Genomic DNA, 115,343 nt, shown 5'->3' on the forward strand with positions numbered 1-115,343 from the left:
TCATGGGCGCCGGGCGCTTCCTGCGCGAGAAGGTGCCGGGCATCGACATCGTCGCCGCCGAGCCTCGCTACGGCGAACTGGTCTACGGCCTGCGCAATCTCGACGAGGGCTTCGTCCCGGAGCTCTACGACGAGTCGGTGCTGACCTCCCGCTTCTCGGTCGGCCCCTACGACGCGGTCCGCCGCACCCGCGAATTGGTGCTGGAAGAGGGCATTTTCGCGGGCATCTCGACGGGTGCGATCCTGCACGCCGCGCTCGGGGTCGCCAAGAAGGCCGAGAAGGCCGGGCGGCGTGCCGATATCGCGTTCGTGGTCGCCGACGGCGGCTGGAAGTACCTGTCCACCGGCGCCTACGACGGCACGCTGGAGGAGGCGGAGGAGAGGCTCGACGGCCAGCTCTGGGCCTGATCCGGCGGTACGCTCGGGGCAGGGCTAGGAGGTCTTGCCATGAGCGGTGGCGGCGGCATGGGCGCGTCGTTCGATCCGGAGCGGATCGCGCGGCTGCGCAGGGAATTGGCCGAACCGGCGGCGGGGCGCACGCCCGTCCCGGCCGGCGACACCGGTTCGTCGGGTCCGGGCGCCCTGAAATCGCTGTGGCAGCGCGCCATTGCGCTGACGTTGGGCTTCACCGCGTTGCTGTACGGCGTGGAAGCGGTCGACAGCCTGTCCGGCGGCCGCCTCGATCAGAACGGGGTGCGGCCGCGTTCCGGCGAGGGTTTGACCGGCATCCTGTTCGCGCCTGTCCTGCATGCCAATTGGGGGCACCTGCTGGCGAACACGCTGCCGGTGCTGGTGCTCGGCCTGCTCACGTTGCTGACCGGGATCGGGCGCGGGCTGGCGGCGACCGCCGTCATCTGGGTGATCGCCGGTGCGGGGGTGTGGCTGACGGCCATGCCGCACACCGTGTCGGTGGGGGCGTCGGGACTGGTGTTCGGCTGGCTCACCTATCTGATCTGCTGGGGCTGGTTCTCGCGGAATGTGGTGCAGATCGCGGTCGGATTCGGGGTGCTGGCCGTCTACGGGTCGATCCTGTGGGGCGTGCTGCCGAGCAACCCGGAAATCTCTTGGCAAGGACATCTTTTCGGGGCGGTGGGTGGAGTGGTTGCCGGATGGGTACTCTCTGCTCATGAACGTCGTCATCGTCGCGGGGCTGACGCCGGCCGTGCCGCGTCGTAGGGGTGACGCTGGTCGCGGTCGGCGATTTGGGGGATCCCTCCGTTGAGTGAGAATGCAGCGTGGCAGCATGGGGGAATGCGCCTCACCGTCCTCGGGTGCTCGGGCAGCGTGTCCGGCCCGGATTCCCCGGCGTCGGGTTACCTGCTGACCGGCCCGGATATGACACCGACCGTCATCGATTTCGGACCCGGCGTGCTCGGCGCGCTGCAGCGTCACCTGGATCCGGGCGAGGTCGACATCTTCCTCACCCACCTGCACGCCGATCACTGCCTGGATTTGCCGGGCCTGCTGGTGTGGCGTCGCTACCACCCGAATCCGCCGACCGGTAAGGCCGTCGTCTACGGCCCGGCCGACACCTCGCTGCGGATCGGCAACGCCTCCGCGGAGATCGGCGGCGAGACCGACGACTGGTCCGACGTCATCGACATGCGGCCCTGGCAGGCGAGTGTCCCGATCCCGTTCGGCACCGGTCACACCGTCGAGGCGCGGCGCATGTTCCACCCGCCGGAGTCCTACGGCCTGCGCATCACCACCGCGGCCGGCCGCACCCTGGTCTACACCGGCGACACCGCGCTGTGCGACGAGGTCTTCGAGTTGGCCAGCGGCGCAGACGTTCTGCTGTCGGAGGCGTCGTGGACCCACGACCCGGCCAACCGCCCGCCGGGCATCCACCTCTCCGGCCACGAGGCGGGCCTGATCGCGGCCCGCGCGGGCGTCGGCGAGCTGCTGCTCACCCACATCCCGCCGTGGACCTCCCGCGAGGACGTCATCGCCGAGGCGAAGGCCGTGTTCTCGGGCCCGGTCCATGCCGTCTCCCCGGGCGAAGTTTTCGACATCTGACGCGACCACTGATTTCCTGGCGGTCGGGGTAACTCCCCGGGTACGCCCAGAATCGGTTCGGTACACGACCGTCGGCGCGGTGCGAGACATGCAACGGCTCTTGGCTGCCCGCTACAGGTGCGGGGAGGCGGCGGAGCTACGCTGTGCGTCGTGTCGAAACGAGCCGATGGCAGGGCGGATGACCAACTCCGCGACGTAAAGATCACTCGGGGTTTCACTTCGCACCCGGCCGGGTCGGTGCTGGTGGAGTTCGGGCAGACGCGGGTGATGTGCACCGCCAGCGTGACCGACGGCGTCCCCCCGTGGCGGCGTGATTCCGGATTGGGCTGGCTGACGGCCGAATACGCCATGCTGCCCGCCGCCACCCACACCCGCTCGGGCCGAGAGTCGGTGAAGGGCAAGGTCGGTGGCCGCACCCAGGAGATCTCCCGGCTGATCGGCCGTTCGCTGCGCGCCTGCATCGACCTGGCCGCCATCGGCGAGAACACCATCGCCCTGGACTGCGATGTGCTGCAGGCTGACGGCGGCACCCGCACCGCCGCCATCACCGGCGCGTACGTGGCGCTCTCCGACGCCATCACCTACCTGGGCGCGGCCGGCAAACTGGCCGACCCGCAACCGATCTCCTGCGCCATCGCCGCGGTGAGCGTCGGCGTCGTGGACGGCCGGGTGCGCCTGGACCTGCCCTACGAGGAGGACTCGCGCGCCGAGGTCGACATGAACGTGGTCGCGACCGATACCGGCACCCTGGTCGAGATCCAGGGCACCGGCGAGGGCGCCACCTTCCCGCGCTCCACCCTGGACAAGCTGCTCGATTCCGCGCTGGCGGGCTGCGAGCAGCTGTTCGTGGTGCAGAAGGAAGCCCTCGCGCTGCCGTACCCGGGCGTGCTGCCCGAGCCCGGGGAGTCCAAGAAGCGATGACCCGTGTCCTGGTCGCCAGCCGCAATGCCAAGAAGCTCACCGAGCTGCGCCGCATCCTGGACGAGGCCGGTATCGCGGGCATCGAGCTCGTCGGCCTGAACGACGTCGAGCCCTACGACGAGGCCCCCGAAACCGAACCCACCTTCGAGGGCAATGCCCTGCTCAAGGCCCGCGACGGTTTCGCCGCCACCGGAATGCCCTGTGTCGCGGACGATTCCGGTCTCGAGGTGGATGCCCTCAACGGCATGCCCGGGGTGCTCTCGGCCCGCTGGTCGGGCACCCACGGCAAGGACGAGGCCAACAACACCCTGCTGCTGGCCCAGCTCGGCGACGTCCCCGACGAGCGTCGCGGGGCCCGCTTCGTCTCGGCCTGCGCCCTGGTCGGCGCCGGTGTCGAGGAAGTCGTGCGGGGCGAATGGCCGGGCGTCATCGGCCGGAAGCCGGTGGGCGACGGCGGTTTCGGCTACGACCCGTTGTTCTTCCCGGACGGCGGCGAGCTCTCCTCCGCCCAGCTCACCCCGGCCGAGAAGGACGCCGCCTCGCACCGCGGCCGCGCCCTGCGACAGCTGCTGCCCGCACTGGCCGCCCTCGCCGGTCACTGAATCACGGCAGACGAGAACACAGCATCACGGCAGACGAGAAAGGGGTTCGAGGACCTGGTCCTCGAACCCCTTCGTACGTCGGTACGCCGGCTCTCAGAGGCCGAAGGCCGCTTTGACCTCGCGGGTCCGGTTGTGCTCGAACACGAAGGACAGGAACGGGATGGTGCCCGCCAGGCAGGTCAGGAAGGTGGTCATCGGCTGCCACCGCGCCTTGATGCCCAGGTCGATGGTGAAGACCAGGTACAGCATGTAGAACAGCCCGTGCACCTGGCCGATGTAGAACAGCCAGTGCGGGGCGGTGCTGCTGTCGTCGAGGAGCAGGTACTTGTAGACCATCTCGCCGCACAGCACCAGCAGCCAGATGCCGGTGATGTAGGCGAGCACGCGGTAGCGGGTCAGCGCGCCGCGGATCTTCTCGGGTGCGGCGGAACCGAGCGGGCGCGCCGGCGCGGTGGTCTCGGTGGCGACGGGGGACGGCGCGGAATTGTCGCTGGCGCTCAACCGGCGCTCCTCTCGGTGTGCTGCAGTCCGGCGTCACGGACCTGGTCGTCCATGTCGCGGGCGTGCAGGTCGGCCAGATACCTGTTGTATTCGGCGAGCTCTGGATCCTCGTCCCGGGCGGCCTGGGGGCGCTCCGGCAGCAGGCCCGCGGGAATCTCGCGCGGTGCGGCCGGTTTCGGGCGACGGGGGCGGGCGGTGGCTTCGGTGCCGGGCTCGGCGGGCGGGGTCTCGTCGTCCCCGGCTTCCTTCTCGAGCCGCACGAAGCGGACATAGGCCCAGATCACGAATCCGGCGAAGAGCGGCCACTGCAGCGCGTAGCCGAGATTCTGATAGGTGCCGCCGCCCGATTCGAACCGGGTCCACTGCCAGTAGCCCAGACCCAGGCACGCCGTGAACGCCACGACCACGAACACGATCAGGGCCGGGCGGCGTTGGGGAGCGGACACGCACTCCACGGTACCTGCCTACTACGGGTCCCGTAGTAGGCAGGTTGCCGATCAGAACTTGAATGTGACCCCGGTCAAACGCTCGGATTCCGCCCAGAGCCCGCGCAGCAGTTCCGGATCCCGGGAGATCTTGCTGGACGGCGAGGCCTCGACCGGGCCCTGGCTGCCGAAGAAGCGGGTCGGACCCCAGTAGGTGTTCGGGTCGGCGTCGGTCTCGGTCGCCGCGAACAGCGACGAGTAGGCCGCGTGGAACGGCGACTGGCCGATGATCCGGATGAACGGCTTCGAGATCTTGTCCAGGGGGGTTTCGGTCCGGGCGAACAGGTCGGTGGCCGAGACGCCGGGATGCACGGCGTAGGAGCGCTTGGCCGAGCCCGCCGCGGCGAGCCGGTTCTGCAGTTCCCGCGCGAACATCAGGTTGGACAGCTTGGCCTGCGCGTAGGCGAGGTTGCGCTGGTAGCGGCGGTGCTCGTAGTTGAGGTCGTCGATCCACAGCTTGGGGGTCTGCTTGTGGGCGATCGAGGCCAGCGTGACCACCCGGTCGCCGATCTTGTCCAGCAGCAGGCCGGTCAGCGCGAAGTGGCCGAGATGGTTGACGCCCCACTGGGTCTCGAAGCCGTCCTTCGTCCGCGAGAACGGGATGTTCATCAGGCCCGCGTTATTGATCAGGACGTCGAATTCGCCGGTGCTCTCGGCGAACTGCCGGACCGAGTCCAGGCTGGCCAGGTCCAGGCTCGCCACGCGCACGTCGCCGTCGATGCGGTCGGCGACCTCCTGGGCCTTGGCGGCATTGCGGCAGGCCATGATCACGGTCGCGCCCTTGCCCGCGAGTACCTTGGTGGTCTGCTCGCCGAGTCCGCCATTGGCTCCGGTGATGACGACCGTGCGCCCGGTCTGGTCGGGGATATCGCTGGGCTTCCATGCCATGGCTGTTGACCTCGCAGGTTCGGCGTTCGCAGTGCGGCTCCGCACTCGGATGACCCGACCTTACTGCAGAGTAAGTTCCAGCGGTAGGCCGACTCGCCCATTGTCTCCCGCAATGCCTGGTTTGCCGTGTCGTTGCCTCATCCTCGCTGGTGAGCGCCACATACTGGGCCGATGACCGGTGCCAGCGTCACCGCCGCCAAGCCCGTCCCACCGCCGCCGCTGAGCCGGGGCCGAAGGAACGTCGTCTTCGGAACCGTCGCGCTCGGCATGCTCATGGCCGCGCTGGACTCCACCATCGTCTCCACCGCGCTGCCCACCATCGTGGCGGATCTCGGCGGGGCCGGGCACATGGCCTGGGTGGTCACCTCCTACCTGGTGGCCGAGGCCATCGCCACCGCCCTCTCCGGCAAGTTCGGCGACCTGTTCGGTCGCAAACTGGTCTTCCAGATCAGCGGGGCCGTGTTCATCATCGGCTCGATGATCGCCGGGCTCGCGCACGGCATGACGCTGCTCATCGCGGCCCGCGCCATCCAGGGCCTGGGCGCGGGCGGGCTCATGGTCACCTCCATGGCGCTCATCGCCGACGTCATCCCGCTGCGCGAACGCGGCAAGTACCAGGGCGCGCTCGGCGCGGTCTTCGGGATCACCACCGTCCTCGGACCCACCCTGGGCGGACTGTTCACCGACCACCTGAGCTGGCGGTGGTGCTTCTACGTGAACGTCCCGCTCGCCGTCGTCATGATCGCGGCCGCGGCCCGCACCATCCCCATGACCCGGGCCGTGGTGAAACCGATCGTGGACTACCTGGGCATCGCGCTGGTCGCGGTCGGCGTCACCTGCCTGATCCTCGGATTGGAGTGGGGCGGACAGGAATACGCGTGGACCTCGCCCACCATCATCGGCCTGTTCGCGGCGGCCGCGGCGCTGCTGGCCACCTTCGTGGCCGCGGAGTTCCGGGCCCGCGAACCCATGCTGCCCATGCACCTGTTCCGCAGCAATGTATTCACCGTGTGCTCGATCCTGAGCTTCATCGTCGGCTTCGCGCTGCTCGGGGCCATGACCTATCTGCCCGCGTATCTGCAGTACGTGGAAGGTGTTTCGGCCACCGCGTCCGGGCTGCGCACCCTGCCGCTGGTGGTCGGGTTGTTCTTCACCTCCATCCTGTCCGGCAATATCGTCGGGAAGACGGGCCACTACAAGGCGTTTCCGATCATCGGGTGCGCGGTGATGGCGGTGGGCCTGTTCCTCATGTCGACCATGGGGCCGGGCACCAGCACCTGGTCGATGTCGCTGTACATGCTGATCCTGGGCCTGGGCGTCGGTCTGGCCATGCAGGTGCTGACCATCGCCGTGCAGAACAGCGTCCCGTACTCGGATCTGGGGACCGCCACCTCCGGGGTCACCTTCTTCCGGACCATCGGCAGCGCGTTCGGGACCACCGTGTTCGGCACGCTGTACTCGAATCAGCTGCGGCCGAATCTGGAAGCGGCGCTGATCGAATCGCGGGTGTCGCCGCAGGTCGCGCAGAGTCCGGCGCTGTTGCGGGAGCTGCCGCCGCAGCAGGCCGCGCCGATCATCCACGCCTACGCCGACTCCATCGACTTCGTCTTCCGCTGGGTGGTGCCGGTGGCGGTGCTCGGCTTCGTCGTGGCGTGGTTCCTGAAGCAGGTCACGCTGCGTGACAGCGCTCGCGCGGAGGCCACCGACGTGGGGGAGCAGTTCTCCATGCCGGACTCGGGCGACCGGCTGGTGCAGCTCGAGCGTTGTGTGGCGGGAGTGTTGCGCAGGCTGCGCGACACCACGGTGCCGGATCCGGGAATCCTTGCGGCGGCGGGCAGTTCGCTCGGCCGTGACGAGGCGTGGGCGTTGGGGCAGGTGCGGATGTACACCCGGTTGCGCGGCACCGCCACCCTCGCGGACATCGCCCGGACCCATTGGATTCCGGCGGAATTGATCGATCCGGTGTACGTCAAGGCGGAGCGGGAGGGGTTGTTGCGCCGCGACGGCGGCGAACTCGCCCTCACCGCCAAGGGGGACCAGGAGGTCGATCGGGTCCGGGGTGGGTGGAAGCGCTGGCTCGAAAGTCAGCTCACCGGTTGGGATTCCACCGATCCGGTGGATCGGGCGCTGCTGGATCAGGCGCTCGACAATATCGCCACCAAACTGCTGGACGAGGCCGACCGGCCCGACGTGATGCCGGTCGGCCACTGAGCCCTGTCAGGTGTCGGCCACGTCCGATCAGGCGTGGACGGCGGCGGGCCGCACGGTGGCGTCCCAATCGATCCGGAACCGCTGCTCGCCGCCGAGCATCTTCTCCGGATTCATCCGCTTGAACATGATCGGCATCATCAACTGCATGGCCATCCGGGCGACCGGCCCGGCCGCCTTGGTCTGGTTCATTCGCGCCACCCGCGCCGCGACCCCCTCCACCCGCGGCCGCCGCAGCGCCTCGTAGGTGGCGAAAGCCATTGCCGGGTCGTCGATGTCGCGCAGGCAGCGGGCCAGCTCGATACCGCTCTCGATGGCCAGCGACGCCCCCTGCCCGGAGGTGTTGCTGGGCGCGTGGATGGCGTCGCCGGTGAGCGCCATGCGTCCCCGGTGCCAGTGCGGCACCCGCGGCATCACGTGCAGCGCGCCGACCACCTGCAGCTGGGCGGCGGTGGTGGCCTCGGCCAGCTGCCGGCCGGGCAGGTCATCGGCGTAGGTCTCGCGCAGGGTGCGCAGCCACTGTGCGGTGGAGACGGCGCGGGCCTCGGTGAGCGAGTAGTACTGCTCGGTGGGAAGATTCGCGCCCCACGCGACCCGGCCGTCGGGCATGGCCCAGTACAGGTAGTAGGCCCGCTTGCCGAAGGCGAAGGTCATGGTCTCCGGCTCCAGGTCGAGGGGTGCGTCGGTGTACGCGCCGAAGCCGAGCATGCGCAGGTAGGTGGGTCCGGGCGCGTTCGGGTCGACCAGGGTGCGCACGGTGGAGCGGATGCCGTCCGCGCCGATCAGCACGTCCGCGGTGGCGCTGCTGCCGTCGGCGAAGATGGCGGTGACGCCGCCCGCGTGCTCCTCCACCTCGACCAGCCGCTTGTCGTATTCGAAGCGCACCCCGGCCGCGACGGCGGTGTCGTGCAGGATCTCGTGCAGGTCGGAGCGGTCGATCACGCGCAGCGGCTCGATGTCGACCAGCCCGGGCAGCGGGAACTGCTTGCTGTTGACCGACATCGTGGAGCGGCTGAGGGGTGCGGCCTTGGCGCGCACCGGATCTCCGGCCCCGACCAGGTCGAGGGCGGCGACGCCATTGGGTGCGAGGGCGAGGTTGGCGCCGATCCCGTAGGCGGGGCCCGGATACGCCTCGAAGACGGTGGCGTCGATACCGGCCCGGTGCAGGGCGGTGGCGGTGACGGGGCCGGAGATGCCGCCGCCGATGATGATCGCGGAACGAGTGGTTGTGGACATGGGTCTCTCCCGAGAAGTGTTCGAAGACTTGCCGAAGACCTCGAACCGTCCCGCGCGTGGAGAACCCAGTTATCCTGTAGTTGCCAAACTCGGTGCCGGGTTCGCCTGCACGGACGCGGTTCGAGACGGTGTGTTCCGGGCTTCGGTGGCGGTGTTGCAGCACCCTCGCCGGGGCCCGGTTCCGTTCATGAGTCGTGCTGAGTGTGCGGTGTGTTCGCGCCCCCTTCCGCAGCCGGCTCTGCCAGGTCGGGGGGTAGAACGCCGTCGCGATGCCAGGCCCGCCAGCCCTCGGTGTCCGGGAAGCTGCCGTCGGCGAGCGCGTCGCGCAGGCCGCGGGCCCAGTCGGCCTCGGCCGCCAGCATGGTCAGCTGGTAGTCCTCTTCGATCAGGAACAGGCGTGGCACCGAGCCGTCCAGAGCCGCCAGTTGGGCGCGGGTTTCGGCGATGATGGTGTCCAGCTTGGTGATTCGCCGGGTGAGCAGGTCGACGACCTCGTCCGGGGGCAGCACCGAGAGCACGGAGAGCCCGGCCATGAAGCGGCGCTTCTCGGGTTCGGGGTCGGCGATGAGTTCGCGGGTCCAGTCCACCAGTTCGGCGCGGCCCGCGTCGGTGATGCGGTAGATGGTGCGTTCGGGGCGCGCGCCGTCGCGTTCGCTGCCGGTGATCTCCAGGAAGCCGTGCTTGGTGAGGTTGTCCACGACGGTATAGAGCGAGCCCCATTTGATGCCCATGTCGTTGTCCTTGCCCCAGGCCCGCAACCTCGCGGCGATCTCGTACCGGTGCATGGGCTGGAGCACGACGGCGGACAGCACCGCCAGACCCATCAGATTGGCGACCTTGCGCCTGCGGGCCATGGGGCACCTCCTTACTCGTCTACGAATATACGTCTACGAGTAATGGGGTCGCAAGCACTTACTCCCCGGCGAAGCGCGCCCGCAGGAGGTCGGAGGTGGCCTGGTCGGCGGGCAGGAACGCCTCCAGGTGCAGCTCCGACAGGGTGATGTCGGTGGCCGTCGCGAACGAGGTGAGGGTGGTGATGAGCCGCAGCTCACCGGCCTCGGAGCGGAGTCGCAGCGGCACCGCGAAACCCAGGTGCCCGGGCCCGGGATCCACCGGCGGCAGGTAGCCCTCGAGCTCCGCGATGAGCGCGTCCAGCGCGGGATCGGGGCTGCGGCCCGCCCGATTGCGCAGGCTGTCGGTGATGTGGCGGCCCCACTCCGGCAGGTTCACCACCCGCCGTGCCAGGCCGTCCGGATGCAGGGCCAGGCGCAGCACATTGACCGGCGACTCCAGCAGTTCCGGCGCGCAGCCCTCGGTCAGCAGCTCGAACGCGGGATTCGCCGCCACCAGCACCCCGAAGGGGCGGGTCACCACCGCCGGATACGGCAGGTGTCCCTGCAGGATGGTGTCGAGCGCGTGCCGGACCGCGCCGAGTTCCGGTGCGTCCAGGGAGGATTCGGGAAACACCGGGGCGTACCCGGCCGCCAGCAGCATCGCGTTGCGTTCGCGCAGGGACAGCCCGAGCACCTCGGCCAGCCGCACCACCATGGTCCGCCCGGGATGTGAGCGGCCCTGTTCGAGGAAGCTCAGATACCGCTGGCTGGTCTCGGCCGCGATGGCGAGATCGAGCTGGCTGAGCCGTCGCCGGGTGCGCCAGCCGCGCAGTTCCTGGGCGAAGGGTGTCGTCGTCGCCACGGCCATGGTCGTCATACCTCCACTGTGCGGACGGGGATGCGGACGCGCGATTCCCTCCAGGGAATGACGTGGGCGGCCATCCGATCATTCCCTGGAGGGAATCGCACGGATTCGCCGGACCGCACAGACTCGCTTCTCGACAACCGGACTCGATCCCCACGGAGAAGACCATGAATGGCATTGCCTACCAACTGGAATCGCGGCGCGGCCTCGCCGGGCTGACCGCCCGGGCGCAGGAGATTCCGGTGCCGGGCCCGCGCCAGGTCGTGGTGCGGGTGCGCGCCACCGCGCTCAACCGGCGCGACATCATGCTGCTGGAGGGCAGCTATGTGCTGCCCGCCCGTCCCGGCGTCGTGCCGCTGGTCGACGGTGTCGGCGAGGTGATCGCGCGGGGCGATCGGGTGACCCGCGCCGCGATCGGCGACCGGGTGGCCGGCACCTACTTCGTCTCCTGGATCGACGGCCCGCAGCTGCAGGCGGCGTCCGCCCAGCAGTACGGCGCGAATCACGACGGGTGGCTCGCCACCTACGTACTGCTGGAGGAGGATTCGGTGGTCCATGTGCCCGCGCATCTCACCGATGCCGAGGCGGCGTCGCTGACCTGCGCGGGGCTGGTGGCCTGGGCCGCGCTGACCAAGCCGGTCCCGGCGGGGCCGGGGGAGACCGTGTTGACCACCGGCACCGGCACGGTGGCGCTGGCGGCGGTTCAGCACGCCACAATGCTCGGGGCGCGGGTCATTTCGATCACATCCTCGGCCGAGAAGGCGGAGCGGTTGCGGAAACTGGGCGCCGACGAGGTGATCGATCGAGTCCAGGTGCCGGACTGGGAGCGGTCGGTGCTCGAGCTCACCGGCGGCGAGGGCGTCCAGCACGCGGTGGAGGCCGTCGGCATGCCTACACTGCCGAAATCCGTTGCCTCCGCGGCGTACAACGCACAGGTGACGTTGATCGGAGCGTTTCCGCCGGTGCCGGGCCGGCCGCAGCCGCCCAGCCTGTTCGGGGGCAAGTTCGTGTCGATTCGCCGCATCGCGGTGGGTAGCCGGGCGGATTTCGAGGCGATGAACGCCGCGCTGGCCGAGCACCAGGTCCGGCCGGTCATCGACCGGGTGTACCCGTTCGAGGAGTCGGTCGAGGCGTACCGGTACTTCATGGAAGGTGACCCGTTCGGCAAGGTGGTGATCTCCATGGAGTGACCGCTATCTATTGGCAATCAGTTGGAAAAGAGACCCACCTGGAACGATTTCCTTATCATGTGGAAGGTTCTGCAATTCCGCAAATCTGTGTAGCGTGCCTGAAGGAGTGGCTTTTCGGATCTGCGGCTATCGCTTCGACCGAAGGAGTTCCCGGGTGACGGTGGGTGCGGTGCATGAGAGACCCGAGGCGGCGGACGAAGCGTCCGCCGAAGGCACCCCGGGTCTGAGCGCACCGGGGGCGATGTCGCCGAAGATGCTGGGCTGGCTCGTGGTGCTGTCGGTGAGCATGGTGGTCGCGCTGATCGGCGGCACCCTGTGGGAGGGCTTGAACAGTCGCGGCGGGCCCGACGCCCCGGCCGGTCCGGCGCCCAGTACCTCGCAGCAGCCGGTCGTCGCCACCACCTCGCCCGTCCCGGCTCCCGCTTCGGCCCCGCCGCACGGCCCCGCCCCGGCTCCCGGTCCCGCCGCACCGCCTCCGCCTCCGCCCGCCCCGGTGGCGCAGAATCCCGCTCCCGCACCGCAAACCGAGCATTATGTCCCGCCCCCGCAGCCCCCGGTCGAGGTCGCGCCCCAGCCGGCGCCGGCCCCGCTGCCGGCGCCCGCGCCGGAACCCGCGCCCGCACCGCCGCCTCCGCCACCTGCGCTGCCCGACATCCTCGCCCCGATCCTGCCGTTCCTGGTGCCCCCGCCCCCGCCGCCGCCCGCGCCCTAGCCGCGCGACGCGGAATCCGAAGGAGGACAGCCATGCTCGGAACCGCCGACGAAATCCAGCGCGACACCGGCGATCTCGATCCGCGCCGCCTGGGGCAGGTCCTGCTCGCCGCCGTGCTGATGGCGGCCGGTGTCGGGGTGGGCGTGCTGATCACGTACTCGGCGGAGAGTCCGGTCGCCGACACCTCGGTCGTGAATGTGCCGCGGCTGCGCCACGATCCGCACGCTCCGGCACAGCATCCGCCGAATATCGCTCCGGCGGGCCAGGTCCCCTTCGCGCCCGGCGTGAATCCCGCGGCGCCGAATCCGGTGGCGCCCGCGCCGCTTCCGGCCCCGGCGGCGGTGCGGCCGGCTCCGCTACCGCCCGGGCCGCCGCGGCCGGTGGACGTGCCGGTGGTCATCGTCGGTGAGGCCGGTCCGGTGGAGCTGCCTGCGCCGCCGCCGAGTGACCCGGATCCTCAGCCGGCCCACTAGATTCCGGCGACGCCCGCGAGCTGGCCGATTCCGTAGGTGACGGCCATGGCGATCGCGCCGCCGAGTACCACGCGCAGCACCGCGCGGCGCGGGTTGGCGCCGCCCATCCGGGCGCTGACCGATCCGGTCAGGGCCAGCGCCACCAGCACCGCGGCGAAACAGATGGGGATGCGCCACTGGACCGGCGGCACCAGGATGGCGATCAGCGGCAGCAGCGCGCCGATGGTGAAGGAGACGGCCGAGGACAGTGCGGCGTGCCACGGGTTGGTGAGTTCGTGTGGGTTCAAACCCAATTCGGCCTCGGCGTGGGCGGCGAAGGCGTCGTGTGCGGTGAGCTCCTCGGCGACCTGGCGCGCGGTCTCGGCGCTGAGGCCCTTGGCCCGGTAGATGCCGGTGAGTTCGGTCAGTTCGTATTCGGGTTCCTCGGCCAGTTCGCGCTTCTCCTTGGACAGCAGGGCGCGTTCGGTGTCGCGCTGGGTGCTGACCGAGACGTACTCGCCGACCGCCATGGAGATCGCGCCCGCGGCGAGTCCGGCGACGCCCGCGGTGAGAATGGCGTCGGAGTCGGTGGAGGCGGCCGCGACGCCGACCACCAGACCGGCGGTGGAGACGATGCCGTCATTGGCGCCGAGCACGCCCGCGCGCAGCCAGTTCAGTTTGGCCGAGAGGCTGGTGTCGTGCGGCTCATGCGGGTGCGGCGCCGTTGTGTCGGTGGTTCCGGCTCCGATGTCATCCACCTGATCAGCGTAATTCACCGTTCACGACTCATGCGGGAGCGTGATCGGGCGAGGCATGGCTCCCACTTCCAGGGGAAGCGGATGATTTGCTGGAACTATGGGGGCCATGGTGGGTTTCTGCAAGCGGTATTGGGCGGTCATCCTCCCGTTGGCGGCGGCGCTGGTGTTGACGGTGACGTGGGGCCGGGAGCTGAACTCGACGGTGGCGGTGCTGGTCGGGGTCTGGCTGATCGGCGCGGTGCTGTCGTCGGTCCATCACGCGGAGACGGTGGCGCACCGGGTGGGGGAGCCGTTCGGGTCGCTGATCCTGGCGGTGGCGGTGACCATCATCGAGGTCGGCCTGATCGTCACGCTCATGGTGTCCAGCGGTGAGAAGGCCGCCTCGCTGGCCCGCGACACCGTCTTCGCCGCCGTGATGATCACGTGCAATGGGATTTTCGGGCTGTCCCTGCTGGTGGGAGCGTTGCGGCGGCGGGTGGCCGTCTTCAATGCCGAGGGCACGGGCGGGGCGCTGGCCACGGTCGCGACGCTGGCCACGCTGAGTCTGGTACTGCCGACCTTCACCACCAGTGAGCCGGGTCCGGTCTTCTCGGCCTCGCAGTTGATCTTCGCCGCGGCGGCCTCGCTGGTGCTGTACGGGGTCTTCGTGATGGTGCAGACGGTCCGGCATCCGGACGACTTCCTGCCCGTCGAGGGTTCGTCCGCGGCGGCCGAGGACGAGCACGAGGAGCCGCCGACCCGGCGGGAGTCGCTGCGCAGCCTGGGTTTGCTGCTGGTTGCCCTGATCGGAGTGGTCGGTTTGGCGAAGGTGGAGTCGCCCAATATCGAACACGGGATCGCGGCCGTCGGGCTGCCGCCGTCCGCGGTCGGTGTGGTGATCGCGATGCTGGTCCTGCTGCCCGAGACCATCGCGGCCGTGCGGACCGCACGCCGGGACCGGGTGCAGATCTCGCTGAACCTGGCGCTGGGTTCGGCCATGGCCAGTATCGGCCTGACCATCCCCGCCATCGCACTGGCCTCGATCTGGATCTCGGGCCCGCTCATGCTCGGCCTGGGCGCGACCCAGATGGTGCTGCTGGCCCTGACGGTGGTGGTCGGCGCGCTGACCGTGGTGCCCGGTCGCGCGACCCTGCTCCAGGGCTGTGTGCACCTGGTGTTGTTCTCCGCCTTCGTCTTTCTCGCGGTCAGCCCTTAGGCGCGGTCACGAGGTCCAGCGGTAGATCTGGCCGTCGCGTAGTTCGAAGGACGTCGCCGGTGCGGTGGCGTGGTGCCGCGACAGCAGCGCCATCACCCGGGTGCGCCCGCGGGTGGTGACACCGTCCTCGGTCCAGTGCACGTAGGGGTGCACCAGTTTCGCGAATTCCGCCCAGTCGCCGGCCTCGATCGTGCGCAGGACCGCCGACACCACGTTTTCGACAGGCACAGTGTCCACACGCGACAGTGAACACGCAGTGTCCGGGTTACGCGCGGGTTCGCCGGGGAAGCGTGGGTTGCTGAGAGATCACTCGATACGGCTTCGGGTATGGCTGAGGGCCTCGAACCCCCCTTTCGGGAGGTCTGCTCGGAGGGTGCCGCGGATCATGGTTATAGCCGTTCCGCTCTGATAACACGTTCTAGAATCCCAGGTCGCATGGGTCTTCGTCCCGCTGACCGGGACCGACGAACCTGGTACTCATCGGTAACTTAGAGGCTCCGGTCACACTCCAGTCCGATTTGTTGTAACTCCGGGTAACCATTAGCTTTGATGGCAGGCAGTGTTGCCGATCACGGAGAAGAAATTTGAAGCTCGTCACCCCGCGTCGGTTCCGGCGTCTCGAAGAAGTAGTCCCCCGATGACCCGGGCCGTCCAGAGCCGGTCCGCCGTGCGCATCGTTCGGGACAACTTCTCCAGCACCTCGGTGGCGTCGCTGCGCACCTTCGGCCGCGCGGTCGGCATCGCCGAGGAGGCCGTGGCCGGGACCTTCACCGATATCGCGCGTCGCCAGTTCCAGTGGAAAGAGGCGATCCTGCAGGCGTGGCGGCTGATCACGGTCACCGCGATCCCGGCCATCCTCATCGCGATTCCGTTCGGTGTCATCGTCTCGGTCCAGGTGGGCAATCTGATCCACACCCTGGGCGCGGATTCGCTGCTCGGCGCGACCGGCGGCCTCGGCGTCATCAAACAGGGCGCACCGCTGGCCACCGGCTTCCTGCTGGGCGGCGCGGGCGCGGCGGCGCTGGCCGCGGATCTGGGCGCGCGCACCATCCGTGAGGAGATCGACGCGCTGAACACCATGGGCATCAGCCCGATTCACCGCCTGGTGATCCCGCGGCTGGTGGCGATGGTCTTCGTGGCGCCGCTGCTCAACGTGCTCATCATCTTCGTCGGCGTGCTCGCCGGGTACGGCGTCGCCATCGGCGGACAGGGCGTCACGCCCGGCTCGTACTGGTCCACCTTCGGCTCCTTCACCACCACCGCCGATGTGTGGGTGTCGCTGTTGAAGGCCGTCGTCTTCGGTTTCCTCGTGGTGATCATCGCCTGCCAGCGCGGGCTCGAGGCGAAGGGCGGCCCGCGGGGTGTCGCCGACGCCGTGAACGCCGCGGTGGTCCTGTCGGTGGTGTCGATCGTGACGGTCAATCTGGTCGCCACGCAGATCACCGATCTGTTCCTGCCCACCAGGCTGGCCTGATGTCGGCTACCTACGTGCCCAAGGGTTTGGGCTGGGCCGCACGCGCCTATCGCAAGCGTGGACTGATCCTGCGCCGGGTGGAGAACCTGGGCTTCACGCTGGCCTTCGTCTGGCAGGTGCTGTCGTCGATTCCGTTGACGCTGAAGCGGTATCGCGCGGAGACCATGCGCGCCATCAGCGACATGACCTGGGGCCGCGGCTCGGTCATCGTCGGCGGCGGGACCGTGCCGATGATGATCGTGCTCGGTCTGGTCATGGGCGCGTCGGTGGCGGTGGAGTCCTTCACCACGCTGGACATGCTGGGCATGGGCCCGGTGTCGGGTCTGGTGTCGGCGTACGCCACCACGCGTGAGCTGGCCCCGATCGTGGCGGCCATCGGTTTCGCGGCGCAGGCCGGCTGCCGCATGACCGCGGAGATCGGTTCCATGCGCATCTCCGAGGAGATCGACGCCATCGAATCCCTCGGTCTGCGTTCGGTTCCCTTCGTGGTGACCACCCGCGTGCTGGCGGGCGCGGTCGCCATCGTGCCGACCTTCCTGATCGCGCTGATCCTGTCGTATGCCGCCTGCCGGGGATTGATCACCTTGGTGCACGGGGCCTCGGCCGGTGTGTACGACCACTATTTCTTCCAGTTCGTCTCCGGCTTCGACGTGATCGCGGCGGTGGTGAAGGTGGCCGTGTTCGCGGTGGTGGTGATCCTGATCCACTGCTACTTCGGCTTCTTCGCGACCGGTGGTCCGGAGGGCGTGGGCATCGCCTCGGGTAAGGCGGTCCGCGCGTCGTCGGTGGCCATCGTGGCCATGGACATGGTCATGTCGCTGGCCCTGTGGGGCTTCAACTCGGCGATTACGTTCACGGGGTAGGGGATGCCGAATTACGGAATGCCGGGTGTGGCCGTCGATCGCAAGCGCGCGATGACGGTCGGCACGGTGGCGCTGGCGCTGGTGGTGACGGTGGTCGCCGGATGGGCGCTGTACCGGTCACAGCAGGACGAGCCGGGAATGCCGATCTCGTTGCGCACCGAGCAGATCGGTGACGGCGTGCTCGTCGGCACGGATGTGCGCGCCGATGGCGTGGTGGTCGGCAAGGTCACCGAGATCGCGCCGGACCAGCACGGTACCCAGCAGATCTCGCTGCGCCTGGACGATGCGAAGCTGTTCGGCCTCGACGACAGTCTGCGGGTGGATTACGCGCCCGCCAACCTGTTCGGCATCAGCGAGATCGAATTGCGCCGGGGCGCGGGCGGTTCCCCGCTGCGGTCGGGCACCGTGCTGGATTTCACCGGTCGCCGCGCGAGCGAGATCTACGACGCCACCATGGGCTCGATCCTGCGCAGCGCCGCGCAGGTGGGCGATTCCGTGCTGACGCCGCAGATGGCCTCGGTCATCGCGCAGGCCGCGGCCGACACCCAGGCGTTCACGCCGCTGGCGCAGGCGCTGATCACCGCGCAGCGCACCATCACCGACAACCAGAAGATGCCGATGTCGCAGCTGTTCGGCGAGCTCGGCCCGGCCTTCGACGGCGGCGGCCAGTTCGCGGGTGCGACGGTGCAGGTGGTGGATCTGATCCGCAGCATGCAGCGTCTGCAGAGCGATCGCGCCACCTATGACAAGGGCGTCGCGACCGTCACCGGTCAGCTGCTGCCCGCGCTGGCGGCCACGTTCTCGCAGGCCGGAACTCAACTCTCCGGCAGCACCGACATGCTGGTGCCGGTGCTGACCGCGCTCGCGCGGATGGTGCCGCAGCCGCAGCAGTCCTCGGCGGAATTGCGCCTGCTGCTGGAGCGTCTGCGCGCCGCCATGCCCGACAACGGGCAGGGGCCGGTGCTGAACGTGCAGGTCGAGTTGAAGGGCCTGCCCGGTATCGCGGTGCCGCTGCTGGGAGGTGCGCGATGAACGTGAAGCAGGCGGGCTGGCGGCTGGCCCTGTTCGCGGGCGTGATCGGTGTGGTGCTCCTGTTGGTGCTCACCGCGATTCAGCGTCCGGTGTCCGGGAAGACCGAGACCCACGACGCCATCTTCACCGACGCCAACGGCCTCAAGGTCGGCGATGACGTGCGCATGTTCGGTGTGCAGGTCGGCAAGGTGAAGCAGATCGGCCTGGAGGGCTCGAAGGCGCGGGTGCAGGTGTCGGTCAAGACCGATTCGCCGGTGTACGACAACTCGAAACTGGCCATCCGCTACCAGAATCTGACCGGGCAGCGGTACATCGACCTGCAGCAGCAGCCGCAGCCGGGCAATCGCATCGCCGCGGGCGCGCGCATCGGCGAGGACCACACGGTGCCGTCGTTCGATGTGACGCAGCTGTTCAACGGCCTGAAGCCGGTGTTGCAGACCATCTCTCCGGAGGCGATCAACCAGTTCAGCGCGAGCATGGTGGCGTTGATCGAGGGCGACGGCAGCGGGCTGGGCCCGGCCATGGACGCGATCGGGAAACTGGCGTCGTACGTGGACAACCGGCAGCAGGTGATCTCGACGCTGATCCGCAATATGTCGGACCTGTCGGACCGGCTCGGCGGGCGCGTGCACTACCTGGTGCCGCTGCTGAAGCAGCTCTCCGACATCTTCGAGGCGTTGCGGCAGAACATCGGCGGCTTGGCGCAATTCGCGGTGACCGCGCCCTCGGTGCTGCGGCCGATCGACAATCTGCTCCGCACCCTGGGGATCGACAGCGGCTCCGATGTGGACGCGCTGATCCGGCAGATCTTCCCCGACGCCGAGGAGGCGGTGGCGGTCCTCGGGCGCCTGCCCGCCGTGCTGAGCGCCGCCGACGCTGCCCTGCCGACCAGCCCCGGTGGCTGGAAGCCGGTGTGCAGCAAGGGAACCGCGGAACTGCCGCCGGTGGTCAAGGTGCTCGTTTCGGGACAGCAGGTGGCGATATGCAACGGATGAGTCTGCCCCGTGCTCGTCAGGGACTGAGCCTGAAGCGTGACGACCGCGTCGTGGACGACGCGACCAAGCAGAAGCGGCATCTGCGGCAGGGCGTCATCGGCGCGATCGTGGTCGTGCTCGGCCTGACCGCCGCCGGCGCTTTGTACGTGATCCCGTTCGGCAAGCACACCTACACCGCGGAACTGTCCGAGGCGCAGTCGGTGAAGGCGGGCGACGATGTGCGCGTGGCCGGGATCTCGGTCGGCGAGGTCAAGTCCCTGGAACTGAAGCCGGACAAGGTCGTCATGCGCTTCACGGTGAAATCCGATGTGTTCCTGGGGGATCAGACTTCCCTCGACATCCGTATGCTCACCATCGTCGGTGGCCACTACGTGGCGGTGTTCCCGGCGGGCAGCAAGCCGCTGGGTGCGGCGGCGATCCCCGCGGACCGGGTACGCCTGCCGTACAGCCTGATCGAGACCTTCCAGGACGCGGCCACCCCGCTGGCCAAGATCGACGGCTCCACGCTGAACCAGAACCTGGCGGCACTGGGCAATTCGATCGACGGTGCGCCCGACACCCTGCGCACCACGCTGCGCACGGTCGGCACCTACGTGGACGCGCTGGAGAAGCAGCGCGGTCAGGTGTCGAACGCGGTGTCGGTGGCCGACGAGTACGTGCGCATGTACGACGGCGCGAAGAAGGACCTGGGCCGGCTGATGGACAATGCCAACCTGCTGGTCACCGTGCTCGACGACAAGCATGCGGAGATGGCGGAGGCGATCCGCCTGCTCAGTGACGTGCTCGGCCGCCTCGGCGGATTGCAGCCGACCTGGTCGGATCTGAAGCCGCAGTTGACCGATGCCATCACCCGGCTCGAGCAGCTCGGCGGAAAGTTCGAGCCGACGCTGAACGCCGCGCAGGACTTGCAGAAGAAGCTGTCGGAGTTGGTGATTCCGGACGGCGGCATCACCGTCGACCACTCGCGGCAGACGGTGACTCTCCCCGCGCAGCCGCAGGTGTGCGTTCCGGTGCCCGGGAAGGACTGCTGATGTTCAAGCGGATGCTCGGCTCGCAGGCGTTCATGTCGGTCGCGGGCGCGATGGTCGTGGTGATGCTGGCCGTGGTCGGCTACTTCGTCTGGTTCGACCCGATGAAGAAGACGGTGGCCTACTGCGCCGTCATGCCCGACGCGGTCGGTCTGTACGCGGGCAACAAGGTGACCATGCGCGGAATCCCGGTCGGCACGGTCGATTCCGTCGACTCCGACGGCACCAAGGTGAAGGTGACGTTCTCCGTCGACGCGAAGTACCCGGTGTACGCCGACGCCGCGGCCACCACCGTCTCGGATTCCATTGTGGCCGACCGCAATCTGGCGGTGCTGAACGGCGGCAAGAACCTGGCGCACTGGGATTCCTCGAAGTGCATCACGAAATCCCTGACGCCCAAGAGCATTACGGAGACCCTGACCGCACTGGCCGATCTGTCCTCGCAGTTGCAGCAGGCGCAGGCCCCGGACGCGCTGGCGCACGGCCTGTCCGGGCTGGACGCGGCCACCCGGGGCGCGGGCCCGCAGATCAACGAGATCGTCAAGAAGCTGGGGTCGGCGCTGGCGCAACCGGATGCCGACATCGGCCACCTGGCGGGCATCTTCGACGCCTTCGCGTCGGTGGGTGAGAAGGTCGAGCAGCACTGGGGCGATCTGCGCTCCATGCTGCTGCGCCTGGGCCCGGCGCTGAACAATGCCGGCACCGAATTGCTCGGTCCCGGTGCGCAACTCATCGATCGGCTGGGTGAGCTGCTGCCCATGCTGAACGACCTGGCCACCATCGCCGGTGACCCGATCATGCGCGCGCTCGACGACACGCTGCCGCTGGTGCGCCTGCTGCGCGCCAATGTCGGCTCCCTCTCGGAGGTGGTGCGCAGGATGCCGGTGCTGACCAATGCCGCCCAGAACGTGATGGGCAACGGCGTCACCTACGGTTCGCCGCGGGCGGCGCTCCCGGCGCCGCAGTCCGAGCAGGTCTGCGCCGCGCTCAACGCGGTCACGCCCGGCAGTTGCACCGACGCCGCCGACGGCATGGTGAACGTCCCGCTGGTGCCCCTGGTCCTCGGAATGGCAGGTGCGCGATGAGAATCGGACGCTGGAACATCCAGCTCGACACCGCGGCCGCCGGCCGCCTCGGGACCGCGGTGGGGGCGGCCCCGGTGCGGCGTCGACTGGCCCGCGGAGGCGCGGCTGTGCTGGCGGCGGGACTGCTCGCCGGGGTCGGTGGCTGTGCCTTCGACCCGGCGGCGGTGCCGGTGCCCGGGACCGGCGTCTCGGGTTCGACCTATCGCATCCACATCGAGTTCGGCAATGTGCTGAACCTGCCCGCCAAGGCGAAGGTCATCGCCAATGGCGCGCAGGTCGGCACGGTCGACGGTGTGCGCGTGGTGGATTCGGCGCACGCGGGCGGACGCGGCGGCTACGTCGTGGTCGACGCCGAAATCTCCTCGAAGGTCCAGTTGCCGACCACCACGGTGGCCGAGCTGCGGCAGAACACCGTGCTGGGCGACATCCACCTGGCCCTGAGCACGCCGCCGGACGGTTTCGGCACGTTGCTGAAGGACGGCGGCACCATCGCCCAGGACCACACCCGGCCGCCGGTGCAGCTCGAGGACACCATGGCCGCGCTGGCCGCCTTCACCCAGGGCGGGGCGGTGAACCAGTTGCAGGACATCATCGATCACTTCAACGCCGTGCTGCCGCGGGACCCGAACGAGACCAAGCGGATCGCGCAGAACGCCGCCGGGAACGCGGTGGATCTGGCCGCGAACCTGGATCAGGTCGACAAGCTGCTCAACGGTCTGGGCGTGAACGCGCAGGTGCTGCACGATCGCGCCGACTTCCTGGACCACCAGCTCAGCCAGGAGTCGGTGGACGCCATGACCGGTGTCACCAATTCCATCAAGGGCGTCACCCAGATCTTCGCGGTGCTCGGGCAACTCGGGCAGTCGCTGGTGTGGCTGGCCCCGCTGGCCACCGCGCTGGATCCGGTGACGCAGTCCTTCGCGCCGCTGGCGCTGTCGGGCAAGCCGCTGGATCTGTCGGTGCCCTCGAACCTGTCGCTGCTGGTCTCGTTATTGCGCGACAAGCTGATTCCCTTCGTCGAGAACGGCCCGAAGGTGAATGTGACCGGTGTCCAGGCGGATTCGGTGTCTCGCGATGATCAGGTCACCACCGTGCTGGCCGGGCTGCGCATGATCGGAGCGGTGCGATGAAGTGGGGTTCGGTGGCGTCGCTGGGCGGCATCGCGGTGGTCACAGTGGTGGGCGCGAGCTATCTGACCTTCGGGGTGGTGCGGGCGGATCCGTTCGCACACCACACCGACGCGTCGCTGGTGATGGCGAATTCCGGTGGCCTGAGCGTGGGTTCGCCGATTCTGCTCACCGGCATGCGGGTCGGGAAGATCACCTCGGTGGACTCCACCGCGCGCGGCGTCGAGGTGGGCTTCCGCATCGACGGCGACCGCAGACTGCCGACCGACAGCGACATCACCATCGAGCAGCTCTCCGCGCTGGGCGAGCCGTTCGTGGAGTTCCGGCCCCGCACCGCGGGCGGTCCCTACATCGAGGACGGCCAGCGGCTCGACGCCGCGGCGGTGAAGTCGCCGTTGTCGATTCCCGAGGTGTCGCGGCTGGTCAACAAGGTCATGAACCAGCTCGATCCCACGGTGGCCGCCTCCCTGGCGAGCACGCTGAGCGCGGCCTTCCACGACACGGATTCGGCCATGCCGAATCTGACGCGTGCGGGCGACCTGCTGGCCGCGGCCATTCTGAGTCGCGAACCCAAGATTGCCCAGCTACTCAACAGCTTCCAGGTCGCGGCCTCGAATATGGAAGGCATGGGTGCGGCGACCGCGACTGCCGCACCAGCATTCGTGCAGTTCGAGCAGTCGCTCGAGCAGCTCATCACTGCGGTCGGTAGACTCGTCGAGCGTGCCCCCGGTCCCCAGGCATATGTGGATGGCAACGGGCTGGCACCCTTCCTGGCCGGGCTGACCGAATGGTTGCGGCAGGCCGGGCCCGAATTGAAGACCCTCGCACCCCAATTGCAGCCGCTCGCCGACGCGGCGCGCACGTCGGGGCCGCTCATCAATATCAGCAGCTTGATCTCGCAGGCGCTCGCGTCCACCGGTGACGGTGCCGTGCGTGTGCGGGTCGAGGTGAAGTAGTAGTTCCAGCAAGGAGAAGACCCCCATGTCCCAGGACGCCGATACGAAGACTCCGGTCGAGCCGGACACCACGCCCGTGGCGCCGGCCGCCGGTAAGACGGTGTCGCTGAAGGTCTCGACGCTGGTGACCGCGGTCGCGGCGGCGGTGCTGATCGCCGCCCTGGTGACCGTCACGGTGCTGTGGCAGTCCGCCCGCGGCGACGTGCGCTCGCACGACACCCGCGCGGCCGACGACCAGCACGCCGCGGAAGTCGCCTCCGAGTACGCCATGGGCGCGGCCAACCTCAACTACGCCGACTTCAACGCCTGGACCGCGCGGCTCAAGGCCAACACCACCCCGGCGCTGGCGGGCAAGTTCGACGCCACCTCCTCGAAGCTGCAGGAGATCCTGGTTCCGCTGAAGTGGACCTCGAGCCCGACCCTGCTGAGCTCGCAGGTGATCAACCGCGACAACGGCCTGTACAAGGTCAACGTCTATCTGAACGTGAACTCCACCAACGCCCAGAACCCCGACGGGGTGCTGACCACCGTGTACTACACGGTCAATGTCGACCCGAGCGACTGGAAGGTCACCGAGGTCGGCGGCATCGATCTGCCGCTGCCCAAGCAGTAGCCGTCCGCCGGGCGAGCGGTCACGCGGTCCGGCGTAGCTCGTCCGCCAGCCGGACGGCGAGCGCCACGATGGTCAGCGTCGGATTGGCATGGCCGTTGGTCGGGAACACCGAACTGCCCGCGATGTACAGGTTCTCCATGCCGTGCACCCGGCAGTCGCCGTCCACCACGCCGGTGCGCGGGTCGGCGGACATGCGGGTGGCGCCGGTGGGATGCGCCCAGTCGGTGAGCCGGGCCGGCAGCGGACTGGCCTCGCGCACCCATTCGTCCAGCGCGGGCGGGGTGTAGCCGAGCCGGGCGAACTCCCCGGCCACCAGGGCGGCGGCGCGGCGCACGGTGGCGTCCTCCTGGGCGCTGATCTTCCAGTCGATGCGCGGATGCGGCAGCCCGAGCCCATCGACGGTGTCGCTCAGGCTGATCCGGCTGTCCGGGTCGGGCCGCTGCTCGACCATGCAGCGCAGTTCCACCTGTTCGAGCTTGCGCGGCAGGCCGGTGTGGTCGATCAGCCGGCGTTTGGCGCCCGACAGCAGCAGGCCGGGATTGCTGGCGACGGTGCGCGCGTCGTGGAGGTTCATGTGGCCGCGCAGCAGGTTCTTCACCGATTCCCAGGGGTCGTCCTCGGTGGGCACCTCCTGAATCCACAAGGCGCAGTTGAGGAGTCCTTCGTCGGCCTGGATCTCCGGCGAGAGCGCCAGCCCGTGCAGGAACGTGTGTTTGCCGCCGCGGGTTTTCACGACGTATTTGCCGAATCGATCCCGCGCGGCGGCCGAGGTGTGCGGGTCGAGCATGCCGACCACGCCGCAGCGGTGATCCAGCAGATAACGCCCGACGACATCGTGTCGATTGCCGATTCCGGTGGGAACGATGCGATTCGAGGCGAGCAGCAGACGCGCGTTCTCGATTCCTCCGGTGGCCAGCACAATGCGGGTGGCGTGCACGCTGCGTTCGTGTCCGGCCGAATCCGCGACGCGCAATGCCAGTACTCGCGTGCCTTCGGGATCGGTGTCGATATGGGTCACCGTGGCATTCAACAGAATTCGTATCTTGCCCGCGGTGATGTCCGCCGCGTGCGGCCCGAATCGCTTGGAGTCGAACGGATCGGCGGGGTCCTTGCTGATCTGCCAGAAGTAGGGCCGCAGCCAGCGCCGGTCCACCTCCCGGTGCGGCGGATGCCGATCGGCGAGTTCCCAGAACCGGTCGCCGGTGAAACCGGCCCCGTAGCCCAGGCCCAGGTGCGCGGCCGCCCGGTCCAGATACGGTTCCACCTCGGACAATCCGATCGGCCAGCCGGAGAACGGGACCCAGGGGCGGGCCGCGAAATCGAGTTCGTCGAGGGGAGCGCACCGTCCGCTCCAGGTGTGCGAACTCCCGCCGAGAATGCGATTGCGCGCATTCCGATACGGCTGGGCCCGCGCGGCTCCGACATTCTCTATGTCATTGAGCGCATCGCGTTCGGGGGTGAGTTCGAGGCCGCCGCTTTCGAGTACCAGGACCCGCAGCGAACTTCCCGCGAGTTCGGCGGCCAAAGTCAGACCGGCCGGTCCGGAACCGATGATGCACAGGTCCGCCGCCAGCTCGCTGTCCCGCACGGTACTGAGGTCGTCGATATGCACCGGAAATCCTCCCGCACCCGCATCCACCCCCGAGAGGACGCGCTTCCCTTTGCCCGGATCTCATCGTAACCGCTCAATTGCGCGGCCGGGGCGCATCTTTCGGGTCAGCATCCGCGCTGCAGAACCGCGCGCACATAACCGGCGGACTGCCGTACATACATCCACGACCAGAACAACAGACCCGAATCACTGGGGCTGGCAACCATGGTGATCTGTCCGGAAAAGCACTTTCCGACGATGTAGCGCGCCCGCGACACGTGCGGGGTGTAGGTCACCACGATGATGTGCCGCCAGTGCCCGGCCTGGGCGCGCCGCCGGATCTCGCGCGCCTCGCCCTGGGTGGTCCACGGGTCGGGGACGAAGCACGACACCGTGAAGGTGAATCCGCCGTCGCAGTAGCGGTCCATCACCGCGTCGTTCTGTCCCGTGGACCGCGAGATCAGCAGTTCCGGCGCGTACCCCCGCTGCGCGAGTTCCAGCCCCAGGTCGTAGCGCGCGTACGCGGTCCCGCCCAGCACCACGATGGCGTCGGCCGGGCGCAGCGGATCGACCTGCGGGTGCACGAACACCGGCAATCCCGCGAACGCGAGACCGGTGATCAGCGCCGCCACCAGGGCGACGGACAGGGCGACCCTCCGGAGACCAGTCACGCCCTCGACGGTACCGATCGCCGACCGGGCTGCCCGGAACGCCCTGATCGGGCAGACTGGGGACAGCCGCGCGAACGGATCACCCAGCCACACAACATGTGTCATCCGGGAACGAGAGGAGTCCGACATGGATCTGGGCCTGCACTACTGGAACTTTTCGACCCCCGCCGAGCCCGCGCTGATCGCGCCCACCCTGGCGCGCACCGCTCGCATCGCCGAACAGGCGGGATTCGCGCAGTTCTCGGTCATGGACCACTACTTCCAGATGGAGTACACCGCCGCCCACGACGAACCCATGCTGGAGGGCTACACCACCCTCGGCTACGTGGCCGCGCTGACCGAGCGGATGCGGCTGGGCGTCCTGGTGACCGGCGTGATGTACCGGTATCCGGGCCTGCTGGCCAAGATCGTCACCACCCTGGACGTGCTCTCCGGCGGCCGGGCCGAACTCGGCATCGGCGCGTCCTGGTACGAGCGCGAGCAGCGCGCCCTCGGCGTGCCGGTGGTCCCGGTCGGCGAGCGATTCGAACGGCTCGAAGAGACGCTGCGCATCTGCCTGCAGATGTGGGGTCCCGACAACGGGCCGTTCAAGGGCGAGCACTACGAGTTGGCCGAGACCGTCTGCGTGCCCGCACCGCTGTCGCGGCCGCATCCGCCCATCCTCATCGGCGGCGGTGGCGAGAAGAAGACGCTGCTGCTGGTGGCCCGCTACGCCGACGCCTGCAACCTGTTCGCGAGTTCGGTCGAGGACGTCGCGCGCAAGCTGGCGGTGCTGCGCGGGCACTGCGCGGCCGAGGGGCGCGATTATGACGCGATCCGCAAGACCGCGCTCTACGTCGCCCCGATCGCGCTCACCGATCCCGACCAGGTGCTGCGCGACGCCGAACAGCTGGCCGGGCTGGGTATCAGCCAGCTGGATTTCATGCCCGACCGCGAGCCCGTCGCCTACGCCACCGAGTTCGCCGAGCGGCTGCTGCCGCGGCTGGCCGCCCTCTGAGTCCGGATTACCCGCCGGGGGTTCGGTATCATCGCGCGCGCTTGGCTTTACCACTTGGAGGACACCGTGCCCGCGAACCCCACCGCCGCCGAACTGCTGGCGACCGTCGAAGCCTCACCGCAGGCGGTCGGCGCGCACGACAAGGCCGCCTGGGTGGGCCTTTTCGCCGACGACGGCAGCGTCGAGGACCCGGTCGGCTCGCGCCCGCACGTGGGCCGCGCCGCCATCGAGCGCTTCTACGACACCTTCATCGGACCCAACGGCATCGCCTTCGACGTCACCAATGACGTGGTGTGCGGCATGACGGTCTTCCGCGATCTGAGCATCGCCACCACCATGTCGACCGGGGTCACCCTGCACGTGCCCATGCACCTGCGCTACGACCTGGCCGAGGTGGACGGCGCGCTGAAAATCCGTCGCCTGCGCGCACATTGGGAACTGGCGGGCATGATCGGCCAGCTGATGGGATCGGGCACGAAGGGGCTGCTGGCCGGGGCCAAACTGGGCCCGCAGCTGCTCGGGAACCAGGGTCTGGGCGGCGCGGTGGGCTTCATGTCCGGGCTGCGCGGGGTGGGCGCGCCGGGCAAGCAGGCGGCCGAGCGGCTGCTGGACGCGGTCTCGCGTGGCGATTCGTCCAGTGCCCGTGCGGTTCTGGCGCCGGTGCCGCGCCTGGAGTGGGGTGTCGACGGCGCGATGTCGCTGGAGGACTTCGCCACCCGGGTCAAGGGCGTGCGCTGGGACAAGGCTCTCGCCGCCGGTCATTCGGTGACGGTGTCGGTGGACACCCGCGAGGGCCGCGGCATCGCCGAATTCGACTTCGCCGAGCGCGGCCTGCGGATCGAGTCCGCGCGAATCTTCGTGTCGGCGGCTTGATTCCGGCCCCTCCGGGACGGGTCAGTCCCGGAGTCCGGCGATCTCGGCCAGGGGATTCTCCCCGCTGAACGTGGTGCCCCCGGCCGCGCCGACCACCTTCCCGTGGACGCTGATCAACCACTGTCCGCACACGCAACGGTGGTACTGCACACCGCGGTGGGAGGAGACGGAGGCGGGCGAGGGCCAAGCGCAGGACGGGCATTCGGCGATCATCTGCACATCCTGCGCGTGCGAGCGGCACATGACCATGATCGACACGCGCCAATCCGGCAAATCGATGGCGTTTCTTGCACGACTCGCCGTGCATGATTTGCCAATGGGCGCCCTGATTTGCCAATGGATGCAGCGGAACTCGAGCCGCGTTTTCTGACAAGCCCTGTGGTCAGACCGTTTTGCCCTTGCGCACGGCGGTCGGCGTTGCCCCCCACCAGCGCTGAGAGCAGCGGGTGAACACCGACTGCTCGGCCAGCCCCAGCAGCGAGGCCACCTGGCTCATCGGCATGTCGGTGGTGGTCAGGTAGCGCCGGGCCTCCGCGCGCCGCACATCGTCCAGAATCGCCGCGAAGCTGGTGCCCTCCGCGGTGAGCCGGCGCTGCAGCGTGCGCGGGTGGATGGTGAGCAGCCGTGCCACGGTGTCGATTTCGGGAGCGGCGGTGCCCAGCAGCTTCTGGAGCGTGGTGCGCACCCGCGGGGCGAGGGCCGCGGCCGCGTCGCCCGACTGTCCGGCCAGGAAGGCCAGGGCCAGCCGGTGCAGGTTCTCGTCACCGCCCGCGAGCTGCCGGTCGCCGAGGGCGGCCGGGCCGCGCAGCAGCGCGGCCGGGCGTTCGATGCGCACGGGCGCGCCGAAGAACTCCTCGTACGCCCGGATGGGCGCGGCGGGCCGGTAGGGCAGTTCCACCGAGCGCAGCCCGTAGCGGTCCTCGACGAGCCGCTGAATCGTCCTGTGCACGAAGGCCAATCCGAGATCGGTGCCCTGCACGGGGGTGGGCGCGCCGGGCGTGCTGACGCCGTAGCGCAGGGCGATGACGCCGCGGTCGCCGTACGGGTCGGGTTCCATGGTCAGGCTCAGCGAGCGCGCGTGCACGAACAGGTAGCGCGAGGTGCACTCCAGTACCGCGGCCAGGCTGGTGGCGTTGCGGATGGCCAGGGCCAGCGGGCCCAGCATGTCGAGATCCTGCCGCCGCGCCATGCGCAGGCCCAGATCGGGACAGTCGAGCTGATGGGCGGCCAGCTCGAGCACCGCCGCCACGGCCTGGTCGGGGACCAGCAGATCGTCGGTGTCGAGGGCGGCGACCGGCAGGCCGCAGGCGAGCGCCAGCTCCTCGGCGTTCCCGCCCAGCTCGGCCACGGTGGCGCGGAATCCGCGCAGGCCCGCGGATCTGATCACCGACATGTCGTCCAGGATCAAATAGTTGTCGCGTAGTGTCAAGAAACCGCATCCCGAGCCCAACAGACTGGAAGTCATGAACGCCGCGCAGACCCCCGCTGAACACCTCGACGTCGTCATCGTCGGAGCCGGGCTTTCCGGCATCGGCGCGGCGTACCGGCTCCAGACCGAGCTGCCCGGCCGCAGCTACGCCGTCCTCGAGGCGCGCGACGCGCTCGGCGGCACCTGGGACCTGTTCCGCTACCCGGGCATCCGCTCCGACAGCGACATGTTCACCCTCGGCTACCCGTTCAAGCCCTGGCGTGACGCCAAGTCCATCGCCGACGGGCCGTCCATCCTGCGCTACATCGCCGAGACCGCGGCGGAGAACGGCATCGACCGGCACATCCGGTTCGGCACCAAAGTCGTTGCCGCCGAATGGAACAGCGGCGAGTCCCGCTGGACCCTGACGCTGGAGCAGCGCACCGGCGACCGGGTGGAGCGCCGCACCCTCACCTGTGGCTTCCTGTACTCCTGCTCCGGCTACTACAACTACGACCAGGGCCACAATCCGGTGTTCCCCGGCATCGACGACTTCACCGGCACCATGGTGCACCCCCAGTTCTGGCCCGAGGACCTGGACTACGCGGGCAAGCGCGTGGTGGTCATCGGCAGCGGCGCGACCGCGGTCACCCTGGTCCCGGCCATGGCCGAGCAGGCCGAACTGGTGACCATGCTGCAGCGCAGCCCCACCTGGATCTCCGCGGTCCCCGGCCGCGACAAGGTGGCCGACCGGATGCGCGAACTGCTGCCCGCCGATCTGGCGCACCGGCTCATCCGTACCAAGAACATCCTGTTCAACATCGGCTTCTACCAGTACTGCCGCCGCCGGCCCGAGGCCGCGAAGAAGCTGCTCACCGGGCTCACCACCCGGATCCTGAAGGACGAGGCCCTGGTCGCCGAGCACTTCACCCCCGACTACGACCCGTGGGACCAGCGCCTGTGCGCGGTGCCCAACGCCGACTTCTTCAAGGCCATGCGCAAGGGCAAGGCCGAGGTGGTCACCGATCACATCGAAACCTTTGTGCCCGAAGGCATCCGGCTGAAGTCCGGCCCGGTGATCGAGGCCGACGTGGTGGTCACCGCCACCGGTCTGCAGCTGCTCGCGTTCGGCGGTATCGACCTGGTGGTCGACGGGACCCCGGTCGCACTGTCGGAGCAGTTCGTCTGGCAGGGCACCATGCTCACCGGCGTGCCCAACTTCGCGGTCTGCATCGGCTACACCAACGCCTCGTGGACGCTGCGCGCCGACCTCACCTCGCGCCTGGTCTGCAAGGTGCTCGGCTACATGGAACGCAACGGCTACACCGCGGTGGCCCCGGAGCCGGAGCGCGCGCTGCGCGAACGGCCCCTGCTGGATCTCGCGTCCGGGTACGTCCAGCGATCGATCGGCGATTTCCCGCGCCAGGGCGACCGCAATCCGTGGACGGTTCGTCAGAACTATCTGCTCGACACCGCGACGGTCATGCGCACCGATCTGAGCAAAACCCTGCGTCCGGTGGCCGCCCAGGAGTTGCAGCGGGTGTGACGCTCGTCTCACCGGCGCCGCCGGGTGCGAAGTTCGCGTCCGGCCGGTGGGCTCCGCGTACCCCGTGCGATTCTGTGTGGCATCCGAACACGGAGTAGGGAATTCGAGGGGGAGTGGTGGTGGGGACGGAGAGCGGATTTCTGCTGCCCGCAACGGGATTCGAGCCGCCATTGCCGTCGTCGCGGCGGCCGGACGGTGGAGCGCCGGGATGCCGGGCGCGGGTGGGCTCCGAATCGGCGGCCCGGGCTTCGCGTCCGGCCGGTCTGCACCGGGTTGTGCGGTCTTCGCACCCTGCGAATTCCGGGCGGAGTGACGAACGCAACACCGGCGCAGGGCAATTCGCCCGAACCGCCCTGCGATCGGCGCTCGAGGTGTTGGATGGTCGGCGGCCGCCGGGGCAGCTGGCCCTGCTCGCGGAGCCCGCGGTCGTGGCCGCGGTGCGCACCCTCGCGGGCGGCCGGGGACTACCCGGGCGCGAGCTCGGGACCGCCACCCTCACCAGGGTCGATGTGATCATGACCGGGACCGCCGGGGGCGAGGTTTGCGCGGCCTACGATCGGGGCGGGCGGCATTTCGCGCTCGCGGCACGCATTGTCCGCGGTCGTTCCGGGTGGCGCTTGGCCGCATTCCGGGTGTGCTGAAGACCGGAGGGTCTCAGCGGTAATAGCTGAATTGTCTGGTGGCGCCGAATTCGATTCGCGCCTGGTTTGAATCCTGCATCCCGCGGGATTAGCATTTCGGCGAATAGCGGCACCTACACGTGGAAGGGCAGTCCATGGCGAAGAAAGTCACCGTAACTCTGGTTGACGACTACGACGGCGAATCGAAGGCCGACGAGACCGTCTTTTTCTCGATCGACGGCAACGACTTCGAGATCGATCTGTCGAACAAGAACGCCGGTAAGCTGCGGGAAGCCCTGGAACCGTGGTCGGAGAAGGCCCGCAAGGTGGGTCGTTCCAAGCGCAAGGTGGCCGCCGGCGGCCGTACCCGTCCGGCCGTGGACCGCGAGGAGAGCACCGCGATCCGGGAATGGGCGCGGGCGCAGGGTCATCAGGTTTCCTCGCGCGGTCGTATCCCGGCCGAGATCGTCGAGGCTTACCAGCGCGCCAAGAATTAGCCAGCGCAAATCCGAGCGCGGGAAATTCGGCGGGGTGCCGGGGCCGGCGGCAGCGGCCACTGACATATCGGGCCAAAACTGACAAATCAGGCCATTAGCTCTCCTGGATTTCTCGCGACAATCGGCGCGGTCGCTATGCGCGGCGACCGCACGGCCACCACCCCGGTCGAAAGTGAACAACAGGTGTCAGGGAGAATGCTTCCGAACAGAAGCAACCTGAGTTCTAGGGGTGATCGTTGTGGGCGAGACAGGTATCGAGCCCGAAAGCACCGGCCTGTACGTCGATCGGGACGGCGACATGTGGGAAAAGCGCGATGACGGCTGGCATCTGATGCTGCAGCGCGGGGTCGCGGTGGACCCGGCCTCGTTCTGGGACTGGACCGAGGGCCACGTCCGCGATTACGCCCCGTTCCTCCAGGTTCTCGCCGCCCGTTGAGGGCCCTCCTCGTACGCCGGCCCGGCGCCACGGCGCCGCCGAGATGGTCGTAGCCCGCCTGCGCGTGCAATCGCATCCCGGTGACGAGTGTGCCGTCGTCGGCGTAGAAGTGCGGATGGCCGGCATCTGCGCGCCGGATCGTCGAGCGCGCCCGCGTCGAGCATCGCTCGCGCGCAGCCCTTTTCGCCGACCGGCGGTCCCTCCTCGGCGGGCTGGAACACGAAGAGCACCGCGGCCGCGCGTATCGAGATCTCCGTAGAGGTCGCTCAGCAGGGCCGGGGCTATTACTGTGGTCACCGAGTTCGCCATCCGTTAGCTGACGCGTCGGCAGGCTCGTTGTCACACCGAGTCCTACCGGGTCTGCCGGGGCGTCACCCGAAGCCGCGAGGTGACCGCATGACGCAGGGCTGGCCCAGTTCGATGGATTCTTTCGACGATATCTTCGACCGCTTCTTCGGATCCGGAATGTCGCGCCGGCCACCGGTGCAGCGCATCGACCTGACCCGATTGCTGAGCGAGAGCGCCAAGCAGGTCGTCGACGCCGCGCGCCAGGCCGCCCACGACTGGGGCAGTGCCGAGATCACCCCCGAGCATCTGCTCTACGCGGCCGCGGCCATCGAACCGGCGCGCACCATCATCGCCGAGATCGGCCGCGACCCCGAACAGTTGCGCGAGCACATGCGCACCGCGGCGGGCAGCGGCGTCGGCGCGCACGGAGACGACCACGCGCTGGCCCTGAGCCCGGCCGCCAAGCTGGCCCTGCGCAATTCGCAGCGCAGCGCCGCCGAGGCGGGCAGCAGTTACATCGGGCCCGAGCACATCCTGCTGGGCATCGCGGGCCTGCCCGACAGCGCGGCCGCCCAGGCGCTGGCGGGCGCGAAGATGCCCGCGGCCACCGGGGGTCCGACGGCCAAGGAGCCCTCCGGCACCCCGACGCTGGACGAGTACGGCCGCGACCTCACCGCGGAGGCCCGCGCGGGCCAGATCGACCCGGTGGTCGGCCGCGCCGAGGAGATCGAGCAGACCGTCGAGATCCTGTCCCGGCGGCGTAAGAACAATCCGGTGCTGATCGGTGATCCGGGTGTCGGCAAGACCGCCATCGTGGAGGGCCTGGCCCAGCGCATCGTCAACGGCGACGTGCCCGCCACGCTGGCCGACCGCCGCGTGGTCGCCCTCGACGTGAGCTCCATGGTGGCGGGCAGCAAATACCGCGGCGAATTCGAGGAACGGCTCACCAAGGTGCTCGACGAGGTGCGCGCGCACTCCGACGAATTGGTGGTGTTCATCGACGAACTGCACACCATCGTGGGGGCGGGCGGCGGTGGTGAGGGTTCCATGGACGCTGGCAATATGCTCAAGCCCGCCCTGGCCCGCGGCGAATTGCACGCCATCGGCGCGACCACCATCGACGAGTACCGCAAATACATCGAGAAGGACGCGGCGCTGGAACGCCGTTTCCAGCCGGTCATGGTGTCCGAGCCGTCGGTGGCCGACACCATCGAGATCCTGCGCGGTCTGGCCGACGTGTACGAGGAGCACCACCAGGTCCGCTATCTGGACGAGGCGCTGATCGCGGCCGCCGAACTGTCCGACCGCTACCTGACCGACCGGTTCATGCCGGACAAGGCGATCGACCTGATCGACCAGGCGGGAGCCCGCGTCCGATTGCGCACGCGCACACCGGATCCCAAGGTCCGAGAGCTGGAAGAGCAACTGGCGCACCTGAATCGGGAGAAGGACGCGGCGGTCAAGGGCGAGGACTACGAGAAGGCGAACAAGATCAAGGGCGAGATCGCGAAGCTGGAGCGGAAGACCGCCGACGAGGTGGACCGCACCGAGATCCCGACGGTCACCATCACCGATATCGCCGAGGTGATCTCGCGCCGCACCGGTATCCCGGTCGCCGACCTCACCACCGAGGAACGCGCGAAACTGCTGAAGCTGGAACAGGATCTGCACCAGCGGGTGATCGGCCAGGAGGAGGCCATCGTTGCGGTGGCCGAGGCGGTGCGCCGCGCCCGCGCCGGGCTCAAGGACCCCAACCGGCCGATCGGCTCGTTCCTGTTCCTGGGCCCCACCGGCGTCGGCAAGACCGAACTCGCGAAAGCCCTGGCGGCCGCGGTGTTCGGCGACGAGGACCGGCTCATCCGCTTCGACATGAGCGAGTTCCAGGAGAAGCACACGGTGGCCCGGCTGGTCGGCGCCCCGCCCGGATACATCGGCTACGACGACGCTGCCCAGCTCACCGACAAGGTCCGGCGCCAGCCCTATTCGGTGATCCTGTTCGACGAGGTCGAGAAGGCGCACCCGGATGTGTTCAATGTGCTGCTGCAGCTGCTCGACGACGGCCGGGTCACCGACTCCAAGGGCCGCACCGTCGATTTCAAGAACACGATCGTCATCCTGACCAGCAATATCGGGTCCGATCTCATCCTGTCCGCCAAGGACGGGGATCTCGATTCGATCAAGCCGCAGCTGGAGGAGCGACTACGCAAGCAGTTCCGCCCGGAGTTCCTCAACCGGCTCGACGAGCAGATCATCTTCCACCGCCTCGACAAGGACCAGCTGCGCACCATCGTCGGCCTGGTGCTGGACGGCACCCGCCGCCGGCTGCACGCCCAGGACATCGCGCTGGACGTGTCCGACAAGGCCATGGATTGGCTGGCGGACACCGGGTATCAGCCCGAGTTCGGCGCCCGCCCGCTGCGCCGCACGGTGCAGAAGGAGCTGGACAACGCCCTGGCCAAGAAGTTGTTGGAAGGCTCGCTGGCACCCGGCGACACCGTGCGCATCGACGCCGACGACAACGGATTGCTGATCGAGGCGCTGCACCACAGCGGCGGTGAGAAGACCGATGCCAAGGTCGCCGAGGAATCGATCCTGACCGTCGGCAAGCGTGGCAAGAAGAGCGCCGACGGCAAGTCCGACGGTCACGGCAAGAACGGCGTGAAGGCGCCGCGCGGGAAGTCGGGGGCGGCCGAGAGTTGACCCCCGGGCTTGCGCGCCCAACGTGAACCTGCGTTAACTTTCAGTATGGAGAACGATCGCAACGCCGCGCCGTTGCCCCTCGGCGACCTGTTCGCCGAGGGGCCCTTCCCGCCGCATCACCCCGGCTGCTTCGGCTGCGGCCCGGCCAATCCGGCCTCCCCGGCCATGGCCTTCGAGCGCCACGGTGACCTGGTCCGCAGCACTTTCGTACTGGACGAGCGGCATCAGGGCGCGCCCGGTGTGGCGCACGGCGGCATCGTCTCCGCCGCCCTGGACGAGGCGTCCGGTTCGGTGCTCATGCCGCTGCAACTGCCCGCCGTGACCGTGAAACTCGAGGTCGACTTCACGGTGCCGGTCCAGCTGCACCGAGAATTGACGGTCACCTCGAAGCTGGTCGGCCGGGAGGGCCGCAAGCTGTTCATCCACACCGAGCTGACCGACGGCGACACCGTGGTCGCCACCGGCCGCGCGATCTTCGTCGAGGTGACCGCCGCCCACTTCCACCGTTTCGGCGCGACGCCGGGCGAATTGTCCAGCGTCGGAGCCTGATTCGGGCTCGGGACTCAGCGCAGCCGGCGGATGTCGCCGCGCACCCGGTAGAACCCGCCGCGCGCCGACTCGGTGACCGCGTCGACCACGTACCGCGCCCCCGCCTCGCGAATCTCCCTGGGGAACTGCACATTCCAGCCACGCTGGTACCCGGCCGAGAGCACGTGCACGCGCAGGTTGCCGTTCTCCTGGACGCATTCGACCACGATGCCGTCCCCGGCGTCCGCGATCACCTCCACCGTGGCGCTGGGCGTCACCGCCGAGATCTCCGGGGCCTTGATCGACAGCGTCTGCGGCAGCACGCCCTGCTCGGCGTCGCGGATGGCGGCTTCGCTGACATCCAGGCAGGCCAGGGTGCCGTTGGTGGTGACCAGGTAGAGCTTCTCGTCGTGGTACTGCATGGAGTACGCCGAGCCGCAGCCGGTGGCCAGCTTCCACAGCCGGTTGCCCGCGGCGTCGAAGCAGTACACCGACGAGTAGTTGTCGCCCGCGAACACGAAGCGCCCGTCCGGTGAAGTGGCGCAGGAGAAGACGGCCGCGTCGCACTGGTAGGTGCGTTCGGCCTGTCCGTCCTTGGCCACCATGCGCACCTGCCGGGTGCCGGTGCCCGCGTACACGGCGTCGTTCTCCTGCCAGCCGAACAGCACCGCCCCGCCGGTGCCGACCTGCCGGCGGGTATTACCGGTGGCCAGGTCGTAGGTGGTGACGCCGTTCGAATGCCCGTGGTACACACCGGATTCGTCGATGCGCACCATCCAGCCGGAGTCGCCGGCGCTGCGCCGCGTCCACAGCGATTCCTCCTCGTGGTCGATGACGGTGAGCCCGCCCTGCCGGTCGGAGACGCCGAGAATGCCGTCGTGGATGTCGAGCCAGTAGATGTCGACATTGGCGGCGATGTCGTAGGCCGCGCGCGGCACCTTGCCGGTCAGGTCGTAGACGCGGCCGTCGTCGCAGCCCGCGTAGATCCAGAAGTCGTCGGCGACAATGCACTTCACCGCGTCGGGCAGCCGGAACCGGCCGGTCACCGTGCCGTCGGGGGTGAGGGTGAAGACGTCGCCGTGCTCGTTGCCGACCCAGCAGCGCTCGTCGTCGACGAAGATGCCGAACGCCGCGGCGCCGGAGTCGAAGCTCCACAGCACCGGGGCCTTCTTGGCGGTGGAGCGCTGACTGACGATGGCACGCCGGGTGACCGGCCGCGCCGCGCGGGCGCCCATCACCGCGGGCGCGTAGCCCTTGCGCATCTTCTCGCCGACCTTCTTGGCCGCCGCCGCGCGCGCCTTCTCCGCTGTCGGGAACGAACTCACCTGTCGTTGCCCGGCGTCGCCGATGCGCCCGTACCGGATCGTCACCTGCGTCCCGGTCACGACGACCTCGTAGAACTTGTGTGCCGTACCGCTGTCCTGGGACAGTTCCAGGTATGTGGTCTCCCCGCCGCTCATGCCTTGCTCCAAGATTCACGTTCAACTCGATGTGCGGCGAAAACTAACAAGGCCCACCGACATTCGGCGTCTGTCGAGGTCGAGGGCCTGCGGGAGAAGGGGAATGCGCTCCATCGCCGCGCGGGATTTCCCCGCGCGGCGTCGGAACACTCGGCTCGTCGTCAGCCGACCGCGATCATGCGGGCCGCGTTGGCCGCCTCGTCGTCCTTCTCCTCGTTGGCGGCCAGCTCGGCGTGCACGCGGTCGAAGTAGCGGTTGATCTCGGCATTGGTGCGCTCGTCGTCCCAGCCCAGATGCGGGGCGATGAGCCGGGCGATCTCGCGGGCCGCCTTCAGTCCGCGGTCGGGCACCTCGATCGAGATGCGGGTGCGGCGGGTGAGCAGGTCGTCGAGGTGCAGCGCGCCCTCGTGGGTGGCGGCGTAGACGGCTTCCGCGCCCAGGTAGTCCTCCGCGCCCGGAATCGGTTCGGCCAGTGCGGGAACCGCCGCGATCAGGTCGAAGAGCTCGTCGGTCAGCGAACCGTAGCGGCCCAGCAGGTGGGTGACGGTCTGCTCCGGCAGCCCGGCCGCCGCGGCCACCTCGGGTACCCGGTCGAGCAGTTCCTGGTAGCCGACCGCGCCCAGGATGGGCAGGTTCGCGGTCACCGACGGGGCGACATCGCTGCCCAGGCGTTCGGCGGCGGCGTCGACCACGTCGGCGGCCATCACCCGGTAGGTGGTGTACTTGCCGCCCGCGATGACGAACAGGCCCGGGGCGGGCTCGGCCACCGCGTGTTCGCGCGAGAGCTTCGAGGTCTCCTTGGACGCGCCGGTCATGAGCGGCCGCAGGCCCGCGTAGGTGCCGACGATGTCGGCGCGGGTGAGCGGTTCGCGCAGCAGCGAATTGACGTGGTCGAGGATGTACTGGACGTCCCCGGCGGTGGCGGTCGGGTGGTTCTTGTCCAGCTGCCAGTCGGTGTCGGTGGTGCCGATGATCCAGTGCTCGGCCCACGGGATGACGAACAGCACCGACTTCTCGGTCTTCATGGCGATGCCGGTGCCCAGGTCCAGCTTCTCGCGCGGCACCATGATGTGCACGCCCTTGGACATGCGCACGTGGAACGGGAATTCCACGCCGGTCATCTTGATCATGTCGTCGGTCCACACGCCGGTCGCCGAGATCACGGTGCGGGCCCGGATGCTGTGCTCCAGACCGGTTTCCAGGTCCAGCACCTGCGCGCCGCCGATCCGCTCGCCGTCGCGCAGCAGGCCGGTGACCTTGGTGCGGGTCAGCACGGTCGCGCCGTGCTGGGCAGCGGTGCGGGCGATCATCATGGTGTGGCGGGCGTCGTCGACCTGCGCGTCGTAGTAGCGGATGGCGCCGGTCATGGCGTCTTCCTTGAGCGCGGGCGCCAATTCCAGTGCGCGGGAACGGCTCAGGTGCTTGTGCATCGGCACCGAGCGCGCGCCGCCCATGGTGTCGTAGAGGGCGATGCCCGCGCCGATGTAGAAGCGCTCGTAGTGCTTCTGCAACGGGAACAGGAACGACACCGGGTGAACCAGGTGCGGGGCCAGCTTGTTGAGCAGCAGGCCGCGTTCCTTCAAAGCCTCACGGACCAGGGCGAAGTCGTACTGCTCGAGGTAGCGCAGGCCGCCGTGGATGAGCTTGGACGACCGGCTCGAGGTGCCGGCGGCGAAGTCGCGCGCCTCGACCAGGGTGACGGACAGCCCGCGTGAGGCGGCGTCGAGGGCGGCGCCCGCTCCGGTCACTCCACCACCGATCACGAGCACGTCGATTTCGGTGTCGCCGAGCGAATCAATCGCCCGGGCGCGGTAGGCGGGATCCAGTTGTGCGGACACGACATTACTCCTTGTCATCGGTGTTCGAAGCGGGTGTGGGCCGGTCAGCGCCGCTGGTCGTCGTCATCGTCGAGATCGACCCAGTCGAGGGTGCGCGACACGGCTTTGAGCCAGCGGGCGTAACCACGCTGCCGCTGCTCCTCGGCCATGGTGGGTTGCCAGTTCTTGTCCTCGTGCCAGTTGGCGACGAGTTCGTCGGTGCTGCTCCAGAATCCGACCGCGAGCCCGGCGGCGTAGGCGGCGCCCAGCGCGGTGGTCTCCGAGACGACCGGCCGTGAGACCGGGACGCCGAGGAAGTCGGCCTGGATCTGCATGGCGAGTTCGTTGGCGGTGATGCCGCCGTCCACGCGCAGCGTGTCGAGGGTGACGCCGGAGTCCTGCTGCATGGCCTCGACCACGTCGCGGGTCTGGTAGCAGATGGATTCCAGTGTGGCCCTGGCGATGTGGGCATTGTTGCTGTAGCGCGACAGGCCCACGATGATGCCGCGGGCGTCGGCCCGCCAGTAGGGTGCGAACAGACCGGAGAAGGCGGGCACGAAGTACACGCCGCCGTTGTCGGAGACCTGCCGGGCCAGGGCCTCGACCCGCTCCGCGCCGGAGATGATGCCGAGTTGATCGCGCAGCCACTGCACGGCCGACCCGGTGACGGCGATCGATCCCTCCAGCGCGTACACCGGCTTGTCGTCGCCGAACTGATAGGCGACGGTGGTGAGCAGCCCGTGCTTGGAGCGCACGATCTCGGTCCCGGTGTTCAGCATGAGGAAATTGCCGGTGCCGTAGGTGTTCTTGGCCTCGCCGGGCCGGAAGCAGACCTGGCCGACGGTGGCGGCCTGTTGATCGCCGAGCACGCCCGCGATCCGCACCGCGCCCTTGAACGGGCCGCCGGGGTTGGTCGTGCCGAAACCCTCGGGATCGGACGACGGCGCGATCCGCGGCAGCATGCTCCGCGGCACGTCGAACACCGCGAGCAATTCCTCGTCCCAGTCCAGGGTTTCGAGATCCATGAGCATGGTGCGCGACGCATTGGTGGGGTCGGTGATGTGCACGCCGCCGTGGGCGCCGCCGGTGAGGTTCCAGATGATCCAGGTGTCGGGCGTCCCGAAGAGGGCGTCACCGGCTTCCGCGTCCTCGCGTACGCCGGGGACATTGTCGAGGATCCACTTCAGCTTGCCGCCGGAGAAGTACGGCGCGGGCGGCAGTCCGGCGCGTTCGCGGATCAGATCGCCCTTGCCCGCCTTCTCGACCTCGGCCACGATGCGGTCGGTGCGGGTGTCCTGCCAGACGATGGCGTTGTAGTACGGGCGTCCGGTGCGGCGGTTCCACACGATGGTGGTCTCGCGCTGATTGGTGACGCCGACGGCGGCCAGGTCGCTCGCGGTCAGACCGGCGCCGGCCAGGGCGCTCTTGATGACGGTGCGGGCGCGCTCCCAGATCTCGTCGGGATTGTGTTCCACCCAACCGGCCTGCGGGAGAATCTGCTCATGCTCGAGCTGATGGCGGGCAACCACATTGCCGCCGTGGTCGAACACCATGAAGCGCGTGGAGGTCGTGCCTTGATCGATGGCTCCGACGTACTGCGTCATCGCGGTCCTTTCGGGGGAACCGGTGCCGTACCGGGCCCGATGCTCACGCTACGAAGTGGAACGTCGTCCGCCCAGAGGATGCGTTCGACAATGCCGAACGATTAGCCGGCGGGTTACGGCTGATAGGTTGCAAGCGTGCCGGGTCCGATTCAGTCGATCGAGCGCGCCGCGGCCATGCTGCGGCTGCTGGCCCGCGGTTCCGGGCGGATGGCGGTCGGTGAGATCGCGGCGGCGCTCGGCCTGGCCAAGCCCACCGCGCACGGCATTCTCCGGACACTGCAGGGCGTCGGATTCGTCGATCAGGACCCGGTCAGCGGCAAATACCTGCTGAGCCCGGCCTTGCAGGATCTCGGGGCCGGGCATCTGGACGCCAACGAACTCCGCTCCCGCGCCATCAACCGGGCTGACGCCCTGGCCGCGCGCAGCGGTGAATCGGTGCGCATCGCCGCGCCCGTGGAGGGCGGCGTGGTCGTCGTCCACCACGTCTTCCGGCCCGACAACACCGAACAGGAACTCGCGGTCGGCGAGGAACTGCCGCCGCACGCGACCGCGCTGGGCAAGGTGCTGCTGGCCTACGACGGGGACCTCGCCGACGGGATGCGCGACGGCACGCTGCCCGCCCTCACCCATCGCACCATCACCGATGCGGCGGCGTTGCGGCGGGCGATCGCCGAGGTCCGGCACGCCGGATGGGCGGGCGATATCGGCGAATACCGTTCCGGCGAGGCGAGTGTCGCCGCGCCGATTCGCTCCCGGGGTGGTTTGGTGGTCGGAGCCATCGGCATCACCGGGCCGATCGACCGGCTCTGCGACGGACAGCTGCGCATCCGGTCCGCACCGGTCACCCAGGTCACCGATGCGGCGGCCGCCGTCTCCCGGGATCTCGGTGGCGCGCAATGACTTTCCCGGACAGGAGCGGTCACGCATGACGCAGCGGTTCGTGCTCGCCATCGACCAGGGCACCACCTCGACCCGGGCCATCCTCTTCGATCAGCGCGCCCGCCTGAGCGGCGTGGCGCAGCGCGAGCACCGCCAGTACTACCCGCGGCCGGGCTGGATGGAGCAGGACGCCGTGCAGATCTGGCGCAATGTGGAGCGCATCGTGCCTGCGGCCCTGCGGGATTCGGGCATCACCGCCGATCAGGTGGCGGCGGTGGGTATCGCGAATCAGCGCGAGACCACCGTGGTGTGGGACCGCGCCACCGGCGTGCCGGTCGCCCGCGCCATCGTGTGGCAGGACGTGCGCACCGAGGATCTGGTCGAACGCATGCGGGAAACCCCTGGGGCGGAGCGCATCCGGGAGCTCTGCGGTTTGCCGCTGGCCACCTACTTCGCCGCGCCCCGGCTGCGCTGGCTGCTCGATCGCACACCGGGCCTGCGGGAACGGGCCGAACGCGGCGAGGTGCTGTTCGGGACCATGGAAACCTGGCTGATCTGGAACCTCACCGGTGGACCGGACGGGGGAGCGCACGTCACCGACGTCACCAATGCCGGACGCACCCTGCTGATGAATCTGGCCACGCTGCAATGGGATCCGGAACTGTTGCGGTTCTTCGACATTCCGCGGGCCATGCTGCCGGCCATCCAGCCGTCCACCGGTGACTTCGGGACCGCTGCGAAGGTGCTGCCCGGCGTGCGCATCGCGGCGGCGCTCGGGGATCAGCACGCGGCGCTGTTCGGTCAGACGTGTTTCGCGCCGGGCGAGACCGAATGTACGTACGGCACTGGTGGATTCCTCTTGATGAACACCGGCAAGGAGCTGGTGCGGTCCGAGCACGGGCTGCTCACCACCATCGGCTACCAGGTGGGCCCGGAGCCGGTGTACGCCCTGGAGGGCCCGATCGCGGTGACCGGCTCGCTGGTGCAGTGGCTGCGCGACAACATCGGCCTGATTGCGAGCGCTCCCGAGATCGAAACCCTCGCGGGCACAGTGGAAGACAATGGCGGCTGCTACCTGGTCCCCGCCTTCTCCGGCCTGTACGCGCCGCACTGGCGCAGCGACGCGCGCGGGCTGCTCATCGGGCTCACCTCGTACATCACCAAGGGCCACATAGCGCGGGCCGTGCTGGAGGCGACGGCGTGGCAGACCCGCGACGTGCTCGAGGCCATGAACGCGGACTCCGGGCTGCGGGCCGGATCGCTGCGGGTGGCCGGCGGCATGACCTCGGACAATCTGCTCATGCAGATCGTCGCCGACGTCCTCGACATCCCGGTGCTGCGCCCGATCGTGGCCGAGACGGTGTCGCTGGGTGCGGCCTACGCGGCGGGCCTGGCGGTCGGTTTCTGGCCGGATCTCGAGGGCCTGCGCCACAATTGGCGCGTCGCGGCCCAATGGCTGCCGCGCATGGACCCCGCGCTGCGCGCCGACGAGTACGACAACTGGCGGCGGGCGGTGGAGCTTACCTTCGGTTGGCTGCGCCCCAAGAAGCCCTTGACCTAACGTGGCAGGTATGCGGCTCTACGTCGGTTGCGCAATGTGGACACACCCGGACTGGCAGGAGAAGCCGATACCCCCGGCCGAACGCCTGCGCAACTACTCCTCCTGGTGCAACGCGGTGGAGGGCAACACCACCTTCTACGCCGTCCCGCAGCGCCGCACCGTCGAGTCCTGGGCCCGGCAGACCGATCCCGCCTTCCGGTTCGTCATGAAGCTGCCCCGCACCATCACCCACGACCGTCGCCTCACCGGCGTGGACGACGAGATGTCGGGCTTCCTCGACGCCATCGAACCACTGGGCCGCCGCCTGCACGCGCTGTGGATCCAGCTGCCGGGCTCGTTCACCAACCTGACCGCACTGGCCGACCTGCTCCAGGCCATCCCGTCCCACCACCGCTGCGCCGTGGAGGTGCGCCACCCGGCTTTCTTCGAGAACCCGCGCGCCACAGCGCAACTCGAAGCGGTGCTGAACGCGGCCGGGGCCGAGTGGATACCCTTCGACACCACCGTGCTGTTCGCCGCCCCGCCCACCAGCGCCGCCGAGTACGAGGCGTCGTCGAAGAAGCCGGCCAACCCCCGCCGCACCCGCGCGCTCACCGAGTTCCCGATCGTCCGCTATCACGGCCGCGACGACATCGCCGCCACCGTGGCGGGCTGGCAGCCGTGGATCGACACCACCGTCGACTGGCTACGGGAAGGTCGTTCCCCCACGGTGTTCATCCACACGCCGGACAACGCGGCCTCCCGCACCCTGGCCCGCCGCTTCCACGCCGAGGTGGCCGCGCGCGTGCCCGACCTGGAGCCCCTGCCCACCCCCGAACCCACCGATCCGATGACCCTGTTCTGACGCGCCGGCGGCGCGCGGTGGATGTCGTCCAGCCACCGCGCGCCGCCGGGGTATTCAGCCGATCAGCACGGGCGGGGTGCCGGTGCGCCGGGCCTCGCGGGCCAGAGCCTTGTCCCGCTGTTCCTCGAACCGGACCACGTCCTTCTGGAGCTTGTCCAGGTACATCCCGACCTCGTTGCGGCGGCGGTCGCCCTCGGGCCCGAAGTCGTTGCGCTCGAAGATGTTCCACTTCTTGAGGTTGGGCAGCAGCACCTCCTCCAGGTGCTGGCGCAGATCGTAGATGCCGTGCTTGGCCATCAGCACGCCGTTGCGGCGGAAGTTGGGCATCCCCAGGCCGGGCATCTGGAAGCGGAGCACGACATTGGCGATGGCGTCCATGGCCTGGTCCGGCGAGAGGTCCAGGGCCGCGGCGCACATATTGCGGTAGAAGATCATGTGCAGGTTCTCGTCGGCGGCGATGCGCTGCAGCATGCGGTCCGCGATGGGGTCGTCGCACGCTTTGCCGGTATTGCGGTGCGACACGCGTGTCGCCAATTCCTGGAATGTCACATAGGCGACCGAATGCATGAATCCGGCGTCGGCGGGCACGTAGTCGGTCCCGGCGTGTTTCTTGATCAGCTGGGCGGCGTTGTAGCCGCTCGTCATGTGCGTCATCCGCGCCTGCTCCAGCGCCACCGGATCCACGCCCCGGGTGACCACCAGATAGTCCCGGATCACGATGCCGTGCCGGTTCTCCTCGGCGGTCCAGCGGCCCACCCAGGTGCCCCAGGGACCGTCCTGAGAGAAGTTCTCGGCGATTTCCCGGTGATAGCTGGGCAGATTGTCCTCGGTGAGAAGATTGGTGATCATCGCGGCCTTGGCGACTTCGCTGAGAGTCGACTGATCCGGCTGCCAGTCCGTGCCATCCATAGCTGCGAAGTTGCGGCCCCGGTCCCACGGGACGTAGTCGTGGGGGTGCCAGTCCTTGGCCATCGATAGATGGCGGTTCACGTTCTGCTCGGCAATCGGTTCCAGCTCGAGGAGCAGCTCCAACTGCGTGAGACTCCTGGCCACGATCGTATGCCCTCCCTTGAAATGGCTCGGCACTGCGGGAATGATGCTCGGGAGATCCGGCGATCGGCCGCCGCGTCGAGAGGGACCCTGGGATTGAGAAGGGATGCCCGCGTGTCGCTTATTGGGACTGGTCGGCTTCGCCTCGGATAATCTAGCCCAGTTCGCCAAAGATTGTCCTCATCACCCGCCGGAGTCTCTACAGCCGGGCCCGCTCGTCAGTTTCCACCTGCCCTTGACAGCCCACGCGGATCGACACCCGGTTCGCCGAAGCATTGCTACGGAGAGTGTGAACATGCAGACGCCCAACCGCCGGAAATACCCCAGTGTCGTCGTCACTTCGCTGGCAGCGACCACCTCGATCGCGGGAGACGTCGACTCGACGTGGAAGGGGCTACTCAACGGCGAGAGCGGGATCGACGTCCTCGAGGACAGCTTCCTCGACGACTTCGGCCTCCCCGTCCGAATCGGCGGGCACCTCAAGGTGTCGCCCACCGACCAGTTGTCCAAGGCGGAGGCCCGGCGCCTGGCCTACGTCGAGCAGATGGCGATGGTGCTGGCTCGCGAGGTCTGGGCCAACGCCGGATCCCCGCAGGTCGACCAGGATCGCCTCGCGGTGTCCATCGGCACCGGACTGGGCGGCGCGGAGATGCTCATCACCACCCGGGACAAGCTGGTCAACGGCGGTTACCGGAAGGTGTTGCCGCACACCGTGCAAGCCGTCATGCCGAACGGCGCGGCCGCCTGTGTGGGTGTCGAACTGGGTGCGAGGGCCGGTGTGTCAACGCCTGTTTCGGCTTGTTCGTCCGGTTCGGAGGCGATCGCGAATGCCTGGCGCACGGTCGTCATGGGTGATGCCGACATGGTGGTCACCGGCGGCGTCGAAGGTTCCATCCAGGCGCTGCCCATCGCGGGGTTCTCCATGATGCGCGCCATGAGCACCCGCAACCACGACCCCAAGGGCGCCTCCCGCCCCTTCGACATGGAGCGCGACGGTTTCGTCTTCGGCGAGGCCGGGGCGCTCATGGTGATCGAGACCGAGGAGCACGCCAAGGCGCGCGGGGCCACCATCCACGCCCGCATCATGGGCGCGGGCATCACCTCGGACGGCTTCCACCTGGTCGCTCCCGATCCGGAGGGCACCGGCGCCGCCCGCGCCATGAGCCGCGCCATGGAGTTCGCGGGCCTGGCCAAATCCGATGTCACGCACATCAATGCGCACGCCACCGCCACACCGATCGGGGATACCGCGGAGGCCAACGCGATTCGGCAAGCAGTCGGCAATCATGCCGCGGTGTACGCGCCCAAGTCCGCGCTCGGACATTCGATCGGCGCGGTCGGTGCGCTGGAGTCGGTCATCACCGTGCTCAGCGTGCGGGACGGAATCATCCCTCCCACACTGAATCTGGAGAACCAGGACCCGGAGATCGACCTCGACGTGGTGAAGGGCCAGGCCCGGCCGGGGCGCTACGACTACGCGCTCAACAACTCCTTCGGCTTCGGCGGGCACAACGTCGCCATCGCTTTCGGCAGGTACTGACCCTCTGCTAGAGTCCCGAAGCCCCCAGCTACATTCGGGCTTTCGTGTCGATCTTTGTTCGGTGTCACTGCGCGGTTCTGACGGACCGCGAGCTGAAAAAGGATAGGGAATGATCGGCGAGACCTTCGATGACTATCTGGACGAGCACGGCCACATCAAGATCCCTGACAACCAGACCATGGTCGACCTGGTCGACAAACATGCCGCGGCCAACGGGAACGAGCTCGCCTACCGCTATATCGACTATTCGCGTGAACGCGACGGCGAGTACCACGACATCACGTGGAACCGCTTCGGCGTCCGGCTGCGCGCGGTAGCCGCCCGGCTGCAACAGGTCACGCAGCCGGGGGACCGCGTCGCCATCCTCGCGCCGCAGGGTCTGGACTACATCGTGGCCATGTACGCCTCGGTGTACGCCGGCAATATCGCGGTGCCGCTCTTCGATCCGGACGAGCAGGGCCACACCGACCGGCTCTACGCCGTGCTCGAGGACTGCCGGCCCGCGGCCATCCTGACCGTCGGCTCGGCCGCGGCCGGAGTGCGCGAGATCTTCAAACACCTGCCGGCACCGCAACGTCCGCGCATCATCGCGGTCGAGGCCATCCCGGACGGGGTGGGGGAGAGCTGGGTCCGTCCGGACCTGCAGATGGACGATGTCGCCTACCTGCAGTACACCTCGGGCTCGACCCGGATCCCGGCCGGTGTCGAGATCACCCACCGGGCGGTCGGCACCAACCTGCTGCAGATGATCGACGCCATCGGCATCACCGAGAAGGCGCGCGGCGTCACCTGGCTGCCGCTGTTCCACGACATGGGGCTGCTGACCGTCATCCTGCCCACCCTGGGCGGCAAGTACATCACCATCATGTCGCCCAGCGCCTTCGTGCGCCGGCCGCACCGCTGGATCAAGGAGCTGGCCGCCCAGGAGGACGGCGCCGAGATCTTCGCCGCCGCACCCAATTTCGCCTTCGAACACGCGGCGGCGCGCGGATTGCCCAAGCCCGGTGAGGAATTGGACCTGTCCAATGTCATCGGCCTGATCAACGGCAGCGAGCCGGTGTCGGTGACCTCCATGCGGAAGTTCAACGAGGCCTTCGCCCCCTACGGCCTGCCCAAGACCGCCATCAAGCCCTGCTACGGCATGGCCGAGGCCACCCTGTTCGTCTCCGCCACCAAGCGCGAGGACGAGGCCCGCACGGTCTGGGTGGACCGCACCAAGCTCAATGCCGGATGCATGGTCGAGGTCGACGAGCACGCGGAAAACGCGGTGTCCCAGGTGTCCTGCGGGTATGTGGCGCTCTCGCAGTGGGCGGCCATCGTGGATCCGGAGACGGGCGCGGAGAAGCCCGACGGCGAGGTCGGCGAGATCTGGCTGCACGGCGCCAATATCGGCCGCGGCTACTGGGGCCGCCCCCAGGAGAGCGAGGCCACCTTCCACAACCGGATCGTCGCCCGGCAGCCCGAGAGCCATGCCGAAGGCGCCGAGCCGGAGGCGAACTGGATGCGCACCGGCGATTTCGGCGCCTACTACGACGGCGAGCTCTTCATCACCGGCCGCGTCAAGGACCTGGTCATCGTGGACGGGCGCAATCACTACCCGCAGGATCTGGAGTACTCCGCCCAGGAATCCAGCACCGCGCTGCGGCCCGGTTTCGTGGCCGCCTTCTCGGTCGCCGGCGACCAGCTGCCCGACCAGGTGGTCACGGTCAACGGCTCGGAACCGGCCACCGGCGCCGAGCAACTGGTCATCGTGGCCGAACGCGGAACCGGCGCGGCCAAACTCGATCCGGAGCCGATCACCGAGACCGTCCGGGCCGCCATCGCCAAGCGGCACGGCGTGACCGTCCGAGACCTGCTGCTGGTGCCCGCGGGGTCCATTCCCCGCACCTCCAGCGGCAAGATCGCGCGCCGCGCGTGCAAGGCGGCCTATCTGGAGGGCACCCTCCGGGGCGGCCATCGCCAGCAGGCCTTTCCCGACCACGTCGACTGAGTCCGGCGCGCATCGCCGAGGGGCACACCGGTGGTGGTGTGCCCCTCGGCGTTTCCGGGACGTTCAGGTGTCGAGCCGGACCGCGGTCGCGGGCTCGGCGGGGCGGGCCGCGTGTTCGGCCAGGGCGCGGGCGGCGGTGTTGAGGCGGGCGCGGGCCTCGGCGTCGGCGACGAATCCGTCCGGTCCGACGGCGCTCTGCAGAACCGTGATCCGGCCGCACGCCGCTTCGACCAGTTCGGCCCCGACATACCCGAGCACCGTGCGCAGCGTCGCCACCGCCGCGTCGCCGCGGCCCTCGTAGGCGACGTTCACGTAGGCGACCGGCTTGTCGCTGAGATCGGCATTGCCGACCGTCCACTCCAGCAGGTTCTTCAGGCTGCCGGGGATCATGCCCGCGTATTCGGGGGTGCAGAACAGCACCGCGTCGGCCTCGGCGAGCCGGCGGTGCAGGGCCTCGACCACGGGCGGCTCGGGATCGGCGCCGGGCACGAAGGCGGGCAGGTCGAGCAGGCCCTCGTATCGGACGGCCACGAAATCGGACCCGGCGTCGGCGGCGATGGTGCGCAGCGCGGCGGTATTGGTCGAGGCCTCTCGGGTGCTGCCGGAGACCAGCAGGATGCGCGGAATGGTCACAGCTTCGGCAACCCGCGGCGGGGCTGGAGTATTTCGGGTGATCTGGACGCTTGTCTCGTATGCGCCGTCCCACCGACTGGGAGTTGTTGTGACAAGAGGTGTCGCCATCTCCCATAGTGGGTATGGTTTCGATCAGCCGGACTGTCCGGGACAGCTGATGCCCCTCGGATCCGGTTGCGCGACAACTGCATAACGCGAGTTAGTGCAAGAAGGGCAGGCAACGATGACTGCGAACACCAACCGCCTCGATGAGGCGGCGGTCGGTGCGTTCGGACCCGGCAGACTGCTGGCCGCCGAACCGATGACGGCGAGAATGCTGCCCGGACTGAAACTGCCTGCGCGCGCCTGGCGCATCAGCTACACCTCGACCACCGCCACCGGAGCTCCGACGCAGGTCAGCGGCACCGTCCTGGTTCCGAACACGCCGTGGCGCGGGCCCGGCCCCCGCCCGCTCGTCGGCTACGCGGTCGGCACCCAGGGGCTGGCGAGCACGGTCGCCGCCGCCTCCTGGCAGTTGCGCTTCGGCGTCGAATACGAGTCGGTCTTCCTGCGTGTCGCCCTGAATCGCGGCTGGGCGCTGGCCGTCACCGACTATCCCGGGCTCGGCAATCCCGGTCTGCATCCGTATGTCATGGGCCGTGCCCTCGGCCCCGCCGTGCTGGACAGCATTCGCGCCGCGCGGCACGTGACCGGAGCGGACCTGGATCCTGACGGTCCGGTCGGTATCTACGGCTACTCCGAGGGCGGCAACGCCGCGGGCTGGGCCCTGCAGCTGGCGCCCACCTACGCCCCCGAGCTGCGGATCGCGGGCGGGGCGGTCGGCTCGGCCCCCGCCGACATGCTCGACATGGTGAAGTTCCTCGACGGCACGCCCGCCGCGTTCCTCCTCTTCTACGGCGTCCTCGGCATCGAGGCCGCCTACCCGGAACTGAACGTCCTGCGGCACCTCAACACCCAGGGCCGCGCCCTGGCCGCGCTGTTCCGCCGCACCCACATCGCCGCCGCCGGCTTGCTCGGCGTCGGCGCGGGCCTGCTGGTCCCGACCCGCGTCTCGACCTACTGCCACCGCCTGCCCTTCGAGGTGCCCGAGGTGAAGGCCCGGCTGCTGGAGAACCGGCTCGGCGGGATCGCGCCCACCGCACCGGTTCTGGTCGCGGGCGGCACCGCCGAGCAGGTCATCCCGTATCCGCAGGCCGTGCGACTGGCGGAGGACTGGACGGCGCTCGGCGCGGACGTCACCATGCGAACCCTGAAGGGCCGTGAGCACATCGGCGGCGCGATGGCCTTCGCCGGACCGGCCATGCGCTTCCTGTCCGAGCGGCTCGCCGAAGACGCCGCCGCCCCCGCTCTGCAACGCGGCGCGTAATCCACGACAGACGAAGGGCCGGGATCCGAATCGGATCCCGGCCCTTCGTCATCTCCGGTCTCAGCCGGCGACACCCCAGTGCAGGACGCGCGAGGTGAACAGCACCAGCCCCAGCGACACCACCGCGACCGTCACCAGCCCGACCACCGCGACCACGAGCGGCCGCCAGCCGGTCCGGGCCAGTTCACGAATATTGGTGTTCAACCCGACGCCCGCGAAGGTCAGCAGGAACGCCCACCGAGACACATTGGCCAGGTTGGTCGTCTGCTGCTTGGACAGCCAGTGGAAGGTGGCCACCGCCGACACCGCCAGGAAGCCCAGTACGAACTTCGGGAACTTGGACCACACGAACGCCGCCTTGGCCCGCAGTCCCGGCGCGATCGCGTCGGCCTCACCCCGCGCGGCCCAGTACGCCGCGAACCCCAGCACCACGAACCCGATCAGCGCGTTCCGTGTCGACTTCACCAGCACCGCGACCTTGCCCGCCTCATCGGAGAACAGGTACCCGGTGGCCGTGGTCTCGGCCGTATTGTCCACCGCCAGACCGGCCCACAACCCGAACTCGTGATCGCTGAGCCCGATCGCGTGCCCGAGCGGCGGCAGCGAGAACAGCGCCACCGCGCCGAGCGCCAGAATCGCCGCAATGGCATAACCGACCTCGGAGTTCCGCGCCCGAATGGCGCCCTTCCCCGCGATGATCGCCGACACCCCGCAAATCGAGGTGCCGATGGCCAACAGCGACCCGAGCTTCCCGGACAGCCCCAGCCACCGCGCCACCGCGAGAATGATCGCCCCCGACACCGTCATATCGATCAGGATCTGCAGAAAACTGGTCCCACCCAGCTTCGCCACATCCCCGAGCACGAACCGCGACCCCAACGCCACGATCCCGATCTCGAGCCAGAACTCGTACGTCCCCACCCCGGGCCGGAAGATCGGATGCAGCCCAACGGTATTGGTGATGACCAGCCCGATCAGAATGGCCCACAGCACGTACTCGATATCGGGAACAGTCCAATGCTGGTGCTTGGCGGCGCTGTTCCACCAGATCTGCGCATACTTCCCGAGCACGCCGACCGCGACGAGCAGCAGCACGCCCGGGACGTAACCGAGCAGCCGCGCGAGCGTGAGCGGCCCCGAAGGCTGATCGAATTCGTCCGCGACGGAACCGGATCGGACCTTCTCGCCGGTGTCGACAGTGGTGTCACGCATCCCGTCACCACGGAATCTTCGGCAGCACGCCGAGTACGGCGAGCGCGACCACCACGCCCGACACGATCACGGACCACCAGTCGGCCCCGAGCCGCCCGAGGGCATCGAGCCTCGACGGCGGGGGAGTGGGACTGTTCACCAGGAACCTCCAGGTCATAACGCGGTACAGCGTCGTGAACTATGAGCCCACCGGAGGTTTTCGGACACCATTGCACTCGCCCTGATTCCAGCCCCCTGGATATGCCCGGCATCTGACATATTGTTGTCCGGGTGGCTGAGACCCGGGGAATCCTTCGGTTTCCCTAGGTTCCCCGGGTCTCAGCAGCTACTGCCCTCTTTCACGTGGCCGCAGCTGATCCCATGCGCCTATCGAGACGAGGACTCCAGTGGTCTGCCCAGATCGATCTGACGGGCAGCGTTGGAGACAGCGGTGACCACGCACATACCAACGGGTCCATCCTGGTCGTACAACACCGCAGATCCTGTCGCCACGCCATCGGCGCTCAGGTGGTTGTCGGTTTCGATTCCCAAGTCCGTTCCACGCGGCATCCGGGCCAAGGTCAGCGTGAGGTCGGCATTGATGAAGCCGACGCCCGCGCTACCCCAGTTGGTCACCAGGCTCGCGGCTTCGCCGACGATCGCGGCGTGTACGAACGGTGACGGCTCCTCGTCGGTTACGAGGGAAATCACTCGCGACCACATGCGTTTCTTGCTCACGCCCTGGTGCTGTGCCATATCCATGGACCAGCCATCGGGGTGGATGTCACTTCCGAACAGGGGGACGCCGTGCTGCTCGAGCTGGGCGACAAGGATTTCGGGTGGCGTCGGGGGTATCGTCGCACGTTGCCAAATCTCACCCTGAGGTTGCTGCGACCGCTTCAGGAATACCGCACTCGCACGTGCGAACTCGATTCCTCCGCTGGTCAGTAGCGCATCGGCGACAATAATGCGGTTTCCGGCACGCACTTCGGTGGTCGAGACCCGCAGTGGTTCCGCCGGTGCGGGTTTGAACATATCGATCGTCAATCGGGCGGGTTGAAATCCTTCCGCGCTGTGGTTGACCTCCAGTTCGCGGGCGAGGAGGCCACAGAGGGCAGGCCCGCTGACCGTACGCGGGTTCCAAGGGCTGGCAGCGAGGGGCGTCGGTGTGAAGTTCCCTTCGCCCGTGTGGTCGAAAAAGGCGGGTCTGTTGATCATGGCTTTCTGCTCTCCTGTGAGCCTGCGGATCAGAAGGTGAGACCGTCGTCGACACCGAGGCGTCGGCGTCCCCATGCGGATACGCTGCGTTCGTACTCGAACATCGCGTGCTGGGCGATGGCATGCACGTCACGCCAATGTCGCTGGATGACATTGGATTCCGATAGCGAGGACGCACCTGACGTCAGGAATACGGACTCCACCGCGTTGACGCACAACCGAACCGCGAACGCGAAGTCGCGGCGATTTCGCGAGCGAATCTCGGGAACGTCGACTTGCGTCTTGGTCGCTTCGACCACGGCAGCCGTTGCGCGGTGCAGAATCTCGTCGGCCGCGTCGATCTGCGCTTCTGCTTCGCCCAGCTTGAACTGCCGCTGGAACTCGGCGGAAGCGGGCATACCGGTATAGGCGTGGTTGCGGCTTCCTGTGCGCTCTATCCACGCGTCAACGGCGCCTCGCGCGATCCCGATGGCAGGGGCCGCCAGGTAAGCAGGCCATGTGGCGTCCAGAGGTGCGCTGTAAATGGGGTCCAAGCGGTGACTTCCGCCAGGAGTCGTGCCGTTCTGTTGCGCTGCGAAGCTGAGGATCCGATGCTCTGGAACGAATACGTCCTCGAGTTCCACACTGCAGGTACCGGTTCCGGCCAATCCGATGGTCTTCCAGTCGTCGACGATGCGGAACTGGCCCTTGGGTACCAGGAGGGAGAACAGCTCGCGAGTTCCGTCCGGAGCGCCCTCCCGTTCGAGTGTCGAGTTCACGATGATCCAGTCGGCGTGATGGACACCCGAGAGGAAGGTCCATCGGCCGGCGCGTATGAATGCACCGCCCGGAACACGTTGTGCCGGTGGACCTCCGACCGCGGAGGTGCATGCGACAGCCTCCGGGTTGGGTCCCCAGACGTCGTCTTGCGCGAGTGGATCGAACAGCGTGAGGTTCCAGTTATGGCTGAGGAAGACACCCATCGTCCAGGCGGAAGAGCCGCAAGCCCTGGCGATTTCGCCGATCACCTCGATGTGAGTAGTGAGTGGCAACTGCGCGCCGCCCCAGCTGCGCGGCTGCGATATTCGAATCAGTCCGGTTTCGAGAAACATGGCAAACACGTCATCGGGAAGCCGTCGCTGATCGGCGATATCGAATGCTCGACTCGACAGCTTCTCGCGCAGCAGACGTGCACGGTACAGAGCTTCCTCATGGGTGATGTCCAATGTGGTGAAAGTCTTCATGGAAGGCCCCTTCTGGTCGATCACGCGACGAGTTGACTGTGGCGGGCGGTGACTCGCTGGATGTAACGGTGGGCTCCTATCGGATCCAGGATCCAGTCGAGAGCGTCGGTCGGATCATCCATGCAGTGTGCGAACCGGGCAGCGATCTCGCCGTACTTCGCTGCAGCCAGGTGCAGCTATGAGGTATGCGGCTGTGCCGGGCCGAGTAGCTGGTTGGTGAAATCGGTTGCAGGGCCGCCGATCTTCCAGAATTCTTCGAATGCTCTGGTCATGAAAAGTCGATCGAAGGGGCCGTCGTGCCTGACGATGGCTTGTAGGTACACGTCGGCACATTTGTTCGCATTGTTGGCTCCCTGTGCGGAGAGCGGATCGTTGACCACGATCGCGTCTGCCATGCCCAGCACCTCGGCACCGGATGGCAAGGTCGCAATCGGGTTTCGTACGCGAGGAGTCACGGCGCCCGCCAGTACCGCCTTGTCGTCCACAAGACTGATGCCCGCCGCCCGCCGTGCTTCATGTGGAAGGTGGTCCGCCAGGAAAGAAGCGGCATCGGAGAGCATATCCTTCGGTGCCTTCCGCTGTGACCAACGATCCATTGGTCCGCCCGGAACAGCCTCGAACAGCATGATGTCGCATTCGCCGTCGATGGTCAGGGCGGGATAGGTGAGGTACTCACCGAATCCGGGGATCAGACTGAATTCGATATGAGAGTCTCCGGATGGGCGTCGAAGTCCGTGCACATAGAACATTGCGAGCGAGCGTTGCGGCGTCTGGAAAGGCGACCGATCGACATTTGTCTCGAAAAGTTGTGTGATTGCGCCCTTCCCAGCGGCCACGATCACCAGGTCGCTGGAACGCGCATAGCGTTCCAGCGACTCGACGGTGGCCGTCTCGATCGACAGCTCACCTCCCAGCCGCTCGAACTCCTCCATCCATCGGGGCATCTTCAGCCGCTGGTCCACCGAGCGAGCGGGCCGTTCGAAGGAGGCAGACCAAGCGTTGACAGGTGAATCGGAGAATCCTTCGAGGAAAACTGAGAAACGCATGCCCTCGATCAGGGGGCATTCCCGATCCCAGAAATTGATTCCCAGCGCTCGCTCGAAACCTTGTGCGGTATCGAACATGCACTGGCTCGACATCACGTGCCCGGTACCGATCTCGTCCGGAGTTCGGTCGGAGACGATAGTCACGTCGAATCCGAATCTCCGCAGGCCGATACCCAGTGATAGTCCCGCTTGACCTGCGCCAACAATTGTAATTTTTCCGCGCATACCGCGTGCCTTGGTCATCCATTTCCCCAATCTGGATTCAGAAATCGTCGCGTTGAACAAGCGACGATCGAGCTGCGGCGAGGTCCCCCAACCAGGCCCCCCATCCGCCCCCATTGATTCCGTGTCGCTCGAGCACGGAAGTCTTGTAATGCGGAGGGCCGGATTCTTCGACCCTCCTGACCGCCTACAGCGGTCGTGTTCTGGCGACAGCGTCCTACGGCAGTTGGTCGATCGGCCGGATGATTCCGGGCGCCGATTCCATTGCGGTGCGGGTGTAGCGGTGTCCCCAGTAGCTCGGCTTGTTGTAGGTGCGTGCGACCCAGCTCAGGTCGTCGACGACGAGGCCGCCGTAGCCGAGTTCGATCTGCAGGCTCGAAGGAGTGCCGATGTATACGGAGGTCATCAGGTCGTTGGTGTGGCGGCCCAGGGTCTGCATGATCTCGGTGTTGTTGCGTCGCAACAGGTCGATAGCTCTGCCGAGGTCGTCCATGCTGCTGTATTCGAGCATCAGGTGGTTGAACCCGACGTGACCTGGCAGCTCGGCCAGCGCGAGAGAGTGATGGCGGCCGTTGATGTGGTAGAAGCGGACGTTGAAGTGGTCGTTGATGATTCGATCGGAGAGGCGGAAGCCGAGGACGTCGGCGTAGAAGGCATTCGCCTCGACCAGGCTGGGCACCTGGAATACCACGTGACCCAGACCCTGATCCCCGGTGACGAATCCACCCCGCATCACACGGCCGGGCTGAAACGAGTTGGGGGTGGCGGTTTTTCCCCAGCTGAGCTCGTGACGCAAACCCCACGGATCGTAGAACCAAGCCAGCTCGGCGACCTCGCGTTCCTTGCAGAGGGACTCGTCGCCCCAGTGCACCACGACCCCACGTTCGCCGATCCGGTCCGCGTAGGCGCGCAGATCGGTCTCGTTGGCCATGCCCCACCCCGCGTACAGGAATTCGTCTGCCTCGCCCGGGTGCAGTGCGATCCGATAGTTGACATCGTCGACCGCCAGTCGCACGGCACCGTCCGGCCCCTCGTCGGCGAGCTTGGCGCCCAACAGATTCGGGCCATATTCACGCCACTCGTCGAAGCGTGGCGACCCGAAGCCGACATACGAAAGTTCTTGAATCACTGACGATTCCCCCTAGGTCAGATGTTCACCGCTGCGCTGCGGCACCGATGTCCTCACATTAGGCATGGGTGCCAATAACTGGCAACCCCAACTATTGGCGGGTGCGTGCAAGATAAGATGTCGCGCATGACTGAGAGGCTTGCCGACACCACCCGGACGCTCGCGAACAGACCCGGATATCTGCTGGTCAGAACGGCTATGCGGGTGCGTCAGCGCTATGTCCATGCGCTGGCGGCGATCGGCCTGTCGCCCAATCAGCATGTGATACTCAGCACGCTGAACGAGCATGGTTCGGGCCCGCAGAAGGAAGTCGCCAAGCAGACTCGTCTCGATCCCGGCGACATCGTCGCCTACCTGGATGCGCTCGAAACCGGCGGGTACATCGAACGGAATCGTGACCCCGCGGATCGGCGGCGGCAGATCGTGTCGTTGACGGCGACCGGTGTACAGGTACTCGAGACTGCCGACAATGCCCTCGATGCCGTGGAGGCCGAGACATTCAGCAGCCTCGGCCTGGCCGAGCGGGAAGCCTTGAACGTCAGCCTCGAAGCGTTGTATCGAAGTCTCGAATGAGGGGCGAAGTCGCCTTGATTCCAGCCCTTGTGGCCGAAAGTGTTGATTTTGTGGCCGTCGGTCTGTCATGTCGTCATATCCGCTGGTCGTAGCGTCGGGGTATGCGATTCGACTACGACGTCATCGTGATCGGCTCCGGATTCGGGGGCAGCGTGAGTGCGCTGCGGCTGACCGAGAAGGGCTACCGCGTCGGCGTGATGGAGGCGGGGCGGCGGTTCGCCGACGACGAGTTCGCGCGGACCTCGTGGCGGGTGCGGCGCTATCTGTGGGCTCCGGCTCTGGGCTGCTTCGGCATTCAACGGCTGACGCTGTTGAAGGACACCTTCATCATGGCGGGCGCGGGTGTCGGCGGCGGCTCGCTGGTCTACGCCAACACCCTCTACGAGCCGCCGGACAAGTTCTACGCCGACCGCCAGTGGGGCCACATCACCGATTGGAAGGCCGAGCTGGCCCCGCACTACGACCAGGCCAAACGGATGCTGGGCGTCACCGAGAACCCCGCGACCACCCCGGCCGATCGCGTACTGCGCGACGTGGCCGAGGAGATGGGTATCGAGGACACCTATCAGCGGACGCCGGTCGGCGTCTTCTTCGGTGGTCCGGGCCGCCGTCCCGGCGAGGATGTGCCCGACCCGTTCTTCGGCGGCGCGGGACCCGATCGCCGCACCTGCACCCATTGCGGCGAGTGCATGACCGGCTGCCGCCACAACGCCAAGAACACCCTGGTCAAGAACTACCTGTACCTGGCCGAAAAGGCCGGCGCCACGGTGCATCCGCTGACCACGGTCACCGACGTGCGGCCGCTGTCCGGCGGGGGTTACGCCGTGACGACCACCCGGACCGGCCGCTGGGTGCGCACGCGGCGGCACGAGTTCACCGCCGAGCAGGTCGTTTTCGCGGCCGCGTCGCTCGGCACCCAGAAGCTGCTGCACCGCCTGCGTGACCGCGGTTCGCTGCCGCGCGTCTCGGACCGGCTGGGCGAGCTGTCGCGCACGAATTCCGAAGAGCTGCTGGCGGTTCGCAGTCGCGACCGCGCCAGTGACTTCACCAAGGGGGTGGCCATCACGTCATCCATCCACCCCGACCCCGACACCCACGTCGAGCCGGTCCGCTACGGCAAGGGCAGCAATGCCATGTCGCCGATGACCACCGCCATGGTCAGCGGCGACGGCCCCCGCTGGCGTGGCTGGCTGCGCGCCCTCGCCCGCAACCGGCGCGATCTGATCCGCATCCACAACCCCCGCCACTGGTCCGAACAGACCCTGGGCCTGCTGGTCATGCAGTCGGTGGACAACTCCATCACCACCTACACCAAGCGCGGCGTGTTCGGTCGCACCATGACCACCAGACAGGGTGCGGGCCAACCCAATCCGGACTGGATTCCCTCCGGCCACGAGGTGGCCCGCCGCATCGCGGACAAGATCGACGGCGTTCCCACGGCGGCCACCAGCAGCAGCATCTTCAACATCCCCATGACGGGCCACTTCATCGGCGGTTGCGTCATCGGCGACTCCCCGTCCACCGGTGTCGTGGACGCCTACCACCGCCTCTACGGCCACCCGGGCCTGCACGTGGTCGACGGCTCCACCATCTCGGCGAACCTCGGCGTCAACCCGTCGCTCACCATCACCGCCCAGGCCGAGCGCGCGATCTCCTTGTGGCCCAACAAGGGTGAGCCCGATCCCCGCCCGGAGCCGGGTGCGGCCTATCGGCGGATCGCCCCGACCGCGCCCCGTAGTCCCGTGGTTCCGCCCACGGCCCCCGCCGCGCTGCGCCTGCCGATCGTGGAGATCAAGATTCCCCGGGTCGACGTGCCGGGGGTGTAGCTTCCGGGAAGCGAGAGTTCCGGAAAACACGAAGGGCGGGCGCGAAACATGCGCCCGCCCTTCGTATTCGATCAGAGCGCCAGCAGACGCGCCTTGGCTTCGTCGTACTCCCGGATCAGCCGCTCGACCAGGTCGGCGGCCGGGAGGACCGCGCCGACCGCGCCGATACCCTGGCCCGAGCCCCAGATGTCCCTCCACGGCTTGGCGCCGGGCGCGGTCGAATCCGATTCGCCGGTGCCGAAATCCATGGCAGACGGGTCGGACTGGCCCAGGTTGTCGGGGTCCATGCCCGCCGCGGTGATGCTGCCGCGCAGGTAGTTGCCGTGGACGCCGGTGAACAGGTTGGAGTAGACGATGTCGCTCGCGGCGGAGTCGACGATCATCTGCTTGTAGCCGGGGACCGCGTTGGCCTCGTCGGTGGCGATGAAGGCCGACCCGATGTAGGCCAGGTCCGCGCCCGCGGCCTGCGCGGCCAGGATGGACCGGCCGTGCGCGATGGAACCCGACAGCAGCAGCGGCCCGTCGAACCAGTCCCGGATCTCCTGGACCAGCGCGAACGGCGACTGCGGCCCGGCGTGCCCGCCCGCGCCCGCCGCCACCGCGATCAGGCCGTCCGCGCCGCGCTCGACGGCCTTGTGCGCGAACACATTGTTGATGATGTCGTGCAGCACGATGCCGCCGTAGGAGTGCACGGCCTCGTTCACGTCGGGCCGCGCGCCCAGCGAGGTGATGACGATCGGCACCCGGTGCTCGACCACCGTGGCCAGGTCCTCTTCCAGCCGGTCATTGCTCTTGTGCACGATCAGGTTCACCGCGTAGGGCGCGGACGGCCGGTCCGGATTGTCGGCGTCGTGCTTGGCGAGTTCCTCGTTGATCCGCACCAGCCACTCCTTGAAGAGCGACTGCGGGCGCGCGTTCAGCGACGGGAACGAACCCACGATGCCGGCCTTGGACTGGGCGATCACCAGTTCGGGCCCGGACACGATGAACATGGGGGAGGCGACCGCGGGCAGGCGCAGGCGCTCGGACAGGATGGGCGGCAGACTCATGGATGAACAACTCTCGTAGCTCTCAGGGGCTTCCCCTGAAACCCCTTGTCGACCCCGCGTATGTTACTAGTCGGTAAGAAGGATCAGGCGGCGCGGGTTTCGGCCAGGCGGTCGTGGCGGGCGTAGCTGTGGTCGGGACGGTTCGCCCGCACGATCCGGGCATGCATGCGCTCGGTGATCCGGCGGCCCGCGGTCTCGCTGAGCCGGGTCGCGCCCGGGATGATCCGGCGCGAAACCTCCAGCGCCCCATTGATCCCCGCGGTGGCGAAGACGGCCGCCATGAAGAACCGGCTGCGTGGCATCTCCAGGAAGTCGGCATTGGTGCGGCCCACCATGATCCGGCCGTAGGACGCGGCGTAGAGGGTGTAGGCCCGGCTGAACAGCCGCGAGCGCAGGTCATGGCCGTCGAACCCGTAGATGCTGCCGAGCGCCGAGATGAGCGCCTTGGACAGTGCGCGCGAATCCTGGTCGGGCAGGAATTCGTAGTCGGCCTGCAGCCACAGCAGCCGCCAGGTGTCGGTCTCGTCGGCGGGCACGACCTCCGGGTCGAGTCCGATGAGATGGCCGACGTAGCGCCACAGGTGGTAGACGGCCGCTTTCTCCTTGCGGGAGAACGTGAGTCCGACGGTATTGCAGCCCGCGATGGTGGCCAGCGAGAACAGCATGAGGGTGCCCGCGGTCAGCGACTGGTTCACCGGCTCGTCCCACTGTTCGTAGTCCCAGTCGGGTCGCTGCTTCATTCCGGCGCGGACCTGCGCGTGCATGATGCGCACCCGCACCGTGCTCTTGAACCCGGGCGCGAACCGCTCGAGCCCGCCGCGCGCGGTGGCGTCCATCCACCAGCCCACGGTCTCGGCCACCCGGCGCGGGGCCATGTTCCGCGCGGACAGGCCGCCGGTGCCGATCAGCACCTTGCCGGCCCGTGAGGCCAGGTAGCCGCCATTGAGCGCGAACATGGACAGGGCCAGATTGGTCGCCCACGGCCCGACCCGGCCGCTGACCCGGGCGGCACGGTCGAGCTTGTCCTGGTCGAGCCAGAACGGCAGCGAATCGAGTTGCGCGAAAAGGGCTTTCAGTTCGGTGGGCGCCTCGGGCACCTGGTCGATACCGCGTTCCAGGGCCGTCTCGAACATGGCCCGGCCCTGTCCGGTGGGCAGTCGTTTGAACATGGCGACCACGTCGTCGGCCAGCGGATCGCCCATGGCGGTGAATTTCCGGTACGCCGCCTGCTGTTCGGGGGTGGGCCGGATATCGCCGGGGCCGAGAACCTTGACCCCGAAGTTGAAGGGGAACTCCCGGAAGATCACCGGATCGGGCAACTCGGAACGCGTCATTGCGTGCCTCCTGAGGGCGCTCAGTTTCTGGTGAAGGATGTCACCAGAACTTTGGTGATAGTCTTCACCAAACCGTGGGGGCATGGCAAGAGACAGGGCGAAACCGTGGAAACACCTCGTGGGCGCTACGCCGGGCTCAGCGCGGACGAACGCCGGAACCAGCGCCGCGAACGCCTGCGCGAGGCCGCCCTCGACGCCATCGCCGCGGAGGGCATCGCCGGTCTGAAAGTGCGCGCCCTGTGCGCCCGCGCCGGTCTCAACGACCGCTACTTCTACGAGACCTACAGCCACATCGACCGGTTGCTGTACGAACTGGCCGACGAGCAATTGGCCGAGGTCGTCGGCGCGGTCATGACCGCCATCACCACCGCGCCGGCCGACACCCGCATCCGCCTGCGCGCGGTCGTCGAGGCCGGGATCACCGCCATCGCCGACCATCCGGCCCGCCGACGGCTCACCATCGACATGCAGCTCACCGACGAATTGCGGCATCGCAGAACCGAACTCGTGGGCGTCGTCGCGAACGTCATGCTCGACCAGGGGCGGGAACTGCTCGGCGAGGAGGCCGTCACGGGCCTGCACGCCGAGCTCTCCGCCCGCACGGTCGCCCACGGCGGCCTGGAGATCCTCACCGAATGGCTGCGCGGCGAACTGGATATCGACCGCGCTCAGCTCGTCGACTTCCTGGTGGCCATGATCCTCACCGCCGCCCAGATCACCACCACCGTGCAACGCGAAATGGCCGCCGGTTGAAGGCGTTCGGAGCGATCAGTTCGTACTCGTCCGATCGTCGGGTGTCTGGACGAGCTTGTCGGACATGGCGCTGGCGATGAACTTGGGGATGGCGGGGGCGAAGATCTGCAGGTAGAAGTCCATCCAATCGTGGCGCGAGTTGAGGAACGGGAAATCGGTGGGCGCCATGTAGCGGATGGCGAGCATGGGCAGTGGCGCGTCGAGGGCGGGGAACGACGGATTGTGCAGGCCCGGGACAGTGCAGCCCGGGTAGAACTGCCCGAGCATCAGACCCTGCTGAACGAACTTCGTCTTCTGGTCGTGCTGAACGGATTCGATGTCGGTGTACTCGGTGAGGTCGGGGAACACCGCGAGGACCGCCTTGAGCCGGGAATCGGGTTCCTTCAGGGGTGGCAGGGTGGGGAAGAGGTCGTACAGGTCGGCGATGATCTCGCTGATGCGCTCGCGGTTGATCTCACGACCGGTGATGAACGCGGCCCACAGGGAATTGATCGTGATGGCGTGGCTGGTGTAGGGACAGACCGCGCCGGGCCGGCCGAGGTCGGGGTGGGAGTGACACAGGTAGTCGACCATCCACCGGCGCAGTTCGCCCGCACGCGGGTACGCACCGTTACCCGCCGCGATATCGGGGTCGAACAAGTTGACTGGTTCGACGCCGGAACGTGTTCCGACGAATCGGTCGGTGTTCATGATCGGCTTGTCCTTGCTGGTGTTTGTGACTCTGTGGGGACAGTGCGAGTGGACCGGAAGTGCTCGGTGAGCACGGAACCGATGGCGCGCAGTGCGTCTCGATCGGTCATCCGTTCGTGCCGTACGGGGATCCGGTGCTCGGTGATCCGCCCGGTGACATGGTTGTTCCAGGCGCGAGCGGAAGCGGACCCGTCGACGGGGTCGTCGGCGGCGCTGAAGTAGAGCAGGTCGCCGTCGAACGATCCCGGCCGATGCTCCCAGGTGAGGTCGATCAGCCGGGTGTAGTCGCGTTGCAGGCGCAGCACATGCTCGGTGGTCACCGCGGTGAAGAGTCCGCCCTGCTGGTGCAGCAACTCGGTCGCGGCTTCGACGGTCAACTCGGTGGAGCCGTCCGGAACCTCGATACCGCCGAACTCGGTGAGCATCGTCGCCACCGACGGCGTCGGGCCCCGCACACTGTCGGTCGTGACGACGCGGGTGTCCATCATGGCCAGGGTCGCCACGGGCTCGCCGTCGCGGCGGAGCTGGACGGCCATCGCGTGGGCGATGGTGCCGCCGAGTGAATAGCCGAGCAGATGATAGGGGCCGTGCGGTTGGACGGCCCGGATCTCCCGCACATAGCGGGCCGCCAGCTCGTCGAGGCTGTCGAACCGCGCGGTGGGGTCGGACAATGCCGGGGATTGCAGCCCCTGGACGGGACGGTCGGGATCGAGGTGCTGGACCAATCCGCTGAAGCCCCACGCCAATCCGATCGCCGGGTGGACGCAGAACAGTGGCGGTTCGATGCCGTCCGCTCGCAGGGGCAGCAGGACCGCGAGTGCCTCGGCGAGATCCCCTTCGCCGGACTCCGGCCCCTCGAGGCCGTCGCGACGGTTCTCGATGCGGCGGGCCAGCGCGTGCGGCGTCGGATCGGTGAACAGCCACTGGAGCGGCACGGTGACACCGGTGGACTGCGCGAGCAGCGCGACCAGTCGGGTCGCGGCCAGCGAGTTGCCGCCGAGCGCGAAGAAGCCGTCATCGACTCCGACGCGTTCGATGTCGAGGGTTTCGGCGAAGGCCGCGCAGACGGCGACCTCGAGCGGGGTGGAGGGCGGCCGGAACGGGGACCGGCGCAGGTCGGGGACGGGCAGGGCGTTGTAGTCGAGTTTGCCGGTGGCCGTGAGCGGTAACCGGTCGAGCATGATGATGGTGGTCGGGATCATGTGGGTCGGCAATCGGGTGGCGAGGTGCCTGGTCAGCACCGCGGCATCCGGCGTGGCGTGCGGGGTGGGCACCACATAGCCGATGAGAGCGTCGCCGCCACCCGGCCGGGTGTGGACGGTGACCGCGGCACGGGAGACGTCGGGGTGACCGCACAACACGGTTTCGATGTCACCCCGCTCGATGCGATGGCCGTTCAGCTTGATCTGGAGATCGCTGCGGCCCAGGTACCGAAGTCGCTGGTCGCCATTCCACGCGACCAGATCGCCGGTCCGGTACATGCGTGTCCCGGGCGGCCCCCACGGGTCGGGGAGGAATCGCGCCGCCGTGAGGCCGGGTTGCCCGTGGTAGCCGCGGGCGATGCCCGGTCCGGACACGTACAGTTCGCCCGCCACTCCGGGCGGAACCGGACGCAGGCCGCGGTCCAGGACCACGGCGGAGAATCCGCGGGCCGGGCCGCCCAGCAGCAGTGGACTCTCCGTCATCGTGGTCAGGGCGACGTCGCCGAAACTCACGACGGTGGTCTCGGTGGCCCCGTACGAGCTGATCAGCATGCGGCCCGGCACCCATCGGTTCAGCAGATCCGGTGGGCAGATCTCACCGCCGATGATCAGGGTGCGCAGGGAGTCGAGTTCACCGGCGGGCAGGGATTCGAGCACCGTCGGGGTGAACGCCGCATGGGTGGCGTGTGCGGCGGTGATCCGCTCGGCCAGTTCGGCGCCCGCGACGACTCGTTCCGGAGCGACCACCAGGGTGGCCCCGGCGGCGAGGGCGCTGACCCATTCGAGGATCGACACGTCGAAGCTCGGTGAGGCCGCGGCCAGCATGCGGGATGTGGAGGTGAGGCCGTACCGTTCCCGTGCTTCGGCGGCCAGGTTCGCGAGCCCGGCATGGGTGACCACGACGCCCTTGGGGATTCCGGTGGAGCCCGAGGTGTAGATCAGATAGGCGGGATGCTCCGGCCGGAGCGTGGCCCCGCGCTCGCGGTCATCGATCGCGGTGGCGCGAGCGAAAGCCGCCTTCGTGGCGAATCCGGGACTGTCGAGGCTGAGCCACGCGGTGGTGTCCGGCAGTCGGTCCCGATAGGACTCCGCCGTCAGTCCGACGATCGGGTCGGCGTCGGCGAGGATGCCGCCGATCCGGTCGAGGGGTTGGCCGGGGTCGATCTGGACGAACGCCGCGCCGGTCTTGGCGACCGCCCAGATGGCGATCATCGCGTCGATGGAGCGCGGGAAGCCCACGGCCACCAGCGTTTCCGGTCCGGCCCCGGCATCGATCAGGATGCGCGCCCACCGGTTCGAGGTCTCGTCGAGTTCTCGGTAGGACAGCACGTCGCCGTCGCAGACCACCGCGTCCGAGCGGGAGTCCGCGGCGGCCGCCAACAGCTGGGGCAGCATCGAGGTCGGCGCGCCGGGCCGGCCGTGCACGGGGGCCGAGGCGGCCAGCTCCTCCGGCGACAGCAGCTGGACGCGCAGGAGCGGGAGATCGATGTCGTCGGTGATGGCGTCGAGCACCCGCCGCACCCGGTCGGCGAGGGCGTCGATCTGCTGCCGGGTGAACGAATCGGGCAGGTATTCGAAGCTCAGCTGCAGCCGCGCGCCGAGATGGACGATCAGGCCGAGGGGGTAGTGCGCGGCGTCTCGTCCGTGCACATCGAGGACGTGCATCCCGGCGATGTCGGTGTCCTCGGACAGACCCGCCGTGTCGACCGGGTAGGACTCGAAGACGGTCACGGTGTCGAACATCGCGCCGGTCCCGGCCGCCTGCTGGATCCGCGCGAGGCCGAGGTGGTCGTGGTCGAGCAGCGCGGCCTGCTCGGTCTGGATGCGCCGGAGCAGCTGGGCGAGGGTTTCGCCGTAGTCGAGCCGGACCCGGACCGGCACGGTGTTGACGAACAGGCCGATCATCGATTCGATGCCGGGGAGCTGTGGGGGGCGTCCGGAGACGGTGGCGCCGAAGACGACGTCCTCGCGCGCGGTCGCGTTCGCGAGCACGATCGCCCAGGCCGCGCGAACGATGGTGTTGAGGGTGGTCTCCTGCCGGTGGGCCACCGCGACCAGGGCGGCGGTGCGGTCTTCGCTCAGCCGCACCCGGACTTCGCGGGCGGCGTCGGCGCCCCGGCCGCCGTCCGGGTGCGCCAGCAGCGTCGGCTCGGTGACGCCCTCGAGCGCCCGGGTCCACGCCGCTTCCGCCGCTTCCTGATCCCGGGTGTGCAGCCACGCCAGGTAGTCGCGATAGGGACGGGCCGGGGGCAGCGCGGCGGGGTCGCTGTCGGCGGCGTAGAGGATCAGCAGCTCCCGGATCAGCAGTGGGGTGGACCAGCCGTCGATCAGGATGTGGTGCAGGCTCAGCACCAGCGTGTACCGCTGCGGGGAGATGTCGACCAGGGTGAGTCGCAGCAGTGGCGCGGCGGTCGTGTCGACGTGCCGGTCGGCTTCCATGAGCTGTTCGAGTTCGGCCGCGGCGTCGGCGTGTTCCGTGAGATCGATCCTGTTGAACGGCACGTCGACTCGCCGGTGCACCAGCTGCACCGGTTCGCCCGCGCCGTCGCGCGCGAACGAGGCGCGCAGGTTCGGGTGCCGTCCGATGAGGGTCCGCAGGGCGCGGCGCAGCCGGTCCGCGTCGACCTGTCCGCCGAGTTCCATCCGCAGCTGCACGATGTAGTCGTCGCGGGCGCCGTCGGCGAGCTGGGCGTGGAACAACAGCCCCGCCTGCAGCGGCGTGAGCGACCAAATGTCTTCCAGCTCCGGGTATCTGGCTTCGATCCGGTCGATCGCGGTCTGGTCGAGGTCGACGAGGTCGAGGTCGGAGGGCGTCAGCCCGCCCGCGCCGGGCCGGGACGCGTGAGTCGCGAGGGCCGTCACCGCCTTGCTCCACAGTTCGGCGAGGTCGGTGACGTCGGCGGCGGTGATCAGCCCGGCCGGGTAGTCCCAGGCGGCGGTCAGGGCGGGTCCGTCCGGAGTGTCCATGGTGGCCGCGTTGATGCCCAGCACGGCCGCCGCGGACGCGTCGGGAGGCTGCGCGCCGCCCGCGGCCCCTGCGCCGGCGGGCATCCAGCCGAACTCGAGCGCCGCGTCGGGCATCGTGTCGAACCGGCCGAGATAGTTGAAGCTCACCTGGGGGTCGGGCAGCGCGCCCAGGACGCGGGCGGTCTCGGCGTTGAGGTAGCGCAGCAGCCCGTAGCCGATCCCGTCGCGGGGGACCCGCCGGAGTTGTTCCTTCACCGACTTCATGACCGCCCCCGCGGCGGCTCCGGAGTCGAACGCGTCGTCGATGTCGATGTCGGACACATCGATTCGCACCGGGTACGTGGTGGTGAACCATCCGACCGTGCGGGTGAGGTCGGCGCCGGGGAGGGCGGTGTCGTCGCGCCCGTGGCTCTCGAGGGTGAGCAGTGCCTCGGCGACGGTCTCGCCGCGGCGCCGCCGCCACCGGGTCAGCGCCAGGGCGAGCGCGGCGATCAGGGCATCGTCCACCTTGCCGTTGAACGCGTGGGGCAGCGCGGTGAGAACGGCCCGGGTCACCGTGGTGGGCAGCGTGACCCGGACGGTGGCCACGGTGGCCTGCTTGTCCACGGCCGGGTCGAGCGGGCGCGTCCCGATCGGCGGATCGGCGGCGGCGAGCGTGGAACGCCACCGGTCGAGTTCGTCGAGATTCGCGGCGGCGGTGTCGAGGGCGTGGGCCCAGCGGCGCATGGACGTGCCGACCGGCGTGAGCTGCGGCGGCTGCCCGGCGGTCACCTGGCCCGCGGCGACAGCGATGTCGGGCACGAGGATCCGCCACGACACGCCATCCACCACCAGGTGGTGGGCGACGACCAGCAGCCGCCCGGGCCCGCCGGCGCGATCGAACCAGACCACCTGCAGTACAACGCCTTCGGCGGGGTCGAGACGCTCGGCGGCGGCCCGCGCCTCCACATCGGCGATCGCGGCGAACGCGCCGCTGTCCGGCTCCGCCTCCACCGATACGTGCCGGATCAGTTCGGCGGCGGACACGCCGGTGGGCCGCACCTCCACCGCCCAGCCCGACGGATGCGCGGGATCGGGCACCAGCCGGGCTCGCAACATGTCGTGATGGTCGAGGACGGCCTGTACGGTCGCCTCGATGACGGTCCGGTCGACGCCGGTCGGCAGCGTGAGCATCACCCACTGGCAGAAGCTGTCGAATCCGCCGCGCTCGAACATCCAGCACATGATGGGCGTCGGCGGCATCGGCCCCACGCCGCCGCCGGGCAGTTCCTCCGGAAGGACGGCGCTGTCGCGGACGGCGATCCGGGCCAGTCCGGCAACCGTCTTGTGCTCGAACACCTCTCGTACGGAGATCGCCAGACCAGCCGCCTTGGCCCGGGTGACCAACTGGATCGACATGATGCTGTCGCCGCCGAGCGCGAAGAACGAATCGTCGAGCCCGATCGTGTCGATCCCGAGGACTTCCGCGAACAGCCCCGCGAGTGTCGTCTCCGTCTCGGTGACCGGCGCCCGGAATTCGACTCGGCCCGTGCTGAAGTCGGGTTCGGGCAGCGCGCGGCGGTCGATCTTGCCCGTCTCCGTCGTCGGCAGCTCGTCGAGCACCATTACGGTGGCGGGCACCAGGTGCGGGGCCAGGCGCTGCCCGGCGACCGTGAGGATCGCGACGGGGTCCAGGTCGGCGTCGGGTTCGGGCACCACGTACCCGATCAACCGATCGCCGGTGGCGCCGTGGTGCACCGCCGCCACCGCGCGGGCCACTCCCGGGCAGGCCAGCAGACCCGATTCGACCTCGCCGAGCTCGATCCGGAAGCCGCGAATCTTGACCTGGAAGTCCGTCCGCCCGACATAGTCCAGCGTCAGACCTCCCTCCGGCAGCCGCAGCCACCGCACCAGGTCCCCGGTCCGGTACATGCGCTGCCCGCGGTCCGCGAACGGATCGGCGACGAACCGGGACGCGGTCAGACTCGTCCGGTTGCGGTATCCGCGCGCCAATCCCGGTCCGGTGAGGTACAACTCGCCGACGACTCCGACCGGCACCGGACGCAGCCACGCGTCGAGCACGACCTCGCCGACGCCGCGGATCGGCCCGCCGATCGTCGCGGTCTCACCCGGCACCATCGGCGGGCCCGCATCGGTCTGGATCGTGGCCTCCGCCGGACCGTAGGTGTTGAACAGCTTCCGGCCCGGCGCCCACCGGGACACCAGCCGGGGCGGGGGCGCTTCGCCGCCGATCACGACCGTCCCGAGGTGTCGCAGCCCGGCCGGGTCGACCGTGCCCAGGGCGGTGGGAGTCAGCGCGGCATGGGTGACCGCGTGCTGCGAGATGATCTGCGCCAGTTCGATTCCGCCGAGGACCGTCGGCGGTGCGATGACGAGGCGTCCGCCGGACGCGAAGGCCCAGAGGAGTTCCAGGATCGCCGCGTCGAAAATGGGCGAGGCGGCGTGCAGCACCCGTGCGCCCGGCCCGATGTCGAACCGCGAGCACTGCTCGACGGCCAGGTTCGCCAACCCCCGGTGCGAGACCACCACGCCCTTGGGCACTCCCGTCGAGCCGGACGTGTAGATCACGTACATGGGATGGTCGAGTCGAATCGGCCGGATGCGCTCGGTATCGGTCACCGGCAGCGCGGGCGACCGCGCCACCTCCGCCGCGATGTCCGGGTCGTCGAGGACCAGCCACCGCACCGAGCCGGGCAGCCGATCCTTCCACTCGGACAGCGTGATTCCGATCGCCACTCCCGAGTCGGTGAGCATGTGCTCGACCCGTTCTCCGGGAGTGCGCGGATCCACCGGGACGAATGCCGCCCCCGACTTCGCCACCGCCCATACCGCGAGCACCGACTCGTAGCAGCGCGGCAGTCCGATCGCGACATTCGTCTCCGGTCCGGCACCGAGATCGATCAGCGTGCGCGCCAAACGATTCGACTCGGTATCGAGCTCGTCATAGGTCCATTGCCGGTCCCCGCACACCACCGCCACCGCGCCCGGATCCCGGGCGTGCGTGGCCGCGAGCAGTTCCGGCAACACTCGCTCCGGTACCGCGGGATCACCCGAGACCGGCGCCAGCTCGCGGTATTCCTGCGGCGCGAGCAGATTCAGCCGGGCGAGCGGCACATCCGGGTCGGCGGCCAGATCGCCCAGTACGTCCAGGATCCGGTGCAGGGTCGCCGCGATCGTGCCCGGGTCGAAGAACTCGGGCAGGTATTTGATCTCGAGGTGCAGTCGCTCGTCGACGCGCGCGACCAGGCCCATCGGATAGTGGGCGGCGTCGGAACCGGTCACGTCGACCAGCCGCATACCGGCGATGTCGGTGTCCGCGGTCAGCCCGTACCGGTCGACCGGGAAGGACTCGAACACCGTCATCGTGTCGAAGACCGCCCCCGGCCCGGCCACTCGCTCGATCTCGGCCAGCCCGACGAACTGGTGATCGAGCAGCGCCGCCTGTTCGGCCTGGACACGGTCGAGCAATTGCCCCACTGTCTCGCCGCCGTCGAGGCGAACGCGCACCGGCACCGTGTTGATCAGTAGTCCGATCATCGATTCGACGCCCGCGAGCTGCGGGGGCCGCCCGGAGACCACGGCGCCGAACGTCACGTCCTGCCGAGATGTCGACGCGCCCAGAACGATCGCCCACGCCACCTGGATCATGGTGTTGAGGGTGACGCCGCGGGACCGCGCGCGGCTGATCAGCGCCGCGGTCTGTTCCTCGCCGAGTTCGTCCGACAGCTCCCGTGATTCGGTGTATCGGCGGCCGGGATCGGGTGCGGCCACCAGGGTCGGCTCGTCGGCGCCGTCGAACGCTCGAGCCCAGGCGTCGAGCGCCGCGGCCGGGTCCTGCCGGGCGACCCAGGTCAGGTAGTCCCGGTAGGGACGCACCTCCGGCAGCACGGTGGTGTCGCAGTCGGTGGCGTAGAGGACCAGCAGCTCCTTCAGGAGCAGCGGCGTCGACCAGCCGTCGAGCAGCAGGTGATGGTTGGTCAGCACCAGCCGGTACCGCTCGGGCCCGATGGTGGCGAGCATCCAGCGGAGCAGCGGGGGACGGGCCGGGTCGAACCGGGTGGTGCGGTCCGCGGTCAGGAGCCGCGTCCACTCGCGATCGCGGGCGTCGCCGTCCAGCCCGGACAGGTCCGGCTCCGACCAGGGCGCCTCGGCGTCGTCGTCGACCACCTGCACCGGTTCCGGGTCGGTGACGAACGCGGCGCGCAGGTTCGGGTGCCGGTCGAGCAGCAGTCCCGCGGCTCGGCGCAGCCGCCCCGCGTCGACCCGGCCGCGCAGCTCGAGCACCAGCTGTGTGACGTAGGCGTCCACCGACTGCTCGGACACCAGGGCGTGGAACAGCAGCCCCTGCTGGAGTGGGGCCAGGGGCCAGACGTCGCTCAACGCCGGATACCGGTGCTCGAGTCCCTCGATGTCGGATTGTCCGAGCTCGGCCGTCAGATCCGACGGCGTCCGGCCACCGCCCCCGGCGCGGCGGACATGTGTCGCCAACGCGGTCAGCGTCGAACGCCAGTCCTCCGCGATCTCGCGCACCACGTCGCCGGTGAGCACTCCGGCGGGGTACGACCAGATCGCCTGTAGCCGCGACTCTTTCGCGTCGTCCAGGACGGTGACTTCGATGTCGAGCGCCGCGGTCACCGGCATGTCCGGGGGCCGGGTACCGGCGAGCTCCGCCTCGGCGGTCCCGGTGGCGACGCGGCCGCGGTAGGTGAACGCGATCTGCGGCGGCGCGGTCGCGAGAACCGGTCCGGCGTCCTCGTCGAGATACCGCAGCAGGCCGTAGCCGATCCCCTGGTCGGGGACGGCGAGCAGCTGTTCCTTGACGGACTTGACCGCTGCCCCCGACGCGGGCCCGCCGATGCGGGCTTCGTCGAGGTCGATGCCCGACAGATCCAGGCGCATCGGATAGCTCGTCGCGAACCAGCCGACCGTCCGCGCCGGATCGGAGCCCGGCACAACGTCTTTCACGCGGCCGTTCCCTTCGAGACGGATCGTGACGTCGGCGGCGGCCGCTGCCTCGTGCTCGCGCCGCCACTTCGTGATCGTGACCGCCAGAGCGGTCAGCAGCCCGTCGTTCACGCTGCCGTGGAAGGCCGCGGGCACGGTGGTCAGCAGGGCCTCGGTCACGTCGGGGTCCGCGTCGATCCGGACGGTGCGGGTAGTCGCGACCACGTCGATCGCGGGGTCGAGGGGCCGTGTTCCGATCGGGGGATCGTCCCCGGCGGTCATCGCTCGCCACAGTTCGAGCTCGGTGGTGCGTTCCGGTCGCCGGGCCGCCTCGACCAGCCCGTGTGCCCAGCCGCGCATGGACGTTCCGGTCGGGGCGGGCGGCTCGCCGGAGTCGATCGGCGCCCACGCGGCGGCGAGATCCGCCGCCAGCACCTGCCAGGAGACGGGATCGATCGCCGAACGATGAACCACCAGCAGCACGGCGCCCGGTTCGGCGGTGCTCGCCGGGTCGAACCAGACCACCTGCGTGACGATCCCGGCTCCCGGATCGAGCCGGTCCGCGGCGGCCTCCAGCTCGGCCGCGGCCGACGCATGGAATTCGACGCGTCCCAGCCCCGCTTCCATCGGCACCCGCGCGAGGAGGTCGTCGGCCTGAATCATTCCGGAGGGCAACACCTTCCACGTCCACTGCCCGTCGTCGCTCGGCCTCAGTTGCGTGCGCAGCATGTCGTGCCGATCGACGACCGTCTGCACGGCGTCGGCCAGCCGCCGCCGGTCGATCCCGGCCGGCAGCGGCAGCATCATCGCCTGGGCGAAGCGGGCGCACGCGGATCCCGTCCGTTCGAGCAACTCCCGCATGATCGGTGTCAGCGGTAGCGGGCCCGCGTCGGGCAGTTCCGCCGAAAGTTTTGTCGCGGTGTCACTCTCACCGGTCGCGACCAGGGCGAGTCCGGCGACGGTCTTGCGCTCGAACACATCGCGTGGCGAGAACACCACGCCCGCGGTTCTGGCCCGGGTCACCAGCTGGATCGACATGATGCTGTCGCCGCCGAGGGCGAAGAAGGAATCGTCCGCGCCGACCCCGTCGGAGCCCAGGACGTCCGCGAAGCAGCGGGCGATGATCCGCTCGGTCGGCGTCTCGGGCGCTCGGAAGGGCTTGTCCGGAGCGAACACCGGCGTCGGCAACGCCCGCCGATCCAGCTTCCCCATCGGCGTCAACGGCACCCGATCCAGCACCATGATCGACGCCGGAACCATGGAGGACGGCAACCGGTCGCCCAGATACTCGGTCAGTACCGACGGATCGATCGAACACCCCGGCGCGGCAACGACATACGACACCAGCGACTGCGCCCCCGACTCGGCACGGCTGCCGACCGTCACCGCGTAACTCACCGCGGCGTGCGCCGCCAGCGCCGCGTCGATCTCGCCCAGTTCGATGCGCAGACCACGGATCTTCACCTGGAAATCGGACCGGCCCACATGTTCGACCGTCCCCGCGGACGTCCACCGGGCCATATCCCCGGTCCGGTACATCCGCTCGCCCGGCGCCCAGGGGCACGCGATGAAACGCTCGGCCGTCGCGCCCGACCGGCCGTGATACCCGCGCGCCAGACCGCCACCCGCGACATACAATTCGCCCGCCACGCCGACCGGAACGGGCTCCAGCCGCTGGTCCAGAATCCATCCCGACACGCCACGAATCGGGCCGCCGATCGTCACCGTGTCACCCGCCGTCAGCGGGGCGCTCAGTGTCGCGGCGATGGTCGTCTCGGTGGGCCCGTAGGTATTGAGCAGGGCGTGGCCGGCACCCCAGCGCTGGACCACGTCGGCGCCGTAGTCCTCGCCGCCCACCATGAGGTGGGTGAGATCCGGTAGCGGCCAGCGGGTGTGGTCGATGGTCGACAGCGTGGACGGCGTCACGAGGACATGACTGACGTGTTCGCGGGCGATCAGCTCGGCGAGTTCGTCACCGCCGTACACGTCGCCGGGCGCGATGACCATGGTGGCGCCGGAACCCAGCGACAGCAGCAGTTCCATGACCGAGACGTCGAAGCTCGGCGAGGCCATGTGCAGGGTCCGAGAATCGGATTCGATGCCCAGGGCATCGCGGTGCTCGACGGCGCAGTCGTACAGACCTCGATGCGTGACCGCGACGCCCTTGGGCAGTCCGGTCGATCCCGAGGTGTAGATGAGGTAGGCGAGATCGTCGACCCGCAGTGGCCGGGTCCGTTCGCTGTCGGTGATGGGCCGGCCGTCGGCCACGTCGTCGGTGTGGTCGAGGTCGGCCGGTGTCAGCCAATCGATCCCGTCGGGCAGCCGGGCGCGGACGGACGGCACGGTCACACCGATGACCGCCCCCGACTCGGTCGTCAGGTGCGTGATCCGTTCCCTCGGATGACCCGGATCGATCGGCAGGAACGCCGCTCCCGATTTCGCGATCGCCAATTCGGTCAGCACCGAGTCCAGGGACCGCGGCATCCCGATCGCGACGATGTCCTCGGGGCCGATGCCTCGCCGAATGAGCGCTCGCGCCAGGCGATTCGAACGCTCATCCAACTCGCGATAGCTCATGCGCTGCCCCGCGAACACGATCGCCGCGGCGTCGGGATCCGGTGCGGCCGCGGCCAGCAGATCCGGCAGCGTCATCGGGGCCGCGGCGAGAGCGCCGCGGTGGCTCAGCAGATCGGCGCGCTCGGCGGGCTCGAGGACCTCGATCGCCCCGACCGCAACGGTCGGATCGGCGACCACCGACTCCAGGATCCGGATCCACCGCTGGACCAGCGAATCGACCGTCGCGGCATCGAACAGGTCCGTGGCGTAGGTGACCGCCACCGTCATGCCGCCGCTCGCGTGGTGCGGCGAGAGGATGAACTGCAGATCGAAGCGGGACGCCGTGCCGGGCAGGTCGATCACCGACAGTTCGAGGCCGGGCAGGGCCAGCGTCACCGGTTCCAGGTTCTGGAAGGCCAGCAGCACCTGGAACAACGGATGGCGAGCCTGGGACCGCTGCGTGACCAGCTGGTCCACCACCTGCTCGAACGGGATATCGGCGTGGTCGAACGCGTCCAGATCCACCTGCCGGACCAGGCCGAGCAGGGTGGCGAACGACTGCCCCGGATCGACGGCGGTCCGCAAGACCAAGGTGTTGACGAACATCCCGACCATATCGTCGAGCGCCGCGACGCCACGCCCCGCGATCGGTGTGCCGACCGGAATGTCGGTGCCGCCGCTCATCCGGGCCAGCAATACCGCCAACGCGCCGTGCACCACCATGAACAACGAGGAATCATGCCGTCGCGCGCAGTCCTCCAGCCCTCGGACCAGCCCCGCGCTCAACGAAAAGTTGGTGTTCGCACCACGATTCGACATGACCGCGGGCCGCGGCCGGTCGAACGGCAGGGGTAGCTCGTCGATCACGCCGTCCAAGGTCGTGGTCCAGTAGCGAAGCTGGCGGGCGCTCAGCGACTCCGGTTCGTCGGGCGAGCCGAGGACGTCCCGCTGCCACAGCGCGTAGTCCGCGTACTGAACGGGCAGCGGTGTCCACGAGGGGGTTTCACCGCGCATCCGGGCGGCGAAGGCCGTCGCCACATCGCGGGCCAGCGGAGCCATGGAGAAGCCGTCCGCGGCGATGTGATGCACCACGACGGCCAGCAGGTGTTCGGGTTCCGGGGCATCGGCCACCCGGAACAACCGGGCGCGCACCGGCACCCGGGTGCTCACATCGAAGCCTTCGGTGACGAATTCGGTGACCGCCGGGACCAGTTCGCCGGACGGCACCGTCGTCAGCGCGGGATCCGAGTCCACGTGGTCGACGGATTCGACCACCTGGATCAGCACGCCGTCATGGTCCGGGTACCGGGTGCGCAGCGATTCGTGTCTGGCCAGCACGTCGATCAGGGCCAGCCGCAGGGCCTCGACGTCCAGTTCGCCCCGTAGCCGCAGGGCGATCGGCATGTTGTACGCCCCGGAGCCGGTGTCGTACTGGTTGAAGAACCACATGCGTTGTTGCGCGGGGGCCAGCGGCACCAGATCCGGGCGCGGTCCGGCGATCAGTGGTGGCCGGGATCGCCGGTCCGGTCCGGCTATCTGCTCGACCCTGGTGGCCAGTTCGGCGGTCGTGGCCGCGTCGAACAGCAGCCGCACCGGAATCTCGGTGTCCAGCGCGGCGCCCAGGCGTGCCGCGACCCGGGTGGCGACCAGACTGTCCGCGCCGAGGGCGAAGAAGGAGTCGTCGATGCCGATGGTGTCGATGTGCAGGACCTCGGCGAAGGTCTCGGCGATGAGACGCTCGGTCGGGGTCCGGGGCGCCCGGTACGGCTTGTCGTCGGTGAACACCGGTTCGGGCAATGCTTTTCGATCGAGCTTGCCGGTCGGCGTCAACGGGATCCGGTCCAGCACGATGATCGCGGCCGGCACCATGTAGGGCGGCAGGAGATCGGCGAGACGCCCGGCCACGAGTGCGGTATCGATCGTCTGGCCCGGCGCGGCAACGACATACGAAACGAGCTGCTGGGCTCCCGATTCGGTCCGATAGCCGATCGTGGCGGCGTAACCGACACTCGGGTGACCGGTGAGCACGGCGTCGATCTCACCGAGCTCGATACGCAGACCGCGGATCTTGACCTGGAAATCGGACCGGCCCAGATGCTGGACCGCACCGTCGGCCGACCAGCGGACCACATCACCGGTCCGGTACATGCGCTCACCCGGCGACCACGGACACGCCACGAACCGCTCCGCGGTCAACCCCGCCCGGCGGTGATATCCACGAGCCAACAGGCCACCGGCGACGTACAACTCACCCGCCACACCGATCGGCACGGGCTGCAATCGCTGGTCGAGGATCCAGGCCGAGACGCCGCGGATCGGGCGGCCGATCGTGACGAGCTCACCCGCCGTCAACACGGTCAGCGTGGCCGCGATCGTGGTCTCGGTGGGCCCGTACTCGTTGAACAGTCGACGGCTTCCGCCCCACCGCTCGACCAGCTCCACGCCGTAGTTCTCGCCGCCGACGACCAGATGTCCCAGATCCGGTAAGGGCCACCGGGTGTGGTCGATGGTCGAGAGGGTCGAGGGCGGCATACACGCGTGGCTGACGTGCTCGCGGTCGAGGAGTTCGGCGAGTTCGTCGCCACCGAAGCTGTCGCCGGGTGCGACGACCATGGTCGCGCCCGCGCACAGCGCCAGCAGCAGTTCCAGGACCGAGACGTCGAAGCTCGGCGAAGCCAGATGCAGTGTGCGGGAAGCCGGTCCGATGCTCAGGGTTTCCCGGTGTTCGACGGCGCAGGTGTGCAGTCCGCGATGGGTGACGGCCACGCCCTTGGGCAGCCCGGTCGATCCGGAGGTGTAGAGGACGTACGCGACATCGTCGACCCGCAGCGGCCGCACCCGATCACCGTCGGTGATCGGCCGATCGTCGCCCTCGTCGAGATAATCCGTTGTCAGCCAGTCGATGTCGTCGGGCGACCGGGCGCGGGCGACCGCCGCGGTCAGGCCGACCGCCGCCCTCGAGTCGGTCAGCATGTGGGTGACGCGTTCGACCGGATGGCCCGGATCGATCGGCAGGAAGGCAGCCCCCGACTTGGCCACCGCCCAGACTGCCAGCACCGAATCGATGGACCGCGGCAGGGCGATCGCGACGATGTCCTCCGGACCGATGCCCCGCTCGATCAGCTTCCGAGCCCACCGATTCGAGCGTTCGTCCATCTCCCGGTAGCTCGCGGTGCGCCCGCCGGCGACGATCGCCGTCGCCTCGGGATCCACCGCGACCGCGGCGGCCAGCAGTTCGGGCAGGGTGGCCGGTGTGGTCGCGGATGCGCCGCGGCGGGTCAGCAGATCGGCGCGCTCGTCGGGTTCGAGCACATCGATCGACCCGACCGGAACCGTCGGATCGGCGACCACGGACTCCAGAATCCGGATCCACCGACGGACAAGGGAATCGATCGTCGAGGCATCGAACACATCGGTGGCGAAGGTGACCGTGCCGGTCGTGTCGTCCTCACCGTCGGGTGCCGACAGGTCGAATCGCAGGTCGAAGCAGGATGTTTCGCCGACCTGGCCGACCGTCAGCAACACTTGGCACACGGGGTCTCGCGAGAGTTCCTCCGCCACTTGTTCGAACGCGATATCGGCATGGTCGAATGCACTCAGATCTACCTGGCGGACCCGGTCGAGTAATTCGGCGAAAGGCTCCCGTGGATCGACTTCGGTACGCAACATCACGGTATTGACGGATTTCCCGACAGCATCGTCGACCGGTGTGCCGACCGGAATATCGGTGCCGCCGCTCATTCGCGCCAGTAACACCGCCAACGCCGAGTGCGCCACCATGAGGAATGAAGAATCATGCTGCCGTGCGCAATGATCCAATCCGCGAACGAGTCCCGCGCGCAAGGAGAAATCCGCGGTCGCGCGCCGGTCCGGCAGCACCGCGGGCCGCGGCCTGTCGTAGGGCAGCGGAAGCACTTCGGGAAGATCCGCGAGGGCCTTCCGCCAGAACGCCAGATTCTCACGGCGGCGGCGGATCCCGGCGCCCTCGGCGGCGCTGCGCGGATGGACCTGTCCGAGCCCGGCCTCCGACGCGGCGGCGAACTCGTCGAGGAACTCGGCGAATCCGGTGCAGTGCGCCGACAGTTCGTGGTCGGTGTAGAGGTGGGGATTGGCCAGGAACTGGAGGATCGTCCGCGGCGGATCCCCGGTCCGATACACGTCGATCAGCAGATCCTCGACCGGGCCGGAGCTGAGGATGTGGAACTGTCCGGTCACCGAACCGAACTCGAGTTTGTGGTCGAAGAGCATGACGTTCACGACCGGGCCCGCGAACCTCCGCTGCGCGCCGGGGATCCCCAGGGCGGCGCGAATGTCGGTGAGCCCGCACCGCTGATGCCGCAGAACGCCCACCAGATCGGACTGCACCCGCAGTGCCAGCGTCGCGACGGTGTCGTCCGGCTCGAGGGTGATCGGCAGCGGCGCGACATTGACGAAAACCCCTGCGGATCGCCGCAGCACGGCGGTCGTGCGACCTGACACCGGAATATTGACCAGCACGTCGTCGCGGCCGGTCTTGCGGGCCAGATAACAGCCGAACGCGGCGATCACCAGCGCGGCCGGGCTCGCCCCCACCGCATTCGCCGAACGATCGATCCGCTCCATCGTCGCCGCCGACAGGTCGGTGATCGCGACGGCACTGTCCGCGCACGCGGGCGCCTGCCCGGCGGCCAGACTGGTCTCCTCGCCGATCCCGGCGAGCTTGTCCGCCCAATAGGCCTGATCGTCGGTGAATCGCTTCGACTCCCGGTAACTGCGATCGGCCTCGTACAGGGCGCTGATGTCCGCGGGCCGACTGGGCTCGGCCGTGACGCCTTGCGCCGCCGCCGTATACAGCGCCGCGATCCGGTTCACGATCATCATCGCGCCGTAGCCGTCGAGCGCGACGTGATGACACCGGCTGTACAGCAGATAGCGCCGATCTCCCACCTGCACTATCGCCGTCGCGACCAACAGGTCCCGGGTCATATCCAAGGGCGCCGTGTACTCCCGGCGCATCCATTCCACGCCCGCCGCGATCGGATCCGGTGCGTCCCGGACATCGATCAGCGTTGCCTCCTGGCCGAGTGCCGGGTCGTACACCTGATACGGGACACCGTCGGTCTCGACCAGTCTCAGATACCCCGATTGGAACTCGTGACCCGCTTGTATCGCTGCCACGCACAGCGTTTCGATGTCGAGGTCGCCGTCGAACTCGATATATTGCGCCTCGGATATCGGCACATCGGGACTCAATTTCTGGGCCAGCCACAATCCCTGCTGACCGGCGGACAGCGGTATCGGCTGCGGTCGCGGTGCAGTCATGGTTTCCCTTTGGTTCTGACCGCGCATTATTCGCGCATTATCTACTGCAAAACCCCGACCGCCGCCAGTATATGCCCAGCGGTCATAGCTGTATACGAACCAGCGCCGCGATCGGTTCTGGTTCGAAGGGCGTAGATTCGGTCGATAGCAACGATTCGGCGACATTTGGTCTTCGATCGGACCACCGAATCCATCTCTATTCGTTCAGCGTTGGAGTCGATGCTCCATGAAGCGCCGGACCTGGTAGCGGTGGACGGCGGACCAGGCCTGGACCCGGACCGCCCACCAGGGCGCCACCTCACCGGGTCGGGCGGTGACGGCGTGCGCGATGAGGTCGGAGGCCTCGTCGACGGACAGGGCGGGGATCCGGTGGAAGTCGGTGGGGGCGCTCATCCTGGTGTGGACCAGTGGCATGTAGATCGAGGTGGTGGTGATGCCATCGCCCGCGATCTCCGCGGCCACGCTGCGCAGCCAGACGTCGAAGGCCGCTTTCGAGGCGCCGTAGGCCGACCAGCGCGGACTCGGCGGCATGAGCACACCCCAGGTGGAGACGTTCACGATGTGTCCCTGCCCGCGGGCGCGCATGGCCGGCAGCAGGGTCAGCAGCAGCCGCACCGGGCCGAGGTAGTTGATGTCGATGGTGCGGGTGAAATCGTGGAAACGGTTGTAGGACTCGGCGATCGGGCGCCGAATCGACTTGCCCGCGTTGCTGATCACCACATCGATGTGCCCGTGCTCGGCCAGCAGTTGCTCACCGAGCAGGCCCACGGCCCGCATGTCGGTCAGGTCGGTCGGGTAGACGAGGGCGATGCCGCCCGCGGTCGTGATCTCGGCGGCCAGCTGTTCCAGTTCGGGCTGTGAACGCGCCACCAGCAGCACTTCCGCGCCCGCCGCGGCCAGCTTGCGCGCACTGGCCCTGCCGATGCCGTGCGAGGCCCCTGTCACCAGGACGACTTTGCCGGTGACAGCCGTCCGCAACGACTCCTCGGCGGGCCGGAAGGTCGGGTACAGCAGCCGGATCGCCACCCGCTCGGTGCGTGAGCGCCGACGGTGTGGGACCGGAGTCTCGTCCACCCGTCGACTGTATCCCTCGGCGCTATCCCCCGGAACCGATGATCCGCTCGATATTGCGCTCCGCCAGCGCGGCGATCGTCAGTGAAGGGTTGACCGTTCCGGTGCTGCCCGGCACCGCCGCCCCATCCATGACATAGAGGTTCCGGTAGCCACGCACCCGGCCGTATTCGTCTGTCGCGCGTCCGATTACCGCGCCGCCCAACGGGTGCGCGGTGATCGAGGCGTTCGCTTCCAGGTCGGATCGGACGATCTGCTCGCAGTGGCAGGTCATGGTGTCGTTGACCTCGCGGGCTCGGGCGAGGTAACCGGCGGCGCCGTCAGCCGGCCACAGCAGGTCCACGCGCCCGTCGTCCGCGCAGACGAACCGGCCGCGGGTGTCGTCGAGCACCATGCCCAGCGATCCGAGCAGTCCGATGTCGAAGGGCGTGGAGCCCGGGATGAACCAGCTCTCCAGGGATACGGGCGCACCCGCTTCGTCCAGAATCCGGCTCGCGGAAGGCGTGCCCTGCGTGCCCACTTCGAGCGTGGTGAGCGGCCGAGCCAGGGCGACATCGCCATTGCCGCCCCAGCCCTCGCCGATGTGCTCGTTCAGGTTCGGCAGCGCGCCGCTCGCCCGCGCCCGCACCAGCAGCTCGGAGGTGCCGACGGAGCCGGCGGCCAGGAACAACATGTCGCAGGTCAGCGTCCGGGTGCGGAGGACTTCACCGGTAGGGGCCAGTTTGGTCACGGTGACGGCATGGCGGCCGGGCTCCGCGGCGATGGCGTCCACGCGATGACCCGGGTAGATCCGGGCGTGACCGGTGTCCTCGGCCCAGCGCAGATAGTTCTGGTTCAGATCGAATTTCGCTCCGTTGGAGTTGCCGAGGTCGGAACAGCCCACCGTCGCCGACCGCAGCGATCGCCCGGCCAGCTCGTCGCGAATCACGTCCCACCGCCAGGTGCCGTCGATGGGCTGCGGGGCGTAGCCGGCCGCGCGGGCCTGTTCGTCCCACGCGCGGGAGTGCGCGAACGCGGGGGAGCGGTAGATGTCGTCCGGTATCGGGCTGGGCCGCAACATCTCTCGAACCCTGGGGTAGTAGACGTCGTGCATCTCGCGGTAGTCGACCACGCCCCGGAACACCTGTTCGAAGAACCGCTCTTCCGGCTCGATCATCACCCCGGTGAACACCACCGAGCCGCCGCCGACACACGCCGCGCGCCACACGTCGATGCCCGGGTAGACGCTCACGTCGAGGACTCCGCCGAACGAGTCGACCGCCACCGGGATCCGGTTCGCCCCGGTGAAGGTGGTCCGATGCCAGAAGCCGCGGCCGTCGGGGATCGTGTCGACGGCGAAGATGGAGCGCCACACATCGTTCGGCCAGCGCGATCCGCGCTCGAGCACCGCGACGTCGATCCCGGCCTGCGCCAGGCGCAGTGCGGTGACCGCCGCCCCGAATCCGGATCCGACGACGATCGCGGGGACGTGATCGGCCGGATCCGGCAGCGGCGCGAAGATCTCCGGCACCAGCGTGCGGTAGATCGGCGTCTTCGGGCTCTGGCCGGGAATGTCCGCCCGTGCGACGGACGTGGCCGCACCCGTTCCCGCGAGGCCCAGCAACGCTGCGGCCGACCCGACGCTCGCGAGGAAACAGCGCCTGTCCATGGTGGTTCGCTCGCCCGATCCGTCTGTCATTCCAGCACCCCTGGCAATCCCATAGCGAATCACTATCATAAGGGGCAGGCCAGGGGGCGGTGAGGTGACAGATGGCGACTCGCACATGGACTCGGTGGCTGCTGATGCACGGCCTTTTGCGGACCTTCGCTCGGTGGTCGGCGCGTCGAGGTGAGCCCTTGGGAAAGCTCTCCCTCGGACCGGACGGCCTGCTCGGCTCGTCGCCGTACATCGAGGAGATCCGGCAGCGGGGCACGATTCCCCGGATGTCGGGTGTGCACATCACCGCCGATTACGAAGTGTGCCGGCTCATCCTGCGCGACCGCAGCTTCGGCGTGGTCTCGCCGAATCATCCGGGTCTGCCCAAGCCGATCCGCTGGCTGCTGGCCAGAACGGATCCGGGACTTCCGAACCTGGGGGAACCGCCCTCGATGCTGGTCACCGATCCGCCGGACCACACCCGGTATCGGCGCACCATCGGGCAGGCCTTCGGCCCGAAGGCGATCGCGGCGCTCGAGCAGCGAGTCGCCGAAGTGGCGGATGAGCTGATCGACCGCCTGGAATCGACGCCTCGACCCGATCTGATCGGCGATTTCTCCGCGCGGATTCCCGTCACCATCATCGCCGAAATGCTCGGGCTGCCCCCCGATATGCATTCGACCCTGCTGAAGTGGGGCGACTCCGGCGCGCCGCTGCTCGAACGCGGGCTGGCCTGGAGCACCTACCGCGACGCCGTCGAGGACCTGGTGGAGGTCAAACACTACTTCGAGCGGCAGTTCGATGAACTCGAGAACGAACCGCGCGACGACGTGCTCGGCATGCTGGCGGCCGATGACGCCCTCACCCGCCGCGAGCAGGTGGCCAACGCGGCCCTGCTGCTGGACGCCGGATTCCTGACCACGGTGAATATGCTCGGCAATGGGATCGCCCTGCTCGCCGGCCATCCCGATCAGCTGGAACTGCTGGCCGCCGAACCGTGGCGGTGGCGCAACGCGATCGAGGAGATCCTGCGCTACGACGGACCGGTGCGGATGACCGGCCGGGTCGCGAACCATGACGTGGACATCGATCATCAGCGGATCCCGGCGGGTTCCCTCGTCCTGCTGTCGTTGGCCGGAGCCAACCACGACCCAGCGGTCTTCCCCGACCCGCATCGATTCGACGTGACCAGGGAAAATGCCGCCGAACATCTCGCGTTCGGCAGCGGGATCCACGGGTGCCTGGGATCCCGGCTCGCCCGGCTGGAAGGCGGCATCGCGCTGCCCGCGCTCTTCGATCGGTACCCGGATCTGCGTCTGGACGGGCCGCCGATCCCGCACCCCCTGCGCAACCTGCACGCCTACCGCTCCATGCCCGTCGAGCTGGGGGCGCGAGCGACCCCTAGATGAGGCCCTGCTCGGCGGCCCGGATCTTGCGGTAGACGCGCCGGTCGTAGCGCAGTGGCCGGGGGAGCAGCGGCCACGCCGTCCGGACCGTGCCCGCGAAGACCCGGAAACCGAACTCGTCGAGCCGATTCCAGTCGATGCCCAGGATCTCGCGGCCGCGCTCGGGCATTATCGCGGCGAGCAGCCAGACATTGAATGCCATGAAGGGCCGCCGGATCACCGCCCACGCCCAGCTCGGCACCCCCGGCACCGGGGGAATCGGGATGCCGGCCGCCCGCAGCGCGAAGTCGGTGGTCTCGTTGGCCTCCAGCTCGTCGGCGAGCATGTGCTCCCAATACGCCTGGAACTCTTCGTAAGTCCCGAACACCGGCTGCGCCGAGAGCCCATAGCGCTCCCACCAGGTGACGCCCTCGGCCCAGAGCTGCTGCTTCTGATCGCCGGTCAGGGGGGTGCCGAAGTGCTCGTTCATGGCCATGACGGCCTCGACGAACGTGACGTGCGTCCACCAGAAGATGTCGGGATTCAGCGCGTGATACCGCTGTCCGTGGTGGTCGACGCCCTTGATGTCGCGGTGGTAGTCGCGGACTCGCACGGCCGCGGCGGACTCGGGCGGGTCGTAGACGGAGTCCTCGATGCGCGGCACCGAGCGCAGCAGCCGGTCCCACGGGTCGTCGAAGAAGTTCGAATGCTGTTGCAGCGCCGCGGAAACGGCGGGGTGCATGTTCTGCAAGGTGCCGGAGCGCCCGAAGAACAGCTTGAGGCGATGGTCGCCGAAGTACTCCCACAGCAGTGAGCCGGGGCCCAGCGGTGCGCGCGGGGGCGAGGTCGTCGGCTGTTCGTTCGCTGCTGCGCTGCTCATGGCATGGCCTCCACATCATTGGGAACTCCTGCCGAAGAGTGCAACATATTCACTCTCTTTGTCGCAAGACTATGCGACGAAATTTGTCGTACTGTCGCATCCGGCTAGAATCCGGTCAGGAGGTGTGCCCGGTGGAATCACCCTTTTCGTTGCAGGCCCTGCTCACGGCCGTCGAACCCGACGATGCCGTGGACACGCGCATCAAAGAGGCTGCCCTGGAGCAGTTCTCGCTGGTCGGCATCCGCCGGACCAGCGCCGACGACATCGCCAAGCGAGCCGGGGTGAACCGGGCCACGCTCTATCGGCGGATGGGCGGCCGGGAGGAGATCACCCGGGCCGCGCTCGCCCACGAGGTGCGCCGCACCCTGGCCGAGATCGAACAAGCCATCGGAGATATCGCCGATCCGCTGGAACGACACACACGCGGGTTCATCATCACCGTCACCGCCCTGCGCGATCATCCGCTGCTGCGGCGGCTGTTCGCCGTGGACCGCGACGAGGTGCTGGGCTGGCTCACCCTCGAGGCGGGTGAGATCCTGCGCATCGCGACGGCGTTCGTGACCGCGCAGGTGAGCGCGGGCCGGGTCGAGCTGGGGCTGACCGGGGACGAGCAGGCGGAGTTCTACGCCACCACCATCGTGCGGCTGATCCACTCGCTGGTGCTGACGCCGGACGCCCCGCCGCTGCTGGACTCCGAGGAGCGGCTGCGCGCCTACGCCGTCCGCTACCTCCAGCCGTTGCTGACCGCCCCCTGATCCGCGTTCACTCCGCGGCCAAGTGCTTGCGCCGCGAGACGATATAGATGCCGACGATCAGCGCCCACGCGGGCAGGACCCACGCGATGCGGATCTCGGTGGTCACCGCGATCAGCATGAAAAGCGCTGCCGCCGTGGACATCAGGGTCAGCCAGCGCGGGAGCGCGCGGGTGATGCGGCCGAGATTGGCCAGGGAGAGCATGAAGACCGCGGACAGGCGGGGCGCGATGACGGTGATCAGGATCGTCCCCAGGCCGTGACTGGCCGGGTAGGCGTCCGCGGCGGTCGCGGGGTTCACGTGCTGGGCGAGGGTGGCCGGCACCGCGAAGGCGGCCACGGACGTCAGCAGCAGGCCGATGAGAAGCACTCCGCTGCCCAGGAAGACGGTGGCGAACAGCTGGTCCTCGCCGGCGCCGAGGCGGCGGCGGAGGGTGCCGATGAACCACAGCAGCGCGATCGAGGCCACCACCATGATCAGCACGACGGCGGTGAGCCGGGTGCGATTGCCGGACTGGGAGAGCCACTGTTCCACGGTCGCGTGATCGGCGCTCCAGCCGGGCATGCCGCGCAGCATCTCCACCCCGATCAGGGTGAGCACCGCGAATACGATTCCGGTGAAGCCCATGGCCTCGATCGAGGCCATGCGGCCGGGCCCCCGCGTGGTCGGTACCGTCGAGCTCATGTCCTCGTTCCTCGTCAGTCGGTTGAATCCGGTTGGGGGAGAGCGCCGTCCGGACCGCGTCGGCACTGGGTGATGCGATCCGGACAGGTGCGGCGTCAGGGCGTGACGATCGCGAAATCAGGGTTGGATTTGTCGAGCAGTCCGGTGAGCCGCTTCCACACCGTCGTATCGCCCTCGGCCTGGACGTTGTCGAACGAGCCGGTGCCGATCAGCTGCAACAGGCCGAGCTTGGTGAGCGTGACATCCAGATCCGAGGTGTGGTCCCGGGTCGTCGGGTAGTGGATCAGCGCCCCGTGGCTCAGCTCCATGCGGTAGTTCTCGCCGCTGTCGGTGAAATGCCAGCTGATGCTGAATTTTTCGGACCAGGCCCGCTCGCCCACGACATTGAGCGACAGGGTGTCGAACAGCTGGGTGATACTCATCGCCTTCGCCATCTCGGGGCTGGGCGCGAGCAGGGTGTGGGGGATGGGGTTGCGCAATTCGAACGCGCCGGTGAGGAAACAGTTACGCCAGGTGGCGTTTTCGGCACCGTAGGCCAGGCGTTCCAGGATCGAGGCGAGCGCCTTCTTCGCCTCGGCGTGGGACGGGTCGGCGAAGACCGCGTGACTGCCCAGTTCCGCCGCGAACCGCAGGTCGCCAGAGCTCGCGAACTCCTTCACCTTGGCCACGGTCGCGTCGACACCGCCGAGCAGCTGCACGTACCGGTTGGCCTGCTCCTGTGGCGGATGCATCCACAGGTGTGCCGGGTTGGCGTCGTACCAGCCGAGATAGCGCTGGTAGATGGCCTTCACGTCGTGGCTGATCGAGCCGTAGTAGCCCCGGTTGTTCCACTGCGCCGCCAGATCCGGCGCGAGCGGGAAGTCCTCGGCGATCTCGCTGCCGGTCTCGCCCTGGTTCATCCGGCGCACGGTCTGGTCGTGCAGGTAGGCGTAGGTGTCGCGCTGCTGGGTCAGGAACTCGACGAGGTTCTCCCGGCCCCAGGTCGGCCAGTGATGCGAGGCGAAGACGACGTCGGCGCGGTCGGCGAACAATTCGATGGCCTCGGCGATGTAGCGCGACCACATGCGCGAGTCCCGAACCTGAGCGCCGCGCAGGGTCAGGATGTTGTGCAGGGTGTGGCAGGCGTTCTCGGCCATGCACAGCGCGTTGCGGTCCGGGAGCAGGAAGTTCATCTCGGCGGGGGCCTCGGTGCCCGGTGTCATCTGGAAGATGAACCGCACGCCGTCGATCTCCTCCTCCTGCCCGGTCGCGGTGATGTCGAGGGTCGGTGGCAGCAAACCGAATTCACCCGCCGACGCGATCGGGCCCAGGCCCATGCCGACCACGCCCTCGGGGTTACGCTGCAGGTTCGCGCCGGAGTAGTACATGCCGCGGCGCAACATGGCCGTGCCGGCGTACACGTTCTCGGAGATGGCGTGTTCCATGAAATGCTCGGGCGCGATGATCGGCACCGTGGTGTCCGGGGCGACCACGCCGAGCACGCCGCCGAAGTGGTCCGCGTGCGGGTGGGTGTAGATCACCGCCCGCACCTCGCGGTCGCCGCGATTCGCGCGGTAGAGCCCCAGCGCGGCGGCCGCGGTCTCCGTGCTGACCAGCGGGTCGACGACGATCACGCCGTTGTCGGACTCGATCAGGGTCATGTTCGAGATGTCCAGGCCGCGAACCTGATACACGCCCTCGCACACCTCGTACAGGCCGTGGATGGCGGTGAGCTGGGACTGCCGCCACAGGCTGGGCGGGACGGTGTCCGAGCCCTCGCCCTTCAGGAAGTCGAAGGAGTCGGCGTCGTACGCCGTGCCGCCGTTCTTCGCCGGAATCACACCCGGTATCAGACGGGCGATGAACCCGCGCTCGGCGTTGTCGAAATCGGTGCGGTCGACGGGTGCTGCTGTCATCGTGCTGCCACCTCACTGTTGGGTTTTCCGACTGTCGATCCAGTTCGTTCCGAGGTCGACGGCCTTGGCGACCGGCCCGAAGATCTCGGGCTCGGACCCGACGATGCCGTCGACGCCGAGCTCATCGGTGAGCCCGGTGTGTTGCAGGACCCGCGCCAGCTCCGGTCGCACGCCCGCGAGCACGAGTCGCCCACCGGCGTTGTGCAATTCGCGGTTGTAGCGTTCGAGCAAGCGCAGGATGGCGGAGGAGGGGATGTCGGGCATGGCGCGCAGGACCAGCACCAGCACCGCGTTGCGGGCTCCGGAGACGTCGGGCAGGGCGGCTTCCAGGCGGGGTAGTTCGGCGAAGAAGCTGCTGCCGCGGTAGTCGAGGACGGTGACCTCGCCGGGCGGAAGGGCTTTCGGCACGGGGGCGGTGAACCATTTGCCCGCCTCGTCGCGGGTCAGTCCGACCAGTTGGATCTGGCCCGCCGCCTGCACGCAGTACAGCAGCAGCGACAGCATCGCGCCGATCACGATGGCCTGCTGCAACGGCAGCTGGGTGGTGGCCGCGAAGGTGGCGATCATGGCGGCGGTGGACAGCATCGACGTGCGGGCCACCAGCGTGATGTCCTTGACCTTGCCCCAGATCAGCTCGCCGCCGACGACCAGGATGAGTCCGCCGATCACCGGCATCGGGATGCGCTCGGCCAGGCTGCCGCAGATGACCACCACCAGCGCCAGGAAGATGCCGGAAATGATGCCGGCCCAGCGGGTTCGGGCCCCGACCCCGGCCGCGACGCCGGTCCGGGACAGCGAGCCGCCCGACGGCAGCGAGGAGAACAGGCCGCCGCCCAGATTGGCGATGCCCTGGGCGGTGAAGTCGGCGTTGACGCTCGATCGGCTGCCGTCCGGGTTGGGCATGGACGGCGCGACACTGGCGGCCTGGGCCAGCGCGACCAGCGCCACCGACAGCGCGCCGGCGGCCAAGTGCGGCATGGCATCCCAGTTCGGCAGGGACAGCCCGGGCAGCGCGCCGGGGATGCTCGCGATATCGGAGACGAGTTCGACGTCGGTGCCCAGGATCGCGACCGCCACGCTGACCACCACCATGGCGACCAGCAGGGCCAGGGCCTCGATCCTGGGTATCAGCCTGGCGACCGCCCAGACCAGGATGGTGCCGACGGCGACCCAGGTGGCCGAGGACTGCCAGTGCCCGATGCCGGTGAGCCAATTCCATACCTGCACAAGCTTGTTGTGCCCGGGCGGCTTGTAGCCGGTGGCGTCCTTGAATACGCCGGTCATGATCTGCAGGGCGATGCCGGTGGAGAAGCCGACCATGACGGCGTTGGACACGAAGCTCATGACCACGCCCAGGCGCAGCACGCCCATGCACACCATGACCACGCCGACCAGCAGGGTCAGCGCGGCCAGATTGCCCGCGTCGTGCGGATCGAGTCCGGCGGTGGCGATGGCGGATTGGCCGGTGAGGGCGATCGCGCTGGTCAGGGTGGTGACCATGAGGACGGTGGAGGCGGTGAGCGAGCCCAGGATGGGCGGCACCACGCCGGCGTAGAGTCCGGCCACCGGATTGAATCCGGCGATGGAGGCGTAGGCCATCCCCTCGGGGATGCTGAACAGACCGGTCGCCATTCCGGCGGTGACGTCCTTGGCTGTTGGTTTGCCGATGCGTTGCCGAATGTTCGTCACGCTTGTGCCCACGCGTGTGTCTCCTCGCTGCCCGATCAGCCGTAGACAAGCTGGAACCCAGATCAAGTAGAACGCGGCGCACCGCGTCCGCGAACAGCCTTACATAGACCGGGCGAACTTCCGGCAAATTGATACCGGTCTGTTGCTCAGAACTGCCCCCTGGACGAATCCGGACGTACGTCTCAGGATGAGACCTGATCTTCACCGGTGAGGAGTGGGCATGGTGGCCGAGCAGCGCGTGGATTGGCTGACGGGCGGGGTGCGGCGGTCGGTCGCCTCGGATCGGATCGTCGCGGTCGCCTCGGAACTGTTCCAGACCCGTGGCTTCGACCGGGTGGGCATGGACGACGTGGCGGCGGCGGTCGGCTGCTCACGGGCAACTCTCTATCGGCACTTCCCGGGCAAGGCGGCGCTGTTCGACGCGGTCATGGCCAAGTCGGCGGTGGGGGTCGCCGAGCGGGTGGCCGCGACCGTGCGGCGCTACGAGGGCTCGCGGCGGATCGTGGAGGCCATCCTGGCGTCGGTGGCGGCGGTGCGTTCGGATCCGGTGCTGGCCAAGGGGTTCGCCGGCACCCGGGCGGGCGGCAGTGACGGCGCGTTCGCCAGCTCGCCGGAGCTGGGGCGGATCGCGACCCTGCTCACCGGCGTGGCGCCGGATGACGAAGCGGTGCAATGGATTGTGCGCATCGTGCTCTCGCTGCTGACCTGGCCGCTGGCCGACGCCGCGAGCGAGCGGCGGATGGTGGAGCGCTTCATTCGCTGAAACCGGCCGGAACGCGCCCTTGTCTACTGTCTGGGACAGTCCTACACTTGCTCTATCGAACACGCGGTACTAGGTACTTCGTGTCGCATCAAGGATGGTCCAGATGGCGAATACCCTTCCGGCGCAGACCTATCCCCGGGCCCGCCGTATCAGGTTCCGATTCGATCGCGCTTCCGGCGACAAGTACTTCGTCGAGAACGACATGGTCTACAGCCATTTCGTGGCCGGCATGTCCGGCGGCTTCCCGGCGGGGGAGGAGTCCTTCATCCGCTCGGTCCGCCGGGTGGCCGACCGGGTCACCGACCCGGTGCTGAAGAAGCGGGTGACCGGCTTCGTCGGGCAGGAGGCCATGCACGGCCTCGAGCATCGCAAACTCAACGACAAGCTGGTCGAGCTGGGCTATCCCATCGCCTGGCTGGACTCGCCGCGGGCCGTCGAGCGTATGCGGTGGATCGAGGAGCGGGTGTCGCCCGAGGTGCACCTGGCCATGACGGCGGCAGCCGAGCACTACACGGCGGTCCTGGCGCAGCGCATTCTGTCCAGCGAGGAGATCCAGGCGATTCCCGGCGATCCGGAAGTCTGGAATCTGCTGAATTGGCATGCGCTGGAAGAACTCGAGCACAAGTCGGTGGCCTTCGACGTCTTCCGTGCGGTCGGCGGCAGCGAGCGCACCCGCATCGCGGTCATGCTCGCCATGTACTCGCTCACGCTGCCGCTGACCTATGTGACGCTGGCGCTGGCCGTCGGGCGCGATCCGGTCGCGCGGCAGCAGCCGATCCGCGTTGCGCGCGAGGCGTATCGGCTGTTCACCGGTCCGGTCTTCCACCGGCTCATGCCGGAGCTGGGCAAGTATCTGCGCCCCGGCTTCCACCCCGACGACATCGACACCTCCGCCCTGCTGTCCCGTTGGCAGTCGGAGCTTTTCGGCGACGACGGCCAGCTCGTCGACCACCTCAAGTAGTCACAACTCCATTGCCAGAAAGGACCGGCCAATGACGATCGGTCGGCAGGACTCCGCGTCCCTCATGCCCTACCCGAAGGTGCGGCGCATGCGTTTCCGGTTCGGCGACCCCGAGCCGATGGCGCACCAATTCGTCCGGGGCGACATCCCTTTGACGCATTTGATCGCCGTGCTCTCCGGCGCCTTCCCGCCGGGGGAGGAATCGTTCATCCGCTCGGTGCGCAAATTCTCCGGGCAGATCACCGATCCCGTGCTCAGGAAGCGGGTGGCCGGATTCATCGGGCAGGAAGCCGTGCACGGGCAGCAGCATCGGCGGTTGAACGAGCAGCTCGTCGAGAACGGCTTCCCGATCGTGCGGTTGTTCACCTTCGCACCCGGCGCGCTGCGCGAACGCGGGGTGATGGCGATCGAGAACGCGGTGCCGCCGGAGGTGCATCTGGCGTTCACGGCCGCGGCCGAGCATTACACGGCCACACTGGCCAAACGCATTCTGAGCAGCCAGGAGATCCAGGACATTCCGGGGGATCCGGAGGTGTGGCATCTGCTGAACTGGCACGCCTTCGAAGAGCTCGAGCACAAGTCGGTGGCGTTCGACGTCTTCCGGGCGACCGGCGGGACCGAGGTCGTGCGGATCGGGGTGATGGCGGGGATGTACGTGTTCACCATCCCGGTGGTGTCGCTCGGCGTCCTCGCCTCGATCGTCGGCGATCCGCGCAGTTGGCGGCCGTGGCAGGTGGCGCGGCAGACGGTGCGGCTGGCGCGCGGGCCCATCGTGAAGGGCCTGCTGAAGGAGATGCGGCCCTATATGCGGCCGGGCTTCCATCCCGACGACATCGACACCGATGGGCTGCTCGCGCAATGGCAGCGAGAGCTCTTCGGCGCGGACGGCGAACTGTCCGACCGCATCGGCTGAGCCGGAGGAGATCGACATGGCAACACAGCGCGGTGGCACGGGTGCGCCGTCCGCCGTCCGGCCCGATCACGAGGTCATCGTGGTCGGCGCCGGATTCGGGGGCATCGGCAGCGGGATCGCACTGCAACGGAGGGGAATCCACGACTTCGTGATCGTGGATAAATGGGATCGGGTCGGCGGCACCTGGCACGCCAACACCTATCCCGGTGTGGCGGTCGACATTCCGTCGTTCATCTACAGCTTCTCCTACGAGCAGCGCGGGGACTGGTCGCGGATCTTCGCTCCCGGCACCGAACTGCGGGACTACGCCGAGGGCATGGTCGACAAGTACGGGCTGCGGGAGAAACTGCGGCTGAACACCACCATCATGGCGGCCGACTTCGACGACCGGAACAGTCTGTGGCGCTTGCGCACCGACGGCGGGGAGAAGCTCACCGCGCGGTACATCGTGCTGGCGATCGGTGGGCTGGAACGGCCCAAGATGCCCGACATCCCGGGACTCGACGACTTCGGCGGGACACTGGTGCACACGGCGCTGTGGGATCACGATGTCTCCCTGGCCGGGAAGCGGGTGGCGGTCATCGGCACCGGAGCCACAGCGCTGCAACTGATTCCGGCGATCGTGGACGAGACCGAGCACCTGACCGTGTTCCAGCGGACGCCCATCTGGGTGTTCCCGAAGAACGACGCCGAGGTCGGACCGCTCGGGCGGATGATGCTGGGCAATACCCGGATCCGCACCGCCCTGCGGCTGGCGGGCAATCTCGGGACCGAGGTCGCCATGAGCGGCATGGTGGCCGGACCGGCCTGGCTGACCTCGACCGTGCGCCGGGCCGCCGAGGTGCCGATCCGCCGCTGGATGCGGTCCCAGGTCCATGATGCGGAGCTGCGGGAAAAGCTCACGCCGCGTTACGGATTGGGCTGCAAGCGGCCGTCCATGTCCAATGACTACCTGCGGACCTTCAACCGGTCCGACGTCAGCCTGGTCACCGACTCCATCGCGCGGATCACCGAGCGCGGGGTGGTCACCGTGGACGGGACCGAGCACGAGGTCGACGTGCTCGTCTGCGCCACCGGCTTCAAGCTGTGGGAGAAGGGTTCGATCCCGCCGTTCCCGGTGCGCGGGCGTGGCGGGCAGGATCTCGAGAAATTCTGGGACGAGCACCGATATCAGTCCTACCAGGGTGTTTCGGTGCCCGGATACCCGAACTCGTTCACCATCACCGGGCCGTACGGGTTCGTGCTGGGTTCCTACATCTGGATGATCGAGGCCACCTCGGCCCATCTGGCGCGGGTCATCGCCGAGTCCGAGGCGCGCGGCACCACGGAGGTCGAGATCCGGCAGGAGGTGCACGACGAGTACTTCCGGCAGTGCCTGCGCAGGCAGCGGAAGAACTTCTTGTTCACGCCGGTGTGCGAGGGCTCCAATACCTACTACCTCGACAATCACGGCGATTCGCCGTTCCGGCCGTCCACGCACGGCGAGATGTACTGGCAGAACCGGCATTTCGATCTGGACGTCTACCGCTACACGGTGGGTGCGCCGGTCGCGGCCCGGACGGTCGCGCTCTCGGAGGAGGTCTCGTGAAACTCAATGCCATCGATCCGAAGCTGGTGGTGGTCACCGGCGCGGGCAGCGGGATCGGCGGGCGACGGCACTGCGGTTCGCGCGCGGGGGATCCCAGGTGATCGTCTCCGATATCGACAAGGACGCGGCGCTCTCGACGGTGGCGCTCATCCAGGCCGAGGGCCGGCCTGCGGTCGCCGCCCAGCTCGACGTGACCGATCCGCACGCCTGGGCGGCTTTCGCCCGGGACGTGCACGCCGATCACGGGGTGCCGGACGTGCTGGTCAACAATGCCGGAATCCTGGTCAGCGGGGCGTTCCTGGATCTCGAACCCGACGACTGGGAACGGCAGCTGGACGTGAACCTGCTCGGGGTGGTGCACGGCTGCCGGTCGTTCGGGCGGCTCATGATCGACGAGGGCAAGCGCGGGCACATCGTGAACATCGCCTCCGCGGCCGCGTTCACCCCCACGCCGGTCATGTCGGCGTACTCGGTGTCCAAGGCCGGGGTCAAGATGCTCACCGAATGCCTGCGGCTGGAGTTCGCGCCGAAAGGCATAGGGGTGAGCGCGATCTGCCCGGGCGTGATCAATACCGATATCGCCCGGCACGCCACCGCGGTGGGAGTGGATCCGCGGCTGGTGGAGCGCGGGCAGCAGCTCACCGCGCAGCTCCAGGAGCTGGCCGAACGCCTGCCGTTCTCGCCGATGAGCCCCGATCTGGTGGCGCGCGCCGTGGTCCGCTCGATCCGCTACGACCTGGCGGTGGTCCCGGTCCGCACCGAGGCGTGGCTGGGCTACTTCATGCTGCGGCTGGCGCCGGGCGTGAATCGCCGGATGACCCAGGCCCTGTCGATGGACCGCATCCAGGCGGCCGGTGAGCTGGTCTTCGGCAGGAGAGCGCCGTGACCGCTCGCGCCCACCAGCTGAAGGTGCGTGAAGTCATCAGCGAGACCGCCGACGCGGTCTCGCTGATCTTCGATATCCCCACCGACCTCACCCCTCGCTTCGCCTATTCCCCGGGCCAGTATCTGACCTTGCGCGTCCCCAGCGACCGCACCGGCTCCGTGGCCCGCTGCTACTCCCTGTCCAGCAGCCCCCACTGCGACGACCGGCCCACCGTCACCGTCAAACGCACACCCGGCGGCTATGCCTCGAACTGGCTGTGCGACAACGTCTCTCCCGGCGACATTCTCACCGTGCTCGAACCCGCCGGCGTCTTCGTCCCCCGCACCTGGACCCGCGATCTCCTGCTCTGCGCCGCCGGCAGCGGCATCACCCCCATCATCTCCATCCTGAAATCCGCCCTCACCCTGGGCCGTGGCGACATCGTCCTCCTGTACGCCAACCGCGACCGCGCCTCCGTCATCTTCGGCTCCCAGTTGCACGACCTGACCCGCCGCCACCCTCGCCGCCTCACGGTGACCCACTGGCTCGAATCCGACCGCGGCCTCCCCACTGCCCGAGCCCTCGCAACGTGGGCCCGGCCCTACCGGCGCCACGACGTATACCTCTGCGGCCCAGCCGGATTCGCCTCGACGGTCCGCCAGGGCCTGGGCCGACTCCGCATCCCCGACCGAGCCATCCGCCGCGAGGACTACCGTTCACTGACCGACAACCCGTTCGAACACCACACCCCACTCGCGGCCGCCCCACAACCTGTCGACCCCACCGCCGCCACCGTTCGAGTCGACATCGACGGCGAATCCCACACCCTCCCTTGGCCCCGCACCCAGAAACTCCTCGACGTCCTCCTCGACCACGGCATAGACGCCCCCTACGTCTGCCGCGAATCCGCCTGCGCCACCTGCGTCTGCACCGTCAAACAAGGCCGCACCCGCATGCTCCGGAACGAATCCCTCATCGAGGAGGAACTGGCCCAGGGTCAAACCCTCGCCTGCCAAACCCTCCCCGAATCCGACGACCTGCACATCTCCTTCGAGCCGTGACCCGCGACCGGAATCAGCCCGGTATCCCGTGCCGCACAGGCTGAGTGGATACCGGGCGCGCGTCGTTACGGGCGGGTGAGTTCGGAGCGGGCCGCCGTCACCATGGTGGTGATGGCGGCCGGGAGGGCCTGGGCGGGGTCGGGGGCGAAGCGGGGGGAGTGGTTCGAGGGGTAGTGGGGCGGGAGGGCGGATTCGGTGAGCATGTAATGGAGGTCGTCCTGGGTGAAGCGGGCGGGGTCCATGCCGCCGATGTGCCAGAAGACGGAGGGGACCTCGGCGGCGGCGCCGAAGGCGCCGAAATCCTCGCTGCCGGTGATGGGGTTCTCCATGGGCATGACGGGCAGGCTCGCGGCGGCGAGGGCGGCCAGGACGCGCTCGGTGTCGCCGGGGGTGTTCTCGGTGACCGGGAAGTGGTCGTAGAACTCGACTTTCGGTTCCTGGGGTGCGCCCGCGGCGGCGGCCTCGGCCTCGGCGAGGCGCTGGATGCCCTCGATCATGCGGGCGCGGGAGCCGTCGGTGAAGGTGCGCAGGCTGAGCAGGACCTCGGAGCTGTCGGCGATGATATTGGGGCGGGTGCCCGCGTGCAGCGCCCCGGCGGTGAGGACCGGCGTTGCGGCGGTGGCGGTCTGGCGGGCGGTCAGCCCCTGCATGCGCACCACGAATGTCGCCGCCATGAGCAGCGGGTCGACGGCGGTGTGCGGCTGGGAGGCGTGGCCGCCCTTGCCGAGGAAGGTGATGCGCACCGAGTCGGAGGCGGCCATCAGGGTGCCGGGGCGGCTCAGGATCAGCCCCGCGGGCAGCGGGCCGACATGCTGGCCGAGCACGATGCGCGGCGCCGGAAACCGGTCCAGCAGACCGTCGTTGAGCATGCTCTGCGCGCCCGCGCCGGTCTCCTCGGCGGGCTGGAACAGCGCGACCACGGTGCCGGGCAGCGGATTCGCGGACAGTTCCGCGCACGCGCCCAGTAGCGCGGTGACGTGCACATCGTGGCCGCAGGCATGCATGACCCCGGGGACGGTCGAGGCGTAGTCGAGGCCGGTCTCCTCCTGTACCGGCAGGCCGTCCATGTCCGCGCGCAGCCACACCACCGGCCCGGGCCCGCTGTGCAGCACCCCGACGACGCCGGTGCCGCCGACGTTCTCGGTCACCTCCCAGCCGGGCAGCGCGCGCAGCTCGTCGGCCACCAGTCGCGCCGTGGCCCGCTCCTCACCCGACAGCTCGGGGTGGGCGTGCAGATGCCGGTAGACCTGCTGCCAGTGCTCGATCATGGGAGACGCTCCTTCGACGGGACGGCCGCCGCGGCGCGCCGGGACACCATCGTCCGGAACGCGTCGGCGGTTTGCGGAACCACCAGCGCCGCCAGCAGTGCCAGCAGCGGCCCGATGGCCATGGTTTCGAAAGCCGTTGTGTACGAGACATGATCGGTGATGAACCCGAAGGCGAGCGGGCTCGCCACGCCCGCCAGCTGCCCGCCGAAGATGATCACGCCGGTGGCCGCCCCGATGTAGACGCTGGGCAGCGCCCGCAGCGGCACCGAGAACGCGGGCATGTAGGCCAGCCCCGCGACCAGGCTCATCACCACCCCCAGCAGCACGAACAGCGGGAACGACTCGGCCCGCGGCAGCGCGAAGAGCATGGCGGCGGTGAACGCCATGGCGGGCACCACGATCACCCGTGGCCGTCCGCCGAGCCGATCCGAGAGCCGCGCCCCCAGTACCACCCCGGCCGCCGCGGCCAGCGTGGTCGGCACCGCCGCGAAAGCGATGCCCGCCATGGAGATTCCGCGCTGCTCGTGCAGGAAGGTCGGCGTCCATGCGGTCACGCCCCACACCAGCACGTCGTAGCCGAAGAACATGACCGCGAAGCCGAGCAGCGCGGGGGAGAACAGCACCGAGCGGCGTTCGGCCGCGGGCCCGGCGGGCGCGACCGGAATCTCGTCCTGGGTCAGCGGTTCCGGCATCCACCGCCGCCAGGCCAGGATGACCGCCACCCCGAGCACCGAGATGACCGCGAACATGACCCGCCAGCCCACCGTAGGCAACAGGACGCCCGCGATCACCGCCGCCAGCAGCAGGCCCGCCGCGTTGGACGAGTTGGTCCAGCCGGCGGCCGTGGTGCGCTGATCGGGATGGCTGCGTTCGGCGAGCGCCTTGATGGCCGCCGCCGGGAACACGCCCTGCACCAGACCGAACAGGAATCGAATCGCGAGCAGCACGCTGAACGACCAGGCGAGCGCGGTCAACCCGGTGAAGACCGACCACGCGGTCAATCCGATGATCCCCACCCGCAGCGCCCCGTACCGATCCGCGAGCAGACCCCCGGGCACCTGGATGATCGCGTACGCGACGAAGAACACCGACACCAACAGCCCCTGCTGCGTGTGGTCCAGCCCCAGGTCCTCGCCGATCGACGGCAGCGCGAAATTGATCACGGTCCGATCGATGTAGTCGACAACCCAGGCCGCGAACAGCAGCATGACGGTTATCCGCGTGGTGCGTGGCATCAGGCCCCTTCACGACGGGAGTGGCTGCATGCCACAGTGGCCCCCGAATCCGAGAATAGGGGCGATTTGCCCGATACTGCCATACGAACCGGGCCCCGCGGCCGACCCGGCGGCGGCTGACCCGCCGGTGCCGCTACCGGCCCGAAAGCCGGTCCCCGTAGGCTCGCCGACGATGAGCGAGACGATGACGCACGGGTACGTGGCCGAGGGCTACGGCCGGGTCGCCGACGCCTTCCGCCGCAATTTCCGGCACGGCGAGATCGGCGCGGCGGTCGCGGTCTTCGACGGCGACACCCCCGTGGTGGACCTGTGGGGCGGCCCGCGCGACCCGGTGCGCGGACTCCCGTGGGAGCGCGACACCATCGCGCCCGTCTTCTCGTGCACGAAGGGCGTCGCGGCGCTGATCCTGGCCATGCTCGTCTCGCGCGGGCAGCTGGACTACGACGAGCCCGTGGTGCGGTACTGGCCGGAATTCGCGGCCCACGGCAAGGATGCGGTGACCGTCCGCCAGCTCATCGACCATCAGGTGGGCCTGCACATCCTGCGCGACACCCGGATGACCCTCGACGACCTGCACGATCTGGACGGTGTGGCCGCGGTGCTGGCGGCTCAGCGCCCCGGGTGGACGCCGGGCACCCGGCAGGGCTACCACCCGGTCAGTATCGGGCTGTATCTCAATGAACTGGTTCGTCGCGCGGACCCGGCCGGGCGCAGCATCCGGACCTTCCTCACCGAGGAGATCTCCGGTCCGCTGGGCGTCGATGTCACCCTCGGCCTGGACGCGGACCTGGGCGGTGACCGGATCGCCCGCCTGACCCGCACCACCGGCCTGGACCTGCGGCACGAGCGGAACCTGCCGTGGAATCAGGCGATTCCGGCGCTGTTGCGCCGCGGTCAGCTCTTCCGCGCCCTGTCGGTTCCGGACCTGGGCATGCCCGAGGATTTCGTGCGCCCCGAGATCATGTCGGTCGAGTTGCCCGGCAGCAATGGCGTCGGCTCGGCGCGCGGCCTGGCCCGCATCTACGCGGCGGGCCAAACCGGCGAGTTGCCGATCGCGCCGGAGGTGCGGGCCCGCATCGCCGACCCGGGCCCGGTGCCCGCCCCGGATGCCGTGCTGCGTACTCCGACCCGATTCCACCTGGGCTTCCGGAAGTCGTGTCCCGCCTTCCCCTTCGGCTCATCCGACCACCGCGCCTACGGCACGCCCGGAATGGGTGGTTCGCTCGGTTTCGCTGATCCGGCGACCGGGCTCTCCTTCGCCTACGTCCCCAATCGGCTGGGTCTCACCCTCAATGGCGACCGGCGCTGCCTACGCCTGGCCCGCGCGGTGTTCGACTCCTCGACACGCCGAACGCGCACGCGCACTGAACCACAGCGGTCCGCCGCTCGTTGATCCGGATGTACCGGCCGCCGGGCCGGTAGCCGTCCAGATGCGGTCCGGATTTCCCCCTGTGCCCGGACCGGGGCCCCGCCGGGATGTCCCCGGTGGGGTCTTCGCATAGCCAAAGTGCCTGTACAGCAGCATCTTTCGGGCATGTCTGTGACCTGAGACACATTGATCGAGATCCTTCCGGCCGGATACCTTGTGTGCGATGCATCGTGGACAAGGCAATACGAACGGGGGATCGTGACCCAGAGCGAACGCGCGGCCCGAACCGTCGCCGACCTCGTCGTCGAACGGCTCGCGATCCACGCCGACCACGTCTTCGGCGTCGGCGGGGCCAATATCGAGGACGTCTACGACGCCCTGCACCGGCATCCGGAGCTCACCGGCATCATCGCCAAACACGAGTTCGGCGCGGCCACCATGGCCGACGGGTACGCCCGCGCCACCAACCGGCTCGGTGTGGTGGTCGCGACCTCCGGCGGAGGCGCCATGAATCTGCTTGCGGCCCTCGCGGAATCGTTCGACTCCCGAGTCCCGGTCCTCGCCCTGGTGGGGCAGCCGCCACTGGGGCTGGAGGGCCGGGGCGCCTTTCAGGACACCAGCGGAGTTCCCGGCCGCATCGATGCCGAGCGGCTCTTCGCCCAGGTCACCCGCCACTGCGTGAAAGTCCTTCGACCGCAGGACATCTCGGTGGAGCTCGACCGGGCGATCGCGGCGGCGCTGGCCGGTGGCCCGGCTGTCCTGTTGCTGCCCAAGGACATCCAGGCCGCTCCGCTCATCGAGGGCGACCGGGCGACGGCCGAACCGCAGGCTCAGGGCAGCGACACCGCCGCAGCGCAGCCCGATGATCGAGTGCTGCTGCCCGATGACGTCGTGGATCTGCTGGCAGGACTGCCGCAGGGGAGTCCGACGGTAGTCATCGCCGGGCCCGAGGTCGCCGCGGCCGACGCGCGCGCCGAACTGGCGACCGTCGTGCGGGCACTCGACGCGACGGTCCTGGTCACCCCGGACGCGAAGGACGCGTACTCGAACGCGGATCCCCGGTTCGCCGGTGTGGTCGGCGTGATGGGTCATCCGAACGCCGCCCGCCTGGTGTCCGAGGCGGAACTCTGCCTGCTGGCGGGAGCTCCACTCCCGCTCACCGCCCGCGCCGGACTGGACACCGCCCTCGCCGCCTGTCCACGGGTCGTGTATCTGGGTATCGAGCGGCCTTTCGTCCCGGTGCACGCCGAGGCGCGTGGTCCGCTGGCCGCCGCGCTGCGCGGTGTCGCGAACTCGACCCACGGGACCGAGGGTGCGCACCTCGAGCCGGGCGCCACCGGCGTACAACCCGATCGCCTGCCCTTGCCCGAGTTGTCGGTGCCGCCCGCGTCCGGGCCCGGGCTGCGGTACCGAACCGCCGTGGCGGCCATCGAAGCGGCACTGGACCCCGGCACCGACGTGGTCGCCGACGCCGGGAACACCGGCGCGGCCGTCGTGCACCACCTCGGAATCCCCGAGGGCGGCCGGTTTCTCATCGCCCTGGGCATGGGCGGCATGGGCTATGCGTTCGGCGCCGGCATCGGCTGCGCGCTGGGCCGCGGCCGCCGCACCGTGGTGATCGCCGGGGACGGCGCGTATTTCATGCACGGCCACGAGGTGCACACCGCGGTCGAGTACCAGGTGCCGGTCACCTTCATCGTGTTCAACAACAATGCCCACGCCATGTGCGTGACCCGCGAGCAGGTCTTCTACTCCGGCGAGTACAGCTTCAACAGATTCCGCGCGTCGGAGATCGGCGCGGGCGCCGCCGCCCTGTTCCCGGAGCTCCCGGCCTGGACCGCGCGCACCCTCCCCGACTTCGAGCAAGCCCTCGACAAATCGCGGGCGATACCGGGGCCCGCGTTCATCGAACTGCAGTGTGACCCGGACGAATTCCCACCCTTCGCACCGTTCCTGAAGGAGTCTTTCGCATGACCGAGACCGTCGCCGACGAGCCGATCGAAGTCCCGGAGCTGGACGTGCCGGGCGTGTACCGCATCGAGACCATGGCCCTCAAGGAGGGCATGCCGCTGGTCCTGGACATGACCCGCGCCGTGTACCCGCACGACGAGATCTACGGACAGTACTGCACCGTCACCGAATACGTGGCCGCGCCGCCGGACGAGGTGTACACCTACCTGGCCGACACCCGCAGCCTGTGCGAATGGACCTACAGCATGCGCGGTTTCGAGCGCACCGCCGATCCCGAGGTGTGGGTGTCCGACGACCGCATCGGCTCGCACACCCGCATCTTCACCCGCACCGTCGCCAACCCCGAGGCTCGCACCGTCGACTACCACTGCGCCTGGGACCAGGCCGACCACCTGTGGATGGTCTACCTGATGCGGGTGGTGGACGCGCAGGTGGTGCTGAACAAGCCGGGTTCGGTCGTCACCTGGACCAATTGCCACCACCCCTTCTACGAGGACAACGCCTACCCCGAGACCGCGCCCGAGGGCCGCCCGGTGTGGGTCGGCGACTTCTGGCACCTCTTCGCCGCCGGGCACCTGCTGGAACTGCGCAATCTCAAAGCGATCTGCGAACACCGGCACGTCGCCGGGCAGCCGATCAAGCCGGAATGGATGGACTGATCATGAGCGCCGACACCGTGAGCCTGCTCGATGTCGCCGGGTACCTGCCCGAGACCATCGTCTCCGCCGACTATTTCGCGCAGTACGCCGACCCGGACGAGGTCACCTCGAACCTCATGTTCAAGGCCCCCAAGTTCCGCCGCCATGTCGCGCCGGGCGAGACCCCGGCCGATATGGCCGAGCGCGCGGTCGCTCCGATCCTGGACCGGCACGGCCGGGACGTGTTGCGCGGCATCGACATTCTGATCGTGCACACCCAGCTGCCCGATATCGGCATCGTCGGCAGCGGCGGGGATGTGGCGGCCCGGCTCGGCATCGCGCCGGAGTGGCTGATCGACCTGCACAATGGCGGCTGCGCGTCGTTCGTGTACGGCATGAAGCTGGCCCGCCAGATCCTGCTGTCCTCCGACGCCCGCTCGGCGCTGGTGGTCACCATCCAGAACGTGGCCGGTCAGGTTTTCACCCAGGAGCAGGTGCGCGGCAAGGCACAGGCCGCCATTCCGGGTGACGGGGCGGGCGCGGGACTGCTGGTGAAATCCGGTGATTCGCCGATCCTCGATATCGAGACCCGCCATCTGCCCGAGTTCTCCGGGCAGATGACCGTGATCGCCGACCCGCCGCGCCGCTACTGGGAGGCCGGCAGCGGTGAGATGCACGTCGGCTTCACCGAATCCAAGATCGCCAAGGTGCTGCAGCGCGGCAACCGGCTGGTCCCCGAGGTCGCGTCGGCGGTGTGCGGCCGGATCGGCGTGCCCACCCAGGACCTGGACCTCTTGGTCACCAATCAACCCAATAGAGCCTTCCTGCGCAATTGGAGAGACGCCCTGCAACTGCCGCAGGAACGGCATCCCGACACCTTCGACGACTGCGGAAACCTGTTCGGCGCGGGCATTCCGGTCACCTTCGACCGCGCGGTCGACGAGGGCCGGGTGCCGGCCGGATCGCTGGTCATGTTCGCGGGTTTCGCGCACGCGGGCGATTTCGCGGGGGCCGCCGCCCTCCGCTGGGGCGGACGCTGAAGGGGGCGGCGCCGTGAGTCCCCTGGTGACGGCCGGACATCGGCTGCAGCTCAACGAGATTCCCTACGGCCCGCCGCCCTCGGTGCAGGAGGCGCTCAGCGCGGCGCTGGCCTCGGCCAACCGGTATCCGGAATTCCTGCCCCGCCGCCTGCCCCGGCTGATCGCCGAACGGCTCGGCTGCCCGCCCGATCGGATCGTGGTGGGCGCGGGCGCGACCGGCGTGATCATGCACATCGTCCAGGAATTCGGGACGGGTGGCGCCGAGGTGGTGATGGCGACGCCCACCTTCGACGGATTTCCCATCCTGACCAGCATGGCGGGTGGGCGGCCGATCACGGTGCCGCTCAACGATTCCGGGTGCCAGGATCTCCCGGCGCTGGCCGCCGCGGTCACCGGGAGAACCCGGCTGCTGGTGGCCTGCAGCCCGCACAACCCCACCGGAACCCTGGTTCCGGCAGAGGAATTCGAGAATCTCCTGAAGGAAGTTCCGGATACCGTCACCGTGGTCCTCGACGAGGCGTACGTGGACTTCGTGTCGGGCGCCGATCGCATCGATGTGTTCGCCCTGTTGGATCGACATCCGAATCTCCTCGTCCTGCGTACCTTCTCCAAGGCGTACGGTCTGGCCGCGCTGCGGGTCGGCTACGCGCTCGGGGCCCCGCGGCTGATCACACGAATAGCCCGCTGGCAGTTGCCTTTCGGTATGACCGCGCTGGCCGAGGTGGCGGTGCGGGCCTGCTACGAGGCCGAATCCGAGATCGAGGCGCGGGTCGCGACCCTGGCCGCGCACCGCGACCGGCTCACCACCGGACTGCGGGCGCTCGGTCTCTCGGTGCCCGACAGCTACGCCAATTTCTCCTACCTGACCCTGCCCGGTGCCGAGGCCGATCGGGTCGCGACCGCGCTGGCGGGCGCGGACATCCACGTCAAGTCCTATCCCACCGGTATCCGCATCACCGTCGGTGATCGGGCGGCCACGGACGCGGTGCTGGCCACGGTCCGCAGTACAGTGCAGTAATGCAAGAACATCCGCCTTCCGCACCCGCTGGGGCCGGAGCGGACGAGGAGATCGATTACGCGCTGCTCTCGCTCAATGCCCAGCTGTGCTTCGCGCTGTACTCCACGTCGCGATCCATGACCGCCGCCTACCGGCCGTTCCTGGACGATATGAATCTGACCTACCCGCAATACCTGGTGCTGCTGGCGCTGTGGGAGCGTCCCGGCATCGCCATGAAGGACCTGGGCGAACAGGTGCACCTCGACTACGGCACCCTCTCCCCGCTGGTCCAGCGACTACAGGCGCGCGGCCTGGTGGAGAGCGTGCGCAGCGCCACCGACGGCCGGGCCGTGGTCCTGCACGCCACCGAGGCCAGCCGGGAACTGCAGCAGGGCGCGCAGCAGATGATCCGCACCGTGCTGGATCTGGTGGGAGTTCCGGTGGAGGACATCGAAGTCCTGCGCGACCAGGTCAAGGCCCTCGGCGCGCGCCTGGACGCGGCCGCGGCCGCCGCCCGCGCCCGCTGACCGCACCCGACCCGCCGGCCACCGTCGCTCAGGCGAATTTCGCCAATGCGTCGGCCACGATGGCGTCCAGACGCGCGTGGTGCGCGCCCTTCCAATAGGTCTGGCCGCAGTCGACGCACTCGGCGAAGGTGTCGTAGCTCTGGCCGGTGTTGTCCGGCAGGCGGTCGCGGACCGTGGCCGGGTCGGCGGGGCGGAGCGCGCCGTTGCAGGAGGTACAGCGGGTCCACGGGGCCAGGCGCGGGGCGAAGCGGGACAGGATGTCGTCCAGCTGCTCGGCGGGGTGGTGGCTGTACACGTAGGCGCCGGAATAGATTTCGCGGCGGCGCAGCAGGCCGCGGTCGCGGGAGAGCAGGACCCGCTGCTCGGCGGCGGAACGGGAGGCCAGCGCGGCGTCGCCGATATCGGGATTCTCGTAGGCCGCATCGATTCCCAGCAGACGCAGGCGGCGCGCCAGGGTGCCCAGATGGATGTCGAGCAGGAAGCGCAGCGGCTCGGCGCACGGTTGCGGGCGGGCCACGGCCGACACGGTGATCTTCTCGCCGCCGCGCGGAATGTGGCCGGTGGCAACGGATTCGCCGTCCACCAGGACCGTGCCCACCTCGGTGAGGGGCACGCCCAGCGACTCCACCACATGCCCCAGCGTCGAGGTGCCGTCCACCCGGACCGGCGTGCGGTCCCGCTGACCGACGAACACGCGCAGCTCCGGCGCGAACTCGACGGTGATTTCCCCTGCGTTCACCAGCCCAGGATCCCAGAAATCGGGTACCCGCGAGCAACTCGTTTTCCGCCCGGGGTGCGCCGGCGGTCTGCGGCCGAATGTGAAGTAGAGGCGAATTTCACCTGTGCAGTGGCCTGAAGCACAGGAGAAGGGTGTGAGAACAGTCCGTTAACCAATTGTTTGCGATCAGGCTGGTTGCGGAGTTGGCCGGTTGATGATTTTCTGGGGTTCGCAGGTCATCTACCCATCGGGTGAAAATCCTCGGCAGCGTCGCCAATCACAATTCGAACCTGCCCCCACCAAGTCGCCGCTCTCGGCGCGCTTGTCCTGATGAAGGTGAAAGGAAATCGGGCAATGTCTGCATTCCGATCGGCTCGTGCGGCCGCAGTCCTGCTGGCGGGGATCGCCGTGCCCCTGCTCGTGCCCGTCCTGGCTACCGCCGCACCGGCGGGCGGTGACACCCCCGCCGGTGCCGGGCCGGCGCCCGAACAATCGATAATGCCGCAGCTCGGAACCGGTAGTGTCGCCGCGGGCGCCGGATCTGCCGGGAAATAGTGCTCGACAGCACAGTGGCGGGGGACTCCCGGTGTGCCGCATCACCGTCGAGCGGCATATCACTATTCAATAGCTTCCAATTCGCCGGATAGCTCATAAACGGTTTCGATCGCGTGGTTTCGCGCACCGTGAATCTTGCGGAAATCGAACGGCCGCACCGGCACCGGCGAAGTCTCGATGAGGGAGACGGTCATGGATTACACCCACCTATCCGAATTCGCGGTACGCCCGGGCGCACTCACCCTGTGGCGGGCCGAACTGGCGCCCGGGGCGGCGTGGACCGCCGACGCCCGGCCCCTGACCAGCGTGCACGTCCGCCACTGCCGGGAGACGGACGCCGCGGACCCGCGACCGGGCCGGGGTCGCTGGATCGGAACCATCTTCGAAATGGACGCGCCGTTCCACCCCGCGCACTGGCGCGAGACCGCGCGCCGCTGGCACGCCCGCCACGAGGGCCTGCGCACCACCGTGACCCGCCACGACGTCCCCGAACCCGAGCGGCTGGTCTGCGCGGCCGCCGACGTCGCCGTCACCGCCGAGCCGATCCCCGGCGTCACCGGCTCCGGCGCGATCAATGAATACCTCAGCGCCACACTGGAATCTCGACTCTCGCCGCTGCGGTGGCCGCACTGCCTGCTCGCCACCGTGGAGCACGCCGACACGGGCGACTTCACCGTCCTGGTGGCCGCCGACCACTCCGTGCTGGACGCCTACTCGCAGGCCATCGTCATCCTCGAACTCCGCGCCCTGTACGCCGAGGTCACCCGAGGCGAGCCGCCCCGCGAATCGCCGACCTTCGGTAGTGCCGCGGACTTCGCCCAATGGGAACGCGACACCGCCGCCGCTCTCACCCCCGACTGCGAAGCGGTCCGCTACTGGCAGCGCTTCCTCGACGGCTCCGGCGGCATGCTGCCCCGCTTCGAACCCGCGATCACTGCCGAGGGGAAGGCGACTGTGATCGCGGGCGGCGCGACCGGCTCGGTCGCGTGCGGTGGGACGGGCGCGGTCGTCGGCGGGGGCGAGCTCGCGGCGCTCCCGCAAACCTCCGTATCGCGAAAGCTGTTGTCGCTCGGTGAACTCGAGCAGGTGGAGCGCGCGGTGAGCGAGCGCGGCCACCGCCTCTCGGTGGCGGTCTTCACCGCGCTCGCCATCGCCTACCGGCGGGCCTTCGGCTACATCTCCCTGCGCGCCATCATGCCCATCGCCACTCGTCCCGACCTGCGCTGGCTCGAATCCATGGGCTGGTTCGTGAACGTCGTCCCCCTCGACCTCACCCTCGCCCCCGACCTGGACCTGGACAGCGCCCTCGAGTCCACCCGCACCGTCCTGCGCCGCTCCCGCACCGCCAACGACGCCACCTGGACCCGCGTCCTGGAACTCCTGAACTGCACCGACCACCCCCGCTTCGGCATCTCCTTCCTCGACATCCGGGCCCTCCCCGACCACGAACTCGTCGAATCCCTGCGCGGCCACACCCTCCGCGCCGAGTCCTACGCTCCCGACGAGGTCTTCTTCTGGATAGTCCGAGCCACCGACGGCCTCCGCCTCTCCACCCGCTTCCCGGCCACCTTCCCGGAGGTCGAGATGGACCGCTTCCTCGCCGAATTCACCCGCGCCATGCGCGAATTCGCCGGCGAGCAGGGTGGCGGAGACCGAACCGCCGACACGCGAGGGTCTTTCGCGCTTCCGTCGGCCGCCCCCGACCGTGTCGCGGAGTCGGCGCCCCAAGCCCCGCGGGCACTGACACCGGCCCGGGTCTGACCATGGATACGCCGTCGAAGACCCCGCGCGCTCGCCGCGATGATGTGCGCCATCGGCCGGATCAATACGTGCGCCGGCGTTTCGGCGTTCCCATGTCGGCGCCATCCGGTCGTGCCCTCGAGATCGGGGGTACACGATGAAAGTGCTGCTCGCCTTCGCCGGCAGCCGGGGCGACGCCCAGCCGGGCGTGCTGCTCGGTCGGGAACTCGCGGCGCGTGGCCACGACGTCACGCTCGCCGTCTCACCGAACCTCGTCGGGTTCGCCGATCGATACGGTGTTTCGGCCGTGCCGTTCGGACTCGACAGCGATGAGATGCTGCGCGCTCAACGCGATGATCGGCGATTCCGGCACCCGAATCCCGGGCAGCGGGTGCGCGCTGTGCTGGAGCTGCAACGCCGCGGATTCGCCGAGGCCGCGTACGATCTGCTCGCCCTGGCCGGGGGCTCCGAAGCGCTGGTCACCGGCATGGCGTGCGAGGAGGCCGCTGCGGAAGTCGCACGGCACCACGGGATTCCGATCGCAGCGGTGCACTTCTTCCCGATCGAACCGAATCGTGCGGTCCCGGTGATCCCGGCGGCATGGGGGCGACACCTCCCGGGCACGCTGAACCGGCTGGGCTGGAAGGCGTTGACCGTGGCGCGCGCGTGGAGCCTCGAGCCCGAGCGCGCGGCTTTCCGTCGCACCGCAGCCCGTGGCTGGGCCTCGCGCACCTCCGCCGTGCATGCCGGCGGCTTCGGGGTCCGCGCCCGGCCGGAGGACCGGGCACCCGGATCGGGGCGGGGCGGGTCGATACCGCCCCTGGTCGATCGTGCGGGCCGGCGGACCCCGGCATACACGGCGATTCAGGCCTACGACCCCGCACTGTTCCCCGGGCTCGCGGACGAACTGCGCGACATGCCGTTCACCGGGTTCCCGGTGGCTGTCGAGGACGGCGCCGGGCGGCGTGCGCCGGAGTGGCCCGAGCCCGGAACGAGCGCGGTCGAGGAACGAGGCCCCAGGATTGGCGCGGAGTTGCTCGAATGGCTGATCGCGGGTCCCGCTCCGGTGTACGCGGGTTTCGGGTCGATGCCGGTGGCCGAACCGGTCGCGGTCGAGTCGCTGGTCCGAGAGGTAGGTCGGCGGCTCGGGCGCCGGATATTGCTGGTGGGCCCGATGTTCCGAGGCCGGATCGTTGATGAGCTGGCGGTGGTGGATCAGGTCGACCACCGAGCGGTGCTGCCGTTGTGCGATGTCGCCGTCCACCACGGCGGGGCCGGGACCACCGCTGCGGTCTTGCGCGCGGGGGTGCCGTCGGTGATCTGTTCGGTGCAGGCGGATCAGTCGTACTGGGGCAGGCAGGTGGAGGCCCTCGGGCTGGGGGCGACCGCGCCGTTCGCGGGACTCACCGCGAATCGGCTGGAACGGTTGCTGATTCGCGCGAGCCGGCCCGACGTGCGGCTGCGGGCGGCCGCCTACGGAGCGCGATTCCGCGGCGAGGGGGTCGCACGTGCCGCGGACGCCGTCGAAACCCTGCTGCCGCAGGCTACGACGCGATCGCCGGGCGCGGAAGGACTCTCGATCGCAACCGGTGGATATTCGGCTTCGACAATGATCGGAGGTGCGCGATGAGTGAGATCGCCATCGAAACACGCGGACTCGGAAAGAGTTTCGGATCCATGACGGCAGTCGACGCGGTCGACCTGGACGTCGCGGCCGGGACGGTGTTCGCGCTGCTGGGACCCAATGGCGCGGGGAAGACGACCACCGTGCGGATGCTGGCCACCCTGGCGCGTCCATCCCGGGGCACCGCAACGGTTTTCGGGTACGACGTGGTCGGTCAGGCCACGGCGGTGCGGTCGATGATCGGGCTGACCGGGCAGTACGCGGCCGTGGACGAGAACCTGACCGCGTGGGAGAACCTGCGCCTGTTCGGGCGGCTGCTCGGCCTCGGCCGGAGAGCGGCCCAGGATCGGGCGGCGGAACTGCTGGACGAGTTCGAGCTGACCGCCGCGGCCAACCGGCGGGTGGGGTCGTTCTCGGGCGGCATGCGGCGGCGACTGGATCTGGCGGCGACGCTGATCACGGTGCCGCCCTTGATCTTCCTGGACGAGCCCACCACCGGTCTGGACCCGCACACCCGCGAGCGCATGTGGTCGGTGGTGCGCGGCCTGGTCGGGCGCGGCGCGACCATCCTGCTCACCACCCAGTACCTCGAGGAGGCGGACGCCCTCGCGGACCGGATCGCCGTGATCGACCACGGCACCGTCGTCGCCGACGGCACGGCGGGGGAGTTGAAGTCCTCCATCGGCGAGGAGATGCTGCGCCTCGATCTGGCCGATCCCGCGCAGCGCCCGCTGGCGGATGCCGTCGTCGAAAGGCTCACCGGCACCACGCCGTTGCACGGCGACAACCCCGCCACCGTGACCGTTCCGCTCACCGATATCGGCGCGGCCGCCGACATCGTCGCCGCCTGCCGCGACACCGGGATCCGCCTGCGCGGCTTCGGGGTCGAACGCCCCGACCTGAATTCGGTGTTCCTGGCGCTCACACGGCGCCCGGCCCGCACCACGCCTCCGGCCGAAAGGCGGACCGCATGACCGTCCTGTCCGACACCCCGGTGCTCGTGCACCCCACCGCCCGCATCGCCCGGCAGCCCCGTCTCACCCGGGTCGGCCTGCGCGCGGGTCTGGCGCAGTCGCTGTTCATGGCCCAGCGCGGCCTGCTGACCTTCCGGCACAGCCCGCAACTGCTCTACGACGCCGTGCTGCTGCCGATCGTGGGCCCGCTGCTGTTCGGCAGCGTCTTCGGCAAGGCCATCGCGGGCAGCCTGGACGCGTACCTGCCCACGCTGATTCCCGGTGTGCTGGTGCAGATCGTGCTCACCTCCTCGGTCGCCATGGGCGTCCAGCTCTCCGAGGACATCCGCTCGGGTGTCTTCGACCGCTTCGTCTCCATGCCGATCGCGCGCTTCGCGCCGGTGGCCGGTGGCCTGCTGGCGGGCGCGACCCGCTACGTGATCGCCGCGCTCATGGTGCTGCTGGTGGGCTTCGGCATGGGCTACCGGCCGGACCACCCGCTGGGCCTGGTGGCGGGTGCGGCCCTGGTGGTCTTCGCGACCACCGCCATGAGCTGGCTGTTCGCCTTCATCGGCGTCACCGTGGCCAAACCCGCCGCCGTGCAGGGCATGTCGATGCTGGTGCTCACCTTCGCCAGCTTCGCCTCCAATGCCCTGGTCCCGGAGGCGGCCATGCCCACCTGGCTGCGCCACGTCTCCGACTACAACCCCGTCTCGCATCTGGTGGCGGCGGTGCGGGCCCTGGCCGAGTCCGGTTCGGTCGGCTCCGACTTCGCCTGGTCGGTGGGTTCCGCGCTCGTCGTCGCGATCGTGTTCGCGCCCTTGACCGTTCGCACCCTGCGTGCCCAGTGACCCGGAGACCATCATGCCCGCCGTCCTGAACCGGCTCACCGCCGACGACGACCTGTTCCTGAAACTGCACGACCTGTACGGCAACGCGTTGGTCAATCAGCTGGCCTGGCGCTTCGACGAACCGCTGGATCCCGCCGTGCTGGAACGCCTGCACGCGCACCTCGCCCACGGTTTCCTGGCGCGGCGGGTGATGACCACGTCCGTCCCCTTCGCTCGGCCGTGGTGGGTGTCGGCCGCGACGGCGGAACCGCTGGTTGTGCAAGAGCGGCCGGTATCCGAAACAGCCGTCCTGGATTGGCTTTTCGAACAGAGCAGGGTGGAGTTCGACCCGGTCACCGGCCGGGTGTGGCGACTGTCGGCCGCGCCGACCACCTCCGGCGGCACCCTGCTGTCCCTGGTCACCTCGCATGTGGGCGCGGACGGCGGCGCGGTGCTCTACGCGCTGGGTGACGCGCTACGCCGCCTGGACGCCGGGGACACACCGGATATCGCGACGAGTTCGGGCCGCCTGGTGGGTGCGATCCCCACGGGCGGCCTGTTGCGCGCGCACCTCGCCGACGCCATCGGCCAGCTGCGCGCCGCCGCGCGTGGTATCCGCGCCGCGATCGAGGCCCGCGACGTCCGCGAGCCCAACCGCAACCCGCGCCCCGCCGAACCGCGGCTGCCGCTCCCGGATCGCCACTCCGCCGCCGACCTCGTCGTGGAAGTCGATGCGGCCGAATGGAATGCCGTCGCCGCCGCCCACGACGGCACCGACAACGGCCTCATGGTCGGCGTCGCCGTCGGCCTGCTCGGCCGCAGCGGCCGTATCGAGGACGGCGCCGAGGTCCGCGTCGACATTCCGCGGTCCCTGCGCGGCCTCGACGATCCCCGCGGCAATGCCACCACCGGCCTGCCCATCGCCGTGCCCTACCGCAAGGGCGAGCGCACCGACCTGCGTCAGGTCCGGACCGCCATCAAGCAGGCGGCCCGCGCCTATTCCGATCCGGCCACCACCCCCGCGCTGCAACACCTCCAGCCGGTCCAGATGATGCTGCCGAAGGTCGTCCTGGGCTTCTTCTCCCGCACGGCCAAGGCCCCGGAATGCCTGTGCACGAATCTCGGTGAGACCGGTCAGGGCGTGGCGACCATCGCGGGGGTGCGCGCCCGCTCGGTGCTCATGCGGCCGGTGGTCTGCACCGCCGACACCGATCTGTTCCGTCGCGTGGAGGTCGGCCTGAACCTGTCCTGGTCGAGCGACGGCGACACGGTCACCCTCGCGATCACGGGTGCGGATCCGGATCGCTTCCCGACTCGGGAAGCCCTTCGCGACCTGGTCGGGGCCGAATTCGAGGGGTGGGGACTGCGTCCTCTCTTCTGGAGCTGAACCCTACTGGTCGGTACCTGTTGACGCGGCGCCAATGTACGCGTAACCATGGATTACAGATACTTAGGTCCATTTCCGAAAGAGGCTCTGACAATGACGTCAGCACATGCGACGGACGACCCCGCGGTCGCGCTTGCCCGGCAGTACGCCGACAAGCTCATGCTGCTCTCGCAGGGGTCCGTCGACAAGAATTTCGACCCCTACACCGATATCGATTGGGACCACCCCGATTTCGAGGTCAAGGCCGACGACAAGCGCTGGATCCTGCCCGTCTCCGGTGACATGTTCGCCCGGCATCCCTGGTATCAGGCCCAGTCCGAGGCGCGCAAGATCGCCATCGGCCTGTGGCGGCAGGCCAATATCGCCAAGGTCGGCCTGCAGTTCGAGACCCTGCTCATCGGCGGCATGGTGCAGCACACCTTCAAACTGCCCAATGGCTCGCCGGAGTTCCGGTACTGCACCCACGAGGTCATCGAGGAGTGCAACCACACCCTGATGTTCCAGGAGATGGTGAACCGCATCGGGATCGACGTGCCCGGCATGAGCACGATCCTCAAGCAGCTCACCTACCTGGTGCCGCCGCTGGCCTCGGTCTTCCCGAATCTGTTCTTCATGGCCGTGCTCTCGGGCGAGGAGCCGATCGACCACATCCAGAAGACGATCCTGCGCGCCGGCGAGGACATCCACCCGATCATGCGCGGCGTCATGGCGATTCACATCGCCGAGGAGGCCCGCCACATCTCCTTCGCGCACGAGTTCCTGGAACACCATGTGCCGCAGGCGAACCCGTTCGACAAGTTCGTACTGTCGCTGGCCTTCCCGATCGTCATGTGGATCGGCGGGCGGGCGATCCTGGTTCCGCCGCGCGCCTTCTTCGAGGAGTTCGGCATCCCGCGCGAGGTCCGCAAGGAGGTGTTCTTCGGGTCCGCCGACTCGAAGGAGGCGTTCGCGGGCTTCTTCGGTGACGTGCGGTCGCTGGCCAAGAAGATCGGGCTGATGAACCCGGTGTCCAAGCGGGTCTGGAACGCCCTCGGCATCGGCGGCCCGAGCACCCGCTACCGGTCGGAGCCGGATCGGCCGGGCCAGGTCCGCGCAGCCTAGCCCGAGCGGTGGTAGACGTTACCGTAAATAACATGTAATACTCGGTACGCCCGGACGCCGGTGTCCGGGCGCGACCAGAAGCGAGTTCCCCATGACGCGGCATGTCGACCTACTGATCATCGGCGCGGGCCTGTCCGGTATCGGCATGGCCTGCCACCTGACCAGGGAGAAGACCGGGCGCAGCTACCTGATCCTGGAGCGCCGGACCGCCATCGGCGGCACCTGGGACCTGTTCAAATACCCCGGTATCCGATCCGACTCGGACATGTACACCTTCGGGTTCGGTTTCCGGCCGTGGCACGGCACCAAGGTGCTCGCCGACGGACCCCACATCCGGCAGTACGTCGAGGACACGGCCGCCGAGTACGGCGTCATCGACCACATCCGCTTCGGCCGCAAGGTCACCAAGGCGTCCTGGTCCAGCGCCGAGAGCATCTGGACCGTCGAGGTGCTCGACGAGCGCACCGGCGAGACCGAGACCTACACCAGCGACTTCTTCGTCGGCTGCACCGGCTACTACGACTACGACAACGGCTACCAGCCGGCGTTCCCCGGTGCGGAGACCTTCGGCGGCCAGATCGTGCACCCGCAGCACTGGCCCGAGGATCTCGACTACAAGGGCAAGCGCGTGGTCGTGATCGGCAGTGGCGCGACCGCCATCACCCTGATCCCGGCCATGAGCAAGGACGCCGCGCATGTCACCATGCTGCAGCGGTCGCCCACCTACATCGCCGCGCTGCCCGCCGACGACCCGGTCGCGGTCGGTTTCAAGTTCGCCAAGGTGCCCGCGGCCATCGCCTACAAGGCGGGCCGGGCGCGCAATATCGCGCTGCAGCGGGCCAGCTACCAGCTCTCGCGCACCAACCCGAAGCTGTCGGCCAAGCTCATGCTGGCCGCGGTGCGCGCGCAGGTCGGGCCGAACATCGACATGAAGCACTTCACCCCGAGCTACAACCCGTGGGATCAGCGCCTCTGTGTCGTGCCCAACGGCGATCTGTTCAAGGTGCTGCGCAAGGGCGAGGCGTCGATCGTCACCGACACCATCGAGAGCTTCACCGAGAAGGGCATCCGGCTGTCCTCAGGCCAGGA

The 115,343-nt window shown here is 68.7% G+C and carries 92 protein-coding genes and 2 pseudogenes (2 of these 94 cut by a window edge); 57 read left to right on the forward strand and 37 right to left on the reverse strand.

Going from position 1 to position 115,343, the window contains the following annotated elements; all coding sequences use genetic code 11:
- From ACQPYY_RS06080 to ACQPYY_RS06100, 5 genes are all read left to right on the forward strand, one after another.
- Positions 1 to 407 carry the 3' end of a PLP-dependent cysteine synthase family protein gene (locus ACQPYY_RS06080; RefSeq protein WP_433593012.1) on the forward strand. The gene continues 556 nt to the left of window position 1, outside the view, so only the last 407 of its 963 coding nucleotides appear in the window; its start codon lies beyond the left edge, outside the window; its stop codon occupies positions 405 to 407.
- Between the two features lie 39 nt (positions 408 to 446).
- Positions 447 to 1,175 carry a rhomboid family intramembrane serine protease gene (locus ACQPYY_RS06085; RefSeq protein WP_433593013.1) on the forward strand — a complete coding sequence of 243 codons (729 nt, stop codon included), beginning with the start codon at positions 447 to 449 and terminating at the stop codon, positions 1,173 to 1,175.
- A 75-nt stretch (positions 1,176 to 1,250) separates the two neighbouring features.
- Positions 1,251 to 2,015, forward strand: a complete 765-nt coding sequence (locus tag ACQPYY_RS06090; RefSeq protein WP_379100371.1) for a cyclic nucleotide-degrading phosphodiesterase — start codon at positions 1,251 to 1,253, stop codon at positions 2,013 to 2,015.
- Between the two features lie 150 nt (positions 2,016 to 2,165).
- Positions 2,166 to 2,936, forward strand: coding sequence for a ribonuclease PH (rph, locus tag ACQPYY_RS06095; RefSeq protein ID WP_379100373.1), 771 nt, complete (start codon positions 2,166 to 2,168; stop codon positions 2,934 to 2,936).
- On the forward strand, positions 2,933 to 3,538 hold the full coding sequence (locus ACQPYY_RS06100) for a non-canonical purine NTP pyrophosphatase (protein WP_357289281.1): 606 nt from the start codon (positions 2,933 to 2,935) through the stop codon (positions 3,536 to 3,538). Before rph ends, ACQPYY_RS06100 begins: the two co-directional genes overlap by 4 nt.
- Before the next feature lie 93 nt (positions 3,539 to 3,631).
- Here ACQPYY_RS06100 and ACQPYY_RS06105 read toward each other — a convergent pair whose 3' ends face one another.
- From ACQPYY_RS06105 to ACQPYY_RS06115, 3 genes are read right to left on the reverse strand one after another with little or no spacing between them, the layout of a single operon-like run.
- Complete coding sequence (locus tag ACQPYY_RS06105; RefSeq protein WP_379100376.1) at positions 3,632 to 4,039, reverse strand: DUF3817 domain-containing protein; 408 nt, start codon at positions 4,037 to 4,039, stop codon at positions 3,632 to 3,634.
- Entirely contained in the window at positions 4,036 to 4,494 is a 459-nt protein-coding gene (locus tag ACQPYY_RS06110; RefSeq protein WP_379100378.1) for a transcriptional regulator, read from the reverse strand. Before ACQPYY_RS06110 ends, ACQPYY_RS06105 begins: the two co-directional genes overlap by 4 nt.
- Before the next feature lie 42 nt (positions 4,495 to 4,536).
- Positions 4,537 to 5,412, reverse strand: coding sequence for an oxidoreductase (locus ACQPYY_RS06115; RefSeq protein ID WP_433593014.1), 876 nt, complete (start codon positions 5,410 to 5,412; stop codon positions 4,537 to 4,539).
- A gap of 171 nt (positions 5,413 to 5,583) precedes the next feature.
- Between ACQPYY_RS06115 and ACQPYY_RS06120 the strand changes: the two genes are divergently transcribed.
- Positions 5,584 to 7,623 (forward strand): MDR family MFS transporter, encoded by a 2,040-nt coding sequence (locus ACQPYY_RS06120; protein ID WP_433593015.1) that lies wholly within the window; start codon positions 5,584 to 5,586, stop codon positions 7,621 to 7,623.
- 27 nt (positions 7,624 to 7,650) lie between these two features.
- Here the strand turns inward: ACQPYY_RS06120 and ACQPYY_RS06125 are convergent, their stop codons facing one another.
- The 3 genes from ACQPYY_RS06125 to ACQPYY_RS06135 form a co-directional block, all read right to left on the reverse strand.
- On the reverse strand, positions 7,651 to 8,856 hold the full coding sequence (locus ACQPYY_RS06125) for an FAD-dependent oxidoreductase (RefSeq protein WP_433593016.1): 1,206 nt from the start codon (positions 8,854 to 8,856) through the stop codon (positions 7,651 to 7,653).
- Positions 8,857 to 9,041: 185 nt separating this feature from the next.
- Positions 9,042 to 9,710 carry a PadR family transcriptional regulator gene (locus tag ACQPYY_RS06130; RefSeq protein ID WP_379100387.1) on the reverse strand — a complete coding sequence of 223 codons (669 nt, stop codon included), beginning with the start codon at positions 9,708 to 9,710 and terminating at the stop codon, positions 9,042 to 9,044.
- 58 nt (positions 9,711 to 9,768) lie between these two features.
- Positions 9,769 to 10,566 (reverse strand): helix-turn-helix domain-containing protein, encoded by a 798-nt coding sequence (locus ACQPYY_RS06135; protein ID WP_433593017.1) that lies wholly within the window; start codon positions 10,564 to 10,566, stop codon positions 9,769 to 9,771.
- A 155-nt stretch (positions 10,567 to 10,721) separates the two neighbouring features.
- Here ACQPYY_RS06135 and ACQPYY_RS06140 point away from each other — a divergent pair, with 155 nt between their 5' ends.
- The 3 genes from ACQPYY_RS06140 to ACQPYY_RS06150 all read left to right on the forward strand — a co-directional run bounded on the left by ACQPYY_RS06140 (position 10,722) and on the right by ACQPYY_RS06150 (position 12,929).
- Positions 10,722 to 11,744, forward strand: a complete 1,023-nt coding sequence (locus tag ACQPYY_RS06140) for a zinc-dependent alcohol dehydrogenase family protein (RefSeq protein ID WP_433593018.1) — start codon at positions 10,722 to 10,724, stop codon at positions 11,742 to 11,744.
- A gap of 169 nt (positions 11,745 to 11,913) precedes the next feature.
- The gene (locus tag ACQPYY_RS06145; RefSeq protein ID WP_433593019.1) at positions 11,914 to 12,456 is read left to right on the forward strand and encodes a hypothetical protein; all 543 of its coding nucleotides are present in this window, start codon (positions 11,914 to 11,916) and stop codon (positions 12,454 to 12,456) included.
- A gap of 32 nt (positions 12,457 to 12,488) precedes the next feature.
- A complete protein-coding gene (locus tag ACQPYY_RS06150) occupies positions 12,489 to 12,929 on the forward strand; it encodes a hypothetical protein (RefSeq protein ID WP_433593020.1) in 441 nt (146 codons plus the stop codon).
- On the opposite strand, the gene ACQPYY_RS06155 is transcribed toward ACQPYY_RS06150, so the two are convergent.
- Complete coding sequence (locus ACQPYY_RS06155; RefSeq protein ID WP_433594579.1) at positions 12,926 to 13,657, reverse strand: VIT1/CCC1 transporter family protein; 732 nt, start codon at positions 13,655 to 13,657, stop codon at positions 12,926 to 12,928. The genes ACQPYY_RS06150 and ACQPYY_RS06155 overlap by 4 nt on opposite strands.
- 115 nt (positions 13,658 to 13,772) lie before the next feature.
- Between ACQPYY_RS06155 and ACQPYY_RS06160 the strand changes: the two genes are divergently transcribed.
- On the forward strand, positions 13,773 to 14,861 hold the full coding sequence (locus ACQPYY_RS06160; RefSeq protein WP_433593021.1) for a calcium:proton antiporter: 1,089 nt from the start codon (positions 13,773 to 13,775) through the stop codon (positions 14,859 to 14,861).
- Between the two features lie 6 nt (positions 14,862 to 14,867).
- Here the strand turns inward: ACQPYY_RS06160 and ACQPYY_RS06165 are convergent, their stop codons facing one another.
- Complete coding sequence (locus ACQPYY_RS06165) at positions 14,868 to 15,098, reverse strand: nuclear transport factor 2 family protein (protein ID WP_433593022.1); 231 nt, start codon at positions 15,096 to 15,098, stop codon at positions 14,868 to 14,870.
- Positions 15,099 to 15,498: 400 nt separating this feature from the next.
- On the opposite strand from ACQPYY_RS06165, the gene ACQPYY_RS06170 reads away from it, so the two are divergent.
- Genes ACQPYY_RS06170 through ACQPYY_RS06210 form a run of 9 tightly spaced genes read left to right on the forward strand, consistent with a single transcriptional unit; the run spans position 15,499 to position 24,034 of the window.
- The gene (locus ACQPYY_RS06170) at positions 15,499 to 16,335 is read left to right on the forward strand and encodes an ABC transporter permease (RefSeq protein WP_379100401.1); all 837 of its coding nucleotides are present in this window, start codon (positions 15,499 to 15,501) and stop codon (positions 16,333 to 16,335) included.
- Complete coding sequence (locus ACQPYY_RS06175; RefSeq protein ID WP_379100403.1) at positions 16,335 to 17,198, forward strand: ABC transporter permease; 864 nt, start codon at positions 16,335 to 16,337, stop codon at positions 17,196 to 17,198. The genes ACQPYY_RS06170 and ACQPYY_RS06175 overlap by 1 nt, the downstream gene beginning before the upstream one ends.
- Before the next feature lie 3 nt (positions 17,199 to 17,201).
- Positions 17,202 to 18,230, forward strand: coding sequence for an MlaD family protein (locus ACQPYY_RS06180; protein WP_433593023.1), 1,029 nt, complete (start codon positions 17,202 to 17,204; stop codon positions 18,228 to 18,230).
- Entirely contained in the window at positions 18,227 to 19,225 is a 999-nt protein-coding gene (locus tag ACQPYY_RS06185) for an MlaD family protein (protein ID WP_379100407.1), read from the forward strand. The genes ACQPYY_RS06180 and ACQPYY_RS06185 overlap by 4 nt, the downstream gene beginning before the upstream one ends.
- The gene (locus tag ACQPYY_RS06190; protein WP_433593024.1) at positions 19,213 to 20,256 is read left to right on the forward strand and encodes an MlaD family protein; all 1,044 of its coding nucleotides are present in this window, start codon (positions 19,213 to 19,215) and stop codon (positions 20,254 to 20,256) included. Before ACQPYY_RS06185 ends, ACQPYY_RS06190 begins: the two co-directional genes overlap by 13 nt.
- The gene (locus ACQPYY_RS06195; protein WP_433593025.1) at positions 20,256 to 21,338 is read left to right on the forward strand and encodes an MlaD family protein; all 1,083 of its coding nucleotides are present in this window, start codon (positions 20,256 to 20,258) and stop codon (positions 21,336 to 21,338) included. Before ACQPYY_RS06190 ends, ACQPYY_RS06195 begins: the two co-directional genes overlap by 1 nt.
- On the forward strand, positions 21,335 to 22,468 hold the full coding sequence (locus ACQPYY_RS06200; RefSeq protein ID WP_433593026.1) for an MlaD family protein: 1,134 nt from the start codon (positions 21,335 to 21,337) through the stop codon (positions 22,466 to 22,468). Before ACQPYY_RS06195 ends, ACQPYY_RS06200 begins: the two co-directional genes overlap by 4 nt.
- Positions 22,465 to 23,421: an MlaD family protein gene (locus ACQPYY_RS06205; protein WP_433593027.1), complete on the forward strand. Its 957-nt coding sequence runs from the start codon at positions 22,465 to 22,467 to the stop codon at positions 23,419 to 23,421. Before ACQPYY_RS06200 ends, ACQPYY_RS06205 begins: the two co-directional genes overlap by 4 nt.
- A gap of 25 nt (positions 23,422 to 23,446) precedes the next feature.
- Positions 23,447 to 24,034 carry a hypothetical protein gene (locus ACQPYY_RS06210; RefSeq protein ID WP_433593028.1) on the forward strand — a complete coding sequence of 196 codons (588 nt, stop codon included), beginning with the start codon at positions 23,447 to 23,449 and terminating at the stop codon, positions 24,032 to 24,034.
- 19 nt (positions 24,035 to 24,053) lie between these two features.
- Here the strand turns inward: ACQPYY_RS06210 and ACQPYY_RS06215 are convergent, their stop codons facing one another.
- Positions 24,054 to 25,646: a GMC oxidoreductase gene (locus tag ACQPYY_RS06215; protein ID WP_433593029.1), complete on the reverse strand. Its 1,593-nt coding sequence runs from the start codon at positions 25,644 to 25,646 to the stop codon at positions 24,054 to 24,056.
- A 104-nt stretch (positions 25,647 to 25,750) separates the two neighbouring features.
- Positions 25,751 to 26,296, reverse strand: coding sequence for a YdcF family protein (locus ACQPYY_RS06220; RefSeq protein ID WP_433593030.1), 546 nt, complete (start codon positions 26,294 to 26,296; stop codon positions 25,751 to 25,753).
- 127 nt (positions 26,297 to 26,423) lie between these two features.
- On the opposite strand from ACQPYY_RS06220, the gene ACQPYY_RS06225 reads away from it, so the two are divergent.
- Both ACQPYY_RS06225 and ACQPYY_RS06230 read left to right on the forward strand, forming a co-directional pair.
- Entirely contained in the window at positions 26,424 to 27,293 is an 870-nt protein-coding gene (locus ACQPYY_RS06225; protein WP_433593031.1) for an LLM class F420-dependent oxidoreductase, read from the forward strand.
- Positions 27,294 to 27,359: 66 nt separating this feature from the next.
- A complete protein-coding gene (locus ACQPYY_RS06230; protein ID WP_379100425.1) occupies positions 27,360 to 28,166 on the forward strand; it encodes a nuclear transport factor 2 family protein in 807 nt (268 codons plus the stop codon).
- 21 nt (positions 28,167 to 28,187) lie between these two features.
- Here the strand turns inward: ACQPYY_RS06230 and ACQPYY_RS06235 are convergent, their stop codons facing one another.
- Entirely contained in the window at positions 28,188 to 28,415 is a 228-nt protein-coding gene (locus ACQPYY_RS06235; protein ID WP_379102110.1) for a hypothetical protein, read from the reverse strand.
- Between the two features lie 133 nt (positions 28,416 to 28,548).
- Entirely contained in the window at positions 28,549 to 29,559 is a 1,011-nt protein-coding gene (locus tag ACQPYY_RS06240) for an AraC family transcriptional regulator (protein WP_433593032.1), read from the reverse strand.
- Positions 29,560 to 29,629: 70 nt separating this feature from the next.
- On the opposite strand from ACQPYY_RS06240, the gene ACQPYY_RS06245 reads away from it, so the two are divergent.
- The 6 genes from ACQPYY_RS06245 to ACQPYY_RS06270 all read left to right on the forward strand — a co-directional run bounded on the left by ACQPYY_RS06245 (position 29,630) and on the right by ACQPYY_RS06270 (position 36,210).
- Entirely contained in the window at positions 29,630 to 31,120 is a 1,491-nt protein-coding gene (locus ACQPYY_RS06245; RefSeq protein ID WP_433593033.1) for a flavin-containing monooxygenase, read from the forward strand.
- A gap of 275 nt (positions 31,121 to 31,395) precedes the next feature.
- Positions 31,396 to 31,761: an Rv3235 family protein gene (locus ACQPYY_RS06250; protein WP_379102113.1), complete on the forward strand. Its 366-nt coding sequence runs from the start codon at positions 31,396 to 31,398 to the stop codon at positions 31,759 to 31,761.
- Between the two features lie 134 nt (positions 31,762 to 31,895).
- Complete coding sequence (locus ACQPYY_RS06255; RefSeq protein WP_213561466.1) at positions 31,896 to 32,237, forward strand: histone-like nucleoid-structuring protein Lsr2; 342 nt, start codon at positions 31,896 to 31,898, stop codon at positions 32,235 to 32,237.
- Between the two features lie 238 nt (positions 32,238 to 32,475).
- Positions 32,476 to 32,673, forward strand: coding sequence for a hypothetical protein (locus ACQPYY_RS06260; RefSeq protein WP_357288663.1), 198 nt, complete (start codon positions 32,476 to 32,478; stop codon positions 32,671 to 32,673).
- A 396-nt stretch (positions 32,674 to 33,069) separates the two neighbouring features.
- On the forward strand, positions 33,070 to 35,661 hold the full coding sequence (locus tag ACQPYY_RS06265; RefSeq protein WP_433593034.1) for an ATP-dependent Clp protease ATP-binding subunit: 2,592 nt from the start codon (positions 33,070 to 33,072) through the stop codon (positions 35,659 to 35,661).
- 45 nt (positions 35,662 to 35,706) lie between these two features.
- Positions 35,707 to 36,210: a PaaI family thioesterase gene (locus tag ACQPYY_RS06270; protein ID WP_433593035.1), complete on the forward strand. Its 504-nt coding sequence runs from the start codon at positions 35,707 to 35,709 to the stop codon at positions 36,208 to 36,210.
- 14 nt (positions 36,211 to 36,224) lie between these two features.
- Here ACQPYY_RS06270 and ACQPYY_RS06275 read toward each other — a convergent pair whose 3' ends face one another.
- The 3 genes from ACQPYY_RS06275 to glpK (ACQPYY_RS06285) form a co-directional block, all read right to left on the reverse strand.
- Entirely contained in the window at positions 36,225 to 37,649 is a 1,425-nt protein-coding gene (locus ACQPYY_RS06275; RefSeq protein ID WP_433593036.1) for a WGR domain-containing protein, read from the reverse strand.
- A 161-nt stretch (positions 37,650 to 37,810) separates the two neighbouring features.
- Positions 37,811 to 39,487 carry a glycerol-3-phosphate dehydrogenase gene (glpD, locus tag ACQPYY_RS06280; RefSeq protein ID WP_433593037.1) on the reverse strand — a complete coding sequence of 559 codons (1,677 nt, stop codon included), beginning with the start codon at positions 39,485 to 39,487 and terminating at the stop codon, positions 37,811 to 37,813.
- 44 nt (positions 39,488 to 39,531) lie between these two features.
- Positions 39,532 to 41,070, reverse strand: coding sequence for a glycerol kinase GlpK (gene glpK / locus ACQPYY_RS06285; protein ID WP_433593038.1), 1,539 nt, complete (start codon positions 41,068 to 41,070; stop codon positions 39,532 to 39,534).
- Positions 41,071 to 41,205: 135 nt separating this feature from the next.
- Between glpK (ACQPYY_RS06285) and ACQPYY_RS06290 the strand changes: the two genes are divergently transcribed.
- Genes ACQPYY_RS06290 through ACQPYY_RS06300 form a run of 3 tightly spaced genes read left to right on the forward strand, consistent with a single transcriptional unit; the run spans position 41,206 to position 44,354 of the window.
- Positions 41,206 to 41,970, forward strand: a complete 765-nt coding sequence (locus ACQPYY_RS06290; protein WP_433593039.1) for an IclR family transcriptional regulator — start codon at positions 41,206 to 41,208, stop codon at positions 41,968 to 41,970.
- A gap of 25 nt (positions 41,971 to 41,995) precedes the next feature.
- Entirely contained in the window at positions 41,996 to 43,510 is a 1,515-nt protein-coding gene (gene glpK, locus ACQPYY_RS06295; RefSeq protein WP_433593040.1) for a glycerol kinase GlpK, read from the forward strand.
- Between the two features lie 10 nt (positions 43,511 to 43,520).
- Complete coding sequence (locus ACQPYY_RS06300) at positions 43,521 to 44,354, forward strand: DUF72 domain-containing protein (RefSeq protein ID WP_433593041.1); 834 nt, start codon at positions 43,521 to 43,523, stop codon at positions 44,352 to 44,354.
- Between the two features lie 54 nt (positions 44,355 to 44,408).
- On the opposite strand, the gene ACQPYY_RS06305 is transcribed toward ACQPYY_RS06300, so the two are convergent.
- Positions 44,409 to 45,407, reverse strand: a complete 999-nt coding sequence (locus ACQPYY_RS06305; protein ID WP_433593042.1) for an acyl-ACP desaturase — start codon at positions 45,405 to 45,407, stop codon at positions 44,409 to 44,411.
- Between the two features lie 292 nt (positions 45,408 to 45,699).
- Between ACQPYY_RS06305 and ACQPYY_RS06310 the strand changes: the two genes are divergently transcribed.
- Together ACQPYY_RS06310 and fadD32 are read left to right on the forward strand one after the other, a co-directional pair.
- Positions 45,700 to 46,944 (forward strand): KasA/KasB family beta-ketoacyl-ACP synthase, encoded by a 1,245-nt coding sequence (locus tag ACQPYY_RS06310; protein ID WP_433593043.1) that lies wholly within the window; start codon positions 45,700 to 45,702, stop codon positions 46,942 to 46,944.
- 109 nt (positions 46,945 to 47,053) lie between these two features.
- Entirely contained in the window at positions 47,054 to 48,934 is a 1,881-nt protein-coding gene (gene fadD32 / locus ACQPYY_RS06315; RefSeq protein ID WP_433593044.1) for a long-chain-fatty-acid--AMP ligase FadD32, read from the forward strand.
- 63 nt (positions 48,935 to 48,997) lie between these two features.
- Here the strand turns inward: fadD32 and ACQPYY_RS06320 are convergent, their stop codons facing one another.
- Positions 48,998 to 49,567 carry an NADPH-dependent FMN reductase gene (locus ACQPYY_RS06320; protein ID WP_379100454.1) on the reverse strand — a complete coding sequence of 190 codons (570 nt, stop codon included), beginning with the start codon at positions 49,565 to 49,567 and terminating at the stop codon, positions 48,998 to 49,000.
- 223 nt (positions 49,568 to 49,790) lie between these two features.
- On the opposite strand from ACQPYY_RS06320, the gene ACQPYY_RS06325 reads away from it, so the two are divergent.
- On the forward strand, positions 49,791 to 50,933 hold the full coding sequence (locus ACQPYY_RS06325; RefSeq protein ID WP_433593045.1) for a lipase family protein: 1,143 nt from the start codon (positions 49,791 to 49,793) through the stop codon (positions 50,931 to 50,933).
- A gap of 60 nt (positions 50,934 to 50,993) precedes the next feature.
- Here ACQPYY_RS06325 and ACQPYY_RS06330 read toward each other — a convergent pair.
- The 6 genes and pseudogenes from ACQPYY_RS06330 to ACQPYY_RS06355 all read right to left on the reverse strand — a co-directional run.
- Positions 50,994 to 52,055: pseudogene (locus tag ACQPYY_RS06330) on the reverse strand (YeiH family protein); the annotation flags it as partial.
- 94 nt (positions 52,056 to 52,149) lie between these two features.
- Entirely contained in the window at positions 52,150 to 52,302 is a 153-nt protein-coding gene (locus ACQPYY_RS06335; RefSeq protein WP_379100458.1) for a hypothetical protein, read from the reverse strand.
- Positions 52,303 to 52,511: 209 nt separating this feature from the next.
- On the reverse strand, positions 52,512 to 53,342 hold the full coding sequence (locus tag ACQPYY_RS06340) for an acyl-CoA thioesterase domain-containing protein (protein WP_433593046.1): 831 nt from the start codon (positions 53,340 to 53,342) through the stop codon (positions 52,512 to 52,514).
- A 29-nt stretch (positions 53,343 to 53,371) separates the two neighbouring features.
- The gene (locus tag ACQPYY_RS06345; RefSeq protein ID WP_433593047.1) at positions 53,372 to 54,589 is read right to left on the reverse strand and encodes an acyl-CoA dehydrogenase family protein; all 1,218 of its coding nucleotides are present in this window, start codon (positions 54,587 to 54,589) and stop codon (positions 53,372 to 53,374) included.
- A gap of 152 nt (positions 54,590 to 54,741) precedes the next feature.
- Positions 54,742 to 55,854 carry a styrene monooxygenase/indole monooxygenase family protein gene (locus ACQPYY_RS06350; protein ID WP_433593048.1) on the reverse strand — a complete coding sequence of 371 codons (1,113 nt, stop codon included), beginning with the start codon at positions 55,852 to 55,854 and terminating at the stop codon, positions 54,742 to 54,744.
- 196 nt (positions 55,855 to 56,050) lie between these two features.
- Positions 56,051 to 56,962: a VOC family protein gene (locus ACQPYY_RS06355; protein ID WP_433593049.1), complete on the reverse strand. Its 912-nt coding sequence runs from the start codon at positions 56,960 to 56,962 to the stop codon at positions 56,051 to 56,053.
- A gap of 126 nt (positions 56,963 to 57,088) precedes the next feature.
- Here ACQPYY_RS06355 and ACQPYY_RS06360 point away from each other — a divergent pair, with 126 nt between their 5' ends.
- Both ACQPYY_RS06360 and ACQPYY_RS06365 read left to right on the forward strand, forming a co-directional pair.
- Entirely contained in the window at positions 57,089 to 57,535 is a 447-nt protein-coding gene (locus ACQPYY_RS06360; protein WP_433593050.1) for a MarR family winged helix-turn-helix transcriptional regulator, read from the forward strand.
- A 101-nt stretch (positions 57,536 to 57,636) separates the two neighbouring features.
- Positions 57,637 to 59,361, forward strand: a complete 1,725-nt coding sequence (locus tag ACQPYY_RS06365) for a GMC family oxidoreductase N-terminal domain-containing protein (RefSeq protein WP_433593051.1) — start codon at positions 57,637 to 57,639, stop codon at positions 59,359 to 59,361.
- Between the two features lie 71 nt (positions 59,362 to 59,432).
- On the opposite strand, the gene ACQPYY_RS06370 is transcribed toward ACQPYY_RS06365, so the two are convergent.
- Positions 59,433 to 60,410: an NAD(P)H-dependent flavin oxidoreductase gene (locus ACQPYY_RS06370; RefSeq protein WP_433593052.1), complete on the reverse strand. Its 978-nt coding sequence runs from the start codon at positions 60,408 to 60,410 to the stop codon at positions 59,433 to 59,435.
- Positions 60,411 to 60,493: 83 nt separating this feature from the next.
- On the reverse strand, positions 60,494 to 61,744 hold the full coding sequence (locus tag ACQPYY_RS06375) for an oxygenase MpaB family protein (RefSeq protein ID WP_433593053.1): 1,251 nt from the start codon (positions 61,742 to 61,744) through the stop codon (positions 60,494 to 60,496).
- 105 nt (positions 61,745 to 61,849) lie between these two features.
- Between ACQPYY_RS06375 and ACQPYY_RS06380 the strand changes: the two genes are divergently transcribed.
- Positions 61,850 to 62,497 (forward strand): TetR/AcrR family transcriptional regulator, encoded by a 648-nt coding sequence (locus ACQPYY_RS06380; RefSeq protein WP_379100466.1) that lies wholly within the window; start codon positions 61,850 to 61,852, stop codon positions 62,495 to 62,497.
- Between the two features lie 15 nt (positions 62,498 to 62,512).
- Here ACQPYY_RS06380 and ACQPYY_RS06385 read toward each other — a convergent pair whose 3' ends face one another.
- The 4 genes from ACQPYY_RS06385 to ACQPYY_RS06400 form a co-directional block, all read right to left on the reverse strand.
- Positions 62,513 to 63,187, reverse strand: a complete 675-nt coding sequence (locus ACQPYY_RS06385) for a DUF6875 domain-containing protein (RefSeq protein ID WP_433593054.1) — start codon at positions 63,185 to 63,187, stop codon at positions 62,513 to 62,515.
- Complete coding sequence (locus ACQPYY_RS06390) at positions 63,184 to 80,157, reverse strand: amino acid adenylation domain-containing protein (RefSeq protein WP_433593055.1); 16,974 nt, start codon at positions 80,155 to 80,157, stop codon at positions 63,184 to 63,186. The genes ACQPYY_RS06385 and ACQPYY_RS06390 overlap by 4 nt, the downstream gene beginning before the upstream one ends.
- Before the next feature lie 204 nt (positions 80,158 to 80,361).
- On the reverse strand, positions 80,362 to 81,231 hold the full coding sequence (locus ACQPYY_RS06395; RefSeq protein WP_433593056.1) for an SDR family NAD(P)-dependent oxidoreductase: 870 nt from the start codon (positions 81,229 to 81,231) through the stop codon (positions 80,362 to 80,364).
- A 22-nt stretch (positions 81,232 to 81,253) separates the two neighbouring features.
- On the reverse strand, positions 81,254 to 82,876 hold the full coding sequence (locus ACQPYY_RS06400) for a GMC oxidoreductase (RefSeq protein ID WP_433594580.1): 1,623 nt from the start codon (positions 82,874 to 82,876) through the stop codon (positions 81,254 to 81,256).
- A 188-nt stretch (positions 82,877 to 83,064) separates the two neighbouring features.
- Between ACQPYY_RS06400 and ACQPYY_RS06405 the strand changes: the two genes are divergently transcribed.
- Positions 83,065 to 84,273 (forward strand): cytochrome P450, encoded by a 1,209-nt coding sequence (locus ACQPYY_RS06405; protein WP_433593057.1) that lies wholly within the window; start codon positions 83,065 to 83,067, stop codon positions 84,271 to 84,273.
- On the opposite strand, the gene ACQPYY_RS06410 is transcribed toward ACQPYY_RS06405, so the two are convergent.
- Positions 84,266 to 85,129, reverse strand: coding sequence for an oxygenase MpaB family protein (locus ACQPYY_RS06410; protein WP_433593058.1), 864 nt, complete (start codon positions 85,127 to 85,129; stop codon positions 84,266 to 84,268). The genes ACQPYY_RS06405 and ACQPYY_RS06410 overlap by 8 nt on opposite strands.
- A 131-nt stretch (positions 85,130 to 85,260) precedes the next feature.
- On the opposite strand from ACQPYY_RS06410, the gene ACQPYY_RS06415 reads away from it, so the two are divergent.
- The gene (locus ACQPYY_RS06415; RefSeq protein WP_433593059.1) at positions 85,261 to 85,884 is read left to right on the forward strand and encodes a TetR/AcrR family transcriptional regulator; all 624 of its coding nucleotides are present in this window, start codon (positions 85,261 to 85,263) and stop codon (positions 85,882 to 85,884) included.
- Between the two features lie 7 nt (positions 85,885 to 85,891).
- On the opposite strand, the gene ACQPYY_RS06420 is transcribed toward ACQPYY_RS06415, so the two are convergent.
- From ACQPYY_RS06420 to ACQPYY_RS06430, 3 genes are all read right to left on the reverse strand, one after another.
- The gene (locus tag ACQPYY_RS06420) at positions 85,892 to 86,566 is read right to left on the reverse strand and encodes a hypothetical protein (protein WP_433593060.1); all 675 of its coding nucleotides are present in this window, start codon (positions 86,564 to 86,566) and stop codon (positions 85,892 to 85,894) included.
- Positions 86,567 to 86,661: 95 nt separating this feature from the next.
- The gene (locus ACQPYY_RS06425; protein WP_433593061.1) at positions 86,662 to 88,461 is read right to left on the reverse strand and encodes an alkyl/aryl-sulfatase; all 1,800 of its coding nucleotides are present in this window, start codon (positions 88,459 to 88,461) and stop codon (positions 86,662 to 86,664) included.
- Positions 88,462 to 88,473: 12 nt separating this feature from the next.
- Complete coding sequence (locus tag ACQPYY_RS06430) at positions 88,474 to 90,162, reverse strand: SulP family inorganic anion transporter (protein ID WP_433593062.1); 1,689 nt, start codon at positions 90,160 to 90,162, stop codon at positions 88,474 to 88,476.
- A gap of 208 nt (positions 90,163 to 90,370) precedes the next feature.
- Here ACQPYY_RS06430 and ACQPYY_RS06435 point away from each other — a divergent pair, with 208 nt between their 5' ends.
- The 6 genes and pseudogenes from ACQPYY_RS06435 to ACQPYY_RS06460 all read left to right on the forward strand — a co-directional run bounded on the left by ACQPYY_RS06435 (position 90,371) and on the right by ACQPYY_RS06460 (position 96,301).
- The gene (locus tag ACQPYY_RS06435; protein WP_379100487.1) at positions 90,371 to 90,913 is read left to right on the forward strand and encodes a TetR/AcrR family transcriptional regulator; all 543 of its coding nucleotides are present in this window, start codon (positions 90,371 to 90,373) and stop codon (positions 90,911 to 90,913) included.
- Positions 90,914 to 91,016: 103 nt separating this feature from the next.
- Positions 91,017 to 91,874, forward strand: a complete 858-nt coding sequence (locus ACQPYY_RS06440; RefSeq protein WP_433593063.1) for a metal-dependent hydrolase — start codon at positions 91,017 to 91,019, stop codon at positions 91,872 to 91,874.
- Positions 91,875 to 91,905: 31 nt separating this feature from the next.
- On the forward strand, positions 91,906 to 92,787 hold the full coding sequence (locus tag ACQPYY_RS06445; protein ID WP_433593064.1) for a metal-dependent hydrolase: 882 nt from the start codon (positions 91,906 to 91,908) through the stop codon (positions 92,785 to 92,787).
- A 16-nt stretch (positions 92,788 to 92,803) separates the two neighbouring features.
- Positions 92,804 to 94,375, forward strand: coding sequence for a flavin-containing monooxygenase (locus tag ACQPYY_RS06450; RefSeq protein WP_433593065.1), 1,572 nt, complete (start codon positions 92,804 to 92,806; stop codon positions 94,373 to 94,375).
- Positions 94,372 to 95,261 (forward strand): annotated as a pseudogene (locus tag ACQPYY_RS06455) (SDR family NAD(P)-dependent oxidoreductase). Before ACQPYY_RS06450 ends, ACQPYY_RS06455 begins: the two are co-directional and overlap by 4 nt.
- Positions 95,258 to 96,301 carry a 2Fe-2S iron-sulfur cluster-binding protein gene (locus ACQPYY_RS06460; protein ID WP_433593066.1) on the forward strand — a complete coding sequence of 348 codons (1,044 nt, stop codon included), beginning with the start codon at positions 95,258 to 95,260 and terminating at the stop codon, positions 96,299 to 96,301. The pseudogene ACQPYY_RS06455 and the gene ACQPYY_RS06460 overlap by 4 nt, the downstream one beginning before the upstream one ends.
- Positions 96,302 to 96,366: 65 nt before the next feature.
- On the opposite strand, the gene ACQPYY_RS06465 is transcribed toward ACQPYY_RS06460, so the two are convergent.
- Together ACQPYY_RS06465 and ACQPYY_RS06470 are read right to left on the reverse strand one after the other, a co-directional pair.
- Entirely contained in the window at positions 96,367 to 97,569 is a 1,203-nt protein-coding gene (locus ACQPYY_RS06465; protein WP_433593067.1) for an amidohydrolase, read from the reverse strand.
- Positions 97,566 to 98,804 (reverse strand): MFS transporter, encoded by a 1,239-nt coding sequence (locus tag ACQPYY_RS06470; RefSeq protein WP_433593068.1) that lies wholly within the window; start codon positions 98,802 to 98,804, stop codon positions 97,566 to 97,568. The genes ACQPYY_RS06465 and ACQPYY_RS06470 overlap by 4 nt, the downstream gene beginning before the upstream one ends.
- Positions 98,805 to 98,976: 172 nt before the next feature.
- Here ACQPYY_RS06470 and ACQPYY_RS06475 point away from each other — a divergent pair, with 172 nt between their 5' ends.
- The 6 genes from ACQPYY_RS06475 to ACQPYY_RS06500 all read left to right on the forward strand — a co-directional run bounded on the left by ACQPYY_RS06475 (position 98,977) and on the right by ACQPYY_RS06500 (position 105,346).
- Positions 98,977 to 100,197 carry a serine hydrolase domain-containing protein gene (locus ACQPYY_RS06475; RefSeq protein ID WP_379100504.1) on the forward strand — a complete coding sequence of 407 codons (1,221 nt, stop codon included), beginning with the start codon at positions 98,977 to 98,979 and terminating at the stop codon, positions 100,195 to 100,197.
- Between the two features lie 234 nt (positions 100,198 to 100,431).
- A complete protein-coding gene (locus ACQPYY_RS06480; RefSeq protein WP_433593069.1) occupies positions 100,432 to 102,147 on the forward strand; it encodes a thiamine pyrophosphate-binding protein in 1,716 nt (571 codons plus the stop codon).
- A gap of 23 nt (positions 102,148 to 102,170) precedes the next feature.
- Positions 102,171 to 102,803, forward strand: a complete 633-nt coding sequence (locus ACQPYY_RS06485; RefSeq protein WP_433594581.1) for an SRPBCC family protein — start codon at positions 102,171 to 102,173, stop codon at positions 102,801 to 102,803.
- Positions 102,804 to 102,805: 2 nt separating this feature from the next.
- On the forward strand, positions 102,806 to 103,822 hold the full coding sequence (locus tag ACQPYY_RS06490; protein ID WP_357288319.1) for a 3-oxoacyl-ACP synthase III family protein: 1,017 nt from the start codon (positions 102,806 to 102,808) through the stop codon (positions 103,820 to 103,822).
- Positions 103,823 to 103,835: 13 nt separating this feature from the next.
- Positions 103,836 to 104,840 carry a pyridoxal phosphate-dependent aminotransferase gene (locus tag ACQPYY_RS06495; protein ID WP_433593070.1) on the forward strand — a complete coding sequence of 335 codons (1,005 nt, stop codon included), beginning with the start codon at positions 103,836 to 103,838 and terminating at the stop codon, positions 104,838 to 104,840.
- The gene (locus ACQPYY_RS06500; protein WP_379100510.1) at positions 104,840 to 105,346 is read left to right on the forward strand and encodes a MarR family winged helix-turn-helix transcriptional regulator; all 507 of its coding nucleotides are present in this window, start codon (positions 104,840 to 104,842) and stop codon (positions 105,344 to 105,346) included. Before ACQPYY_RS06495 ends, ACQPYY_RS06500 begins: the two co-directional genes overlap by 1 nt.
- A 28-nt stretch (positions 105,347 to 105,374) precedes the next feature.
- On the opposite strand, the gene ACQPYY_RS06505 is transcribed toward ACQPYY_RS06500, so the two are convergent.
- Together ACQPYY_RS06505 and ACQPYY_RS06510 are read right to left on the reverse strand one after the other, a co-directional pair.
- On the reverse strand, positions 105,375 to 106,085 hold the full coding sequence (locus ACQPYY_RS06505) for a Mut7-C RNAse domain-containing protein (RefSeq protein ID WP_379100511.1): 711 nt from the start codon (positions 106,083 to 106,085) through the stop codon (positions 105,375 to 105,377).
- Positions 106,086 to 106,681: 596 nt separating this feature from the next.
- The gene (locus tag ACQPYY_RS06510; RefSeq protein WP_433593071.1) at positions 106,682 to 106,813 is read right to left on the reverse strand and encodes a hypothetical protein; all 132 of its coding nucleotides are present in this window, start codon (positions 106,811 to 106,813) and stop codon (positions 106,682 to 106,684) included.
- On the opposite strand from ACQPYY_RS06510, the gene ACQPYY_RS06515 reads away from it, so the two are divergent.
- From ACQPYY_RS06515 to ACQPYY_RS06545, 7 genes are all read left to right on the forward strand, one after another.
- Positions 106,812 to 108,380: a condensation domain-containing protein gene (locus ACQPYY_RS06515; protein WP_433593072.1), complete on the forward strand. Its 1,569-nt coding sequence runs from the start codon at positions 106,812 to 106,814 to the stop codon at positions 108,378 to 108,380. The genes ACQPYY_RS06510 and ACQPYY_RS06515 overlap by 2 nt on opposite strands.
- A 136-nt stretch (positions 108,381 to 108,516) precedes the next feature.
- A complete protein-coding gene (locus tag ACQPYY_RS06520) occupies positions 108,517 to 109,989 on the forward strand; it encodes a glycosyltransferase (protein WP_433593073.1) in 1,473 nt (490 codons plus the stop codon).
- A complete protein-coding gene (locus tag ACQPYY_RS06525) occupies positions 109,986 to 110,957 on the forward strand; it encodes an ATP-binding cassette domain-containing protein (protein WP_433593074.1) in 972 nt (323 codons plus the stop codon). The genes ACQPYY_RS06520 and ACQPYY_RS06525 overlap by 4 nt, the downstream gene beginning before the upstream one ends.
- Positions 110,954 to 111,787, forward strand: coding sequence for an ABC transporter permease (locus ACQPYY_RS06530; RefSeq protein WP_433593075.1), 834 nt, complete (start codon positions 110,954 to 110,956; stop codon positions 111,785 to 111,787). Before ACQPYY_RS06525 ends, ACQPYY_RS06530 begins: the two co-directional genes overlap by 4 nt.
- 13 nt (positions 111,788 to 111,800) lie before the next feature.
- Positions 111,801 to 113,153 carry a hypothetical protein gene (locus ACQPYY_RS06535; protein ID WP_433593076.1) on the forward strand — a complete coding sequence of 451 codons (1,353 nt, stop codon included), beginning with the start codon at positions 111,801 to 111,803 and terminating at the stop codon, positions 113,151 to 113,153.
- Positions 113,154 to 113,246: 93 nt separating this feature from the next.
- Positions 113,247 to 114,254, forward strand: a complete 1,008-nt coding sequence (locus ACQPYY_RS06540; RefSeq protein ID WP_379100525.1) for an AurF N-oxygenase family protein — start codon at positions 113,247 to 113,249, stop codon at positions 114,252 to 114,254.
- 91 nt (positions 114,255 to 114,345) lie between these two features.
- On the forward strand, positions 114,346 to 115,343 hold the 5' portion of the coding sequence (locus ACQPYY_RS06545; protein WP_433593077.1) for a flavin-containing monooxygenase. 505 nt of this gene lie beyond the right edge of the window; 998 of the gene's 1,503 nt are visible here — the first part of the coding sequence; it begins with the start codon at positions 114,346 to 114,348; its stop codon lies off the right edge, out of view.

The organism is Nocardia sp. CA-145437, from assembly GCF_050956485.1.
Taxonomy (GTDB): Bacteria; Actinomycetota; Actinomycetes; order Mycobacteriales; family Mycobacteriaceae; genus Nocardia.

Bases quoted from the DNA above. Each gene is read 5' to 3' on its own strand.
- ACQPYY_RS06085 (WP_433593013.1), top strand. From the start codon at position 447: ATGAGCGGTGGCGGCGGCATGGGCGCGTCGTTCGATCCGGAGCGGATC.
- ACQPYY_RS06090 (WP_379100371.1), top strand. From the start codon at position 1,251: ATGCGCCTCACCGTCCTCGGGTGCTCGGGCAGCGTGTCCGGCCCGGAT.
- ACQPYY_RS06100 (WP_357289281.1), top strand. From the start codon at position 2,933: ATGACCCGTGTCCTGGTCGCCAGCCGCAATGCCAAGAAGCTCACCGAG.
- ACQPYY_RS06115 (WP_433593014.1), bottom strand. From the start codon at position 5,412: ATGGCATGGAAGCCCAGCGATATCCCCGACCAGACCGGGCGCACGGTC.
- ACQPYY_RS06120 (WP_433593015.1), top strand. From the start codon at position 5,584: ATGACCGGTGCCAGCGTCACCGCCGCCAAGCCCGTCCCACCGCCGCCG.
- ACQPYY_RS06125 (WP_433593016.1), bottom strand. From the start codon at position 8,856: ATGTCCACAACCACTCGTTCCGCGATCATCATCGGCGGCGGCATCTCC.
- ACQPYY_RS06130 (WP_379100387.1), bottom strand. From the start codon at position 9,710: ATGGCCCGCAGGCGCAAGGTCGCCAATCTGATGGGTCTGGCGGTGCTG.
- ACQPYY_RS06135 (WP_433593017.1), bottom strand. From the start codon at position 10,566: ATGACGACCATGGCCGTGGCGACGACGACACCCTTCGCCCAGGAACTG.
- ACQPYY_RS06140 (WP_433593018.1), top strand. From the start codon at position 10,722: ATGAATGGCATTGCCTACCAACTGGAATCGCGGCGCGGCCTCGCCGGG.
- ACQPYY_RS06150 (WP_433593020.1), top strand. From the start codon at position 12,489: ATGCTCGGAACCGCCGACGAAATCCAGCGCGACACCGGCGATCTCGAT.
- ACQPYY_RS06160 (WP_433593021.1), top strand. From the start codon at position 13,773: ATGGTGGGTTTCTGCAAGCGGTATTGGGCGGTCATCCTCCCGTTGGCG.
- ACQPYY_RS06170 (WP_379100401.1), top strand. From the start codon at position 15,499: ATGACCCGGGCCGTCCAGAGCCGGTCCGCCGTGCGCATCGTTCGGGAC.
- ACQPYY_RS06175 (WP_379100403.1), top strand. From the start codon at position 16,335: ATGTCGGCTACCTACGTGCCCAAGGGTTTGGGCTGGGCCGCACGCGCC.
- ACQPYY_RS06180 (WP_433593023.1), top strand. From the start codon at position 17,202: ATGCCGAATTACGGAATGCCGGGTGTGGCCGTCGATCGCAAGCGCGCG.
- ACQPYY_RS06185 (WP_379100407.1), top strand. From the start codon at position 18,227: ATGAACGTGAAGCAGGCGGGCTGGCGGCTGGCCCTGTTCGCGGGCGTG.
- ACQPYY_RS06190 (WP_433593024.1), top strand. From the start codon at position 19,213: ATGCAACGGATGAGTCTGCCCCGTGCTCGTCAGGGACTGAGCCTGAAG.
- ACQPYY_RS06195 (WP_433593025.1), top strand. From the start codon at position 20,256: ATGTTCAAGCGGATGCTCGGCTCGCAGGCGTTCATGTCGGTCGCGGGC.
- ACQPYY_RS06200 (WP_433593026.1), top strand. From the start codon at position 21,335: ATGAGAATCGGACGCTGGAACATCCAGCTCGACACCGCGGCCGCCGGC.
- ACQPYY_RS06205 (WP_433593027.1), top strand. From the start codon at position 22,465: ATGAAGTGGGGTTCGGTGGCGTCGCTGGGCGGCATCGCGGTGGTCACA.
- ACQPYY_RS06210 (WP_433593028.1), top strand. From the start codon at position 23,447: ATGTCCCAGGACGCCGATACGAAGACTCCGGTCGAGCCGGACACCACG.
- ACQPYY_RS06225 (WP_433593031.1), top strand. From the start codon at position 26,424: ATGGATCTGGGCCTGCACTACTGGAACTTTTCGACCCCCGCCGAGCCC.
- ACQPYY_RS06235 (WP_379102110.1), bottom strand. From the start codon at position 28,415: ATGGTCATGTGCCGCTCGCACGCGCAGGATGTGCAGATGATCGCCGAA.
- ACQPYY_RS06240 (WP_433593032.1), bottom strand. From the start codon at position 29,559: ATGTCGGTGATCAGATCCGCGGGCCTGCGCGGATTCCGCGCCACCGTG.
- ACQPYY_RS06245 (WP_433593033.1), top strand. From the start codon at position 29,630: ATGAACGCCGCGCAGACCCCCGCTGAACACCTCGACGTCGTCATCGTC.
- ACQPYY_RS06255 (WP_213561466.1), top strand. From the start codon at position 31,896: ATGGCGAAGAAAGTCACCGTAACTCTGGTTGACGACTACGACGGCGAA.
- ACQPYY_RS06265 (WP_433593034.1), top strand. From the start codon at position 33,070: ATGACGCAGGGCTGGCCCAGTTCGATGGATTCTTTCGACGATATCTTC.
- ACQPYY_RS06270 (WP_433593035.1), top strand. From the start codon at position 35,707: ATGGAGAACGATCGCAACGCCGCGCCGTTGCCCCTCGGCGACCTGTTC.
- ACQPYY_RS06275 (WP_433593036.1), bottom strand. From the start codon at position 37,649: ATGAGCGGCGGGGAGACCACATACCTGGAACTGTCCCAGGACAGCGGT.
- glpK (WP_433593038.1), bottom strand. From the start codon at position 41,070: ATGACGCAGTACGTCGGAGCCATCGATCAAGGCACGACCTCCACGCGC.
- glpK (WP_433593040.1), top strand. From the start codon at position 41,996: ATGACGCAGCGGTTCGTGCTCGCCATCGACCAGGGCACCACCTCGACC.
- ACQPYY_RS06300 (WP_433593041.1), top strand. From the start codon at position 43,521: ATGCGGCTCTACGTCGGTTGCGCAATGTGGACACACCCGGACTGGCAG.
- ACQPYY_RS06310 (WP_433593043.1), top strand. From the start codon at position 45,700: ATGCAGACGCCCAACCGCCGGAAATACCCCAGTGTCGTCGTCACTTCG.
- fadD32 (WP_433593044.1), top strand. From the start codon at position 47,054: ATGATCGGCGAGACCTTCGATGACTATCTGGACGAGCACGGCCACATC.
- ACQPYY_RS06325 (WP_433593045.1), top strand. From the start codon at position 49,791: ATGACTGCGAACACCAACCGCCTCGATGAGGCGGCGGTCGGTGCGTTC.
- ACQPYY_RS06335 (WP_379100458.1), bottom strand. From the start codon at position 52,302: ATGACCTGGAGGTTCCTGGTGAACAGTCCCACTCCCCCGCCGTCGAGG.
- ACQPYY_RS06340 (WP_433593046.1), bottom strand. From the start codon at position 53,342: ATGATCAACAGACCCGCCTTTTTCGACCACACGGGCGAAGGGAACTTC.
- ACQPYY_RS06350 (WP_433593048.1), bottom strand. From the start codon at position 55,854: ATGACCAAGGCACGCGGTATGCGCGGAAAAATTACAATTGTTGGCGCA.
- ACQPYY_RS06360 (WP_433593050.1), top strand. From the start codon at position 57,089: ATGACTGAGAGGCTTGCCGACACCACCCGGACGCTCGCGAACAGACCC.
- ACQPYY_RS06365 (WP_433593051.1), top strand. From the start codon at position 57,637: ATGCGATTCGACTACGACGTCATCGTGATCGGCTCCGGATTCGGGGGC.
- ACQPYY_RS06370 (WP_433593052.1), bottom strand. From the start codon at position 60,410: ATGAGTCTGCCGCCCATCCTGTCCGAGCGCCTGCGCCTGCCCGCGGTC.
- ACQPYY_RS06375 (WP_433593053.1), bottom strand. From the start codon at position 61,744: ATGACGCGTTCCGAGTTGCCCGATCCGGTGATCTTCCGGGAGTTCCCC.
- ACQPYY_RS06385 (WP_433593054.1), bottom strand. From the start codon at position 63,187: ATGAACACCGACCGATTCGTCGGAACACGTTCCGGCGTCGAACCAGTC.
- ACQPYY_RS06390 (WP_433593055.1), bottom strand. From the start codon at position 80,157: ATGACTGCACCGCGACCGCAGCCGATACCGCTGTCCGCCGGTCAGCAG.
- ACQPYY_RS06400 (WP_433594580.1), bottom strand. From the start codon at position 82,876: ATGGACAGGCGCTGTTTCCTCGCGAGCGTCGGGTCGGCCGCAGCGTTG.
- ACQPYY_RS06410 (WP_433593058.1), bottom strand. From the start codon at position 85,129: ATGAGCAGCGCAGCAGCGAACGAACAGCCGACGACCTCGCCCCCGCGC.
- ACQPYY_RS06420 (WP_433593060.1), bottom strand. From the start codon at position 86,566: ATGAGCTCGACGGTACCGACCACGCGGGGGCCCGGCCGCATGGCCTCG.
- ACQPYY_RS06425 (WP_433593061.1), bottom strand. From the start codon at position 88,461: ATGACAGCAGCACCCGTCGACCGCACCGATTTCGACAACGCCGAGCGC.
- ACQPYY_RS06435 (WP_379100487.1), top strand. From the start codon at position 90,371: ATGGTGGCCGAGCAGCGCGTGGATTGGCTGACGGGCGGGGTGCGGCGG.
- ACQPYY_RS06440 (WP_433593063.1), top strand. From the start codon at position 91,017: ATGGCGAATACCCTTCCGGCGCAGACCTATCCCCGGGCCCGCCGTATC.
- ACQPYY_RS06445 (WP_433593064.1), top strand. From the start codon at position 91,906: ATGACGATCGGTCGGCAGGACTCCGCGTCCCTCATGCCCTACCCGAAG.
- ACQPYY_RS06450 (WP_433593065.1), top strand. From the start codon at position 92,804: ATGGCAACACAGCGCGGTGGCACGGGTGCGCCGTCCGCCGTCCGGCCC.
- ACQPYY_RS06465 (WP_433593067.1), bottom strand. From the start codon at position 97,569: ATGATCGAGCACTGGCAGCAGGTCTACCGGCATCTGCACGCCCACCCC.
- ACQPYY_RS06470 (WP_433593068.1), bottom strand. From the start codon at position 98,804: ATGCCACGCACCACGCGGATAACCGTCATGCTGCTGTTCGCGGCCTGG.
- ACQPYY_RS06475 (WP_379100504.1), top strand. From the start codon at position 98,977: ATGAGCGAGACGATGACGCACGGGTACGTGGCCGAGGGCTACGGCCGG.
- ACQPYY_RS06490 (WP_357288319.1), top strand. From the start codon at position 102,806: ATGAGCGCCGACACCGTGAGCCTGCTCGATGTCGCCGGGTACCTGCCC.
- ACQPYY_RS06500 (WP_379100510.1), top strand. From the start codon at position 104,840: ATGCAAGAACATCCGCCTTCCGCACCCGCTGGGGCCGGAGCGGACGAG.
- ACQPYY_RS06515 (WP_433593072.1), top strand. From the start codon at position 106,812: ATGGATTACACCCACCTATCCGAATTCGCGGTACGCCCGGGCGCACTC.
- ACQPYY_RS06510 (WP_433593071.1), bottom strand. From the start codon at position 106,813: ATGACCGTCTCCCTCATCGAGACTTCGCCGGTGCCGGTGCGGCCGTTC.
- ACQPYY_RS06520 (WP_433593073.1), top strand. From the start codon at position 108,517: ATGAAAGTGCTGCTCGCCTTCGCCGGCAGCCGGGGCGACGCCCAGCCG.
- ACQPYY_RS06525 (WP_433593074.1), top strand. From the start codon at position 109,986: ATGAGTGAGATCGCCATCGAAACACGCGGACTCGGAAAGAGTTTCGGA.
- ACQPYY_RS06530 (WP_433593075.1), top strand. From the start codon at position 110,954: ATGACCGTCCTGTCCGACACCCCGGTGCTCGTGCACCCCACCGCCCGC.
- ACQPYY_RS06535 (WP_433593076.1), top strand. From the start codon at position 111,801: ATGCCCGCCGTCCTGAACCGGCTCACCGCCGACGACGACCTGTTCCTG.
- ACQPYY_RS06540 (WP_379100525.1), top strand. From the start codon at position 113,247: ATGACGTCAGCACATGCGACGGACGACCCCGCGGTCGCGCTTGCCCGG.